106 protein-coding genes, 3 tRNA genes, 1 other RNA gene, 2 pseudogenes and 1 riboswitch (2 of these 113 only partly in view) are annotated in these 111,859 nt (G+C 65.0%); of the genes and pseudogenes, 55 read left to right on the plus strand and 57 right to left on the minus strand.

The window, feature by feature from the left end:
- Positions 1-1,083, plus strand: the 3' portion of a protein-coding gene (locus H3H36_RS12990; protein WP_311196631.1) for an AAA family ATPase. Its footprint begins 150 nt before the window's first position; the window shows 1,083 of its 1,233 coding nt (coding positions 151-1,233); its start codon lies off the left edge, out of view; it ends in the stop codon at positions 1,081-1,083.
- Between the two features lie 329 nt (positions 1,084-1,412).
- Positions 1,413-2,705 (plus strand): antiviral reverse transcriptase Drt2, encoded by a 1,293-nt coding sequence (gene drt2 / locus H3H36_RS12995; protein WP_182218190.1) that lies wholly within the window; start codon positions 1,413-1,415, stop codon positions 2,703-2,705.
- 87 nt (positions 2,706-2,792) lie between these two features.
- Here drt2 and H3H36_RS13000 read toward each other — a convergent pair.
- The 10 genes from H3H36_RS13000 to H3H36_RS13045 form a co-directional block, all read right to left on the minus strand.
- Positions 2,793-2,868, minus strand: a tRNA-Lys gene (locus H3H36_RS13000).
- A gap of 29 nt (positions 2,869-2,897) precedes the next feature.
- Positions 2,898-2,973 (minus strand) — tRNA-Lys (locus tag H3H36_RS13005).
- 120 nt (positions 2,974-3,093) lie between these two features.
- Positions 3,094-3,849 carry a tol-pal system protein YbgF gene (gene ybgF, locus H3H36_RS13010; RefSeq protein WP_182218192.1) on the minus strand — a complete coding sequence of 252 codons (756 nt, stop codon included), beginning with the start codon at positions 3,847-3,849 and terminating at the stop codon, positions 3,094-3,096.
- Between the two features lie 107 nt (positions 3,850-3,956).
- Positions 3,957-4,481 (minus strand): peptidoglycan-associated lipoprotein Pal, encoded by a 525-nt coding sequence (gene pal, locus H3H36_RS13015; RefSeq protein ID WP_182218195.1) that lies wholly within the window; start codon positions 4,479-4,481, stop codon positions 3,957-3,959.
- Between the two features lie 30 nt (positions 4,482-4,511).
- Positions 4,512-5,786, minus strand: coding sequence for a Tol-Pal system beta propeller repeat protein TolB (gene tolB / locus H3H36_RS13020; protein ID WP_182218197.1), 1,275 nt, complete (start codon positions 5,784-5,786; stop codon positions 4,512-4,514).
- Positions 5,786-6,727: a cell envelope integrity protein TolA gene (gene tolA / locus H3H36_RS13025; RefSeq protein WP_182218199.1), complete on the minus strand. Its 942-nt coding sequence runs from the start codon at positions 6,725-6,727 to the stop codon at positions 5,786-5,788. Before tolA ends, tolB begins: the two co-directional genes overlap by 1 nt.
- Before the next feature lie 8 nt (positions 6,728-6,735).
- A complete protein-coding gene (locus H3H36_RS13030) occupies positions 6,736-7,173 on the minus strand; it encodes an ExbD/TolR family protein (protein WP_229219894.1) in 438 nt (145 codons plus the stop codon).
- A gap of 16 nt (positions 7,174-7,189) precedes the next feature.
- Positions 7,190-7,879, minus strand: a complete 690-nt coding sequence (tolQ, locus tag H3H36_RS13035; protein ID WP_182160202.1) for a protein TolQ — start codon at positions 7,877-7,879, stop codon at positions 7,190-7,192.
- Positions 7,880-7,909: 30 nt separating this feature from the next.
- Complete coding sequence (ybgC, locus tag H3H36_RS13040; RefSeq protein WP_182218201.1) at positions 7,910-8,320, minus strand: tol-pal system-associated acyl-CoA thioesterase; 411 nt, start codon at positions 8,318-8,320, stop codon at positions 7,910-7,912.
- Positions 8,321-8,574: 254 nt separating this feature from the next.
- Entirely contained in the window at positions 8,575-9,324 is a 750-nt protein-coding gene (locus tag H3H36_RS13045) for an SDR family NAD(P)-dependent oxidoreductase (protein ID WP_182218203.1), read from the minus strand.
- Positions 9,325-9,476: 152 nt separating this feature from the next.
- A riboswitch (ZMP/ZTP riboswitch) is annotated at positions 9,477-9,613 on the plus strand.
- Between the two features lie 100 nt (positions 9,614-9,713).
- On the opposite strand from H3H36_RS13045, the gene glyA reads away from it, so the two are divergent.
- The 10 genes from glyA (at position 9,714) to H3H36_RS13095 (ending at position 18,944) form a co-directional block, all read left to right on the plus strand.
- Positions 9,714-10,961: a serine hydroxymethyltransferase gene (glyA, locus tag H3H36_RS13050; RefSeq protein WP_182218205.1), complete on the plus strand. Its 1,248-nt coding sequence runs from the start codon at positions 9,714-9,716 to the stop codon at positions 10,959-10,961.
- A 75-nt stretch (positions 10,962-11,036) separates the two neighbouring features.
- Positions 11,037-11,507, plus strand: a complete 471-nt coding sequence (gene nrdR / locus H3H36_RS13055) for a transcriptional regulator NrdR (RefSeq protein WP_182218207.1) — start codon at positions 11,037-11,039, stop codon at positions 11,505-11,507.
- Between the two features lie 143 nt (positions 11,508-11,650).
- Positions 11,651-12,220: a type IV pilus modification protein PilV gene (pilV, locus tag H3H36_RS13060; RefSeq protein WP_229219895.1), complete on the plus strand. Its 570-nt coding sequence runs from the start codon at positions 11,651-11,653 to the stop codon at positions 12,218-12,220.
- The gene (locus H3H36_RS13065) at positions 12,217-13,176 is read left to right on the plus strand and encodes a PilW family protein (protein WP_182218209.1); all 960 of its coding nucleotides are present in this window, start codon (positions 12,217-12,219) and stop codon (positions 13,174-13,176) included. The genes pilV and H3H36_RS13065 overlap by 4 nt, the downstream gene beginning before the upstream one ends.
- Positions 13,176-13,865: a pilus assembly PilX family protein gene (locus tag H3H36_RS13070; protein WP_182218211.1), complete on the plus strand. Its 690-nt coding sequence runs from the start codon at positions 13,176-13,178 to the stop codon at positions 13,863-13,865. Before H3H36_RS13065 ends, H3H36_RS13070 begins: the two co-directional genes overlap by 1 nt.
- A 15-nt stretch (positions 13,866-13,880) precedes the next feature.
- Entirely contained in the window at positions 13,881-16,082 is a 2,202-nt protein-coding gene (locus H3H36_RS13075; RefSeq protein WP_229219896.1) for a pilus assembly protein, read from the plus strand.
- A gap of 35 nt (positions 16,083-16,117) precedes the next feature.
- Positions 16,118-16,570, plus strand: coding sequence for a type IV pilin protein (locus H3H36_RS13080; RefSeq protein WP_311196632.1), 453 nt, complete (start codon positions 16,118-16,120; stop codon positions 16,568-16,570).
- The gene (locus tag H3H36_RS13085) at positions 16,567-17,178 is read left to right on the plus strand and encodes a GspH/FimT family pseudopilin (protein WP_182218214.1); all 612 of its coding nucleotides are present in this window, start codon (positions 16,567-16,569) and stop codon (positions 17,176-17,178) included. The genes H3H36_RS13080 and H3H36_RS13085 overlap by 4 nt, the downstream gene beginning before the upstream one ends.
- A gap of 32 nt (positions 17,179-17,210) precedes the next feature.
- Positions 17,211-18,308 carry a bifunctional diaminohydroxyphosphoribosylaminopyrimidine deaminase/5-amino-6-(5-phosphoribosylamino)uracil reductase RibD gene (ribD, locus tag H3H36_RS13090; RefSeq protein ID WP_182218217.1) on the plus strand — a complete coding sequence of 366 codons (1,098 nt, stop codon included), beginning with the start codon at positions 17,211-17,213 and terminating at the stop codon, positions 18,306-18,308.
- A gap of 12 nt (positions 18,309-18,320) precedes the next feature.
- Positions 18,321-18,944, plus strand: a complete 624-nt coding sequence (locus H3H36_RS13095; RefSeq protein WP_182218219.1) for a riboflavin synthase — start codon at positions 18,321-18,323, stop codon at positions 18,942-18,944.
- A gap of 90 nt (positions 18,945-19,034) precedes the next feature.
- On the opposite strand, the gene H3H36_RS13100 is transcribed toward H3H36_RS13095, so the two are convergent.
- Complete coding sequence (locus H3H36_RS13100) at positions 19,035-19,229, minus strand: ribbon-helix-helix protein (RefSeq protein WP_182160189.1); 195 nt, start codon at positions 19,227-19,229, stop codon at positions 19,035-19,037.
- Between the two features lie 250 nt (positions 19,230-19,479).
- Here H3H36_RS13100 and H3H36_RS13105 point away from each other — a divergent pair.
- Together H3H36_RS13105 and H3H36_RS13110 are read left to right on the plus strand one after the other, a co-directional pair.
- Positions 19,480-20,229: pseudogene (locus H3H36_RS13105) on the plus strand (YoaK family protein); the annotation flags it as partial.
- A gap of 109 nt (positions 20,230-20,338) precedes the next feature.
- The gene (locus tag H3H36_RS13110; protein ID WP_182218224.1) at positions 20,339-21,097 is read left to right on the plus strand and encodes a fused MFS/spermidine synthase; all 759 of its coding nucleotides are present in this window, start codon (positions 20,339-20,341) and stop codon (positions 21,095-21,097) included.
- A gap of 16 nt (positions 21,098-21,113) precedes the next feature.
- Here H3H36_RS13110 and H3H36_RS13115 read toward each other — a convergent pair whose 3' ends face one another.
- Positions 21,114-21,977, minus strand: a complete 864-nt coding sequence (locus H3H36_RS13115) for a fused MFS/spermidine synthase (RefSeq protein WP_182218226.1) — start codon at positions 21,975-21,977, stop codon at positions 21,114-21,116.
- Positions 21,978-22,089: 112 nt separating this feature from the next.
- Between H3H36_RS13115 and H3H36_RS13120 the strand changes: the two genes are divergently transcribed.
- The 4 genes from H3H36_RS13120 to nusB all read left to right on the plus strand — a co-directional run bounded on the left by H3H36_RS13120 (position 22,090) and on the right by nusB (position 24,776).
- A complete protein-coding gene (locus H3H36_RS13120) occupies positions 22,090-22,443 on the plus strand; it encodes a YkgJ family cysteine cluster protein (RefSeq protein WP_182218228.1) in 354 nt (117 codons plus the stop codon).
- A gap of 139 nt (positions 22,444-22,582) precedes the next feature.
- Positions 22,583-23,695 (plus strand): bifunctional 3,4-dihydroxy-2-butanone-4-phosphate synthase/GTP cyclohydrolase II, encoded by a 1,113-nt coding sequence (gene ribBA / locus H3H36_RS13125; RefSeq protein WP_182218230.1) that lies wholly within the window; start codon positions 22,583-22,585, stop codon positions 23,693-23,695.
- Positions 23,696-23,738: 43 nt separating this feature from the next.
- On the plus strand, positions 23,739-24,227 hold the full coding sequence (gene ribH, locus H3H36_RS13130; protein ID WP_182218231.1) for a 6,7-dimethyl-8-ribityllumazine synthase: 489 nt from the start codon (positions 23,739-23,741) through the stop codon (positions 24,225-24,227).
- A 78-nt stretch (positions 24,228-24,305) separates the two neighbouring features.
- Positions 24,306-24,776: a transcription antitermination factor NusB gene (gene nusB, locus H3H36_RS13135; RefSeq protein WP_182218232.1), complete on the plus strand. Its 471-nt coding sequence runs from the start codon at positions 24,306-24,308 to the stop codon at positions 24,774-24,776.
- Positions 24,777-24,999: 223 nt separating this feature from the next.
- Here the strand turns inward: nusB and H3H36_RS13140 are convergent, their stop codons facing one another.
- Positions 25,000-25,899, minus strand: coding sequence for a lytic transglycosylase domain-containing protein (locus H3H36_RS13140; RefSeq protein ID WP_182218233.1), 900 nt, complete (start codon positions 25,897-25,899; stop codon positions 25,000-25,002).
- 472 nt (positions 25,900-26,371) lie between these two features.
- On the opposite strand from H3H36_RS13140, the gene ubiD reads away from it, so the two are divergent.
- The 7 genes from ubiD to H3H36_RS13175 all read left to right on the plus strand — a co-directional run bounded on the left by ubiD (position 26,372) and on the right by H3H36_RS13175 (position 33,431).
- Positions 26,372-27,856, plus strand: a complete 1,485-nt coding sequence (gene ubiD / locus H3H36_RS13145) for a 4-hydroxy-3-polyprenylbenzoate decarboxylase (RefSeq protein WP_182218235.1) — start codon at positions 26,372-26,374, stop codon at positions 27,854-27,856.
- A gap of 59 nt (positions 27,857-27,915) precedes the next feature.
- An RNA gene (ffs, locus tag H3H36_RS13150) (signal recognition particle sRNA small type) lies at positions 27,916-28,014 on the plus strand.
- A 202-nt stretch (positions 28,015-28,216) separates the two neighbouring features.
- Entirely contained in the window at positions 28,217-30,907 is a 2,691-nt protein-coding gene (gene dnaX, locus H3H36_RS13155; protein ID WP_182218238.1) for a DNA polymerase III subunit gamma/tau, read from the plus strand.
- Between the two features lie 38 nt (positions 30,908-30,945).
- Positions 30,946-31,272: a YbaB/EbfC family nucleoid-associated protein gene (locus H3H36_RS13160; protein ID WP_182160170.1), complete on the plus strand. Its 327-nt coding sequence runs from the start codon at positions 30,946-30,948 to the stop codon at positions 31,270-31,272.
- Between the two features lie 15 nt (positions 31,273-31,287).
- Positions 31,288-31,578, plus strand: coding sequence for a YciI family protein (locus H3H36_RS13165; protein ID WP_182218241.1), 291 nt, complete (start codon positions 31,288-31,290; stop codon positions 31,576-31,578).
- 15 nt (positions 31,579-31,593) lie between these two features.
- Positions 31,594-32,184, plus strand: coding sequence for a recombination mediator RecR (recR, locus tag H3H36_RS13170; RefSeq protein WP_182218244.1), 591 nt, complete (start codon positions 31,594-31,596; stop codon positions 32,182-32,184).
- A gap of 23 nt (positions 32,185-32,207) precedes the next feature.
- Positions 32,208-33,431, plus strand: coding sequence for a CaiB/BaiF CoA transferase family protein (locus H3H36_RS13175; RefSeq protein WP_182218246.1), 1,224 nt, complete (start codon positions 32,208-32,210; stop codon positions 33,429-33,431).
- A 16-nt stretch (positions 33,432-33,447) separates the two neighbouring features.
- On the opposite strand, the gene H3H36_RS13180 is transcribed toward H3H36_RS13175, so the two are convergent.
- Genes H3H36_RS13180 through H3H36_RS13195 form a run of 4 tightly spaced genes read right to left on the minus strand, consistent with a single transcriptional unit; the run spans position 33,448 to position 39,155 of the window.
- Positions 33,448-33,807 carry a hypothetical protein gene (locus H3H36_RS13180; RefSeq protein ID WP_182218248.1) on the minus strand — a complete coding sequence of 120 codons (360 nt, stop codon included), beginning with the start codon at positions 33,805-33,807 and terminating at the stop codon, positions 33,448-33,450.
- Entirely contained in the window at positions 33,804-34,073 is a 270-nt protein-coding gene (locus H3H36_RS13185; protein WP_182218250.1) for a hypothetical protein, read from the minus strand. Before H3H36_RS13185 ends, H3H36_RS13180 begins: the two co-directional genes overlap by 4 nt.
- Positions 34,070-36,184 (minus strand): putative bifunctional diguanylate cyclase/phosphodiesterase, encoded by a 2,115-nt coding sequence (locus H3H36_RS13190; protein WP_182218252.1) that lies wholly within the window; start codon positions 36,182-36,184, stop codon positions 34,070-34,072. The genes H3H36_RS13185 and H3H36_RS13190 overlap by 4 nt, the downstream gene beginning before the upstream one ends.
- A 1-nt stretch (position 36,185) precedes the next feature.
- Positions 36,186-39,155 carry a hybrid sensor histidine kinase/response regulator gene (locus tag H3H36_RS13195; protein WP_182218254.1) on the minus strand — a complete coding sequence of 990 codons (2,970 nt, stop codon included), beginning with the start codon at positions 39,153-39,155 and terminating at the stop codon, positions 36,186-36,188.
- 314 nt (positions 39,156-39,469) lie between these two features.
- Here H3H36_RS13195 and H3H36_RS13200 point away from each other — a divergent pair, with 314 nt between their 5' ends.
- Entirely contained in the window at positions 39,470-40,693 is a 1,224-nt protein-coding gene (locus H3H36_RS13200) for a glycosyltransferase (protein WP_182218256.1), read from the plus strand.
- Between the two features lie 23 nt (positions 40,694-40,716).
- Here H3H36_RS13200 and H3H36_RS13205 read toward each other — a convergent pair whose 3' ends face one another.
- The 7 genes from H3H36_RS13205 to H3H36_RS13235 all read right to left on the minus strand — a co-directional run bounded on the left by H3H36_RS13205 (position 40,717) and on the right by H3H36_RS13235 (position 48,074).
- Entirely contained in the window at positions 40,717-41,652 is a 936-nt protein-coding gene (locus H3H36_RS13205) for a PEP-CTERM sorting domain-containing protein (protein ID WP_182218259.1), read from the minus strand.
- Positions 41,653-41,883: 231 nt separating this feature from the next.
- Positions 41,884-42,822: a PEP-CTERM sorting domain-containing protein gene (locus H3H36_RS13210; RefSeq protein WP_182218261.1), complete on the minus strand. Its 939-nt coding sequence runs from the start codon at positions 42,820-42,822 to the stop codon at positions 41,884-41,886.
- Positions 42,823-42,997: 175 nt separating this feature from the next.
- Positions 42,998-43,672, minus strand: coding sequence for a DapH/DapD/GlmU-related protein (locus H3H36_RS13215; protein ID WP_182218263.1), 675 nt, complete (start codon positions 43,670-43,672; stop codon positions 42,998-43,000).
- Positions 43,673-43,675: 3 nt separating this feature from the next.
- Positions 43,676-44,776, minus strand: coding sequence for a nitroreductase family protein (locus H3H36_RS13220; protein WP_182218266.1), 1,101 nt, complete (start codon positions 44,774-44,776; stop codon positions 43,676-43,678).
- Positions 44,773-45,642, minus strand: a complete 870-nt coding sequence (locus tag H3H36_RS13225) for a ThiF family adenylyltransferase (protein ID WP_182218269.1) — start codon at positions 45,640-45,642, stop codon at positions 44,773-44,775. The genes H3H36_RS13220 and H3H36_RS13225 overlap by 4 nt, the downstream gene beginning before the upstream one ends.
- Before the next feature lie 159 nt (positions 45,643-45,801).
- Positions 45,802-46,002: a YbdD/YjiX family protein gene (locus tag H3H36_RS13230; protein WP_182218271.1), complete on the minus strand. Its 201-nt coding sequence runs from the start codon at positions 46,000-46,002 to the stop codon at positions 45,802-45,804.
- The gene (locus tag H3H36_RS13235; RefSeq protein ID WP_182218273.1) at positions 46,002-48,074 is read right to left on the minus strand and encodes a carbon starvation CstA family protein; all 2,073 of its coding nucleotides are present in this window, start codon (positions 48,072-48,074) and stop codon (positions 46,002-46,004) included. The genes H3H36_RS13230 and H3H36_RS13235 overlap by 1 nt, the downstream gene beginning before the upstream one ends.
- A gap of 204 nt (positions 48,075-48,278) precedes the next feature.
- Between H3H36_RS13235 and H3H36_RS13240 the strand changes: the two genes are divergently transcribed.
- The 8 genes and pseudogenes from H3H36_RS13240 to H3H36_RS13275 all read left to right on the plus strand — a co-directional run.
- Positions 48,279-49,631 carry a cache domain-containing protein gene (locus H3H36_RS13240; RefSeq protein WP_182218274.1) on the plus strand — a complete coding sequence of 451 codons (1,353 nt, stop codon included), beginning with the start codon at positions 48,279-48,281 and terminating at the stop codon, positions 49,629-49,631.
- A 16-nt stretch (positions 49,632-49,647) separates the two neighbouring features.
- Positions 49,648-50,280 carry a response regulator gene (locus tag H3H36_RS13245; protein WP_182218275.1) on the plus strand — a complete coding sequence of 211 codons (633 nt, stop codon included), beginning with the start codon at positions 49,648-49,650 and terminating at the stop codon, positions 50,278-50,280.
- A gap of 269 nt (positions 50,281-50,549) precedes the next feature.
- Positions 50,550-51,716, plus strand: coding sequence for an EAL and HDOD domain-containing protein (locus H3H36_RS13250; protein ID WP_182218276.1), 1,167 nt, complete (start codon positions 50,550-50,552; stop codon positions 51,714-51,716).
- A 2-nt stretch (positions 51,717-51,718) separates the two neighbouring features.
- On the plus strand, positions 51,719-53,770 hold the full coding sequence (locus H3H36_RS13255; protein ID WP_182218277.1) for a putative bifunctional diguanylate cyclase/phosphodiesterase: 2,052 nt from the start codon (positions 51,719-51,721) through the stop codon (positions 53,768-53,770).
- A gap of 72 nt (positions 53,771-53,842) precedes the next feature.
- Positions 53,843-53,932 (plus strand) — tRNA-Ser (locus H3H36_RS13260).
- 709 nt (positions 53,933-54,641) lie between these two features.
- Complete coding sequence (locus tag H3H36_RS13265; RefSeq protein WP_182218279.1) at positions 54,642-56,342, plus strand: methyl-accepting chemotaxis protein; 1,701 nt, start codon at positions 54,642-54,644, stop codon at positions 56,340-56,342.
- Between the two features lie 2 nt (positions 56,343-56,344).
- The gene (locus H3H36_RS13270; RefSeq protein ID WP_182218281.1) at positions 56,345-57,862 is read left to right on the plus strand and encodes a chemotaxis protein CheW; all 1,518 of its coding nucleotides are present in this window, start codon (positions 56,345-56,347) and stop codon (positions 57,860-57,862) included.
- 150 nt (positions 57,863-58,012) lie between these two features.
- Positions 58,013-58,583: pseudogene (locus H3H36_RS13275) on the plus strand (transposase); the annotation flags it as partial.
- 247 nt (positions 58,584-58,830) lie between these two features.
- Here H3H36_RS13275 and H3H36_RS13280 read toward each other — a convergent pair.
- From H3H36_RS13280 to H3H36_RS13315, 8 genes are all read right to left on the minus strand, one after another.
- Positions 58,831-60,948: an MASE3 domain-containing protein gene (locus H3H36_RS13280; protein WP_182218283.1), complete on the minus strand. Its 2,118-nt coding sequence runs from the start codon at positions 60,946-60,948 to the stop codon at positions 58,831-58,833.
- A gap of 26 nt (positions 60,949-60,974) precedes the next feature.
- Complete coding sequence (locus tag H3H36_RS13285; protein WP_182218285.1) at positions 60,975-61,763, minus strand: putative bifunctional diguanylate cyclase/phosphodiesterase; 789 nt, start codon at positions 61,761-61,763, stop codon at positions 60,975-60,977.
- Positions 61,753-62,997, minus strand: a complete 1,245-nt coding sequence (locus H3H36_RS13290) for a diguanylate cyclase domain-containing protein (protein WP_182218287.1) — start codon at positions 62,995-62,997, stop codon at positions 61,753-61,755. The genes H3H36_RS13285 and H3H36_RS13290 overlap by 11 nt, the downstream gene beginning before the upstream one ends.
- 1,055 nt (positions 62,998-64,052) lie before the next feature.
- The gene (locus H3H36_RS13295) at positions 64,053-65,759 is read right to left on the minus strand and encodes a methyl-accepting chemotaxis protein (protein ID WP_182218288.1); all 1,707 of its coding nucleotides are present in this window, start codon (positions 65,757-65,759) and stop codon (positions 64,053-64,055) included.
- A gap of 1,047 nt (positions 65,760-66,806) precedes the next feature.
- On the minus strand, positions 66,807-67,298 hold the full coding sequence (locus tag H3H36_RS13300; protein WP_182218290.1) for a hypothetical protein: 492 nt from the start codon (positions 67,296-67,298) through the stop codon (positions 66,807-66,809).
- Between the two features lie 277 nt (positions 67,299-67,575).
- On the minus strand, positions 67,576-68,277 hold the full coding sequence (locus tag H3H36_RS13305; protein WP_182218293.1) for a hypothetical protein: 702 nt from the start codon (positions 68,275-68,277) through the stop codon (positions 67,576-67,578).
- 13 nt (positions 68,278-68,290) lie between these two features.
- Positions 68,291-69,541, minus strand: a complete 1,251-nt coding sequence (locus H3H36_RS13310) for a tyrosine-type recombinase/integrase (protein WP_182218295.1) — start codon at positions 69,539-69,541, stop codon at positions 68,291-68,293.
- A 420-nt stretch (positions 69,542-69,961) separates the two neighbouring features.
- Entirely contained in the window at positions 69,962-70,378 is a 417-nt protein-coding gene (locus H3H36_RS13315) for a type II toxin-antitoxin system HicB family antitoxin (protein WP_182218298.1), read from the minus strand.
- Between the two features lie 619 nt (positions 70,379-70,997).
- Between H3H36_RS13315 and H3H36_RS13320 the strand changes: the two genes are divergently transcribed.
- Together H3H36_RS13320 and H3H36_RS13325 are read left to right on the plus strand one after the other, a co-directional pair.
- A complete protein-coding gene (locus H3H36_RS13320) occupies positions 70,998-71,918 on the plus strand; it encodes a cupin-like domain-containing protein (protein ID WP_182218301.1) in 921 nt (306 codons plus the stop codon).
- Positions 71,919-72,112: 194 nt separating this feature from the next.
- Positions 72,113-72,547: a hypothetical protein gene (locus H3H36_RS13325; protein ID WP_182218304.1), complete on the plus strand. Its 435-nt coding sequence runs from the start codon at positions 72,113-72,115 to the stop codon at positions 72,545-72,547.
- 10 nt (positions 72,548-72,557) lie between these two features.
- Here H3H36_RS13325 and H3H36_RS13330 read toward each other — a convergent pair whose 3' ends face one another.
- Entirely contained in the window at positions 72,558-72,983 is a 426-nt protein-coding gene (locus H3H36_RS13330) for a hypothetical protein (protein ID WP_182218307.1), read from the minus strand.
- A gap of 219 nt (positions 72,984-73,202) precedes the next feature.
- Here H3H36_RS13330 and tssK point away from each other — a divergent pair, with 219 nt between their 5' ends.
- The 3 genes from tssK (at position 73,203) to H3H36_RS13345 (ending at position 76,632) form a co-directional block, all read left to right on the plus strand.
- Positions 73,203-74,549: a type VI secretion system baseplate subunit TssK gene (gene tssK, locus H3H36_RS13335; RefSeq protein ID WP_182218310.1), complete on the plus strand. Its 1,347-nt coding sequence runs from the start codon at positions 73,203-73,205 to the stop codon at positions 74,547-74,549.
- Between the two features lie 121 nt (positions 74,550-74,670).
- On the plus strand, positions 74,671-75,882 hold the full coding sequence (gene alaC, locus H3H36_RS13340; protein ID WP_182218312.1) for an alanine transaminase: 1,212 nt from the start codon (positions 74,671-74,673) through the stop codon (positions 75,880-75,882).
- A 213-nt stretch (positions 75,883-76,095) separates the two neighbouring features.
- A complete protein-coding gene (locus H3H36_RS13345) occupies positions 76,096-76,632 on the plus strand; it encodes a hypothetical protein (RefSeq protein WP_182218314.1) in 537 nt (178 codons plus the stop codon).
- Positions 76,633-76,650: 18 nt separating this feature from the next.
- Here the strand turns inward: H3H36_RS13345 and H3H36_RS13350 are convergent, their stop codons facing one another.
- Positions 76,651-77,664, minus strand: a complete 1,014-nt coding sequence (locus H3H36_RS13350) for a zinc-binding alcohol dehydrogenase family protein (RefSeq protein ID WP_182218316.1) — start codon at positions 77,662-77,664, stop codon at positions 76,651-76,653.
- Positions 77,665-77,766: 102 nt separating this feature from the next.
- Between H3H36_RS13350 and H3H36_RS13355 the strand changes: the two genes are divergently transcribed.
- Both H3H36_RS13355 and H3H36_RS13360 read left to right on the plus strand, forming a co-directional pair.
- Entirely contained in the window at positions 77,767-78,675 is a 909-nt protein-coding gene (locus H3H36_RS13355) for a LysR family transcriptional regulator (protein ID WP_182218319.1), read from the plus strand.
- 84 nt (positions 78,676-78,759) lie between these two features.
- The gene (locus H3H36_RS13360; protein ID WP_182218320.1) at positions 78,760-79,842 is read left to right on the plus strand and encodes an AI-2E family transporter; all 1,083 of its coding nucleotides are present in this window, start codon (positions 78,760-78,762) and stop codon (positions 79,840-79,842) included.
- 87 nt (positions 79,843-79,929) lie between these two features.
- Here the strand turns inward: H3H36_RS13360 and H3H36_RS13365 are convergent, their stop codons facing one another.
- The 8 genes from H3H36_RS13365 to H3H36_RS13400 form a co-directional block, all read right to left on the minus strand.
- Positions 79,930-80,154, minus strand: coding sequence for a hypothetical protein (locus H3H36_RS13365; protein ID WP_182218321.1), 225 nt, complete (start codon positions 80,152-80,154; stop codon positions 79,930-79,932).
- A gap of 144 nt (positions 80,155-80,298) precedes the next feature.
- A complete protein-coding gene (cls, locus tag H3H36_RS13370) occupies positions 80,299-81,663 on the minus strand; it encodes a cardiolipin synthase (protein ID WP_229219897.1) in 1,365 nt (454 codons plus the stop codon).
- A 184-nt stretch (positions 81,664-81,847) separates the two neighbouring features.
- On the minus strand, positions 81,848-83,152 hold the full coding sequence (locus H3H36_RS13375; RefSeq protein WP_182218323.1) for an acetyl-CoA hydrolase/transferase family protein: 1,305 nt from the start codon (positions 83,150-83,152) through the stop codon (positions 81,848-81,850).
- 186 nt (positions 83,153-83,338) lie between these two features.
- Positions 83,339-83,869, minus strand: a complete 531-nt coding sequence (locus H3H36_RS13380; protein WP_182218325.1) for a DUF3617 domain-containing protein — start codon at positions 83,867-83,869, stop codon at positions 83,339-83,341.
- Positions 83,870-83,965: 96 nt separating this feature from the next.
- On the minus strand, positions 83,966-84,112 hold the full coding sequence (locus H3H36_RS13385) for a lmo0937 family membrane protein (protein WP_182160100.1): 147 nt from the start codon (positions 84,110-84,112) through the stop codon (positions 83,966-83,968).
- A gap of 156 nt (positions 84,113-84,268) precedes the next feature.
- Positions 84,269-84,955, minus strand: a complete 687-nt coding sequence (locus H3H36_RS13390; protein ID WP_182218326.1) for a glycine zipper 2TM domain-containing protein — start codon at positions 84,953-84,955, stop codon at positions 84,269-84,271.
- Positions 84,956-85,085: 130 nt separating this feature from the next.
- A complete protein-coding gene (locus H3H36_RS13395; protein ID WP_182218327.1) occupies positions 85,086-85,307 on the minus strand; it encodes a YMGG-like glycine zipper-containing protein in 222 nt (73 codons plus the stop codon).
- A gap of 99 nt (positions 85,308-85,406) precedes the next feature.
- Positions 85,407-87,407 (minus strand): AsmA family protein, encoded by a 2,001-nt coding sequence (locus H3H36_RS13400; protein WP_182218328.1) that lies wholly within the window; start codon positions 87,405-87,407, stop codon positions 85,407-85,409.
- Between the two features lie 268 nt (positions 87,408-87,675).
- On the opposite strand from H3H36_RS13400, the gene H3H36_RS13405 reads away from it, so the two are divergent.
- The 7 genes from H3H36_RS13405 (at position 87,676) to H3H36_RS13435 (ending at position 91,900) form a co-directional block, all read left to right on the plus strand.
- Positions 87,676-88,074 (plus strand): DUF4398 domain-containing protein, encoded by a 399-nt coding sequence (locus H3H36_RS13405; RefSeq protein WP_182218329.1) that lies wholly within the window; start codon positions 87,676-87,678, stop codon positions 88,072-88,074.
- Between the two features lie 51 nt (positions 88,075-88,125).
- Positions 88,126-89,013, plus strand: a complete 888-nt coding sequence (locus tag H3H36_RS13410) for an OmpA family protein (protein ID WP_229219898.1) — start codon at positions 88,126-88,128, stop codon at positions 89,011-89,013.
- A gap of 24 nt (positions 89,014-89,037) precedes the next feature.
- Positions 89,038-89,574 carry a ferritin-like domain-containing protein gene (locus H3H36_RS13415; protein ID WP_182218331.1) on the plus strand — a complete coding sequence of 179 codons (537 nt, stop codon included), beginning with the start codon at positions 89,038-89,040 and terminating at the stop codon, positions 89,572-89,574.
- 61 nt (positions 89,575-89,635) lie between these two features.
- Entirely contained in the window at positions 89,636-89,938 is a 303-nt protein-coding gene (locus H3H36_RS13420; protein ID WP_182152609.1) for an ElaB/YgaM/YqjD family protein, read from the plus strand.
- Positions 89,939-89,962: 24 nt separating this feature from the next.
- Positions 89,963-90,343, plus strand: a complete 381-nt coding sequence (locus tag H3H36_RS13425) for a phage holin family protein (RefSeq protein WP_182218488.1) — start codon at positions 89,963-89,965, stop codon at positions 90,341-90,343.
- Positions 90,344-90,354: 11 nt separating this feature from the next.
- The gene (locus H3H36_RS13430; RefSeq protein ID WP_182218334.1) at positions 90,355-90,723 is read left to right on the plus strand and encodes a hypothetical protein; all 369 of its coding nucleotides are present in this window, start codon (positions 90,355-90,357) and stop codon (positions 90,721-90,723) included.
- Between the two features lie 22 nt (positions 90,724-90,745).
- The gene (locus H3H36_RS13435; protein WP_375539594.1) at positions 90,746-91,900 is read left to right on the plus strand and encodes a patatin-like phospholipase family protein; all 1,155 of its coding nucleotides are present in this window, start codon (positions 90,746-90,748) and stop codon (positions 91,898-91,900) included.
- Between the two features lie 27 nt (positions 91,901-91,927).
- Here the strand turns inward: H3H36_RS13435 and H3H36_RS13440 are convergent, their stop codons facing one another.
- The 3 genes from H3H36_RS13440 to H3H36_RS13450 are packed head-to-tail and all read right to left on the minus strand — an operon-like array spanning position 91,928 to position 93,017.
- Positions 91,928-92,353 (minus strand): hypothetical protein, encoded by a 426-nt coding sequence (locus tag H3H36_RS13440; RefSeq protein WP_229219899.1) that lies wholly within the window; start codon positions 92,351-92,353, stop codon positions 91,928-91,930.
- A 34-nt stretch (positions 92,354-92,387) separates the two neighbouring features.
- Positions 92,388-92,540, minus strand: coding sequence for a DUF3309 family protein (locus tag H3H36_RS13445; protein WP_182218336.1), 153 nt, complete (start codon positions 92,538-92,540; stop codon positions 92,388-92,390).
- 15 nt (positions 92,541-92,555) lie between these two features.
- Positions 92,556-93,017, minus strand: coding sequence for an outer membrane lipoprotein (locus H3H36_RS13450; RefSeq protein ID WP_182218339.1), 462 nt, complete (start codon positions 93,015-93,017; stop codon positions 92,556-92,558).
- A gap of 203 nt (positions 93,018-93,220) precedes the next feature.
- Here H3H36_RS13450 and H3H36_RS13455 point away from each other — a divergent pair, with 203 nt between their 5' ends.
- The 5 genes from H3H36_RS13455 to H3H36_RS13475 all read left to right on the plus strand — a co-directional run bounded on the left by H3H36_RS13455 (position 93,221) and on the right by H3H36_RS13475 (position 98,049).
- The gene (locus tag H3H36_RS13455) at positions 93,221-93,532 is read left to right on the plus strand and encodes a BON domain-containing protein (RefSeq protein WP_182218342.1); all 312 of its coding nucleotides are present in this window, start codon (positions 93,221-93,223) and stop codon (positions 93,530-93,532) included.
- A gap of 215 nt (positions 93,533-93,747) precedes the next feature.
- Positions 93,748-94,401 carry a winged helix-turn-helix domain-containing protein gene (locus H3H36_RS13460; RefSeq protein WP_311196633.1) on the plus strand — a complete coding sequence of 218 codons (654 nt, stop codon included), beginning with the start codon at positions 93,748-93,750 and terminating at the stop codon, positions 94,399-94,401.
- Positions 94,402-94,513: 112 nt separating this feature from the next.
- Complete coding sequence (locus H3H36_RS13465) at positions 94,514-95,389, plus strand: M90 family metallopeptidase (RefSeq protein ID WP_182218344.1); 876 nt, start codon at positions 94,514-94,516, stop codon at positions 95,387-95,389.
- Between the two features lie 112 nt (positions 95,390-95,501).
- Complete coding sequence (locus tag H3H36_RS13470; protein WP_182218347.1) at positions 95,502-96,800, plus strand: ATP-binding protein; 1,299 nt, start codon at positions 95,502-95,504, stop codon at positions 96,798-96,800.
- 214 nt (positions 96,801-97,014) lie between these two features.
- Positions 97,015-98,049 (plus strand): extracellular catalytic domain type 2 short-chain-length polyhydroxyalkanoate depolymerase, encoded by a 1,035-nt coding sequence (locus H3H36_RS13475; protein ID WP_375539596.1) that lies wholly within the window; start codon positions 97,015-97,017, stop codon positions 98,047-98,049.
- A gap of 12 nt (positions 98,050-98,061) precedes the next feature.
- Here H3H36_RS13475 and H3H36_RS13480 read toward each other — a convergent pair whose 3' ends face one another.
- From H3H36_RS13480 to H3H36_RS13505, 6 genes are read right to left on the minus strand one after another with little or no spacing between them, the layout of a single operon-like run.
- Entirely contained in the window at positions 98,062-98,568 is a 507-nt protein-coding gene (locus H3H36_RS13480) for a response regulator (RefSeq protein WP_182218350.1), read from the minus strand.
- Complete coding sequence (nosR, locus tag H3H36_RS13485; RefSeq protein WP_182218352.1) at positions 98,565-99,905, minus strand: response regulator c-di-GMP phosphodiesterase, NosR family; 1,341 nt, start codon at positions 99,903-99,905, stop codon at positions 98,565-98,567. The genes H3H36_RS13480 and nosR overlap by 4 nt, the downstream gene beginning before the upstream one ends.
- Positions 99,902-101,380 (minus strand): PAS domain-containing sensor histidine kinase, encoded by a 1,479-nt coding sequence (locus tag H3H36_RS13490; protein ID WP_182218354.1) that lies wholly within the window; start codon positions 101,378-101,380, stop codon positions 99,902-99,904. Before H3H36_RS13490 ends, nosR begins: the two co-directional genes overlap by 4 nt.
- 16 nt (positions 101,381-101,396) lie before the next feature.
- Positions 101,397-102,233: an HDOD domain-containing protein gene (locus H3H36_RS13495; protein WP_182218357.1), complete on the minus strand. Its 837-nt coding sequence runs from the start codon at positions 102,231-102,233 to the stop codon at positions 101,397-101,399.
- A 2-nt stretch (positions 102,234-102,235) separates the two neighbouring features.
- Entirely contained in the window at positions 102,236-102,589 is a 354-nt protein-coding gene (locus H3H36_RS13500; protein ID WP_229219900.1) for a hypothetical protein, read from the minus strand.
- The gene (locus tag H3H36_RS13505) at positions 102,586-105,516 is read right to left on the minus strand and encodes an EAL domain-containing protein (RefSeq protein WP_182218359.1); all 2,931 of its coding nucleotides are present in this window, start codon (positions 105,514-105,516) and stop codon (positions 102,586-102,588) included. The genes H3H36_RS13500 and H3H36_RS13505 overlap by 4 nt, the downstream gene beginning before the upstream one ends.
- Before the next feature lie 325 nt (positions 105,517-105,841).
- On the opposite strand from H3H36_RS13505, the gene H3H36_RS13510 reads away from it, so the two are divergent.
- Positions 105,842-106,204, plus strand: coding sequence for a hypothetical protein (locus H3H36_RS13510; RefSeq protein WP_182218361.1), 363 nt, complete (start codon positions 105,842-105,844; stop codon positions 106,202-106,204).
- A 100-nt stretch (positions 106,205-106,304) separates the two neighbouring features.
- Positions 106,305-107,051 (plus strand): acetoacetyl-CoA reductase, encoded by a 747-nt coding sequence (phbB, locus tag H3H36_RS13515; RefSeq protein ID WP_182218363.1) that lies wholly within the window; start codon positions 106,305-106,307, stop codon positions 107,049-107,051.
- 8 nt (positions 107,052-107,059) lie between these two features.
- Here phbB and H3H36_RS13520 read toward each other — a convergent pair whose 3' ends face one another.
- The 6 genes from H3H36_RS13520 to H3H36_RS13545 all read right to left on the minus strand — a co-directional run.
- Positions 107,060-107,434, minus strand: coding sequence for a TraR/DksA family transcriptional regulator (locus H3H36_RS13520; protein WP_182218364.1), 375 nt, complete (start codon positions 107,432-107,434; stop codon positions 107,060-107,062).
- Between the two features lie 133 nt (positions 107,435-107,567).
- Entirely contained in the window at positions 107,568-108,080 is a 513-nt protein-coding gene (locus H3H36_RS13525; RefSeq protein ID WP_182218366.1) for a hypothetical protein, read from the minus strand.
- 134 nt (positions 108,081-108,214) lie between these two features.
- Positions 108,215-109,117, minus strand: coding sequence for a hypothetical protein (locus H3H36_RS13530; protein WP_182218368.1), 903 nt, complete (start codon positions 109,115-109,117; stop codon positions 108,215-108,217).
- Positions 109,118-109,196: 79 nt separating this feature from the next.
- Complete coding sequence (gene otnI, locus H3H36_RS13535) at positions 109,197-109,976, minus strand: 2-oxo-tetronate isomerase (RefSeq protein WP_182218371.1); 780 nt, start codon at positions 109,974-109,976, stop codon at positions 109,197-109,199.
- 219 nt (positions 109,977-110,195) lie between these two features.
- Positions 110,196-111,596 carry a DEAD/DEAH box helicase gene (locus H3H36_RS13540; protein WP_182218373.1) on the minus strand — a complete coding sequence of 467 codons (1,401 nt, stop codon included), beginning with the start codon at positions 111,594-111,596 and terminating at the stop codon, positions 110,196-110,198.
- A gap of 217 nt (positions 111,597-111,813) precedes the next feature.
- Positions 111,814-111,859: the 3' portion of an inositol monophosphatase family protein gene (locus H3H36_RS13545; protein ID WP_182218500.1), read on the minus strand. 737 nt of this gene lie beyond the right edge of the window; only the last 46 of its 783 coding nucleotides appear in the window; its start codon lies beyond the right edge, outside the window; it ends in the stop codon at positions 111,814-111,816.

The raw sequence follows: 111,859 nt of genomic DNA on the forward strand, positions 1-111,859 counted from the left end.
GCGGCCAATCAAATATTTTGTACTGATAAATTTGATGCCTTAAAGACTATTAATGTACGTAAGGGTGTAGGAAATTCTGCATTCCTAATTGAGTTACCCAGTGTAGGTAAGCAGAAAAAGAGCTATTTCTCCGAAAAGAATTTGAGCTTAGGTGAGCTTTGCATTCTGAAGTTGCTGAAGATGCTCGCGGACTGTCCGCGTGGTTCATTGGTACTGATCGATGAACTTGAGTTGGCATTGCATCCTACTGCTCAGACGGAGTTGTTGAAATATTTGGAGCAAATCGCGGGCGAAAAGAATTTGACCGTAATTGTCTCAACGCACTCTGCTACCTTGATTAAACAGGCGGCGAGGAGGCAGATATTGTTTCTGCAAGCGGGTGAAGATGGAAAGGTATCTTGTGCCGAAAATTGCTTCCCTTCGTTCGTTTTAGGGGCTCTTGCCTATCGCGAAGAGGCGGCATCTGATGTGGTTATTTACGTAGAAGATGAAGCGGCGCGGATTGTGGTTGAGCAACTTTCACGCAGATTTATCGGTGACCAGTTCAGGGATGCTGCCACTGTGCCTAGCGTAAATGCGATTCCTGTCGGTGGTTTCGTGAATGTTATTCGGTTTTTTGTGCGACAGAAGCCGCTGTTGCCTTCTGTCACAAGAGCGTATGTGATGCTAGATGCCGATGCGGAGCCGTTATTGGACAACGCGCAGGTCGAGGATATCGTCCGGATTTATCGCAACGAGCGTGCGTCCATTTCGTTTCTGCCCTTTACCCCGGAGGTCGGGTTAGTTCGATTTTTAGTGGATCATCGTGCCGCTACGCTGACCAAATTGCGCCAACACTTCATGTTGAATACGCTTTCCCTACGGGCCGTAGATTTGGCGCAAGCGCCGGCACCTGGCGTGGCGAATGAGCGAGATCTATGCAAAGCGGTTGTCGACAGCATTTGTACGTTGCTTACCGATCAGTTGCCCAATACGTCCGAATCCGAAGTGCGGGGTACGTTGTTCAAACTGCTAGCTGAGCATGTATTCGCGACAGAGCGGCCGCAAGTGATGAGGTTGTTTGGGCCGGTGATCCGAGGCTGAGGCGAAGCATGTTCGCAGGAATTATTGCACTTGAGGTCGAAAGATGATGGTATAGTAATACTGCTCCACGTAAAGACGTGGAGGTGTGTTACAAGTTGTCAAGTCCGACCGGCAGCGTGATCGCCAGGACGATTGATAGCAGAGCGATGACAGGATTCCGCAAGGATACCTCCAGTAGCATGTGAACATTGTACGTCATTCCTAACATATGCGGCGCGGCCCCTCTTGGGGCGAGATGGTAAGAAGATTACTTGGTTTATCCGGAAGGGCGGTTAGTAGAATGCCGCCATCTTAGCCCTTCCGGTTTGCTAGCTTAAGGCGTTTCGCAGATGCAGACGACTAGAGAGCCTTGGTTCCGTAGAAGAGGGTATCTTCACTTTGATCGTCCCGTAGGCCAAGCGGCGGCGCTAACTATCGTTAGTGATCCTGTTCGCGTCGCTCAGCGTAGTTTTTTTCCCTTCCTTGACTTCGATATCCTCAGTACCAAAGTAAAGTGGGATGACGATCTGAAGCGGTTAGTGCGAAAGCGCAAGGAGCGGAAGGTCGCTTATGCATCGCATATCGACAGTCACATCTACTCTTATTATTGCCAATTGCTGTCTGCTCGATATGAGCAGGAATTGACTGGGCGCGGCCTAGGGGATTGCGTTTTAGCCTTTCGCTCGCTAGGGAAAAGTAATATCCACTTTGCTGCGGAAGGGTTTGCAGAGATCTCGCGACGTAGCAATTGCTTTGTCCTTGGCCTGGATATTCGCGGTTTCTTCGATACGTTGGATCACAAAATATTAAAGTCGGCCTGGATGTCAGTTCTGGGTGTGGGGCAGCTATCTCCTGATCACTACGCGGTATATAAAGCCATCACTCGATTCTCGATGGTGAATCTCGACTCGGTGTTGGAACTGCTTGGTATATCGAAGAATAACCCGAGAAAAGGCCGTAATCGCCTGTGCAGCCCTGAGGACTTTCGGGATAAAGTCCGTCCCTCAGGAATGATTCGGGCAAATAGTACCGGAAAAGGAATCCCGCAAGGCTCGTCAATCAGCGCACTGCTATCAAATATCTATATGCTAGAGTTTGATTGTTTCATCAATGAATATGTTGCGGGATTGGGAGGAAAGTATTTTAGGTATTGTGACGATATGTTGTTTGTATTGCCACTGGCCGCGAAATCTACCTGCGAGGCAGTTATTAAGGATGCTATTTCCAAGTGTCAGCTGGAGCTTCAGGATACCAAGACAGAGCGCCGTGATTTTGTGACACGGGAAGGTCGCTTGGTGACGGACAAGCCTCTCCAGTATTTGGGTTTTCTCTTTGACGGTGAGCGGATTTATCTTCGGTCAGCCTCTCTCGCAAGATACTCAGACCGGCTCACGAGGGGTGTGCACTTAGCGAAAGCAACCATGAGAAAGCGCAATCGGGCGCGAGTTGCGCGAGGAGAGGACCCCCGCCCGCTCTTCACGGGAAATCTCATGCGGCGTTATACCTACTTCGGGAGGCGGAACTTCATTAGCTATGGATATCGGGCGGCCAAGATAATGAACTCGCAGAGTATCAGGAGGCAGCTCCGGCCTTTATGGGGGAAGTTCCAGTTAGCTTTGAAGGAGGAGCGACGAAAACGATAGGGGGGGCAGAGGCTTCGTGCTGACCAGAGAGCGACCAGAAACAAAAAAGCCCACGAACCGAAATTCGTGGGCTTCCTTGATAATTCTTGGTAGGCCGTGCGGGATTCGAACCTGCGACCAACGGATTAAAAGTCCGCTGCTCTACCAGCTGAGCTAACGACCCAAAGGTATGAAACCTTGGCTTCTTTCGAGTGGTAGGCCGTGCGGGATTCGAACCTGCGACCAACGGATTAAAAGTCCGCTGCTCTACCAGCTGAGCTAACGACCCCCGAAAGAAGCAAGATTATAGGGAACGGCGGCGCGCCTGTCAAATGCCTCGCGGACTTTTATGTTGATGCGCCGCCATGACGGTGCAGGGCGGCCCGTCCCCGGCACAAGCAGCCCACGCTTACTTGCCCTTCAGGCGTTCCTTGGCCGTGGCCGCCGCGCTCGAGTCGGGGTATTGCTTGATCAGTTCCTGCAGCGTCTTCTTGGCCGCCTTGTCCTTGAGCTCGGTCTGGCAGCTGGCGATGTTGAGCATGGCGTCGGCCGCCTTGGGGCTGTCCGCGTAGGACTTGAGCACCACCATTTGCGCGGCGATGGCGTTCTTGCAATCGCGCTGGGCGTAGTAGGCGTTGCCCAGCCAGTATTGGGCGTTGGCCGCGTAGCCCGATTCCGGGTAGCGGTGCACGAATTCGGCAAGGGCCGCGCCGGCCATCTTGTAGTCGCCGGACTTGAACAGCTGCATGGCCGCTTCATACGTCTTCTGCTCGTTCGGGTCCACCTGTGCCGCCTTGCCGTCGATGGTCACTTCGTGCGGTTCCAGCTTGCGCAGGCGCGCGTCGAGGTCCACGTAGAAATCCTTCTGGCGCTTCTGGGCGTTGGCCAGTTCGTTGGCCAGCACTTCGATCTGGCCGCGCAGCTTGGCGATTTCCTGCGCCGTCAGCTCGTTCTGGCTGACCAGGTCCAGCGTGCTCGATTTGTCGGATTTGGTGTCGATACGTGCGTTCAGGGTCTGCGCCAGCGCGTCGACCTTGGTGCGCAGGTCCAGGATGGCTTTGCGCGCTTCGTCGTCGTCGAACACGCCAGCGCCGGCGTGCAGGGGCAGGAAGGCGAACGCGGCCAGCAGCGCGGCCGCCAGGCTGGATTTGGTAGGTTTCATCATGTAGGCGCTTTCAATTCGGTCGGACAAATGGAAACGGGGCGGGCACAGTGATCTGCGCGCCGCCCCGTATTATGCCTGCGACCCGTTCAGGTCAGGCATCATTTTGATTACTTGTAGACGATGTCGGCACGGCGGTTTTGCGCCCATGCGGCTTCGTCGTGGCCTTCGGCTTTAGGCTTTTCCTTGCCCAGCGAGACGGCTTCGATTTGCGACTCAGGCACGCCCAGGGCGCCCATGGCCTTGCGCACGGCTTCGGCGCGCTTCTGGCCCAGGGCCAGGTTGTACTCGGCGCCGCCGCGTTCGTCGGTGTTGCCTTGGATCAGGATGTTGCGCTGCTTGTTCTTGGTCAGGTAGGCCGCGTGGTTTTCCACCACTGGCTTGCCGTCGGCGCGCACGACGTAGCTGTCGAAGTCGAAGTAGACGCTGCGGTTAGCCAGCACGCCCTTGGGATCGTCCAGCGGATCGATCGACTTGGTTTCCACTGGCGCGACGGTACGGGTGTCGGCGGCCGGTGCCGGTGCGGGCTTGCTCTCGACCACGGGTGCAGGCTCGGACAGTTTGACCGGGGTGCTGCAAGCGGACAGAATCGCTGCGGTGGTGAGGGCGAAGGCTAAGCTGCTGAGTTTACGCATGTTGACTCTCCTGGTTGTAAATGAAGGATTTTACTGCATGAAAGGACCCCAGGTGGGCTCCTTGATGTTGCCCGCCTGGGTGGTCAGGCGTTGCTTGACACGGCCGTCGACCGACACCACGGCCAGCGACTTGCGTCGGCCCGATTCGGTGGCGTACATGATGTACTTGCCATTGGGCGCGAAGCTCGGCGCTTCGTCGCTGGTGGTGTCGGACAGGCGCTGCTCCTGGCCCGAGGCCAGGTCCAGCACGTACAGCTGGAAATTGCCGTCGCGGCGCGAGATGTAGGCCAGCGTCTTGCCATCGGGCGAGATGCGCGGGCTGATGTTGTAGCTGCCGCCGAAGGTGACGCGCTGGGCGTCGCCGCCCGTCGGGCTCATGCGGTAGATCTGCGGGCCGCCGCTGCGGTCGCTCGTGAAGTAGATGCTCTGGCCATCGGCCGACCATTTCGGTTCCGTGTCGATGCCGGCGCTGTTGGAGATGCGGCGCAGGCCGCTGCCGTCCGCGTTGACGGTGTAGACCTGGGTGTGGCCATCCTTGGACAGGGCCACGGCCAGCTTGCTGCCGTCGGGCGACCAGGCCGGCGCCGAGTTGCTGCCTTTTTCATTGGCCACCACGGTGCGCGCGCGCGTGATCAGGTTTTGCACGTAGACCACGGGCTTGCGTTGTTCAAACGAGACATAGGCCACCTTGGTGCCGTCCGGCGACCAGGCTGGCGAAATGATCGGTTCGTTCGAGCGCAGCGCCAGCTGCACGCCTTCGCCGTCGGCGTCGGCCACTTCCAGCCGGTAGTTGCGGCCTTCCTGGGTCACGTAGGCGATGCGGGTCGAGAACGCGCCGCGCACGCCGGTCAGCTTGAGGAAGATGTCGTCGGCGATCTTGTGCGCCGCCAGGCGCGCGAACTGGGGCGGGGTGGCCTGGTCCAGCTGCGACAGCTTGTTCGACTTGATGGTGTCGAGCAGCTTGTAGCGCACGTCGTAGCGGCCGTCGGCCAGTTGCTGCACCGTGCCCACCACCAGCGCGTCGGCGCCGCGCGCCTTCCAGGCGCTGTAGTCGACGTTGTTGACATCGTTGATGGTGCCGGCGTCGATCACCTTGAACGCGCCGCTGCGTTCCAGGTCGGCCTTGATGATGGCCGACATCTGCTGGGGCGCCACGTTCTCGTCGGCGAAGGTGGCCACGGCCACCGGGATCTGGTTGCTGCCGACGCCGGAAATTTCAATCCGCATCTGGGCGTGCGCGGCGCCGGCGGCGATGGCCAGGCCGGCGTAGATGACGCAATGGGTAATTTTTTTCATGGTAGCCATCAATGTAAATCCTTCATATTGAAATCGGTGTCGAAATCACGCACCACCGTACCATCTTTTTTCTTCGGCAGCGGCGACGATTTCCAGATCGCGTTTTCCACCGCCGTGTCGTAGGCCGCGTTGCCGCTGCCCTTGGTCTTGCGCACCGAGATGATTTCGCCGGTGGGCAGCTGCGCAATATGGAACGACGCCTTCAGGGTGTCGTCCGTGCCGCTGTAGACCAGGTTGCTCTTGATCTTGCCACGGATGGCCGCCTCGTAGCCGCCGTCGGAACGGGGGCCGGTGGACTTGGCCGCCGTGCCGCTGGTGCCCGCGCCGACGGCGCCGGTGATGCGGCTCATCTCGGCCGCGCGCGCCTTCTCGGCCGCCTTATCCGCCTTGGCCTTGGCTTCCTTGTCCGCCTTCAGCTTCTTCTCGGCTTGTTCCTTCTTCTCTTTCTTTTCCTTTTCTTCCTTGGCCTTTTGCTCTTCCAGCTTCTTCTCGGCTTTTTCCTTCTCGGCCTTCTCCTTTTCAGCCTTGAGCTTGGCCTGCTTTTCCTCTTCCTTGCGCAGCTGTTCCTTCTTCAGCTGTTCCTTCTTGAGTTCTTCCTGCTTTTCCTTCTCGGCCTTGAGCCTGGCCTTCAGGCGTTCGAGCGCGATGTCCGGCGCCTTGGGTTCGGGCTTGACTTCGTCGGGCGGCGCCATGGGCGCCGGCGGCGGCTTCACTTCCGGCGCCGGTTCCGGTTCCGCTTCGGACGCGGGTGGCGCCGGCGGCGCGGCCTCCTGCACCTTCATGTCCCACACTTCCGCCTCCACGGCCACCGGCTCGTTGCTTTGCCAGTGCACCCCCACCCACAGGAACAGGATCAGCAGCGCGTGCATGGCCACGGCCATGGTGACCGAGCGCAGGCCGTCATGCTCCTTGGGGACCTTGTACGGGCCGCTGCTTGTTGCGTGCTTCATCGTCTGCATTACTTGGTTGCCAGGCCCACGCGGTTGATGCCCATCTTCTTCGCTTCCGAAATCAGCTGGATCACGTCGTCGTATTTGCTGTCCTTGTCGCCGGCGATCAGCACCGGATAGTCGGGATGGTCGTCATGCAACGTGCGCAGCTTGCGCACCAGCGCCTCGCGGTTGGGTGCCGTTTCGGGCGCGTCCGGGTCCTTGCCCTGCACGCCGATCGACAGCGCGCCATTGGGCTTGATGACGACCTGGATGTAGTCATCGGGCGGACGGGTGGTCTTTTCCGCGTTGGGCAGGTTGACCACGCTTGGGTTGTTGGACGACGGCATCACCATGAAGATGATGAGCAGCACCAGCATCACGTCGATGTAGGGCACGACGTTGATCTCGGACTTGAGCTTGCGGCCGCGGCCGCCGCGCATGCTGCTGTTGAAAGAGGAAGCCATGATGGTGCTGCCTTAATTAGCGCGACTGGCGTTGCAGGATGTTCGAGAATTCTTCCACGAAGCTCTCGAAGCGGATCGCCAGGCGGTCGATGTCATGCGAAAAACGGTTGTACGCGACCACGGCCGGAATCGCCGCGAACAGGCCGATGGCGGTGGCGATCAGCGCTTCGGCAATGCCGGGCGCCACGGCCGCCAGCGTGGCTTGCTGCACGTTGGCCAGGCCGCGGAAGGCGTTCATGATGCCCCACACGGTACCGAGCAGGCCGATGTAGGGCGACACGGAGCCGACCGAGGCGAGGAAGGCCAGGTGCGATTCGAGCGCGTCCATTTCGCGCTGGAAGGCGGCGCGCATGGCGCGGCGGGCGCCATCGAGCACGGCGCCCACGTCGAGCGCGTCGCGGCTGCCGTAGGACGCCTTGCCCTTGATGAACTCGCCCATGCCGGCCTCGAAGATGCGGGCCAGCGCGCCGCTGTTGGCGCGGTCCTTGCCGGCGTTCTGGTGCAGCGCGTGCAGGTTGCCGCCGGCCCAGAAGGTCTTTTCGAATTCGATGGTCTGGCGGCGCGCGGCACGCACGGCGTACATCTTGCGGAAGATATAGGTCCAGCTGGTCAGCGAAATGCCGAACAGCAGCGCCATGATCAGCTGCACGATCAGGTGGGCGTTGGTGATGAGGGACAGGAAGGACAGGTCTTGGGTGACGTTCATGGGCTTACGGTCTGGGTGAAAAGGGCGGCTTCAGGATGGCATGACGCCGCGCATGCGGGCGGCGACTTCGGGCGGCACGGCGCGCGGACGCAGCGCGGAATCGACACAGCCCACCTTGACGTGGGCCGTGTTGAGTAACTGCTCGCCGCACCACACTTGTTGTTCAAACAGGATCGAGGCGCGGCCCATTTTCGCGATCTTGAGCGTTAATTTTAGTACATCGTCGAGCTTGGCCGGCGCGTGATACTCGGCGCTGACGTTCTTGACGACGAACATGGCGTCATGTTCCTGCAGCAGCGCGTGCTGGTTCACGTCGATGGCGCGCAGCCATTCCGTACGGGCGCGCTCATAGAACTTCAGGTAATTTGCGTAATAGACAATACCGCCGGCGTCCGTGTCTTCGTAGTAGACGCGGACATTCCAGGTGAACTCTGCAGACATGTTGGATTTGCTACTAGTGAGATTGAGCAACATTTTACGCGACTTTGTTGTCGGGATTGAAGCGGACAGCCGATTTTCGTGGAATCGCTGTCCATTTTGTCGTTTCTGCTATCCCGCCGCGCAAGGTTGCGCCGTCAGCAGTTAAGCTGACGGCGGGCAAAATGCCAAGCTTTGTAACAACCGCTTACGTTTATGGCCGCATTTGGCAACTTTTGTAGGTAGTTTACTTAAATTAGCTAAGTAAATACCGCGTTTCAGACATTGCGCTTGATGGCGAACGGCCCGAAGCCCTGGCAGGTCGGCATGATTTCGATGTTGTTGATATTCACATGCGGCGGCAGGGTGGCGATCCAGTAAGCCGTGTTGGCGATGTCGTCCGCCGTCAGCGGCACCGTGCCTTCGTAGACCTTGGCGGCGGCCGCGTCGTCGCCTTTCATGCGCACGTTGGAGAACTCGGTGCCACCGCACAGGCCGGGCGCCAGGTTGGTGGCGCGCACGCCGGTGCCGACCAGGTCGGCGCGCAGGTTGAGCGTGAACTGTTCCACGAAGGCCTTGGTGGCGCCGTACACGTTGCCGCCCGGATAAGGGTAGGAACCGGCCGTGGAGCCGATGTTGATCACGGTGCCGGTGCCGCGCGCCACCATGGACGGCAGGATGGCGCGCGTCATGGCCACCAGGCCGGCGCAGTTGGTGGCGATCATGGTGTTCCAGTCGGCCAGCGACGATTCGTGGGCCGGCGTGGTGCCCAGCGCCAGGCCGGCGTTGTTGATCAGCACGTCGATCGGCTGCCAGTCGGCTGGCAGGGCGGCCAGCGCCGCATCGATGGACGCCTGGTCCGTCACATCCAGTTCGACGGGCAGGGCGGCCGCGCCCAGTTCGCCGGCCAGCGCCTGCAAACGTTCGACCCGGCGGCCGCTGATGATGACGCGGTGGCCGTGGCCAGCGAAGGTGCGGGCCATGGCGGCGCCAAAGCCGGCCGTTGCGCCCGTGATGAATACGATCATGTTCTGTCCTTGTGGGTGGAAGGGGAGTGGCCAAAATTGTAGCCGAAATGCCCGTCCTGCCAGCTTAGCACCGGAAAATGACAGCTTGATTGCAATTTAGATAACATTTATCTTGCCCAATTCCTGCCTTTAACTTACAATTTGCCTTCCATTACGTCTCACGTAACTGGCGAAAAGCTGCGATGATCCCCAGGCCGGTGCACCCGGCAGGCGGGTTGGTCCGTTGGCGAAAGGTGGGCATCCACCGGGGAACGTGAGATTTCAATAGCCGTTCGCCTGGGCAGCCCACCGATGGTAATTGCACGAAGAGGCTGCCTTTCCGCTATCGGCTTCCCTCATTCGATCCAACCTGCCAGAAACAAGTTACTCATACCGATTGGAGTTTTTACATGTTCGCAAAAGATCACACCCTCGCCAACGTAGACCCTGAGCTGTTCGGCGCCATCCAGAACGAAAACCGCCGCCAGCACGACCACATCGAGCTGATCGCTTCTGAAAACTACACCTCGCCAGCCGTGATGCAAGCACAAGGCTCGCAGCTGACCAACAAGTACGCCGAAGGCTACCCAGGCAAGCGCTACTACGGCGGCTGCGAATACGTGGACGTGGTCGAGCAACTGGCCATCGACCGCGTCAAGCAACTGTTCGGCGCCGAAGCGGCCAACGTGCAGCCTAACTCCGGTTCGCAAGCCAACCAGGGCGTGTTCTTCGCCGTGCTCAAACCGGGCGACACCATCATGGGCATGTCGCTGGCCGAAGGCGGCCACCTGACCCACGGCATGCCACTGAACATGTCGGGCAAATGGTTCAACGTCGTGTCCTACGGCCTGACCGCCGCTGAAGACATCGACTACGACGCCATGGAAGCGCTGGCCAAGGAACACAAGCCCAAGCTGATCATCGCCGGCGCCTCGGCGTTCTCGAAAAAGATCGACTTCGAACGTTTCGCCGCCGTGGCCAAGGCCGTGGGCGCGTACTTCATGGTCGACATGGCCCACTACGCCGGCCTGATCGCCGCCGGCCTGTACCCGAACCCCGTGCCGCACGCCGACTTCGTCACCTCGACCACGCACAAATCGCTGCGCGGCCCACGCGGCGGCATCATCCTGATGAAGGCTGAACACGAGAAGATCATCAACTCGGCCATCTTCCCTGGCATCCAGGGCGGCCCGCTGATGCACGTGATCGCCGGCAAGGCCGTCGCCTTCAAGGAAGCGCTCTCGCCCGAGTTCAAGACCTACCAGCAGCAAGTGGTGAAGAACGCCGACGTGATGGCCAAGACCCTGATCGCCCGCGGCCTGCGCATCGTTTCCGGCGGCACCGAGTCGCACGTGATGCTGGTGGACCTGCGCGCCAAGAACCTGACCGGCAAGGAAGCGGAAGCCATCCTCGGTTCGGCTCACATTACCACCAACAAGAACGGCATCCCGAACGATCCGCAAAAGCCATTCGTGACGTCCGGTATCCGTCTGGGCAGCCCGGCCATGACCACCCGCGGCTTCAAGGAAGCGGAAGCGGAAAAGGTCGCGCACCTGATCGCCGACGTGCTGGACAACCCGCATGACGCCGCCACCATCGAGCGCGTGAAGGCCGAAGTGAAGGTGCTGGCCGACGCGTTCCCGGTGTACGCTGCCTGATCGGTGTAGTATCAACAGGACGCTGGCTTGGGCTGGCGTCCTGTCACAACAATCGCAAGCGAAACCGTCGCCCACATGAAATGTCCATTCTGTCAGCATGAAGAGACTCAGGTCCTCGATACCCGCGTATCGGAGGAGGGCGACGCCATACGCCGGCGCCGGCGTTGCGCCAAATGTGATAAACGGTTTACCACGTATGAGCGCATCGAACTGGTGATGCCGTTCGTGGTCAAGAAGAACGGCAGCCGCACGGAATACTCGGCCGCCAAGCTGCGCGACAGCCTGATGCTGGCCTTGCGCAAGCGCCCCGTCGCTGCGGCGGCCGTGGATACGGCGGTGCAGTCGATCGAGGAAAAGCTGCTCACCAGCGGACAGCGCGAAGTCGATACCGGCTACATCGGCGAACTGGTGATGCAGGAGCTCAAGCGGCTCGACAAGGTCGCCTACATTCGTTTCGCCTCCGTCTACAAGAACTTCGAAGACCTGGAAGAATTCCAGGACGCCATTGCCGAAGTGGGACAGGAACGCAAGCCCCGCAAGGGCTGATTTCCATTTCCATTCTCGCTCTCTTTCCTGCCGTCAGCGCGCTTTGGCGCACGGTTGACACATCTCATGCATTGAAGCGCGTGCGCTGCTAACTTCATCCTCAGCCGCCAACGTTGGGCGGCCCGGGAGGACGGAGGTGCGGCATGCGATGGATGAAATCACGCGGCTTTACCATGCTGGAAATCATGGTGGCCTTGCTGGTGCTGGCGCTGGGCATCATTTGCGGCACGGCGATGCAATTGGCGGCGCTGCGCACGCGCCATCAATCCGCGCTGCTCACGCAATCGCTGCACCTGGCCAATAGTTTGGCCGAGCGCATGCGCGCCAACAGCATCACGCCACCGCTGCCGGACGCGGCCAATCCCTATTTGACCTTCCACTACGACGCGCTGGCCGAACCATCGCCCGTGCCGCCGTCGCCACTGTGTTACGCGCTGGACGCCCATTGCGACCGCAGCCAGCTGGCCCAGTTCGACCTGTACGACATCAAGCAGCAAGTGCGCACCAGCTTGCCGGCCGGGCGTGTGTTGGTGTGCCGCGATGCCGGCCTGTGGCAGGGTGGCCGCTTGCGCTGGAGTTGCACGGGCGGCGCGGGGGCGCCGCTGGTGGTCAAGGTGGGCTGGCGTGGCAAGCGTCCAGACGGCACGCCCGCGCGCGACGCGGACGGCGAGTTCGTGCCCGGCGTGGCTGTCGCGGTGGGAGCGCTGCCATGAAGCCACGCGTGCGGCGGCAGGATGGTGTGGCGCTGGCCGAGGTCATGGTGTCGATGGCGCTGGGCATGCTGGTGGTGCTGCTGGCCTGCGCCATGCTCGTGCTGGCCAATGCCGCCTACCGCATGCACAGCGAGAACGTGTGGCTCAATGACGGCGGCCGCTATGCGCTCGACATCATCGGCCAGGCCGTGCGCCAGAGCGCCTACGTGAACTGGGATGGCGAATTGGCGCCGGCCGCCTACGATCCCGCGTCCAGCGCGGCGATCGGAGGACTCGACGCGCACAGCCTCGCGCGTGCCAGCGATGGCATCGCGCATCCGCTGGCGCCCGTGGCCAATGGCAGCGATGTGTTGATGTTGCGCTTTGACGGATCGGGTGGGACCGCCAACGGTGACGGTTCCGCCGTCAACTGCGCTGGCTTTGGCGTGGCGGACAGTCACGCCGTCAATGAACGCGGCTGGAGCATTTTCTATGTCGCCAACGATGCCGAGGGCGAACCTGAATTGCGCTGCAAGTACCGCAGCGCCAGCGGCTGGGGCGCCGACGCCATCGTGCGTGGCGTCGACAGCTTCCAGGTGTTGTATGGCGTCGATCTCGACACCCCGCCCGATGGTGTGCCCGACACTTACCTGAATGCCAGCGCCGTCAATGCGCTCGATGCCAGTCTGGTGCTGGCGGGCGCCACGCCGGACGAGCGCCAGCGTGACCTGCACCGCAAGACGTATTGGAAGCGGGTGCGTGCCGTCAAGGTCGCGCTGTTGTTGCGCGGCGATGTGCATACCCGGCCCGATGGTGCGCCGGCCGTCTACGACTTGTTCGGCGCGGCCTATGCGGACGCCCATGCGGGCGACGATCCCGGCGTGCGCGTGGCCGAGCAAACCATGGCGCCGGCCTTGCGGCGGCGGGCGCGGCGGCTGTTTGTGGCGCTGTTCCAGTTGCGTAACCGGAGCGTGTGATGAAGCGATGGGCCGGTGCGCGCGCGGGACGGCAACGCGGCGTCACGCTGTTGGTGACGATGTTGATCCTGGTCGCCGTCATGCTGGTTGGCGCATCGGCGGCCCGTTTGGCACTGCAGGGCGAACAGGCTGCGCGGGCGGGGCGGGACAGGCAGGTGGCGTTTCAGGCGGCGGAGGATGCGCTTATGGACGGAGAACGCGATGTGGCCGGAACAGCGTCCGGCGCGGCGGGGCATGGTGCTGGCACTGGCGATGCGGCGGACGCCGGTATCCCAGGCGCGAGTGGTGCAGGCGCGGATGCTTGGCGTGCGCGCAGTGCGCTGTTCGGTCTCGATAGTGGGCTGGGATTTATCGATGGCTGCGGAACGGGGCCGGTCAACCTTGGCCTGTGCGCGCGCGCGGGAGGCGAGGGCGCCGCGGCGTGGCAGGCGGTGGACCTGAGCGGCGCGGAAGATGGCGGCAGTCACACGGTGCAGTATGGCGACTATAGCGGCGCCTCCATGCAGACCGGCAGCGGCTACTTGCCGTTCCGCCGTCCCCGTTACTTGATCGAGCGCGTGCCCTGCCACCAGCCCGGCGACGAAGTAGGGGCATCCGGCGGCCATTGTTACCGCGTGACAGCGATCGGTTTCGGCGCCCGGCCGGAAACGGAAGTGGTGCTGCAATCGGTTTATCGCAGGGCCGACTGAGACGAGGGCGAACAAATGGCCATTGCTGCCCTGACGTTGCCGCGCGCGTTGTGGATGGTGCCGCTGATCGCCTGCCCGTGGATGGTCGCCCGCGCCACGCCACCGGCGCTGGACATCGCCAGCGAACCGCTACTGGCCGGATGCGTCGCCGCTGATGGCGGCCCGGCCGTGCGTGGCGCGCCGCTGGTGTTGCCCGCCGGCGCCGTTGCCAGCGCCGATGCGGCCAGCGCCACCGTGTTCCAGGCCATCTACAGCCGCGCCGACTGGAGCGGATACCTTGAGCGCTATGCCGTGCAGGCAAATGACGCCAGTACCTTGATGCCGGCCACACCTTCCTGGGATGCCGGCGCCATTCTCACCGGCGCGGCCGGGCGCCCGCCCCGGCCCACGCCAACGGCGCGCAAGCTCTACACGGCCATCGTGCAGCCCGATGGCACGCTGACCACGGTGCCGTTCGTCTGGGATGCCATCAGCAGCGCTCAGCGGGCCATGCTTGACCGGGCGCCATCGACGAGCGCGCGCAGCCGGCCGGACGGCATGGGGCCGCAACGGCTGGATTATTTGCGCGGCGAACGCGGGCTGGAAGGCACGGTGTTCCGGCGCCGCGGCAGCGTGTTGGGCGACGCCGTCAACAGTTCGCCCGTTTATGTCGGCGTCGCGTCGGCCGTGGAGCGGGGCGCGGCGTATGCGGACTTCTACGCGCGCAGCAAGCTGCGCCGGCCCGCAGTCTACCTGGGCGCCAACGACGGCATGCTGCATGCGTTCGATGCGGCCGATGGCAGCGAATTGTTCGCCTACGTGCCGAACGCCTTGTTCGCTACACTGGGCCGCCTGACCAGTCCTGCCTACGTCCACACGGCCTATGTCGATGGTCCGGCCAGCGCGGGCGAGGCGGAGGCGGGCGGCACGTGGAGGACCGTGCTGGTGTCGGCCATGGGCGGCGGCGCGCAAGGCGTGTTTGCGCTCGACGTGACCGATCCGCTGCACTTCGACGCATCCGGCGCGCTGTGGGAATTCACGGACCGCGACGATCCCTTGATGGGCAACGTGACCACCCGTCCACAGGTCGCGCGCGTGCGCACGCGGGGCAGCGGCGCGGCGGCCGTCTTCCGTGATGTGGCGGTCGTCGCCAGCGGCTTGAACAATTACGCGGCCGATGGCCACGCCAGCGCCAGCGGCAACGGCGCCCTGTTCCTGCTGGCGCTCGATAAGCCGCCATCGCAGCCGTGGCGGCTCAACGATAACTACTATCGCTTCGTCACGCCGATCGCCGATGCGGCCCGCGCCAACGGCTTGAGCGCGCCCGCGCTGGCCGTGGATGCGGACGGTGTCCTGCGTTACGCCTACGCTGGCGACCTGCAGGGCAACCTGTGGCGCTTCGACCTGACCGGCAATGCGCCCTGGCCGGGGGCGGTGGGGCCGGGCCCGGCGACGACGCCGCTGTTCGTCGCGCGCGACGTCAGCGGTGTTCGGCAAGCGATCGCGCAACAACCGCGGCTGGTGTACGCGACGGGCGGTGGCTACCTGATCCTGTTCGGTACAGGACGCATGTTGGAAGCGGCCGACCGGCTGCCCGCGCATGGCGCGCCGCAATCGTATTACGCCATCCTCGATACGCTGGCCGATCCGCCGCAACTGGTGGCGGGGCGCGCTGAACTGACGCCGCGCACGCTCAGCGGCGCTGACGATGCGATGGCCTTGACGCTGTTGGGCGCCGATCTGCCCGCCAACAGCAAGGGCTGGTACATCGATTTTCTGCACAGTGATGTCACGGGCGAGCGCAGCCTGGACAGCGGGGTACTGGCCAATGGCAAGCTGGTGTTCAACACCGTGTTGCCGGGCCGGACGCCGTGCGATGCGACGCGCAGCCGCAGCTATGCCCTCGACGTCTTGACCGGCTTGCCGTCCATGTTGATGGCCTCGGCCGCCAGCGTTGGCGATCCCCACGCGACTGCCCGTCTCGCGCCGGACTATGCGGCGCGCCCGGTGGCGCTGCGCTTGCCGGCGCTGGCGGCGGCAAGCGGAACTGGCCCCGCGCCCGCCACCCCGCCGACCGGGGCCAGCGCCACCCAGAACGTCGCCATCGCGATGTTCAGCGCCGTCGGCGGCGCACCTGTGCGTTCCGCCGGTGCGATCACGGTGGCGGCGCCGTCCGGTCGCCTGAGCTGGCGCGAGGTGGTGAACTGGCGCGAGCTGCACGCGGCGGCGCGGCGCTAGCGCGATCGGGGCAATGGCACAAACGGAAGGAGGCAATGATGGAACGTATCGGTGGTTTCAGCCTGGTGGAAGCGTTGGTCACGCTGGTCATCTTCGTCGTGCTGGCGGCGCAAGCCTATCCCAGCCTGCAACGCTACGTGATCCGCGTGCGGCGCAATGAAGGCGAGGCGGCGCTGATGCGGCTGATGCAGCAGCAGGAGCGCTACTACTCGCAGTACAACAGCTACATCGCCTTCTCGTCCAGCAGTACTGACCCGGAAGCGATGCTGTTTCGCTGGTGGAGCGGCAACAGCGCCCGCACCAGCGCCTATGAAGTGGAAGGCAAAGCCTGCGAAGGCGAGCTGATCAGCCAATGCGTGCGACTGGTCGCCCGGCCGGGCACCGGCATGGTCGATGTCAACTTCCGCGACGACGATTGCCAGGAACTCACGCTGACCAGCACCGGCCTGCGGCTGGCCTCCGGGCCGGGCGCCCACTGCTGGCCATGAGCGGTGAGTACGGCGAACGCGCCGGGCTGTGTCGTGGCACGGCGCGCCGGCCCGGTCGCGGGCTACGCGCGTTCAGCCTCGTCGAAGCGCTGGTCGTGCTGGCGCTGGCCGGCGTGCTGGCTGGTACAGCCGCGCCGGGATTGCGGCAGTTGCTGCAGGCGGCGCGCCTGCGCGCGGCCGTCAACGACCTGTGCAGCGCGATCGACCTGACCCGTTCCCAGGCTATCGCTCGTGGCCGCATCGTCACGCTGGCGCCGCTGGAGCCGGGCGGTGTGGACTGGCGGCGCGGCTGGGTCGTGTTCATCGACGCCAATGGCAATGCGCGTCCCGATGGCGGCGAGTCCGTGCTGTACCGGCAGGAAGCCCTATCGGACGACATCATGATCCGGTCGGCGTTCTCATCCGGTGCGGTCCCGCTCTACCTTGCTTATAATGCTGCTGGACGCAGTTGCAGCGCCGGCAATAGCCTGGTCGCGCACTGGGGCACGCTGTCGTTGCTGCAAGGCCGGCAGGCGCGCCACATCAAGATCAACATGCTGGGCCGGATGCGCGTATGCGATCCGCTGGTGCAACCGGTGGGCTGCACGGCGGCGGCCGAGTCGGACTAGGTCGCTGGCGCTGCGCCGGCGCCGGGAAGAATATGGAAATACGCAACGACCTCGACGGCATGACACTGGCCCTGGAATGGGCCGCCAAGGGCTTGTACACCACCTCGCCCAATCCGCGCATCGGTTGCGTGATCGTGCGCGATGGCCACGCGATCGGCGCGGGTGTGACGCAGGCGGCAGGATTCGACCATGCCGAAATCCAGGCCCTCAAGGATGCCCAGGCGCGCGGGCACGACGTGCGCGGCGCCACCGCCTACGTGACGCTGGAGCCGTGCAACCACCACGGCCGCACGCCGCCGTGTTCGGACGCACTGGTGCGCGCCGGCCTGGGCCGCGTGGTGGCGGCCATGGAAGATCCGAATCCGCTGGTGGCGGGGCAGGGCCTGGCCAAGCTGGCGGCGGCCGGTATTACCGTCTCGTCCGGCGTGTTGGCCGATGCGGCCCATGAAATGAACATCGGTTTCTTCTCGCGCATGCGGCGCGGCCTGCCGTGGGTGCGCATGAAGTCGGCCGCCAGCCTGGATGGCATGACGGCCCTGCACAACGGCCAGAGCCAATGGATCACGGGGCCGGAGGCGCGCGCCGACGGCCACGCGTGGCGCGCGCGCGCGTGCGCCATCCTGACCGGCATCGGCACGGTCAAGGCCGACGATCCCCAGCTTAACGTGCGGGCCGTGCAGACGCCACGCCAGCCGCGCCGCATCGTCGTCGATAGCAAGCTCGATATCGATCCCAAGGCCCGCGTGCTGGAAGGCGGCGGCACCTGGATCGTGGCCGCCGTGTCCGATCCGGAGAAGGAGGCGGCATTGCGCGCGGCCGGCGCCGAAATCATCGTGCTGCCCAACGCGGCCGGCAAGGTCGACTTGCCCGAACTGATGCGCGAGCTGGGCCGGCGCCAGATCAACGAGTTGCACGTGGAGGCCGGCGGCAAGCTCAACGGCTCTCTGATCCGCGCAGGCTGCGTGGACGAATTGCTGGTCTACCTGGCGCCCGTCCTGCTGGGCGATGCGCAAGGCATGTTCGCCTTGCCGGCGTTGACGGACCTGTCGCACAAGCACACGCTCAAATTTCACGAGGTTAAGCAAATCGGCGCCGATTTGCGTATCCTTGCCAGATTCAACCCACTTTAAGATTGGTATCGCATGTTTACTGGAATCGTCGCCGCCATTGGCAAAATTGAATCCGTACAGCCGCTCGCTGGCGGCCTGGAAGCGGGCGTGCGCCTGCACGTCAACGCGGGAGGCTTGCCGTTGGCCGACGTGGCCCTGGGCGACTCGATCGCCATCAACGGCGCCTGCATGACGGTGGTGGAAAAGACCAATGACAGCTTCGTGGTCGACGTGTCGCGCGAAAGCCTGAACTGCACCGTGGGCCTGGATACGACCACGGAAGTGAACCTGGAAAAGGCGCTCACGCTGGCCGAACGGCTGGGCGGTCATTTGGTGTCGGGCCACGTCGATGGCCTGGGCGTGGTGCGCAAGTTCGAAGCCGTGGGCGAATCGTGGGAACTGGTGATCGAAGCGCCGCACGAGCTGGCCAAGTACCTGGCGTTCAAAGGTTCGATCGTCGTCAACGGCGTATCGCTGACGGTCAACCGCGTGACCGACATCGGCAGCGGTGAGCAGCTGGTGTGCCAGTTCTCGATCAACCTGATCCCGCACACGATCGCCATGACCACGCTCAAGCACCTGAAGCCGGGTGCCAAGGTCAACCTGGAAGTCGACCTGATCGCGCGCTACGTCGAGCGCATGCTGTCGCTCAAATAAACGAAAACAGTACGGCGAAGAAAAATCGGGGACGTACTCCGGTTTTCCCATGCGGGAAAACCGGAGTACGTCCCCGATTTTTCTTTGCGTCTAGTCGTCGCTGACGAGGGCGCCCTTGATCTTGCTTTTGGTGGCGTAGGACACGCCATGCTTGTCCAGGTAGCCGCGGATCAGCTGGCGCACCACTTGCGATGGCGTCAGGTCTTGCGCCGCGCATAATTCTTCAAACGCTTTCTTCTTCACTGGATCGATCAATATCGTCAGGCGGGCGGATTTGGTTTCCATGGCGCGGAGGTGGGCGAGTCAAAACTGGCATTGTAATCCAATTGTAATGGCAGCCTGCTCTTGAAATGAAGGGATCTGCCCGCATTACTTGGGTTAGATGTTAATATCATGTGCATACAGTGTGCGTGTTTTTGAGGTGTGGATGCCACACCCGGCGATTTTCCCGGCAATTTGGCCTCAGATGACGTATGTTGTTCCTGTTGGGTTACCAGCTGCGGCCTGGCCGACAGCGCAACGTTGACGATCGATTATGGCCATCCTGTTCCTCCGCCGGCTGTCCGGCCGCAAGCGCACCACCGAGGCGAACCAGCTGCTCGGGCTGGTGTTGAGTTTTGTCGCGGGGGCCACCAACGCGGGCGGCTTTCTCGCCGTGCGCCGCTACACGTCTCACATGACGGGCGTGGTGTCGTCGATGGCGGACGATCTGGCGATGGGCAATGTGACGCTGGCCCTGTCGGGACTGGGCGCCATCATCTCCTTCCTGTCCGGCGCGGCCAGCTCCGCTATTTTGATCAACTGGGCACGGCGTCAGCATCTGCACAGCGAATACGCGCTGTCGCTGCTGCTGGAGGCGGCCTTGTTGCTGTGCTTCGGTTTGCTGGGCGCCAACCTGTCCTTGCGCATGGGGCTGTTCGTGCCCGTCACCGTCATGCTGCTGTGCTACATCATGGGGCTGCAGAACGCCATCATCACCAAAATTTCCAAGTCCGAGATCCGTACCACCCACGTCACCGGCCTGGTGACGGACCTGGGCATCGAGCTGGGCAAGCTGGTGTACTGGAACATGGAGCATGACCACGCGGCCCAGCCCAAGGTGATGGCCAACCGCGACCGGCTCAAGCTGCTCATCGCGCTGCTGAGCATGTTCTTCGTGGGCGGGGTGGTGGGGGCGCTGGGCTTCAAGCACATCGGTTTCGCTTCCACTGTGCCGCTGTCGGCGCTGTTGCTGGCGCTGGCCATCATCCCCGTGATGGACGATGTGGTGGTGCGCTGGCGGCGCTTCCGCAAACATGCCTAACAACGGCAAAGTGGCGTGCAATAGGGTGATTTCATTATAATGCCGTTGTAATTTGATTTGACAACCGCATCGCCCGCCCGTGCCGCCTTCCATGTCCGAACCCGCCGTCCCGCCGCGCCGCAAGCCCATCGTCCTGACCGATGGCGATACCCGCACACTGCTGTTTGGCGACGGTGCCATCCAGAGCAAGATGCTGCTGTCGCGCCCGCAGGCGCTGACGCTGGCCTACACCCGCGCCATGATGTGCTTCCTGCTGTTCGTGCCGCGCCCGCGCCGCATCCTCATGGTGGGGCTGGGCGGCGGATCGCTGGCCAAGTTCTGCCACCGCTATCTGTCCGATGCCGACGTGACAGTGGTCGAGCTCGATCCGGAAGTGATCGCCGTGCGCGAGCAGTTCGCGGTGCCGCCGGACGGCCCGCGGTTTCGCGTCATCCATGCGGACGCGGTGGATGTGATCGGCAGGCATGAGGCGGCATTCGATGTGCTGATCGTGGACGGCTACGACGTCAGCGGCATGCCGCCGGCGCTGGGCAGCGCCGCGTTCTACGCAAACTGCCTGCGGGCCTTGCGGCCGGGCGGGGTGCTGGTGGCCAACCTGCATGCGAACGACCGCGATTTTCCCGGCGTGCTGCGCCGGCTGCGCACCGCGTTCGATGGCCGCGTGTGTGGCTTCCGGGGTATGTCGTATGGCAACCGGGTCAAGTTCGCCGTCAAGGCGCCGGCGCCATCGTGGATGCCGGGACGGGCGGTGCTGGTGCGCCAGCTGGTGGCGGCCACGCGCGGCCTGAGTGCGCCGCTGAACCGGCTGCTGGCGCACGCCGTGGTGGCCTGGGCTGGCCGGCGCGGCTGACGGGGTAGCCTGGCGGTCAGCCGGCGGCGTTCTCGCCCATGTAGGCGGCGTACATATCGTTGCCGGCGATGGCCTCGAAGTCGGCCTGGCTGCGGCCGGCCGAGGTGGACAGGTTCTGCGCCAGTTGGCACAAGCCCAGTTCGCCATGGCGCAATTCCTGGCGCACGGCGCGCTGGGCCAGCGTGGACTGGAACGCGTCGGCATCGAATTCCTTGCACGAGAACACGATGCGGTTCAGGCAATACTGGGCATGGCACCACCATAACTGCGCGTCGAACACGCTGTGCAGCCGCTGCATGGCCGGCAGCAAGTCCAGGTCCTCGCCCCACAGGTTGGACACCAGCACGCCACCGGGCGCGAGCGCCTTGCGGCATTGCCGGTAGAACGGCGTGCTGCTGAGCGGGGCGGGCAGGCCGTCCGGGCCATAGCCGTCGTGCACGATGATGTCCACCGGCTCGCGCAGTGCGGCCAGATAGTCGACGGCGTCGGCCAGCACCACCTGGAAGCGCGCATCGTTATCGGGCACGTGGAAACGGCCGCGCAGGGCAATAATGGCCGGGTCCAGTTCCACCACGGTGATGCGGCTGTCCGGTAAATGCCGGTAGCAATATTTGGCCAGCGAACCGCCGCCCAGGCCTATCATGAGGATGTGGCGCGGCTGCGGCTGGAACAGCAGGAAGCCCATCATGGCGCGCGTGTAGCTCAGTAGCAGCTCGTCGGGCTGGGAGATCCGCATGGCGCTCTGGATGAAGCGTTCGTCGAAGTGCAGCGTGCGCATGTCGCCATAATCGAAGGTGAACGGCAAGCCGCCACTGTCCGCGATCACGTCTTCGAAGCGGGGTGGGAGGGTGATTTCGTCGTCGCGCTGTGGATTTTGCATGGCTGGGATACTTCTGTGGGCCGCCGCGATCGGCGTCTGGGTAGCATTTTACATGCTTTTTATGATGTTCCTATTATCATTGGATGATAATGTTTTTTGATTGCCGCCAACCATGAGCGACCGCGTCTACCAGTTGCGTTTCCTGCGCCGCCGCATTCCGGCCTTCGAATGCGTGCCGGGCTGCCATGACTGCTGCGGCCCCGTCACCGCGTCCAGCGAGGAAATGGCGCGCCTGCCGGAGCGCAGTGCGGGAGAACGCGAGCGGGCGCTGGCCGACTGGAGTTGTCCGCACTTGCAGCCGTCCGGCTGCGGCGCCTATGCCGAGCGGCCGCTGATCTGCCGCCTGTTTGGTACGACGCCCAGCCTGCCTTGTCCGCACGGGCGGCGGCCGCAGGCGATGGTGGCGCCCGCCGTCGAGGCGCAAGTGCACGCGTTTTTGCGCCAGACCCGGCAAGTGCTGGTGTGATCGCCGAAAAATGCGGCCCGAAAAGCGCGAAATGCCGGGGTGTAGCCGGATAAAAGCCAGCTTTGGCGGGTGGGCGGGGCCAAAATCCTTTAAAATAGCAGGTTAAGAAAAGTTCTTGCTCAGCTACTAAGGATTAAAAATGTCAATTTCCAGCACCGAAGAAATCGTCGCCGAACTGCGCGCTGGCCGCATGGTGATACTGGTGGATGAAGAAGACCGCGAAAACGAGGGCGACCTGGTGCTCGCCGCCGATTTCGTCACCCCGGAAGCGATCAACTTCATGGTCAAGCATGCGCGCGGCCTGGTCTGCCTGACCTTGACCGAGGAACGCTGCGACCAGCTGAACCTGTCGATGATGTCGACCCGCAATGGCACGGCCTTCGGCACCAACTTCACCGTCTCGATCGAAGCGGCTGAAGGCGTGACGACCGGCATTTCCGCCGCTGACCGCGCCAAGACCATCCAGGTGGCGGTGGCCAAGGGTACCCAGCCGACCGACATCGTGCAGCCGGGCCACATCTTCCCGCTGAAGGCGCAAAAGGGTGGCGTGCTGATGCGCGCCGGCCATACGGAAGCCGGTTGCGACCTGACGGCCATGGCCGGCCTGACCCCGGCCTCCGTGATCTGCGAGATCATGAAGGACGACGGCACCATGGCGCGCCTGCCGGACTTGCTGGAATTTGCCAAGGAACACGGGCTGAAGATCGGCACCATCGCCGACCTGATCCATTACCGCAGCCAGAACGAAAGCCTGGTCGAGCGCGTCGCCGAGCGTCCGCTGCACACGGCCCATGGCAGCTTCCGCATGATCGCCTTCCGCGACAAGCCGAGCGGCTCGGCCCACCTGGCGCTGGTGCATGGCGAAATGGGCCCTGGCAAGGAAGCGCTGGTGCGCGTGCACCAGCCCGTGTCCATCCTGGACTTGCTGGAATCGGAAGCGACCACCCACTCGTGGAACATCCCGTCCTCGCTGGCCGCCATCAAGGCCGCCGACCGCGGCGTGATCGTGCTGCTGAACTGCGAGGAAACGGCCGACCAGTTGTTCGCCCAGTTCGCCGCGCTGGACCAGCCGGAAGCCAAGCCGAAAGGCCGCGCCGCCAGCATGGACCTGCGCAGCTACGGTATCGGCGCGCAGATCCTGCGTGAGCTCGGCGTGTGCAAGATGCAACTGCTGGCCAGCCCGCGCAAGATGCCGTCGATGACAGGCTTCAACCTGGAAGTGACGGGCTACATGACCAAGCCGCAGCAATAACACCTTAGAAAACACATCACCCCCCATCAAGAAGAGGTATGCCATGACCGTAGGTAGCTACGAAACCAATATGTCCGGCGACGGTTTGCGCGTCGGTATCGTCCAGGCCCGTTTCAACGAGGACGTGTGCCACGGCCTGCTGTCGGCCTGCCTAGCCGAGCTCAAGCACCTGGGCGTCGCTGATGAAGACGTGCTGCACGTGACCGTGCCGGGCGCGCTGGAAATCCCGCTGATCCTGCAAAAGATGGCCGAATCGCAGCAGTTCGACGCCCTGATCGCGCTGGGCGCCGTGATCCGTGGCGAGACGTACCACTTCGAGCTGGTGTCGAACGAATCGGGCGCCGGCATCACCCGCATCGGCCTGGACTATGGCATCCCCATCGCCAATGCCGTGCTGACCACCGAGAACGACGAGCAGGCCGAAGTGCGCATGGCCGTCAAGGGCGCCGACGCGGCCCGCGTGGCCGTCGAGATGGCCAACCTGACCATCGCGCTGGAAGAACTGAACCAGGACGGCGACGACGAAGAGTAAGAACGGCATGCCGCGCCGGCCACAAGCGGGCGCGGCGGCCGCATTTGTAGTGTAGGAAATGAGAACAGGTAGGAAACCATGACAGAGAAAACTTTGCACGCCAACCCCAGCAAGAATCGTACGCCGCGCCACCGCGCGCGCGAGTTTGCGTTGCAGGGTTTGTATCAGTGGCTGCTGAACAATGAAGACGCGACCACCGTGGTCAACAACATCCGTGGTGCACACGGCTTCGACAAGGCCGACGGCGACCATTTCAGCGCATTGCTGTACGGCGCGATCAAGGATTCCGTGGCGCTGCGCGAAACGTTCGCACCGCTGGTCGACCGAGGCATCGCCGAGCTGTCGCCCGTGGAGCACGCCGTGCTGCTGATCGGCGCGTTCGAGCTGAAGAACAACCTGGAAATCCCGTACCGCGTCGTGATCAACGAAGCGGTGGAACTGACCAAATCGTTTGGCGGCATCGATGGCCACAAATACGTGAATGGCGTGCTGGACAAGCTGGCCGCCAGGATCCGTCCTGACGAAGTGGCTGCCGACAAGAAGCGCTAAGCGGCACGGGCCAGTCCTGTCAGTAACAAAGCCACCCCAGGGCGACCTGTGGTGGCTTTTTTCATGCGCCACCGCTAAATTGCGGGACGGAAAAATCGGGGACGGACCCCGGTTTTCGCAAAGCGAAAACCGGGGTCCGTCCCCGATTTTTCCGTCCCGCAATTTTTCCATAAAAAAAGCCACCTGGACGGTGGCTTCGGATGCGGCGGGGCAGGGCGGGTGCTTACAGGCCGGCGATTTGCGTGTCGGCCTTGCCGATCTTGTCGTTGCTGGCCACGGCCGGGTCTTTCTGGGCCACGGGCGCGGTGGCCAGCATCGGCGGCGTGGTGGTCGGCACTTTCTTGCCGGCCGAAACCTGCTTGAGGCGGTTGTATTCGGCCAGTACGCGCGAACCGTAGCCATCGTCCGTCTCGAACGCGGCCGCGCCCACGTAGGTCTTCAGGCCCGCTTCCACCGAGCCGCCACGGGTCACGTAATCCTTCAGGATCAGCGAGCCGACGCGGATATTGGCCACCGGGTTCAGCGCCGCTTGCACGCCGCCCATTTCCTGGAACTTGTCATGGTGCACTTTCGACATCACCTGCATCAGGCCTTGCGCGCCGACCGGGCTTTCCGCGAACGGGTTCAGGCCCGATTCGATGGCCATCACGGCCAGGATCAGCAGCGGGTCCAGCTTGATTTCACGGGCCGTCAGGTAAGCCGTCGAGACCAGCATGTTGGCCGCGTCGCCGGCCACGCGGTAGCGCTTGGACAGCCAGGACGTCACCCATTGTTGTTGCTTCTTCGTGCCCAGCAGGGCCTTTTCCTCGGCCGTCAGCGGCGCGTTGTTGACCACGGGTGCGGCGGGCGGTGCTTCCATCAGTTCGGACAGCGGTGGGGCAGTCACGGCGGGCGCTTCGGCGGCCGGTTCTTGCAGGAAAGTCTGGCTCAGTTGCTTGGCCAGTTCGGGACGTGCGAACAATGCAGCGATGACCACCAGGGCCGAGATACCCAATACCGTCAAGGTGTGTTGTGCCGTCGTGAGCACGGCACGGGCCGATACGCGCGTCGTGGCGAACCACGCGGCTGGCTGGCTGGCCAGTTGTCGGGCAAGCTTCGCTGCCGCAGTAATACGATTAGTCATAGAATTCCCCTGAAATGTCCGTAACGAGCGCTCCCCCGCCGCGCTGAACGCAGCCATGGAATCGCTAATGCCGTGCATCAGAAATAGCCTCGTCCGCCGCCGCTGGGAGCGCGCGTTGGACGTCGTCATTGCTTGCTTGAGCTGATCTTTCCCTGTGGTATTCAATCAGTGGCAATACAACTTTTTTCGGGGGTAAGGCAGACGCCTTTTGAAAACACTCCTTAAAATGTCATGTGGAGCCCCGACTCCGTGAATGAATGAGTGACAACTTATTTGGGCCTTGGGCCCGCGTCCTCATCAAGTAGGGCAAATTGTAGAAGCCGTTTTATATCAAGTCAATACTAACGAATTTGTCTTTTATAACTTATAAATCTTACTTTTTTGCTTGCATTACGCGGAAAACCAATAAAATCAACCACTTGTCCTGGATTTTTGAGCAATGTGGTTCACAGTCAAAAAAAATTAAAAACTCATGAAATATTCCGATTTGCGAGATTTTATTTCTCAGCTTCAACAATTAGGCGAACTTAGGCCTGTTTCCGTACCTGTTTCGCCGATGTTGGAGATGACGGAGGTGTGCGACCGTACTTTGCGGGCCGGCGGACCGGCCTTGCTGTTCCAGAATCCGACCGGCCACCGCATGCCGGTGCTCGGTAATCTGTTCGGCACCACGCGCCGGGTGGCGCTGGGCATGGGCGCGGAAGACATCAGCGAATTGCGCAAGATCGGCCACGTGCTGGCGCGCCTGAAGGAGCCGGAACCGCCGCGCGATTTCAAGGATCTGCTGGGCCTGGGCTCGCTGGTCAAGGCCGTATGGGATATGTCGCCCAAGGAACTGCGAGGCGCGCCCTGCCAGGAGATCGTGTGGGAGGGCGCCGACGTGGACCTGGGCCGCCTGCCGATCCAGCATTGCTGGCCCGGCGACGTGGCGCCGCTCATCACGTGGGGGCTGGTGATCACCAAGGGGCCGAACAAGAAGCGCCAGAACCTGGGTATTTATCGCCAGCAGGTGCTGGGGCCGAACAAGGTCATCATGCGCTGGCTGGCGCACCGGGGCGGGGCGCTGGACTTTCGCGAGCACGCAATCCAGAGCAAGGGCAAGCCGTATCCCGTGTGTGTGGCGCTGGGGGCGGACCCGGCCACCATCCTGGGCGCCGTCACGCCCGTGCCCGACAGCCTGTCCGAATACCAGTTCGCCGGCCTGCTGCGCGGCAGCCGCACGGAGCTGGTCAAGGCCATCGGCAGCGAGCTGCGCGTGCCGGCATCGGCCGAGATCGTGCTTGAAGGCCATATCTACCCGGATGAAAACCATCCGTCCGGCTACGAGCATGCGCTGGAAGGACCGTATGGCGACCATACCGGCTATTACAATGAGCAGGATTCCTTCCCCGTGTTTACGATCGACCGCATCACGATGCGCCGCGATCCGATCTACCACTCGACCTACACGGGCAAGCCGCCCGATGAGCCGGCCGTGCTGGGCCTGGCGTTGAACGAAGTGTTCGTGCCGCTGCTGCAAAAGCAGTTCACGGAGATCACGGACTTTTATTTGCCGCCCGAAGGCTGCAGCTACCGCATGGCCGTGGTGCAGATCCGCAAGCAGTACGCTGGCCACGCCAAGCGGGTGATGTTCGGGGTCTGGAGTTTCCTGCGCCAGTTCATGTATACCAAGTTCATTGTGGTGGTGGACGAGGATGTCAATATCCGCGACTGGAAGGAAGTGATCTGGGCCATCACGACCCGCGTCGATCCCACGCGAGACACGACGCTGGTCGACAACACGCCCATCGATTACCTGGACTTCGCCTCGCCCGTGAGTGGCCTGGGCAGCAAGATGGGCATCGACGCCACCAACAAGTGGCCGGGTGAAACCAGCCGCGAGTGGGGCACCACCATCACCATGACGCCGGAAGTGAAGGCGCGCGTGGACGGTATCTGGCAGCAGCTGGGGCTGTAGGCGGGGGCGGGAAAAGCATCCCTTCCCATGATGGCGCCGGCTCGGTTATAATGGCGCCGGGCGGGCCCCTGCGCATTGTGGCATGGCTAACCTGGTCAGGTCGGGAACGAAGCAGCCACGGCCGTTCACCATAAGTGCCGCAGATCAGGCTCGCCTCCTTCATTCTCGAAAAAAGCTGCTTCGGCGGCTTTTTTTGTTTCCGGCGCTTGCTTTCATGGTCCGGGCCGTCCGCGTTAGCCAAGCCGATAGCGGCTTGCTACAATTGCCCCTTTGGCGCGCCCGCAGACGCGGCGCATGGTCCCCGCGTGCAGGCGGCGCGGGAGCGACCCGCAGCCCAGCTATCTACGGTAAAATTCCAGCATGTCCTATCAAGTCCTCGCCCGTAAATACCGTCCCCGGAACTTCGAAACGCTCGTCGGCCAGGAGCACGTCGTGCGCGCGCTCACGCACGCGCTGCACAGTGGCCGCCTGCACCATGCGTATCTGTTCACCGGCACCCGCGGTGTGGGCAAGACCACGCTGTCGCGTATCCTGGCCAAGTCGCTCAACTGCATCGGCCCGGACGGCAATGGCGGCATCACCGCCACCCCGTGCGGCGTGTGCGAGGCGTGCACGGCGATCGACGCCGGCCGCTTCGTCGACTATATAGAGATGGACGCCGCGTCCAACCGCGGCGTCGACGAAATGGCGCAGTTGCTGGAGCAGGCCGTGTACGCGCCCACCAACGCCCGCTTCAAGGTCTACATGATCGACGAAGTGCACATGCTGACCAACCACGCCTTCAATTCCATGCTGAAGACGCTGGAGGAACCGCCTGAGCACGTCAAGTTCATCCTGGCCACGACGGACCCGCAAAAGATACCCGTGACGGTGCTGTCGCGCTGTCTGCAGTTCAACCTCAAGCAGATGCCGCCCGGCCATATCGTCAGCCACCTGGACAACATCCTGGGGCAGGAAGGCGTCAAGTTCGAGCAGGCCGCCTTGCGCCTGCTGGCGCAGGGCGCCCACGGCTCCATGCGCGATGCACTGTCGCTGACGGACCAGGCCATCGCCTACGCGGCCGGCGAAGTGACGCTCGATGCCGTGCAAGGCATGCTGGGCGCGCTGGATCAATCGTACCTGGTGCGCCTGCTCGATGCGCTGGCCAACCGGGACGGCGCCGACCTGCTGGCCGTGGCCGACGAGATGGCCACCCGCAGCCTGTCCTACAACGGCGCCTTGCAGGATCTGGGCACCTTGCTGCACCGGATCGCGCTGGCGCAGACGGTGCCGGCGGCGCTGCCGTCGGACTTGCCCGAGTATGCCGACATCATCCGCCTGGCCGCCGCCTTCGACGCGGAGGAAGTGCAGCTGTTCTACCAGATCGCCGTCCATGGCCGCAACGAGCTGGGCCTGGCGCCCGATGAATACGCAGGCTTCTCGATGACGCTGCTGCGCATGCTGGCCTTTCGGCCCGGCGTAGGGGGCGCCGAAGGTGTGCCCGCCGCCGCGCCGGCCGCGGTTGCTGCGATCTCTCGTCCGGCCGCCGTGGCCGCCGCGCGGGCCGCCGCCGCACCTGCCGCGCGCGCAGCCGCGCAGGTCAACGCCAGCCATGCCAGTGTGACGCCGCCCGCCGTGGTGGCTGGCGCGGCCGCCGCCATGGCGCGCGCCGACGCCGCCGCGCCGACGGCGCAATCGTCCGCCCCGGCGCAGCAATTCGCCGCACAGGCCGCACCGTCGTTCAGCGCGCCGCCAGCCGCGCCTGCGCCCGCGCAACCGGCCGATCATCCAGTCCCTGCCGCGCGCGCGGAGCAGGGCGCAGGCGATGCTGCCGCGTGGCCGGCGGCGCCGGCCGCGACGCCGCCCGCCGCACCGATGATGCCGCAGGCGGCCGCCGTGCCACCGGCCGCCGCGCCAGCACCAGCAGCGCCGGCTGCGTCGGGCGGGCCTGTCAGCCCGGCCCGTGCCGCCATTAACGCGGCGCTGGAAGCGGCGCGCGCCGCCTCCAAGGCGGCCACCGGCGGCAGCCGTCCGTTGCCGCCAGCCAGCACGCCAGCTGCGACGGCGGCCGCGCCGGCGGCGATGGCGACACCCGCGCCAGCGGCCGCAGCGCCGTCCGCTTCCGCACAAGCGTCCGCAGCGTCCGCGCCCGCCGCAGCTGCGGCACCATCGGCGTTCGCGCCGGCAGCGCAGGCAGGCTATGGCGCCGCGCCCGCACCATCTTCCCCGGCTGCGCCTTCCGCTTCCGCGATGGCGATGCCACCCCAATCGGCCATGTCGTCTGCTAGTACCCCAGCAGCCGCGCGCGGCCCGGCGCCGTGGGAAGACATGCCGCCGGCGATGGCCGGCGATGCCAACACGGCCGTATTGGAAGCGCCCGTGCGCCAGGTCGCGCCGCAGCAAGCCGCGCCGCGTCCGCAAGTTACGCAGCCAGCGCCGCAATCGTACGCGCCACCCGCGACTAAGCAGGCCGATCCAGAGGACGACCTGCCACCCTGGGTGACGGAGTTTTCCGACGACACGGCCGTGGCCATGAGCGCGCCCGCCGACGCCGGCGCGCAAGGCGGTCATGGCGCCCAGCCGCCAGCGGCGCCCGCCAGCCGGCCCGCGCCACCGCCGGCCAAGGCGCCTTACGCCTACGTGATCACGCCGGTGCCCGAACTGGACTGGGACGGCAACTGGCCGGCCGTGGCCGCCGCCTTGCCGCTGCGCGGCGTGGCCCAGCAACTGGCCATGCAGGCCGAACTGATCAGCTGCACCATCGATGGCAATGCCGCCGTGTTCAAGCTGAAAGTGCCGATCGAAACGTGGCGCACGCCCGGCAATGTGGAGAAGCTGACCCTGGCGCTCAATGAGCGCTTCGGCCGCGCCGTGCGCGTGGACACGGAACTGGGCCCGGCCTGGTACACGGCCAGCGCGGAAGCGCAGGCCTTCCGCGAGGCGTGCCAGCGCGCCGCCGAGGAAACGGTGGCCAACGATCCCTTTGTAAACAGCATGATTCGCGAGTTCGGCGCCTTCGTGGTGCCCGGCTCCATCGTGCCGCCGCCGCCAACGGCGCCGGCGGCGAACTGAATTCAACTCACATCCCTTAATTGACGGAGTATCCCACCATGATGAAGAACCAACTGGCCGGCCTGATGAAGCAGGCGCAAGCAATGCAGGACAACATGAAGAAGGCCCAGGAACAACTGGCCCTGATCGAAGTGGAAGGCCAGTCTGGCGCCGGCCTGGTGAAGGTTGTGATGACCTGCAAGAACGATGTGAAGCGCGTCTCGATCGACCCGTCGCTGCTGGCCGACGACAAGGACATGCTGGAAGACCTGGTGGCCGCCGCCTTCAACGACGCCGTGCGCAAGGCCGAGGCCACCTCCGCCGAAAAAATGGGCGGCCTGACGGCGGGCATGAACCTGCCGGCCGGCTTCAAGATGCCTTTCTAAGCAATACCGACTGCCATGTTCATCATCACGCTCACGTATTTGAAACCGGCCGAACAGGTCGATGCGCTGCTTGGCGCGCACCGGGAATTTTTGCGCGAGCAGTACGATAACGGCACCTTCCTCATGTCGGGCCGCATGGTGCCGCGCACCGGCGGCGTGATCCTGGCCACGGCCGACAGCCGCGCCGACATCGAGGCCGTGATCGAACTCGATCCGTTCAACGAGGCCGGCATCGCCAGTTACCAGATCACCGAATTCATCCCCACCATGACGGCCGATGCCCTGAGCGCGTTCCGCCAGGCGTGAGCGCATGTCCAAGTCATGTCCAAGTCGCTTGAATTCCTGACGGAAGCGTTGCGCCGCCTGCCCGGCGTCGGCCCCAAGTCGGCCCAGCGCATGGCCTTCCATCTGCTGCAGCACGACCGCGAGGGGGCCGACATGCTGTCGCGCGCCTTGCACCAGGCCGTGGAGTCCGTGCACCACTGCGCGCTGTGCAACACCTTCACCGAGGAGGAGGTGTGCGATACCTGCGCCGACGAGCAGCGCGACCGCCGCCTGCTCTGCGTGGTGGAAACCCCGGCCGACCAGCTGATGATAGAACAGACGCTGACCTACAAGGGCCTGTATTTCGTGCTGATGGGGCGGCTCTCGCCGCTGGACGGCATCGGTCCCAAGGACATACACCTGGAAAAGCTGCTGGCGCGCGCCAGCGACGGGGTGGTCAACGAAGTGGTGCTGGCCACCAATTTCACCAATGAAGGCGAGGCGACCGCGCACTACATCAGCGAAATGCTGAAGGCGCGCGGCCTCAAAGTGAGCCGGCTGGCGCGTGGCGTGCCCGTCGGCGGCGAACTGGAGTATGTCGACGCGGGCACCATCGCGCGCGCCATGCTGGACCGCCGCAGTACCTGATCCCACCACTTTCCCACCATCTCATGACGACATCCGCAGCTAATCTGGCCGGGCCGCTGGCCGGCATCAAAGTCCTGGAACTGGGCACCCTGATCGCGGGGCCGTTCTGCGCCCGCATGCTGGCCGAGTTCGGCGCCGAGGTGATCAAGATCGAAGCGCCCGAAGGCGGCGATCCGATCCGCCAGTGGCGCGTGCTCAAGGACGGCACCTCGCTGTGGTGGTCGGTGCAGGCGCGCAACAAGAAGAGCGTCACCCTCAACATGAAGGATGAGCGCGGCCGCGCCATCGCGCGCCAGCTGGCGCTGGAAGCCGACATCATCATCGAGAACTACCGGCCTGGCGTGCTGGAGAAATGGGATCTGGGCTACGAGCAGCTCAAGGCCGTCAACCCGGCCACCATCATGGTGCGCCTGTCCGGCTTCGGCCAGACTGGCCCGATGAAAGACCTGCCCGGCTTTGGCGCCGTGGGCGAATCGATGGGCGGGCTGCGTTATGTGTCCGGCTTCCCGGACCGCCCGCCGCTGCGGGTGGGCATTTCGATCGGCGATTCCGTGGCCGCCCTGCATGGCGTGATCGGCGCCATGATGGCGCTGCGCCATCGCGACGCCACGGGCGGGCGCGAACGCGGCGAGGGCCAGATGGTGGACGTGGCCCTGTACGAATCCGTGTTCAACCTGATGGAATCGCTGGTGCCCGAATATGACCAGGCTGGCGTGATCCGCGAGCGCACGGGTGGCGCGCTGCCGGGCATCGTGCCATCGAACACCTACACCACGCGCGATGGCGACAACATCGTCATCGCCGGCAATGGCGATGCCATCTTCAAACGATTGATGCTGGCCATCGGCCGCATCGACCTGGCGGGCGACCCGCAACTGGCCCGCAACGATGGCCGCGTGCCGCGCACGGCCGAGATCGACCAGGCGATCCAGTCCTGGTGCGACACCCAGGACATCGATAGCGCGCTGGCCGTGCTGAAGGCGGCCGATGTCCCGTCCAGCAAGATTTACTCGGTGCGCGACATGATGAGCGACCCGCAATTCCTCGCGCGCGAGATGTTCGAGCAGCACCATTTCCCGGACGGCACGCCCGTCAAGCTGCCGGCCATCTCGCCCAAGCTGTCGGCCACGCCGGGCCACACCAAGTGGATGGGGCCGGCGCTCGGCCAGCACAATGACGAAGTGCTGGCTGCGCTCGGCTACAGCGAGCAGGACATCGCCGCGTTGCGGCAGGACAAGGTGCTGTAAGCGGCACAGCGCCCCCTTAGCCGGCGGCCAGCTCCGCGAGCAGGGCACCGGCCCTGGCGGGCGCCAGCGGCTGGTGCAGCGCGGGGTTGGCGAGTTCATGGATGATCGCAGTCATCCTGTGCTCGCTGGCAGACGCGGTGGCGATGTCGTCGCGCCCCTCCACGCCGTTGGCCCAGGTTTCGACATCCGCGGGCGACAAGCCACCGGCCAGGAAGCGGCGCAGCACGGCGGCGATATGATCTTCCGTCATCACAACGGGCAGACCGTCATAGTCCCAGCCCATGGCGGCCAGCGCGGACAGGGTTGCCTGCAGCGGCAGGGTGCAGGCCAGCAGCCGCCGCACCAGTTCCAGCCGTTCATTTTCCACCGCGATCATGGGAACACGCCTCCCGCCAGTTTGTCCTTGACGTTGATGATAATCCCAAACGGATCGTAGGTGGTCTTGCTGTACTGGACCGTCACGCCGTCGGCGTCGATTTGCTTTTCATACACGGCGAACGAGCCCGTCACGCGCCCGGCAGAGGTGGCCTGGGCGGCAAGGCCACCGTTGGGCAGCGGCCGGAATTGCACGCTCGAGCGGGCGTTGGCGGGCAGCTTGCCAACCAAGCGGGCGATGTTCGCGGCCTGGGCCAGCCGGTTCATAACGTGGCCGGGCTGGCCAGCGCATACTGGTTGCGCAGCATGAGCGTGATCGATTCGGGCGGCGAAGGGTGGCCCAGGTAATAGCCCTGGGCCAGGTCGCAGCCGTAATGTTCCAGCATCACCAACTGTTCATCCGTTTCCACGCCTTCGGCCACCACCGCCATCTTCAGCCCGTGCGCCATGGCAATGATGGCGCGCGTGATGGCGGCGTTTTCTGAATCCTGCGGCAGGCCGCTGATGAAGCTCTTGTCGATCTTGAGCGCGCGCACGTCGAAGCGCTTGAGGTAGTTCATCGACGAGTAGCCGGTGCCGAAGTCGTCGATCGACAGGTACACGCCGATGCCGCGCAACTGGTCCAGCGTGATCATGGTGGCGCGCGCGTCGTCCATCAGCGTGCCTTCCGTCAGTTCCAGTTCCAGCAGGCCCGGCGCCAGGCCCGTTTCCTGCAGCGCCGTCAGTACGACCTGGGTCAGGTTGTCGTCCTTGAACTGCTTGGCCGACAGGTTGACGGCCATGCGCACCGGCTGCGGCCCCATGTCGGCCCAGCTGCGCGCCTGGGCGCAGGCCGTGCGCAGCACCCATTCGCCGATCGGCACGATCAAGCCCGTCTCCTCGGCCAGCGGGATGAACTCGGTGGGCGAGATGATGCCCCGTTCCGGATGGCGCCAGCGTACCAGCGCTTCCACGCCCACGATCTGGCCGCTGGGCACGTCGATCTGGGGCTGGTACAGCAAATACAGCTCGTGGTTCTGCAAGGCGCGGCGCAAGCCCACTTCCAGCTTGACGTGGCTCATGATCTGCATCGTCAGCGAGGAGCTGTACAGCTTGGCGTTGTTCTTGCCGCAGTTCTTGGCGTGGTACATGGCCGTGTCGGCGTACTTGAGCAGCGAGTTGCAATCCTCGCCATCCTCGGGGTAGAGCGAGATGCCGATGCTGGCCGTGACGAAGATTTCGTGCCCTTCGATCAGGAACGGCCGGCGCATCGCTTCCTTGACCCGGTGCGCCACGTTGAGCGCGTTCTCCACCCGCTCCAGGTCGGGGATCAGGATGGTGAATTCGTCGCCGCCCAGCCGGGCCAGGTTGTTGCCGTGCTGCTCGGCGCGCGACACCAGGTCGCTGGGCCGTATCGTCTCGCGCAGCCGCTCCGAGACGGCCTTCAGCAAATGGTCGCCCACGTTGTGGCCCAGCGTGTCGTTGATGCGCTTGAACGAATCGAGGTCCATGAACAGCACGGCGAACTTCTTGCCGCCGTGGCGCGAGCGGGTCAGTTCGCGTTCCAGCGTTTCCAGGAACGCTTGCCGGTTGGGGATGCCCGTCAGGCTGTCGCAATAGGCCAGGCGCCGGATCTGTTCTTCCGTGCGCTTGCGCTCGCTGATGTCGCGCACCAGGCCCAGCACTTCGTCCGGTCCCGTGGCCACCAGCCGCGCCTCGAAATGGTGGATGGCGTCGTGCCGCACCAGCTCGTAGTCGACCGAGCGTACCTGCTGCTGTTCGAGCACGGCCCGTGCCTGTTCCAGCAGGCGCTGCGCGATATCGTGCGGCAGCACGTCGCGCAGGTGGCGGCCCGCGCAGTGTTCGCTGGCGAAGCCGGCGTGGGCGTCGTGCCCCTGTTCATAATCGAGGTAATAGCCATCCTTGTCGAGGCGGAAGAAGGTGTCCGGGATGGCGGCCAGCACGGCCCGGTTCTGGGCGTCGGCGATGCGCAGGCGGGCGATGGCGTCGCTGGCGCGCAGCACGTACAGCACGCGGTGGCCGAGGATGGGCCAGTTGATGGGCTTGGAGACGAAATCGGTCGCCCCTTCCTCGTAGGCCAGGGTGACCGCTTCCAGGTCGTCGCTGCCGGTGACCATGATGATGGGCACGGCGGCTTGCGTTTCGCTGGCCCGGATCGCGCGGCACACGGCGTAGCCATCCATGGCCGGCATGTCCACGTCCAGCAGCACCAGGTCGGGCGCCATGCCGCGATAGCAGGCCAGCGCCTGGGCGCCGTCTTCCGCTTCCAGTGTGTCGAGGCCGACCTGCTCCAGCATTTCGCGCATCAGCAGGCGCATCACGGGGTCGTCGTCCGCGACCAGCACCAGGCCGCGTTTGGGGGAGAGAGGCGATGCCATATCAGGTTTCCTTTTCCAGGATGGTGTTCAGCGACTGGCGCACGGCCTGGAATTGCCGTTCCATGCCGGCCAGCATGTCGGCCGCGCCCACGGTGCTGCCGTTGCGCCCCAGTTGCTCCATCTCCTTGCACGCTTGCGCCAGCCCTTCGGCACCCACGTTGGCGCTGCTGGACTTGAGGCTGTGGGCCGCCTTGCGCAGGCTGTTGGCGTCGGTGGCGGCGATGGCCTGGCGCAGTGTCTGCAAATGGGTGGGCGTGTCGTTGACGTAGGCTTGCAGCACGCGTTCGAGCAGGGCGTTGCCGTTGCCGGGGCTGAGGGCGCGGATGTTGTCCAGGGCCTGGCGGTTGATGTTGTCGTGCGTGGCCGACGCTGTGGCGGGCACGGGCGCCGGTGGCGCGTCGGCCCGGGCCGGGAGCGCCGGCCGCTGCGGCGCTTGCAGGGCGGCGCGCGGCAACTTGAGCCAGCGCGCGATGGTCTGGCCCAGCGATTGCTGGGTGAACGGCTTGCTCAGGTAGTCGTCCATGCCGGCCGCCAGGCACGATTCGCGGTCGCCCTGCAGCGCGTTGGCCGTGATGGCGATGATGGGCAGGCTGCGCGCGCGGCCTTGCTGCTGTTCGTGGCGGCGGATTTCGGACGTGGCGGCGAAGCCATCCATGACGGGCATCTGGCAATCCATCAGCACCAGGTCGAAATGCTCGGCCTGGACTGCGCGCAGCGCTTCGGCCCCGTTGCCGGCACGGCGCACTTCCAGTCCCAATCCTTCCAGCATGGCGCTGGCCACCTCCACGTTGACCGGGTTGTCTTCGGCCAGCAGCACCTTGCGCCGCTTGCGGGCCGGGGCGGCCGTGGCGCGCGGCGGCACGGCGCTGTCGCCGGCCGCGCCCGCGGGGAGGGGCAAGGGCATGGTGGGGCGGGGCGCCGGCGTTGCGCTGGCGGGCGCGCGCAATGGCTCGGCGTGCACCGGGGCGCTGCGCAGCGCTTCGCTGCGCGTGGGCGGCGGTGGCGGCCGGGACTGGTCGGCTGCGGCGGGCGGGGCGGTGATGCAATCGTACAGGTCGCATTCGCGGGCCGGCTTGATCAGCTGGTAGGCGACGCCCGCTTCGCGCCGCTGCACGCTGTCGGCCGCCTCGCGTTCGGTGCTCAGCAGCAGCACCTTGAGGCCGGCCAGCGCCGCGTCGGCCCGGATGGTGGCCGCCAGCGCCAGGCCGCTGGTGCGCGGCAAGGCCATGTCGAGCACGGCCACGTGGTAGGGCTGGCCGCGCGCGGCGGCCTGTTGCAACCGTTCCAGGCTGGCGCCGGCGTCGCAGCTGTCGCACTGCATGTGCCAGCTCGCCAGCCGGCGCTCCAGCTCGGCGCGGCTGGCGGGATGTTCATCGACGATCAAAGCTCGGAGCCCCTGGGTGAGTTTGCGATTGAAAGCGGGATCGTCGGCATCGACGCGGCGCTTGTCAAAATTTACTGTGAACCAAAAGATGGACCCTTGCGATAGCGCATTGTCGACGCCAATTTTCCCGCCCATTAATTCGACCAGTTGTTTGGAAATGGCCAGGCCCAGCCCCGTGCCGCCATGCTTGCGGGTGGTGGAGCCGTCGGCCTGGGAGAACGAATCGAAAATGCGGCCTCGTGCTTCGCCGGACACGCCGATGCCCGTGTCGTGCACTTCGAAGCGCAAGCCCACGGCTTGGGCGTCCTCGTCCGTGACGGTCACCTTGAGCGTGATCTTGCCCGTCTCCGTGAACTTGACGGCATTGCCCAGCAGGTTGACGATGACCTGGCGCAGCCGGTTGGGGGCGCCGTACACGGCGATCGGGGTGTGCGGGGCGATCAGCAGCTCCAGCCGCAAGCCTTTGGCCTGGGCTTGCGGCCCGAACACGTTGTCTATGTCGTCGAGCAATTCGCGCAGGTTGAAATGGAGGTATTCCACCGTCAGCTTGCCCGCCTCGATCTTGGAAAAGTCCAGGATGTCGTTGATGATGACCAGCAAATGTTCACCGGAGCGCTGGACCATGTTCGTGTAGTGGCGCTGTTGCTCCGTCAGCGGGGTGGCCAGCAACAATTCCGTCATGCCCAGCACGCCGTTCATGGGCGTGCGGATCTCATGGCTCATGGTGGCCAGGAAGGCGCTCTTGGCCTGGCTGGCCGCCTCGGCCGCGTTCTTGGCCTTCTCCAGCTGCTCGGTGCGCACGCCGACCTGGCGTTCGAGCTGGTCGCGGTACTGGGCCAGCTTGGCGTCGCGGCCCTCGACCTGGGCCAACATGTTGTTGAAGCTGTCGATCAGCACGCCCAGTTCATCGTCGCGCTGGTGCTGCAGCCGGTGGGCGTAAGTCTGGCTGCTGGTGACGCGCTGGGCGGCCGCGATCAGGCTGGTGACGGGCTCGGCGATGCTGGCGCGGAAGCGGGCCGCCACCGCCAGTGCCACCGCCAGCGAGACGAGGGCCGCGGCCCCGGCCGCGCCCGCGTATTTCACGATGTCCAGCCACATGCCGCGCTGGGCCGCCTCGAGCATCACGGCGCCCACAGGCTGGCCGCCGTTGCCGACGATGGGCAGGGTCAGGCGCAGCGCCGGCGCCAACAGGGTGCCGCTCGCTTCGGCGCGCGCGGCGCCGCCCAGCCCGGCCAGGGCGGTGCTGCCCAGCGCCGGCGGGGCCGCCCTGGCATCGGCGGGAGCGACATAGCTGGCCAGCAGCGCGCCGTCGCCATCGTACAGGGCGGCCTGCACGATGTCCTGCTGGACCGCGAGCACGGCCAGCGCCGCGCTGGCGCGGTGGCGGTCGGCCGTCGTCAACGCGTCCATGCCGCTGGCGCCGATCACGGCCGCCAGTGACGCCAACTGGCGTCGCGCGCTGTCGCGGTGAGCAAGGACGGTGGTGGCCACGAACGCGGCCAATACCAACAGCAGCGCGCTGCCCGTCGACAGCACGGCGATCTTGGTCAGTTTCTGGCTCAGGCTGGAGCGTTCGCGTGTGAACATGGTGGTTTATCCAGTCGCGCTGGGGCTGGTGACACGGTGGCGCTCGGTTTGCATGGGCGGCTGGCTCAAGCGCCGCGGCGGCGGCGCGTCATGGGTGATGGGACGACGCTGGACGGTGCTACGAGGAAAAATATAAGCTTGGGCGCGTTGCGGACGTTGATCTGTATCTAATCCATGCGCGACCTTGAGCGCCTTGCGTTTTGCCAGTGGAGGCGAGGCCGGCCCGCCGCGCACCAGCCATCTGGCTCACCATTGAGCGAAGTCAAACAGCATCGAGCACCGCGCTGCAAGCTGCAAGCTGGGAGGCGGGTACCATGCAGCGCAAAAAGATCTTGTTTGTGGCCGAGGCGGTGACGCTGGCCCACGTGGGGCGGCCGCTGGCGCTGGCCGGCGCGCTCGATGCACGGCGCTATGACGTGCACTTCGCGTGCGCGCCCGGCCACGAGGCCATGCTGGCTGGCGCTGTGCTGCAATACTGGCCCATCGCCAGCATACCGGGCGCGCAATTTCTGACGGCACTGGCGGCGGGCCGTCCCGTGTATGACGAGGCTACACTGCGCCGCTACGTGGAGGACGACCGGCGGCTGCTGGCCGAGGTCCGGCCCGATCTGGTGGTTGGCGACTTCCGGCTGTCGCTGTCCGTCAGCGCCCGGCTGGCCCGCGTGCCCTACGTTACGGTGAGCAACGCCTACTGGAGTCCCTACGTGCGCCAGCACTACCGCGTACCGGCCATTCCCCTGGCCCGCCACCTGCCGCTGGCGCTGGCGAACGGTTTGTTCCGGCTGGTGCGCCCGCTGGCGTTCGCGGCGCACACGGTGCCGCTGAACCGCGTGCGGCGCCTGCATGGCCTGCCTTCGCTGGGCTGGGACTTGCGCCGCGTCTACACGGATGCCGACTGGACCGCCTATGCCGACATCCCGGAACTGTTCCCGCCGCAGGCCATGCCGCCCAGCCACCGCTATCTGGGGCCGGTCACGTGGTCGCCACCTGTCGCGTTGCCGCCGTGGTGGGACAGCTTGCCGCCAGAATTGCCGGTGGTGTATGTGACGCTGGGCAGTTCAGGCCAGGGCGCGCTGCTGCCCACCGTGCTGGCGGGCCTGGCCGGCTTGCCGTTGACCGTGATCGCCGCCACGGCGGGCAAGGCCATGCCGGCGACCGTCCCCGACAATGCGCGCGTGGCCAGCTACCTGCCCGGCGACGAGGCGGCCCGCCGGGCCAGCCTGGTCGTGTGCAATGGCGGCAGTCCCACCAGCCAGCAAGCGTTGACGGCTGCCGTGCCCGTGCTGGGCATCGCCGGCAACCTGGACCAGTTCCTGAACATGGCCGGCGTCGTGGCCGCCGGCGCCGGCGCCTTGCTGCGCGCCGACCGGCTCAGTGTTGCCGCCGTGCGGTACGCCGCGGACAGCTTGTTGAACCAGTCGCATGCGTACGGCGCGGCCGTGCGCATCGGCCAGCAATTTCGCCACTACCGGGCAGGCGAGCGGTTCGCGGCCTTGCTGGCCACCGCACTGGCGTCGCCGGCCGGGCCGCGACCTTAGAAGACGGCCGTGGCCCAAGCTGGCTATGCCGCCGGATGGCGGCGCGTGCCCAGCGCCAGGCCCGCGAAGCCCAATCCCATCAGGGCCAGCGTGGCCGGTTCCGGCACGACCGTGAAGCTGACCGAACCATCGACCTTCAGTTCCGGCACGGTGGTGGGCGCCGTGCCGTCCCACATCACGTCCGGCGTGAAGAACGATGGCACGTTGGTGGTGCCCGTTTCCTTGTTGCTGATGATGGCGCCGCTCACCACGTCGAGGAACAGGGGATTGACGTAGTCGATCATGAAGCGCGAATCGAAGGAGCCGGTGCCGATCGGGCCGGCGGCCGTGAAGCTGGCGTCGTTGAAGATCAGGTGGGCCGACAGGATCAGCGTGCCGTCGCCGTCCGTGTCACCAACGCCGGTGCAGCCGGCCGACGTGCTGCCGGTGCCGTAGCAGCGCACCGTGCCGGTGCCGTTGCCGGGCACGGCCTTGCTGTTGGGGCCGCCCACGGGCGTCAGGTTGTCGAAGTAGACGGCGAAGTTCTGGATCCCGGCGTGCAGCGGGTCCACGTCCATTGCGGCCGACTGCGTGGCCGGCATCGTGAAGTGGGCCGTGGTGGGGGTCTGGGCATCGACCAGTTCCTGGAAGCGCACCACGGTGCTCAGCTCAAAGGCTGAGTTCAGCCCGGCGGGCGTGACGATGGCGGGGATGTTGCTGTTGCTCATGGTGCCGGTGACGTTTTGCGTGCGCAGTTCCGTCACGTAGGGCGCGGCGCCGCCGGGGCCGACCGTCAGGCCGGGGACGAAGCCCGTCGCTACTGCCGTGTCGGTCACATTGGTCCACAGGTCGGCGTAGGTGGTGTAGATGCCGTTGCCTGCAGTGGACAGGCCAATGGCGGCGCCGGCCTGCGCCGTGCCGGGCAGGGCCACCGTGGCGGCGATGGCCAGGGCGCCCAGCGTGAGTGTGGTGTGTTTCATGGCGACTCCCAAGTTAAGTGAAGCACAGTCTGGAACAGGATGGTGCTGCAGGGATCCCGGACCGGGATCGTAGCCAGATCAACGCAAGTTCCAAGCCAGCTATCATTTTCATTGGCAAAACAAGGACTTGGCTTGAGCTCGGTGGAACAGGACGGGAATTTCCCCGGCTAATGTAAAAAAATCCGGCATCGACTGCCGGATCAAGGAGAAGACGGGGCAGCCTCACGTGTTTTAGCTGGCCTGTTTGCGGCGTTGGCCCAGCGCCAGGCCGGCGAAACCCAATCCCAGCAGGGCCAGCGTGGCCGGCTCGGGCACGGCGGCGAAGCTTTGCGAGGAATCGACTTTCAGGAATGGCACGCCACCCGGGTCGGGCGCCGTGCCATCCCACATGGTGGCGGGCTGGAAGAATGACGGCACATTGGTGGTGCCGGTGAACTTGTCGCGGAATATACTGGCGGTGCCGACGTCGAGGAATAATGGGTTCACATAGTCCAGTGAGAAACGCGAGTCGAACGAGCCCGTGCCGACCCCGCCGCTGGCCGTGAAACTGGCGTCGTTGAACACCAGGTGGCCGGACATGATCAGCGTGCCGTCGCCATCGGGGTCGCCGACGGCGCCGCAGCCCGCGGAGGTGATGCCGGCGCCATAGCAGCGCACCGTGCCCGCCCCGTCGCCGGGCACGGCCTTGCTGGTGCCGAGCCGGTCGAAGAACACGGCGAAGTTCTGCACCCCGGCGTGGGCCGGGTCCACGTCCATGGCGGCCGACTGGCTGCCAGGCAGGGTGAAGTGGGCCGTGGTGGGCGTCTGGGCATCGACCAGTTCCTGGAAGCGCACGATCTTGCTGAGCTCGAACGTGCTGTTCAGGCCGGCCGGCGTGACGAGGGCCGGGATATTGCTGTTGGTCATGGTGCCGACCACCATCTGGGTGCGCAATTCCGTCAGATAGGGGGCCGCGCCGCCGGGGCCCCCGACAGTCAGGCCGGGAATGAAGCCGGTGGCCAGGCCGGTGTCGGTGACGTTGGTCCACAAGTCGGCATAGGTGTCGTAGATGCCGTTGCCGGCGCTGGACAGTCCCACAAGGGGTTGGGCCATGGCGGCCGGTGCCGCCAGCGCGGCGGCCAGCGCCGTGGCCATGAGCGCGCCCGGTAGTGTGGCTCGATAGGATTTCATGACAGTCTCCAGAGGAAGTTGAACTGAGAGTCTTGCAGCAAAACCCAGTTGCCGGTTTTGTGCCTTGTTCTGAGCAAGTTCCCTGCCATCGGGTGTTTTGTGTGTTTAATCAAGGACTTGGCACGCTCGCGCCGATGCGCCTGCCTGCGCAACTGTCAAGAACGCCGACAGGCCGCTAGGCCGCGCCGCCCGGTCCTTTCAAGCGCCGGGCCGGCACGCCGCCCCACACTTCGCCGGCGCCGATCTGGCTATCCTTGACCACGACGGCCCCGGCCGAGACGATGGCGCCGTCGCCGATCGCCACGCCCGCCATCACGACGGCGGTGGCGCCGATGGTGGCGCCGTCGCCTATCGTGACGGCCTTCAGTTCCATGCGCTCGCCTTCGATCACGTGGGCGAAAATCACGGCGTCATGGCCGATGATGGTGTTGGCGCCGATGCGCGTCAGTGGCGGATCGAGCAACACGCCGGCGCTGTAGGTGTTGGCGCCCAGCCGCGCACCCAGCGCCAGGTACACCAGGCGCAGCAGCGGCACGGGCAGGAAGTGGGTGCGGATCAGCGCGTTAAACAGCATCAGGTAGAACAGGATGTTGACGTTGGCCACGAACTCATCGCGCGAGCCGGGCGCCACCGGGCCTTCGCGCAGCGGCATGGCCAGCAGGAACAGCCGGTACACGAGGAAGGCCCACAGGTAGCTCAGCAGCACGCCGGCCAGCAGCAGCAGCACGCCGCGAAAATCACCGAGCGGCAGGTGGCCCAGCAACAGCGCCGTGCTGCCCACGCCGGCCAGCACGATCACGGCCAGCAACGACAGGAAACAGGCGATTTCGCCTGGTTTGATGGCGCGCATGGCTCACTCCCGGGCCGGCGCCGCCGGCACGATCAGCGTGTCCAGCGGCAGCCGTAGCGAGCGCGACCGGGGCGCGGCGCCGGCGCCGATGCGGCCCATGAACACGGCATGGTCGAACTCGTGCTGGCCGATCACCCGTTGGGCCTGTTCGGCGAGCGCGCGGGCCCGCGCCTGCATGCCGGGCGCGCGCGAGAACGGCCGGCTCTCGCGCACGTAGCGGGCGAAGATCAGCGGCGTCAGTTCCGGCTGCAGTTGCAGGCCGGCGTGGGCCGCCGCCAGCCAGAAGCGCTGCATGGCGCGCCCGGCGGCCACGTAGTCGTCCGTCGATTGCGGCCGCGGGGCAGTCTCGGCCACCAGCACGAAGTGGGCGGCGCAGGCCAGCGCGGGCAGCAGGTCCATCTGCAGCCGTGGCGCCACCGTGCCGGCCAGCCAGGTATTGAAGAAGGCCACGCGGTCCCAGCTTTGCATGACCCACTGCATCACGCGCGCCGTCAGCGGATCGACGCCCAGCGCTTGTTCCGGGATGCGGTCGTTGCTGTAGCGGGCTTTCCATTCGATCACGGCGCGGTGCACCTGGTGCGCTTCGGGCATGGTCAGGCGCAGGCCGGCGTTGCGATACAGCAGCCTGGCCATGGCCCAGCGCTGGGCCCAGCTGTCCAACCACAGCACGCGGTAGCCGGCCGGCAAGGCCGCTTGCAGGGCCTGGCGTTCGACCGGCGTCAGCGCGCGCGTGCTCAGCGGGCGGCGCTGCACGCTGCGGTGCTCGATGGCCAGCGCCAGCGGGTCCGGTTCGGCCCCCGGCCTGCTGGTGAACGCGACGTCGAACGTGGGCTGGTTGTCGGGCAGGCCGGGGCGGCGCCGCGCCTGCATGGACAGGCGGAACAGGCTGGCCGCGCAGGCCATGGTTTCCAGCAGGGCGCCCAGCGAGATCTGGCTGGGATGGCCGTCGAGGTCGTAGACGCAATGGTCGCGCGTGTCGAAGCCGTGCACGACCAGGTGGCGGGCGTCGACGATTTCAAAGCGCCACGGCTGCGTGTTGTCGCCGCTGGGCGCCCAGCGGGCCAGGTCGAGTATGTGTGCCAGCGTGGGGTCGAGCGTGCTCATGGCCGACCTCCCGGCAGGCCCCGTTTGGCCATCAGCATGGCCAGCCGTTGCAGTGGATGGCGGTTGCCGCCGGGACGCCAGGTGCGCACCAGCCGGTTGCGGTAGGCGTCGAATTGCCAGCCGTGCGGGGCGGCCAGCACGGGCCCGCGCCCCAGCAGGATCTTGAGCGCCTCGGTGGCGGCCGCGCCCGCGCACAATTGGCAAGCCATGATGGTGGACGGGCCGCGCCGCTGGGCCAGGTTGATGCTGGACGGGTCCATCAGGTAAGCCCGGTGCAGGCCGGCCGGCGCCAGGCCGACGAGAAAACGCAGGGCTTTTTCCGTGTCGCTGCGCTGGCCCCAGCAGAAGTAGTCCTCGAACGTCATGCGGCCCGGCAGGAAGGTCAGCACGGCCGTGCCCATGCCCAGCGGCGCGGCCGTGACGGCCGGCACCCGCAGCCGGGCACAGGCCGCGAACGTGGCCTGGCGCGCCGCGAAGGCGAAGAAGTCGAGGCCGTCCACGTACAGGTCCACGCCGTCGAGGAAGGCGGCCAGGTTGTCCTCGTGCACGCCGTTGGGAAAGCGCGTGAGCGCCAGCTTGGGGTTGATGTCGCGCGCCATGGCGGCCAGCACGTCCACCTTGGGCTGGCCCAGCGTGGACATGGCGGCGCCGGCCTGGCGGTTGAAGTTGGCCAGGTCGAACTGGTCGAAGTCGGCGACGTGGAACGCGCCCACGCCCAGCCGCGCCAGCGTCAGCAGGTGGATGCCGCCCACGCCGCCCATGCCGGCGATGGCGATGCGCTTGTTGCGCAGCACGGATTGCTCGGCCGGTGTGACCCAGCCCAGGTTGCGGGAGAATGCTTCCTGGTACGAAAAAGTATCGCTCATGTCGCCCTCATGGTTGGCAAAGGCTTGCGCGTCGAGTCCGGTTGCCCGGCTCAACACTGTTAGACCATGAGGCCCAAAAAAAAGTTCCGCACGGCCGGCAAGGGCGGTGCGGAACAAAGGCAGAAGCAGGAGACAGCTCAGCAGCCGATCAGTAGTCGATCAGCAACACCCGCCGCGCTTGCCGGCCCCGCCGTAGCGGGCTTCCTGGCGTTCGCGGAAAAATTCCTCGTAGCTCATCATCGGTTCGCCCGGGTGGGTCGCTTCCCGGTGCGACACGTAGGTATCGTATTCGGGCAGGCCCACCATCAGGCGCACGCTCTGGCCCAGGTAGCGGCCGGCCTTGACCAGTTCGACTAACATCACTGCACCGTCGGCATCAGCACCAGCGGGCTCTCCTGGGTGCTGGGCTGGGCGTTGGCGCGGGCCGCCAGCACGGTGCGCACGCCGAACACGAGCACGGCCAGCACCACCACCATGAAAAAGCCGGCCAGCGAGGCGTCCAGGTAATCGTTGAAGATCACCTGCTGCATCTGCGCGATCGACTTGGCCGGCGCCAGCAGCTTGCCGTCATCGAGCGCGCCCTGGTACTTGGCGGCGTGGGCCAGGAAGCCGACCTTGACGTTGGCGTCGAAGATCTTCTGCCAGCCGGCCGTCAGCGTGCACAGCAGCAGCCAGGCCGTGGGCGCCAGGGTGACCCAGGCGTACTGGCCCCGTTTCATCTTGAACAGCACGCAGGTGCCCAGGATCAGCGCGATCGCGGCCAGCATCTGGTTGGCGATGCCGAACAGCGGCCACAGCGTGTTGATGCCGCCCAGCGGATCGACCACGCCCTGGTACAGGAAGTAGCCCCAGGCCGCCACGCACAGGCCGGTGGCCAGCAGGTTGGCATACACGTTTTCCGTCTTCTTCATGGCCGGCACGAAAGCGCCCAGCAAGTCCTGCAGCATGAAGCGGCCGGCGCGGGTGCCCGCGTCCACGGCGGTGAGGATGAACAGCGCCTCGAACAGGATGGCGAAGTGGTACCAGAACGCCATCATGGTCTTGCCGCCCATCACGCCCGACAGGATGTTGGCCATGCCGACCGCCAGCGTCGGTGCGCCGCCGGCGCGCGAGATGATGGACAGTTCGCCCACGTCCTTGGCGGTCTGGGTCAGCATGTCCGGCGTGATGGCGAAGCCCCATTGCGACACGGCATGGGCGGCCGTCTCAGCCGAGGTGCCGATCAGCGCGGCCGGGCTGTTCATGGCGAAGTACACGCCCGGCTCGATGGTGGAGGCGGCCACCAGGGCCATGATGGCGACGAACGATTCCATCAGCATGGCGCCATAGCCGATGAAGCGGGCATGGCGTTCATTCTCGATCATCTTGGGCGTGGTGCCGGAGGCGATCAGCGCGTGGAAGCCGGACACGGCGCCGCAGGCGATGGTGATGAACAGGAACGGGAACAGGCTGCCCGCCCACACCGGGCCGGTGCCGTCGATGAACTTGGTCATGGCCGGCATCTTCAGGTAGGGCGACACCAGCACGATGCCGAGCGCCAGGCCGACGATGGTGCCGATCTTGAGGAAGGTCGACAGGTAGTCGCGCGGCGCCAGCAGCAGCCACACGGGCAACACGGAGGCGATGAAGCCGTAGCCGATCAGCATCCACGTCAGTTCGGTGCCGGTGAAGGTGAACATGGGCGCCAGCGCCGGATTGCCCTGCACGTACTGGCCGCCGAAGATGGCGCCCATCAGCAGGATGAAGCCGATCACGGAAATCTCGCCGATGCGGCCCACGCGGATATAGCGTGAGTACACGCCCATGAACAGGGCGATGGGGATGGTGGCCATCACGGTGAAGCTGCCCCACGGCGAATTGGTGAGCGCCTTGACCACGATCAGGGCCAGCACGGCCAGGATGATGACCATGATCATGAAGGTACCCAGCAGCGCGATCATGCCGGGCACCTGGCCCAGTTCGGACTTGATCAGGTCGCCCAGCGAGCGGCCGTCGCGGCGCATGGAGATGAACAGCACGATGAAGTCCTGCACGGCGCCGGCGAACACGACGCCGGCCAGGATCCACAGCATGCCGGGCAGGTAGCCCATCTGCGCGGCCAGCACCGGGCCGACCAGCGGGCCGGCGCCGGCGATGGCGGCGAAGTGGTGGCCAAACAGCACGTACTTGTTGGTCGGTACGTGGTCGAGGCCATCGTTGTGCTTGTTGGCCGGCGTCATGCGGCGGCCATCGAGGCCCAGCACCTTGTCGGCGATGAACAGGCTGTAGAAGCGGTAAGCGATCAGGTAGACGCAGACGGCGGCGATGACGATCCAGATGGCGCTGATCGTTTCGCCCCGCTTGAGGCCAATGACGCCCAGCGCGCAGGCGCCGGCCAGGGACAGGGCGGTCCAGCCCAGCCGGCTCATGAGCCGGTTCGGTGTGTGTTGCATACTTCCCTCCAGAGAATGTGGAACGCTGCGTTGTGCGCCTGCCCGGCGTGATGTTTTGGCATGCCCGCAGCTTATGGATAGTATTCAGGATCACAATATCTGGAACAAGCGCAGCACTACGCAGCTGCGCTACGTGGAACTACGTAGGGTTTGCTGGCCCGTCCGGCGTAGAATGCGGCACGGAACCTTCTTGGTGGACGCGACATGAAACTGCGGCAAAAAGTCATCTTCCTGGCCATTACGCCGCTGATCCTGGCGTTGTGCGCCATTGCGCTGGCCGTGCGCCACCAGGCCAGCGCGCTGGCCCAGCAGCAGCGCGACACCATCCAGCAAGCCTATTTGGCCAGCAAGGAAGCCGAACTGAAGCACTACGTGGCGCTGGCCCAGCATTCGATCGCCCACCTGGCCGGGCGCGGCGACGCGGCCGCGCTGGACGAGGCCAAGCGCATCCTGTCCTCGCTCAGCTATGGCGACGATGGCTATTTCTTTTTGTACGACATGCAGGGCATGGCCTTGATGCACCCGCGCCAGCCGGAGCTGGTGGGCCAGAATCTGTTCCAGTTGCGCGACGAGCAGGGCAATCCCACCATCCAGCGCCTGCTGGAACGGGCCAAGGCCGGTGGCGGGCTGGTGCGCTATTCCTGGGTCAAGCCATCGAGCCACAAGGCCGCGCCCAAGCTGGGCTACGTGGTGGCGCTGCCGGACTGGGGCTGGATGCTGGGCACCGGCATCTACCTGGACGACGTGGACCAGGCGCTGGCCCGCATCGATGCCCAGCAGTCGGCCAACATCGGCAACACCATGCTGTGGATCGCCGCCATCGCCATCGCCGCCGCGCTGGTGGTGGGCGGCTCCGGGCTGGCGCTCAACATCAGCGAATCGCGGGTGGCCGACGCCAAGCTCAAGGTGCTGGCCCAGCGCGTGGTGGAATCGCAGGAGGAGGAGCGGGCCCGGCTGTCGCGCGATCTGCACGATGGCATCAGCCAGTGGCTGGTGTCGATCAAGCTGCAGATCGAGGCCGGCATCATCCGCCTGGGCGGCGACGCGGCCCAGCGCCAGGCGGCCCAGGCCGTGTTCGAGCACACGGCCGAACAACTGAACAACGTGCTGGGCGAAGTGCGGCGCATCTCGCACAACCTGCGCCCGGCCATCCTCGACGACCTGGGCCTGGCCGCCGCGCTCGACCACCTGGCCCATGAAGTGACGCTCAGCAGCGCCATCCCCGTCCATTTCGTGGCCGACGGCGCCACCGACGATTTGCCCGACGTGGCCAACACGGTGCTGTTCCGCGTGGCCCAGGAAGCGCTGACCAACATCGGCCGCCACGCGGGCGCGCGCCGCATCGATATCGGCCTGCAAGGCGATGGCAGCGGCGTCACGCTCACCATCCGCGACGACGGCGTGGGCTTCGACGCGGACAGTATCGCCCTCCATCCCCAGCACGGAATCGGATTGCGCAATATGATGGAGCGCATGGAAGCGATCGGCGGCCAGTTCGCCATCGATTCGTCGCCGGCCGGCACGCTGGTGACGGCGCGGGCCTTGAATAATAGTTGAGTACTCAATCAATCGCATGAACGATGTCATCAAAATTCTGTTAGTCGACGACCATCCGCTGGTGCGCGATGGCTTGCGGGCCCGGCTCGAGGCCATGCCCCAGTTCCAGGTGGTGGCCGAGGCGGGCGGGGCGGCCGAGGCGCTGGAGCAGGCCGGGCTGTACCATCCCGACCTGGTGCTGATGGACATCAACATGCGCGGCAGCAATGGCATCGAGGCCACGGCCCAGTTCCGGCAAGCTTATCCGGCCATCGCCGTGCTGGTGCTGTCCATGCACGACAAGCTTGAATACGTGACCCAGGCCATGCAGGCCGGCGCCCGCGGCTACGTGCTCAAGGATGCGCCGGGCAAGGATATCGTGGTGGCCATCGAGACGGTCATGTCGGGCGGCATCTACTACAGCGCCGGCCTGGCGCGCCAGCTGGCCAAGGGGCCAGCCCAGGATGACCAGCTGACGGTGCGCGAGCATGAAGTGCTGCGCCACATCGCCAACGGCGAATCGAACAAGCAGATCGCCCGCGCGCTGGACTTGAGCGTGCGCACGGTGGAAACCCACCGCCTCAACATCAAGCGCAAACTGGGCATCGAAGGGCAGGCCGAGTTGATCCGGTTCGCCGTCCAGCATGCCCAGTTCGGACGCGGGGGCTAGTGCCGGCCGGTGCGGCGAACTGGTCTGTGGTGAAAAAGTTGAAGGCCGCTACTAAACCCATTGCGCATTGTTCAACTGTGTCCGGCGGGCGCGCCAATATCTGCTATATTCCCGTTCCCACCAGGGAAAATTGTTACTTGCAAAAAATAAAACGTTGTGCGCGTAACGCTTGGTCAGGCCACGGTTTTGTTGGATAGGTTGCCCAGCAATTGATTGCTCTCCAACAATACTTGGACTAAGATAACGCGCACGACCCAACCGAGATTCCGATGTCCGTGCCTCAACCCAGTCTGTTTCCGCTCGTGCGCCTGCATGCCGTGTCCAATGCTCATAACGAGTGGGTGGCACTGGCCTTCGAATGGTCGGCCGGCACGGACAATGTGCTGCAGGCCGCGCTGACCCTGCTCAACTATCCCGACGCGCTGAGCGCGCTGGCGCCGCTCGACTGCATCCTGCCGCTGCCCGATCCGCGCGTGCTGGAAGCGAACCATCTGGCGTCCTTGCCTGCGCACCGCGTGATCCTGCGCGTGCCGGCCGTGGCCTTGCTCGATGAAGCCATGCAAAAGAAGTGTGGCGCGCTGGCCGAAGCCGGCTACCGCATCATGGTCGATGGCGTGGCCGGCCCGGCCGCCACCAAGGCCGGTGCGCGCGCGCTGCAGTTCAACTGCGCGGCCGAACTGCCGCCCGCCTTGTCGCTGGTGGCGCAGCCGGGGCCGCACCTGGCCAGCCACGTCGACAGTCAACAACGCCAGGCCGAATGCCGCGCGGCCGGATTCAGCTGGTTCATGGGCGACTTCGCGCGCCACCCGGCCGAGGACTCCGCCAGTGGCGACGGCACCTCGCGCAAGCGCCTGCTGGCGCTGCTGGGCATGCTGGCGCGCGACGCCGATTCGCGCGAACTGGAGCAACTGCTCAAGCAAGACCCGGCCCTGTCCTACCACCTGCTCAAGCTGGTGAATTCGGCCGCCTTCGCGCTCAGCACCCCGATCCATAGTTTCGGCCAGGCCATCAACGTGCTGGGCCGGCGCCAGCTGCAGCGCTGGCTGCAACTGTTGCTGTACGCGCGCCAGCAGGACGAAGGCGGCGTCAACCCCTTGCTGCCGCTGGCGGCCGTGCGCGCCTCGCAAATGGAAACGCTGAGCAAGGCCCGAGGCGGCGACCGCGACCAGCAGGACATGGCCTTCGTGGCCGGCGTGTTCTCGCTGCTCGACGTACTGCTGGGCATGCCCATGGCCGACATCGTCAGCGCCCTGAACCTGGACCTGGACGTGGTGCGCGCGCTGCTCGAGCGCACCGGCCCGCTCGGTGAACTGCTGACCCTGGCCGAACAGGCCGAGCCCGCCGCGCTGGACGCGGCCGGCATCGATCACGAAACCTATTGGCAAGGCCAGTTACAGGCCTATCACTGGGCGATCCAGGTGAGCAGGAACTTATAGCCATGCTGGCCCATCCCGTCTCCAACTTCCTGCACCACAGCGCCGCCCTCTGCGACGCGGTATTGCGTTTGCGGGGCCAGGCATTGGCAGAGGAGCTGGGACGCATCGCACGCGAAGTGCTCAACAGCCCAGCGGGCTACTACCTGCCGGCCGACGAGCAGGCCGGCGAGGGCGGCGCCCCGGTCAGCGGGCTGGTGCAGGAAGTACGCTTCGAACACCAGTTGTTCGGCCGCTTTGTGGTGAGCGGGCGCGACGGCTACAGCGCGCTCGATGAACAGCACCTGGCCAGCCTGGCCAGCCTGGCTGGCAGCGTGCTGCAAGTGCATTCGCTGGCGCAGCGCTCGACCCATGCCTACGTGCAGGTGGAAGCCCAGTTGCAACACCAGTCGCAGATTCTGGACCAGATGCACGAATCCGTGCTGACGATGGACTTGAACGGTTTCATCACCAGCTGGAACAAGGGTGCCGAGCGGCTGTTCGGCTACAGCGCCGTGGAAGCCGTGGGCCGCAACATCCTGTTCCTGTACGACGACGAAGACACCGGCTTCCGCGACGCTTTCCTGGAGCAGGGCGGGCGCCTGATGGAAGTGCGGCGCAAGAAGAAGAACGGCGAAGTGTTCTGGGCCAGCCTGTCCCTGTCGCCGCTGTGCGACATCAACGACCGCTCGATCGGCCTGATCGCCTACCTGACCGACATCACCGAGCGCAAGCTGGCCGAGGAACGCATCCACCACCTGGCCTATTACGACGCGCTCACGGGCCTGCCCAACCGCAGCCTGCTCACCAAGCTGGTGGACCAGGCGCTGACGGTGGCCCAGCGCAGCAAGCTGCAGGGTTGCGTCCTGTTCATCGACCTCAACCGATTCAAGCTGATCAACGACACCCTGGGCCGGCACGCCGGCGACGAGTTGTTGCGCGAAGCGGCGCGCCGGTTCCGCGGCGTGCTGCGCGACCAGGATCTGGTGGCGCGGCTCGGCGGCGACGAATTCGCCGTCGGCCTGTTCGACATCAGCCAGCACTACGAAGCGAGCATGGTGGCGCACAAGCTGCTGACGGCGCTCAGTGCGCCGTTCCTGATCGACGGCCATGACTTGCGGGTCGGCGGCAGCATCGGCATCAGTGTCTATCCGCAGGACGGCGCCGACGCGGAAACCCTGCTGCGGCTGGCCGACATCGCCATGTACCGCGCCAAGCAGCAGGGCGACGCCGATGGCGACCACGTGGCGTTCTACAGCCAGGACATGAACCAGGGCATGCAGGAGCGCATGCGCATCGAAACGGGGCTGCGGCATGCGCTGGGCAATGGGCAATTGCTGCTCCATTACCAGCCCAAGTTCTCGATCAGCACGGGCAAGATCATCGGCGCCGAAGCGCTGGTGCGCTGGCACCATCCGGAACGGGGGCTGGTGCCGCCGGCCGAATTCATCCCGCTGGCCGAGGCCACGGGGCTGGTGGTGCAAGTCGGCGAATGGGTGCTGGAAGCGGCGTGCGCGCAGGCGCAGAAGTGGAAAGAGGCGGGCTTGCCGCCGATCCGGCTGGCCGTCAATGTGTCGGCGCGCGAATTCACCTCGGCCCTGCCGGGGCGGGTGACGGAGACGCTCAAGCGCTATGGGCTGGAGCCATCGTGGCTGGAGCTGGAGATCACGGAAAGCACGCTGATGCACAACATTGACCGTGTGATCGGCATCATGGACCGGATTACGGCGCTGGGTGTGACCTTGTCGCTCGATGATTTCGGGACCGGGTATTCGAGTTTGTCCTACCTGAAGCGCTTCCCCATCGATACGCTCAAGATCGATCGTTCGTTCACCACGGGCATTCCCGCCGATGCGAATGATTGCGCGATCGCCAGCACCATCATCAGCATCGCCCAGCAGCTCAAGCACAAGGTGATCGCCGAGGGCGTGGAAACGGTGGAGCAGCTGGCTTTCCTCAAATCGTCGGGTTGCGACGAGGTGCAGGGGTATCTGTTCTCGCAGCCCTTGCCGGCGGCGCAGTTCGAGCAGGCGCTGCGTGATAACTGGCGGCCGGCGCAGGCGGATAAGGCGGCCTGAGGCGGCCTGAGGCGGTCGATGGGCGGGATTAGCTGGCAAGGTAGCGCTGATTCTGTATAATGCTGCCACTCAGGAAGCGTGGCCGAGCGGTTGAAGGCAGCAGTCTTGAAAACTGCCGACGGGGAGACCCGTTCGTGAGTTCGAATCTCACCGCTTCCGCCATAACAAGAGGGAAGAAAATGAAGTTGTTTGGCCTACCCCCCAAACAGCCCCTCAAAACCGATGATACTGAATGAGATAGTTGATCGGTTAGTTTCAAGCAGATGGCCCGCTAACTAGCGGGCTTTTTGTTTTCTAGAGGTAGGTGTTGACGATGACGATCTATTTGTCCATGCGCTGCAGCATGAGACGATGGCCGCGGGCGAAAATCCACAGTCCCCGTCGGCGCTCCTGATGCGGCTGCCGTCATTGTTGGCGTAATAGCGACGCTTCTTGTCCTGCACTGCGCAGTCATTCCGTTCAGGATGGAGGAAGTCCGGGTAATGGCTGACCTCCCGGCCCAGCTACAAGCCTCGGCGGGCCGCTAGCAGGCTGCTGAAATACTGGTTGATGACCTCTCACGCCGGATTGCCGCCCCCCCCCCGTAAAACGAGCTACAAGCGATTTTTTCGACATGGCTAAGGGGTAAAGTTCCCCTTTTGAGGCCGGAATTGGGTATGCGGCAGAGGTATTTCAGCAGCCTGCTAGTCGCGTGCGCTGACTTATTGGGGCGGCGGATTCAGATGCAAATTCACAGAAAGGACGAACAACCTTCAATCAAACTTCATCTATGAGAATTGTGAGGACGCAGGAATCAGCTAGACTAAATTTCCACATGGAAACAATTTAAGTTCGAGAGACCTATCTCTCAGCGCCAATTTGGAGTGTCGAAATGCGTACTGAAACCGTCTCGCAAAGCCAACTGCAAGAAGTAGAACTACTAGCGATCAACGCGGCACTCAACCGCGTGCAGGCCGTGATTGAATTCCAGCTGGACGGTACCATCCTGCACGCCAATGAGAACCTCCTGAGCGCGATGGGCTACCAACTTGAGGAAATCCAGGGTCGTCACCATTCGATGTTCTGCGCGCCGGAGTTTGCCACCAGCGCCGAGTACCGCCAGTTCTGGGACCGCCTGCGCACCGGCCAGTTCGAGCAGGGCGAGTACAAACGCATTGACAAGGGCGGTAAGGAAATCTGGATCAGCGCCTCCTACAACCCGGTGTTCGATGCCGAAGGCAAGCCCTATAAAGTGATCAAATTCGCCACCGACATTACTGCCAGCCGCCTGCGCAACGCCGAGTATGAGGGCAAGGTTAGCGCCATCGACAAGGCGCAGGCCGTGATCGAGTTCGACATGGGCGGCCATGTGCTCACCGCCAATGACAACTTCCTGTTGACCATGGGTTACTCGCTGGACGATATTCGCGGCGAGCACCACCGCATATTCTGCGATCCTGAATTTGCCAACAGCGTCGATTACAAGCGCTTCTGGCAAAAGCTGAACCGCGGCGAATTCGACAGCGGGCGCTATAAGCGGATCGGCAATGGCGGCAAGGTGATCTGGATCCAGGCCACCTACAACCCGATCTTCGACCTGAACGGCAAACCTTTCAAGATCGTCAAGTTCGCCACCGACATCACCGAACAGGTGCTGATGGAGCAGGGTATCAAGGAGAAGGCCGCCTCTGACGCCGCCAAGATCAGCCAGTTGCTCGATGCTGTGGCGCGCGCCTCCAAGGGCGACCTGACCGCCGAAGTCAAGGTGGACGGCGAGGAGCCGCTCGATCAGCTGGGCGGCAGCATTGCCAAGATGATGGGCGACTTACGCGGCGTCATCGGGCAGGTGGTGATGTCGGCCACTGCCTTTGCCGACGATGCCGAAGCTATCGCCAGCCGTGCCGGCGTGGTGGCCGGTGGTTCGCAGGAGCTGGGCGCCACGGTGGAGGAAATGAACGCCACCATCGACGGCCTGACCCGTTCCATCGATGCCATCGCAGGCAGCACCTCCAACGCCAATGATCTGGCCAAAGCCACTCAGGACGAAGCGGCCGCCGGCGCACAGGCAGTGGCGCGCTCGATCGAGGCCATGGACCTGATCAACCGCTCCTCGGAAGATATTGGCGAAATCGTCAAGGTGATCTCCGACATCGCCAACCAGACTAATATGCTGGCCTTCAACGCCGCCATCGAAGCCGCGCGCGCCGGCGAGCACGGGCTGGGCTTCTCGGTGGTGGCCGACGAGGTGCGCAAGTTGGCCGAACGCTCCTCGCAGGCAACCAAGGAAATCTCCAAGCTGATCAGCGAGTCGGTCAAGCGCGTCAACACCGGCACCGCCATCTCGCACCAGGCCAGCGAAGCTTTCGACCGCATCGTCAAGGGCGTCGGCAAGACTAGCGAAGCGATCGCCGAGATCTCGCACGAGGCCAAGGAGCAGCTGATGTCGGCGCGCGAGGTCAGCGTGGCCATCAACCACATCGCCGAAGCGGCCGAGCAGTCGGCCGGCAGCTGCGACAGCATCGCCTCCTCGACCGCCAGCCTGAATACCCGGGCCGGCGATTTGAACAAACTGGTGGCCGGCTTCGTGGTGTAAGCATGGACGCCCTACACGTGGTACCACCGGCGCCACCGGTGGCTGCCGCTGCTCCGGCGGTGGAGCTGTTCGGCTCCTTCCTGCTGGGCGGCGATGAATTTGCACTGCCGGCCCTGTGTATCCGCGAGGTGGTCAATTTCCCGGAACGCATCACCGCGGTGCCGTTGGCACCTTCTTATCTGGAAGGCATGTTTACCCTGCGCGGCAGCGTGATCCCGGTGGTCAACCTGGCGCGCCTGTTCGACCCGCAGGCCGCTGCCCCCGAGCCGACGCACAAGGTGGCCATCATCGATTATCAGGAGGTGCAGGTCGGCCTGCTGGTGCACGCCACCGGCGAGATCCTGCGCGTGCGGCCGGAACAACGCTGCCGCTTGCGTTACGCGGACGGTTCGGCACAAGGGGTAGTGGCCGGCACCATCCAGCTGGAGGATGGGCGCCGCCTGTTGCAGGTGCTCGACATCGAACGTCTGATCCACATCGAGAACGTGCCGCAGGTGCACGCGCTGCGCGCTGCAGGCGCCGAGACCCGCCGTCAGCTGCGGGTGGTGGGCGCGCGTCGCCATGCAATCAGCTTCCGAGCCGCCGGTGCCCGCTTCGCGCTCGACATGCTGGCGATCCAGGAAATTATTCGGGTGCCGGAGTTGGTCGGCTCGGTCCTGAACAGCAAGCTTTGCCTGGGGCGCATGCATTTCCGCAGCCACCAGGTGCCGGTGGTGGACTTCGCCATGCTGGCCGGCGGCACGGCGGCAGCTGCCAGCGACGAACAGCGCGTGCTGGTGGCCCACATCGGCGACGCCACAGTCGGCTTCCTGGTGGACGGCGTGGACAGCATCGTGCACTTCACCACGGATGAAGTGCTGGCTATCCCCTTGCTCAGTAAAACGCGCAGCGCCATGTTCGCCGGCTGCGTCAGCCGCGAAGGGCAGCCGGACGTGATCCTGCTCGATCACGCCAACATCTTCACCAATGGAGAGATCGCGGCGATGGCCCAGGGCCACCGCAACCTGTACCCGGACGACGAGGCGCCAGCCTCCGACAAGGCGTCGGGCAAGCGCGTCCAGCGCCATGTCTACCTGACCTTCCGGGTCGGCGATCTGCTGGCGCTGGAACTCAAGCAGGTGCGCGAGATCATCGATTACGGCGGCGACATCAGCCACCCGCCCGGCATGCCGGATTACCTGTGCGGGTTGATGAATCAGCGCCAGCAGCTCATCAGCCTGGTTGACTTGCGCCGCTTGTATCACATGGAGGCGACCGACATGACCAACGCCAAGGTGCTGGTGATCGAACGCGGCGAGGATCGCTATGGCCTGCTGGTCGACGCCGTGTGCGACATCGTCGCTATCGAGGACAGCAAGCGCTATGAGATGCCCTCACTGATGAAGAAGCCGGGCGAGTCCAGCTGCCTGCAGGCCGAGTCGCACGAGGTGCTGGAGATGCCGCTGCCTGATGGCGACACCAACAGCGTGTGCCTGCTCGATCTCGATCGTTTGATGCAGCGCATCGCACCTGTCGTGTAATGGTTCCTGGATTTTTGAAGCTAAAGCGAATGAACTTCCCATAAGGCGCTGAATGTCGGCTAGCAGGCTGCTGAAATATTGTCTCGGGAGGCCAGCCGAGGCAGTTCATCCAATGTTATCCTGATATCCCCCTACCGCTATGGAAAACTGATGCGCGGTCAGGATACCTTCACCGAAAGCCTGTTCTCCGTGCGCAAGCTGGAGGGCTTCATCCCGGCGAACCATCCGCTGCGTGCTATCCGGTAGATGGCCAATGCCGCGCTGGCGAAGATGAATGGCCTGTTCACCGAAATGGACGAAGCCGACATGGAAGGTGGTCGTCCCAGTATCGCGCCTGAAAAGCTGTTGTGCGCCATGCTGCTGCAAGTGCTGTAGCGTTCGCTCGGAACGCCAGTTGATCGAGCAGGTCCAGTACAACCTGCTGTTCCGCTGGTTTATCGGGTTGTCTATGGACGATGCCGTATGGATGCCGACGGTCTTCACCAAGAACCGACAACGGCGACGGCGGCGACTTCAAAAGCAGCAAGCGCAGCAATGACACCCACCAGTCCATAGCCGATCCGGACTCCCGCTTGTACCGCAAGGGTAATAACACCGGCAGTGAGTTGCGCTATATCGGCCATACCTCAGCGATAACCGCCACGGCCTGATTGCCAGCGCCATGGTGACGAAGGCCGACGGCTATGCTGAGCGCGAAGCGGTCAAGGTCATGATCAACGATACCGCTCCAAACAGAAATGGCGGTGTTAACGCGCTTTCCAGGTTTAACGCGGGGCAGGAACGCCATCACATCCCTTGGCTTCCGGTTCATCATCAGATGGGCGAAGGCGCCGGTTGGTGTGGGATAGCCGGCATGGCGGCGGCGAGCGACCAGCCGGAAGTAGGACGGCGCGCCGTAGTGCTCGCTGCCGTTGGGATTGGGCGCCTAGAGCCCGACATGCCCTGGCGTGGTCGCCGCGCCAGCCCGCTCAATCGACCAGGCACAGGCAATTGCGGCCCGCCTGCTTGGCCTTGTATAGGGCCATGTCAGCGCGCTTGATCAACTCGTCGCCCGAGTAATCGGCGCTGTTGAAGATGGTCGCGCCTATGCTGGGCGAACTGTGCGTCGGCGTGCCCTCCAACGTGTAGGGCTGGGCCAGGGCAAAGCGCAACTTTTCCCCGATCAGTTCAGTCAGCTCGCGAGCCTGGTGCGGTTCCGAGCCCAAATCATGGAGCAGCACGACAAATTCATCGCCGCCTAGCCGGGCCACCGTGTCGTAGGCCCGCAGGTTCTGGGTCAAACGGCGCCCTACCTCGCACAGCAACTCGTCGCCCGCAGCATGCCCGAGCGTGTCGTTGATCGCTTTAAAACGGTCCATGTCCAGCAACAGCACTCCACCATGCTGCCCGTCGCGTACCACCTTGGCCAGCAATTGCTGCAGGCGGTCCATCATCAGGCGCCGGTTCGGCAAGCCGGTCAGCGCATCGTGCATGGCCATGCGCCGTGCCTCCTGCTCGGCCAGTTTGCGGCTGGTGATGTCGGCCCTGATCGCAACGTATTGTGTGGGCAAGCCATCCTCGCCTAGGAAGGGCACGATGGTTGTGTGCACCCAGTACAGGCTGCCATCCTTGGCGCGGTTGCAGACCTCCCCGTTCCACACGTTCCCGCTGGAGATGGTTTCCCACATGTCGCGGAAAAAGCCCTTGGAATGGTGTCGCGAATTGATCAGCCGGTGCGTTTTGCCTATCAGTTCCTCGCGACTGTACTTGGAGATTGCGCAGAATTTATCGTTGACACGCGTGATCACGCCCCGGGTGTCGGTGAAGGCCACGATCGCGTGGGCATCGAGTGCGGCCTTCAATTCGCCCACCTCCCTCATCGAATCGAGCAGCTTCTGGTGTGCCGCCTCAAGTTCGGACGTGTCCGTCAAGATCAGGTACAGGGCGCTGATGCCGCCATCGCCGTCGCCGAACTCCGGGATCACCGTGGCCAGGCGGTGGGCGCTGCTCTTGTCCTGCAGCAGTTGTCGGTAGGTGAACGTCACCGTCTCCCCATGCAGCGCTCGGGTCAGGTAGGGCTTGAACGCACTGTACACTTCGTAGGGTACGCACTCGGACGCGTGCCGTCCTATCAGTTCGCTCGCCTGGACACCGAGGCCGCGCTCCAGCACCGGGTTGACATATTGCAGCTCGAGCGACAGGTTGAGCTTCGCGATACCGCCGGGAACGTTGTTCACCAGTGCCTGCAGCTCGGCGTCGCGCTGCAGCAGCTCGCGCTGGGCAAGGGCCAGGTCCTGGTAAGGCTTGCGCAGCCGGCTCAGGAACATGCCACGGAAGATGAAGCTATACGCGAGGATCTTGTAGAAATGGCCCACAATATTGATCAGGTCCGAAGTCTGCTTGTAATCGACGAACGCGAGTTCGCCGATTGCCGTGATGAAGCTGGCTATCGCCAGCTGCCGGAACGCGTGCCCTTCCTGCGTGCCACGCTTGCTGAACAACACCAAGGCGGCCACCAGGTTGCCCAGGCAAAGCGCGTATTCCAGTTCCGCCTTCAGCGGCGTGACCCCGGTTCCCGGCACGAACAGTGCGGGCAGCAGATGCAGGTAAGTACTGCCGACGATGGTCAGCACGCAGATGGCGACCAGGCCCAGCACCTGCCACAGCAAGGCGCTACCGGGCAAGGTGACGCCCAGCAGCACCAGAAAGATGGTGCCCAGTTCAACCATCCGCCCGCTCAGCCAGAAGAAAATGGCCTGGGTGGTGCTGTTCTGCCCGATCAGGGTCGGCATGCCCTCGTACGACAGCGCATGCACGAGGTCGATCCCGGCCACGGCCGTAAAGCCAAAGATCAGCAAATTGGACAAGTGGCTCTGGCGGCCATCGAGCGACTGCCAGGCCATGATCACCACCAGCACGCTGACCGTGATGGCCACCAGTTCCAGGATCAGGTGCACTTCAGCCATCATCGGCACATTCTCGCCGCGCAAGAATTCCGCAGGCAGGGAGTTAAGCGCGAGCATCAACAGCGCCAGGGCGGTGCCCGACACCAGGCAACGCCAGTGCGGCAGCGCCGCGACGCGCAAGCGATTCAAAGCGATCATCATGAACAGGCAAGCAAAGATTGGTCGAATCAGGCGGCCGCTTGCGCGGCCAGCAAGATGGTTTCTATTTCCGCGGCAGGCACGGGACGGCCGAACAGATAGCCCTGGAACTCGTCGCAGCCGCAGGCCAGCAGCGCCTGCTGCTGCTGCGGCAATTCCACGCCTTCGGCCACCACCCGCAAGCCATAGGCCTTGGCCATCTTGACGGTGGCCTCGATCACCGGCAGGCTGCCCTCGTCGAGCGCGATAACGAAGCTGCGGTCTATCTTCAGCTCCGTCACCGGCAGCCGGTACAGGTAGCTCAGGCCCGAGTGCCCGGTCCCGAAGTCGTCGATCGACAGCTCCACCCCCAGCGCGCGCAACTGTCCCAGCAGGGCACGGGTGTGGCTGGGACGCAGCATGGCCGTCGACTCCGTCACCTCCAGGCAGACCTGGCGCGCTTCCAGCTGGTGGGCGTTCAACAGCGTGTACACCCGCGACACCAGGTCGTCCGATTCAAGCTGCTGCGGCGATACGTTGATCGACATGCGCAACGCCAGCCCCATGGCGCGCCACCGCGCCAACTGCGCTATGGCCTCCTGCAACACCCAGTTGCCGATCTCGCCCATCAGGCCATAGTGCTCGGCCACCGGGATGAACCGCGCCGGGCTGACCCAGCCAAGGCGCGGGTGCTGCCAGCGTAGCAAGGCCTCCAGCGCCACGATGGCGCCGCTGTGCGCATCGACCTTGGGCTGGTAGGCCAGCGTGAATTGCCGGCGTTCCAGCGCTAGCCGCAACTCGCCCTGCAGTTCCAGCTCCGCCCGCACGTCATTTTGCATGTGCTCCTTGTAGACGCTCCACGGCTGGCCGGCCCGCATCGCGAACGCGGCGGCGCTGCGCGCCTGCGCCAGCAGCGCATACTGCCCCCCCGGCCGGCGAACCGGTGCTCACGCCGATGCGGCAGCCGAGCGACACTGCCAGGCCTTCGTTGCCAAAAGGGCGGCGCAGCGCCGCGACGATGCGCGATGCCGTCTGCGCCAGCGTGGTGGTCGGCATGTCCCCCGTCATCACCGCGATAAACTGGGCATCGCCGGTGCGGGCCAGGATGCGCGCCGCCTCCAGTTCGCCGCGCAAACGTTGCGCCAACTCCCTGGCCAGGGCCGTCGCCGTCTCCTGGCCCCAGGAATCGGCGATCACCTGATAGCCTTCCAGCTCGATACAAAAGACGGTCAGCATCACCGATTCATGGCCCGCGGCACGCTGCAGCGCCTGCTCCAGCGCCAGCCGGTTGGGCAAGTCCGTCTCGCCATCCTTGCGCAGCGACTGCTCCAGAATGTCCGAGCGGGTCTGCAGCGCCAGCGCCTGTTGCTGCAACTGGGTTTCCAGGCGCGCGTCGCTGACGCTGAACCACATGGTCGAACTGAAGATGATCGTGGTGGCGAACGCCACCAGGATGGCCAGCTGCTCGCCGCCCAATGAACCCGGCGTCACGCAGATCGTGCCCGCGCTGTAAGTCGCGCCCGCGACGCTGGTGAAGTGGACGGCGAACAGCAGGCTGCCCAACAGCAGCGCCGTCAGCGAACGGCGTCCCAGCCGTTCGGACGGGGCCGCCCCGTTGATCCAGCGTTTCATGTCCAGCGTACAAATGGCCAGCACCAGCGCCAGCAGCGTCGACAACGCGATCCAGCCCGGCGCCCAGCGTATGCCCGGCACCGTGTCGGCCGCGTAAATGCCCATGTAGTGCATGACCGACAAGCCGGCGCAATACGCCAGCACGCCGGGCCAGGCCTCGCCGGCCGTGGCGCCACGGCGCATCGCGCCCAGCAGCGGCCAGGCTGCCAGCATCGACACCAGCAGCGACAACAGCGTCTGGCGGGCGCCGAACGACAGCGTCACACCCGGCTGCCATCCCAGCATACCGATGAAATGGAAAGCCCAGGTGCCAAAGCCCAGGAACACGGCACGCAAGCCCTGCCACAGCAAGGCCTTGCGCTCTCTGGCCTGCGACACCTGGCCGCCCATGGCCAGCACGCCCCACCAGCAATACACGGCCACCAGCCAAGCGCCCAACACGGTGACCGGCGAATGCCGGCTGAATAGAAATCCGATACTGTCCATGCCATCCTTTGTTTTGGCCCCAACCACGGTGGCCCCGCGCTGTCAGGCTGGGTACGGGGTCGTGGGCGTCTCGTTTGATCACGTCGCCGGGACGGATAGTAATGGCTTGCAGTCCGGCAAGCAATGACCATTTTACGTCATAGTTTTGCCAATTGGCATAATGCCGGCGGCCTGATACGGCGGCGCTTCCCGCCTTTGTGGATGGGAATTAAACCAGTTTCAGAAAATGACGCGGCGCACGCGTGGGTAAGCTCTTTTTCGACCATCAAGTCAAATTCATCCGGTGTTCCAGCGACACTGCGGCGATGCCCGCCATCACTTCACTAACGTGTTCGAGGAACGTGATGACTTCTCGTGCATGGTCAGGACGGCGTCGCCCACCAACACCACGCCCGCCCCCAGTCGCCGGTTCGGGCCATCGATCAATGGCTGGATCTCTTTGTTCGCGGTCGCGCTTCGCAATGATGTGCGATGGAATACTCTATCAGGCAAGATTGCTCACGAATCCTTGACGAACAACATAGCTCCCCCGTTCAGCCTGAGCATTTGCGTCCGAACGCCGTTGATTACAATAGGGGAGGTTGTCGCCTTCCCGTGCGCCATGTCGAATCCTATAGCGTCCACGGACGACCAGTTGACGGATCGTTGTCACGGACACCGCCGTTCATGGCCAGTGTCAGCGCCCCGTCGATCGATTTGGATGTACCTCATAGGACGATATGCCATCGTCAGCCACAACGCCTTCCACAGGCGGTTGCTGCAGCTGCGGGCGACGAAGGCGCCCGGCTGTTGACTACTTCGTTGCGATGAGGCTCCATATGGTGTGAGCGAACGCGACGAGTGTCGATGGTGTGATGGCGGCCAAGTACACAGCAGGTTGCCCGTTTGCTGTTTAATGATGTTCTCCACCTCCAGGGGTGCCAGCAGCAATGCGCCGTTGCTCCTTTCCCCGTGCATAAGATAATAGCGTGGGCATCTGAGTCCCTGCCTGAGCCGCTGTCGTGTATAGGCTAGAACGACTCCCATTCACCGTTATTGCCCCGCACCGACTGACTGCTAGTGAGGGCTTTTGGATTGAAAGCATGAATGCTTGCAGCCCGCTTTCCCCCTGCAAAGGCAACCACTTTGGCACGAGCAGCAGTCCCTTTCTGATGTTGGACATGGAAAACTGAAACGGCACGAGATAGCTGTACGGCTTGCTCGTCGAGGCTGGCTGCCGCTGCCGCTGCCTGTTCAACAAGGGCCGCATTCTGCTGCGTTCCTGCATCCATATCCGTCACAGCCTGGTTAACCTGTTCGATGCCGTCGCTTTGTTCGTGACTGGCTGTGGCAATTTCATTAATGATTTCCGCGACCCGCTGCACTGATTGAATAATTTCCGACATGGTCTGGCCAGCGTTGCTGACCAGGCGATTACCCAGCTCAACTTTGCTGACTGAATCGTGGATCAAGTCCTTGATTTCCTTGGCGGCAGCTGCCGAGCGCTGAGCCAGGCTCCGTACCTCCGTTGCGACCACGGCAAATCCACGGCCTTGTTCTCCAGCACGTGCTGCCTCGACCGCAGCGTTAAGTGCCAGGATGTTGGTCTGGAAAGCGATGCCGTCAATTAAGGCGATGATGTCGACGATCTTGTTGGCCGAGGTACTGATATCGCCCATAGTTGTCCGCACCTCGGTTACGGATAGCCCGCCCTTGGTCGCAATCTGGGAAGTGGTCGCAACCAGTTCGCTGGCAAGACGGGCATTCTCCGCATTTTGACGTACAGTCGATGAGAACTCCTCCATGCTGGAGGCGGTTTCTTCCAGGCTGGAGGCTTGCGCCTCCGTGCGTGATGATAGATTCAAATTGCCCTCGGCGATGTCGCGTGTCGCTGCGCCCATGGCATCGACGTTTGCCCGAACGTCCCCAATGATGGCCATCATGTTGACGTTGATCTGCTGTAACGCACGCAGCAGTTGGCCCATATCGTCGCCACTGCTGACATTGACCGCTCCGGTCAAATCGCCCCCTGCTAGGGCGCGGGCAGCCGTAGTTGCCTGGCGCAACGGCACGGTGACTGTGGCTCGCAAAGCCAATCCCAGCACCAGTGCAACGGCGATGCCGGCTGTAGCCAATCCTGCGAACCAAGTGGCCGAGATTCCTGACTGGGAGAAAAAACCAATGCCGCCCATTGCAGCGATTAGCGTGGCAATCAGTGTCAAGCCGACGTTGAAGCGCGTCTGTATTGCCAACTCCCTCCATTCCCGTGCCATTCCGGCTAGACCTGTGCGCACTATCTGGCCTTGCTTAACGGCGAGCCGCTTAGCATTGCCGGACACGATATCCCGATATGTGCGATCCGCCTCAGCGATCTGTGCCCGGCTCGGCTTGGAACGAACCGACATATAGCCGGTGACACGGCCGTTCTCGATCACCGGCGTGACATTGGCCACGACCCAGTAGTAGTCGCCATTCTTCCTTCGATTCTTGACCATCCCGGTCCACGGCAAGCCCGCCTTAAGGGTTTGCCACAGATCGGCGAACGCCTCGGGCGGCATATCTGGATGCCTGACCAAATTGTGTGGCGCGCCAATCAATTCCTCTTCGGTAAACCCACTGACTTCGACAAAATAGGGGTTGATATAGGTAATTTTTCCCTTTAAGTCCGTTTTCGACACAATAGGCTTGCCATCAGCCATTTCGTATTCGAAATTGCTTACGGGTAAGTTCTTTCGCATAAATTCCCCTCATCCTGTCTGTGGACTGCCTCAAATTGGAGGGCATGTAGCAAGCGGCAACGAGTCTCGCCAGCTCTTGACTTGCATTCCGATGACTGATAGTACCATTGCCGCATGGAAATTATCAAATGTTAAATGACTTGATGTAAGACATAATATTCATCATTTAATGTCACTTATTAGATTCTTTATGGAAAGTTTTATTCAATTAGTCCGCGAAAAATCAAAGTACATTAACATTTGAAGTCTAAAAATTTGAGTTTATGTTAATTATTTATGCTGGTTAATAGTTGGTATTAAATAGGTGATATGCCAAGCGTGACATCTCGTTCGACAAGCTGCCGCCGATCATCGCGTAGATTAGAAGATAACCATGCTCTTCTATGTGCAGCATCGCTACCTATTAGGAAACTGTAGAGCTGCCCGCGTAGTCAATGTCCAGTCGGCCACTGTGCAGATGCGCGCCACCTAGGTAGACGCGGCCAGCGCCACGGAATCGCGCGGCAGGATCAGGGCAGCAGTCGCGGCCAGGACGGAAGCCGCAGCGGCATCCGACAAGTCTAGCGCGGCCCGCAAGCGCGCTTTCTCGACCGAACTTACCGAGAACGCGGCGGCCACCAGGATCCAGGCCAGCGGCCCCGATGTCGCTTCCGCGCTCGTGCGGGAGACAGGCGCGGCGGCTGACTCGTTCGCATCCAGCTACATCGGCAATGTCACTATTTCGACCGAGGCGGCGGATACCTAAGATGCCATCCCGTCCTACATTGACGTGATGGCCGAGGCCGTGACGGCGACCGATACGGTAGATGCCGGCGTGGCGACGGTGGCCAGCGTGACCGAAGTCGTCCTGGCCGTAGACCAGGGTGACAGCGCCAAGGAATCGTTTGCCGACGTGCTGGAAGCGGCCACGGCCAGCGACACCAGCAGCCAGACGGTTGACCTCGACCCGGAGCTGGCGGAATTCAACACGGCCATGGGCGCGCAGGACGCCATCACGGCGAGATATGCAGATGTGGTCGAGAGCGCCACGGCCAGCGATAAGGCGGGTTACGCCCTGAGGCCCCCACTAGCGTGGTTGAAGCCGCCAAGGCGGCCAATACCAACGTTGGAACTCGTATCGCTGCCGCCCAGGTGGTGAAAGCGGCCAGCAGCCAGGATCAGGAAAGTGCCCAACTTGCGGCTATGATGACCCCGCGTTGGGGCGGCCAGGTAGCGGGAGCGTTCAACGCTTCTGTCACCGTGACCGAGGCGGAAATGGCCCGCGACAGTGTGCAAAAGTAGCTTGATGTCGGAAACGATGGCACCGCTCACGGTGAGCAGTAGTGGCGTGCCATCGCCGGCCAGTGTGTTGTTCTGGAAGTGGCTGGCGCCGAGCGTGAATTTTGGTGGGGCCAGTACGCCAGCGGCCGCGTTGTCGGCAAAGCTGATAGCTTCGAGCGCCAGTTGCAGAAGGATGTAGCCAGGTTGCGGCTCAATGCTGCCAGCAGGGGCCAGGGGCGGCAACACGGCGGTCCTGGTGCCCGGTTCGCTCGTAAACAAGGTGTCGGCCAGGGTCAGCTCTGGTTCCAGTTAGGCGTTCAGCGCGAACGGTCGTAACGCCACGCTGCAACCTGATGCGGCGCCGTTCTTAGCGCGGGCCTGCAAGATCAAGTAATGTAGTAGGTACTGGTCGTCAATCCCGCCTATGAAGTCAAAGGTAGGTAAAGTAACACTGCCATCGACCACGGTGCCCGCGTAGCCGGCGGCACTTAGGCCCGTCAAATTCTGCTCCGTCCGATTTCAAGTACAGGTTGCCATGTCGAGGCGATGCGAGGATTTAGCCGGAGACAGACTTTCCCAGGCGCTTTTCAAAAGCGGCACGCAGTTCGGCGAAGCCATCGCTGACATCAATCGATACCGTGGCATGGGCCGCAGGAGCTTCTGCATCTAAGGAGCGGATTTTCCGGATGGTATCGATGGCGGCGCGGTTCGCCTCGACCACAACCTTGAGGTCACGCGGGTCGTCGGTTTCATCCACCATGTCGATCAGCCGGTTCAGTACTTTGCGGGCGACAGCCAGCCCGGTGTTCATGTCGTGTATGTCCTGCGCGGCTGCATCAGCCTGGAGCTGGTGGGCTTTAACTGCATCTTCGAGGGCGCGTTCAAAATGGAAGTAGGTGAATGCCAATTGTTGGGTGGTCGAGCAGGCATTAAAATCGCGGTCATACGCTTCAGATAACTGTTGCATTAACTCCTTGCGGGTTGAAAAGATGGTTCGGATTTTCATGCGTGCTGCGGTCAGCATGTACCGTATCGAATCGGCAGTTTCAAAATTCTCCATTCCAGGATCTACAATCGAGAAAGCGAAGCCCTGAAAGGCAACAGAGAGCGGCGCAACGTTGAACTCAGGTATTACTAGCCAGTTGTCCGGGTCCTGCTGGTCAATTAGCCAGTCTTCTAGACCATAGATTTTCTCATCGCCGTTCAGCACGTTCCTTTTGCGCATTAATTCATATTCTTTTTGGGATACTTTTTTCATTGTCCATCGTTACCTATAGGTCGTCGTTTTCATGAAGGTCATGTTCTTCTCGCACTGGTTCGGTTTCAACAAAGGCCGCCCAGTCTCTCATCAGTAGGCGCCGTTTCTTAAACAAGTCGTCACGCTGGTAGGCCGTGACGGTGTCGTTGCCGACGGCGTGGGCCAGCGCCATTTCCCGTACTTCCATGGGGTAGGCAGTAGACGAGGCCACCCAACTAGAAAATGTCGCCCTGAACCCATGCGGTACTGCATCTACGCCCATATCCCTGATGATCTTGGTCAGCGTCATGTCGGACAGTGGTGTAGCAAATTTCCTCCCAGGGAAGATAAGTGGCTCGTCCACTATTCGCGGCAAATTTTCCAACAGTGCGACGACTGGCGGAGAAAGCGGCACGCGCTGTCCACGCATGGCCTTCATTCGGTTGGCCGGAATTGTCCACACCCGCCGCTGTAAATCAATTTCATCCCAAATCGCCAAGCGGGCCTCACCGGATCGGCAGGCCGTCAAGATGACGAATTCCAGGCAGCGCGCCCCTGTGGTTTGTATCTGGCGTAGGTGCCGCATGAACTCGAACATGCTCCGTGCCGGCACAGCACGATGGCTAACGACGGGCGCGACGACTGACCGCGCCGCAAGTAACTTGTCCAAGTTCCCCTTCCAACGCGCCGGGTTATCACCACTTCGATATCGGTGCACCGTGGCCCAGTCCAGCACCAGCTCTATACGATTCCTTACCCGGTTGATGGTTTCGTTGATCGTCACCCAATGCGGTTCCACCACAGCCAGTACATGCTCCAGCTTGATGGTCCCGACCGGCATTTCACCAAGGATCGGGAAAGCGTAGGTTTCCAAAGTGTTAATCCATTGCTTCCCATGCTTCTCGTTGCGCCAGCCCGATTTCTTCGCGTCAATATAGGCTTCAGCACATCTGCGGAACGTCCAGGCGAGCGCTTTTGCCGCTTGCTGTTGCTCCCGGATAGATTCCCTCGCCTCAAGTCTTTCCACGACAGGATCAATGCCCGCGCTTATTTTGTCGCGGACGGCCTGCGCCTTTTCATGAGCCATCGCCAGCGTGACGCCGGGGTAGGCGCCCAATCCGATTTCCCGTCGCTTAACCCCGACCTGAACCCGCAGTACCCATGATCGTGTGCCAGACTTGGAAATCTGAAGCATCAGCCCTGCAACATGTCCGACGGCATGGTAGCCTGGCGTCGTCAGGCGCTTAACTTGAAGCGGCCCGAGTTCTTCCGCAATACGTGGCATACGTGATCTCCCAGGAAGTCCAATTTTCATGACCCGCCATCCTACCCGCCATAAATACTAATACAGAATATGAACGATTGATACTGGCTGAGACAAGAAAATGGCCAGCGTAGGGCCTTCTCCCTCTTGTGGTAAGAAAAATTGAGACTGGATGATGTTGTTTAATAGTCACTGTTTCGCATTGGCGGCGGACACCGCTTCCGCCAGGAAATAAAGAAACCGCCGCAAGGCGGTTTTTTATTTCCTGGCGGAAGCGAGGGGAGCGCCTGCGCGCTCCCCGTGTGAGATTCGAAGGGCATGGCCCTGCAGGGCCATCCCGCCCCGAATCGCCCGACTGCTGGGCGCTGTGCGCCCGGCCTCGCGCGCCGAGGGCGCGCGTCCCCAGCTAATCATCGTTCAGCGATGAAACCCAGCCAGCATTCAAACCACCCGCATCTCCAGCCGACGTCCCAGACACCCCAGCGCCTCCTCAACCTTGTCGATTTTCGTTGCATGCTGCAACTCAATCAAACGATTGACGACCTGTGGCGAGGTTCTAAGCCGTCGGGCCAGTTCAGACGGTCCCACCTTCTGGGCCAGCATCTCATTGAGCAGCAGGACCTTGGCGGCAACGCTTGCCGGGAGCGCCACCATCCGTTCACGTGGCTCTGGGCGCGACGGCGGCGGAACAGGCCGCTTGTCCTCGAAATAGAAATCCATCGCCGAGACCAGGACATCCTCGGCCATTTCCATGGCTTCGTCGTCATCGTCGCCTTGGGTAATGGCCTCCGGAATATCGCGGAATGTGACGACATAACCGCCCTCTGCGGCGGGGGCAAAAAGCGCGGGATACCGCATATCAACTCCTCAAAGTAGCATCGCGACGGAAAAGATCGGGGAGGGGGCAAGTCTAGTTTGTGGCGCCCCCCCCATGACAGCTTTTTCCTTGAAAGTCCCACCGCACAGGCTTAGCCATCTCACAAACTCGCTCTGTTTCACAGCACCCTCTGTCACTGTGCTGACACCCATAAATTAAGCAAAAATGCGTAATCAAGCAACGTCCTTTACACATTTTTGTTTAATTTCGCCATCCGTGCCAGCAATAAGATGATACGGTGGTCAACAGGATCATATGTTTCCTTCTGACGCTGAACCTCCTGAGGCGGCTCAATGGTTGGCGCGGCGAGCGCCGCCAGTGGAAACAGGATCGGGCCGGGCGTGCTGCATGACATTCACATCCGTGATACAACTAATTACAATTTAAAATTAGACGAATATGCTGTATTGCAGCATACTGCACCTGTCTCCTCCAACTCCTCCAAGAATTGGATTTAACCCACCCTTGCCGGTGGGTTTTTTTTTGCTCGCATGGATAGTCCGGACGGGTTCGTTGGCGTACTGGCCCATGTATACTTTCGCCCAGCCCGTGCCCAGGCATGCGCGATACGGGAAAGCAACGAGAAGATAGCGAAGGTTTATGTCCAAGGAAAACCATGTAGTGACGCGGCGCCTGCCGCCCCCCAGGTCGGCGTTCATCGCCACTTCGCCCGAGGACGCCATCGCCAGGAAGCAGGCGCTGGAGGAACGTGATGCGCAAGTGCGCGGCGTGACCTCGATCCAGGCCATGCGCGACGCCATCCAGCGCGCCGCGCGCGACCTGCCCGCCATCGCCGCCGTGCCGCGCCTGGGGCCGCTGGACGCAGCCGCGTTCCGGGTGCAGGCCGAACTGGGCTTGCCGTTCATGCTCAGCGGCATCGTCAACCGCTGGCCCCTGACCAGCCTGCCGCCGTCCATCCTGCGCGAGCGCTACGGCCACGTGCCCGTGCGCGCGCGCGTGGGCGACTACATCAACACGGCCTTCGCGCCGGACCGGGCCATGCGCGATATGACCATGCTGGCCTACCTGGACCTGGTGGCGGCCGGCACGGATGCCTTGCCGCCCTATCTGGGCAACCTGGAACTGCGCGAGTTGAACCGCCTGTGCCACTGGCCCACGTATTTCGACAAGATGGGACCGCCCCGTTTCTGGGTGGGCCCGGCCGGCACCGTGACGCCGCTCCATTGCGATTATGATGACAACATCTTCGCCCAGGTCTGGGGCACCAAGCGCATCTTCCTGTCACCGCCGCACCACGAGGCCTTCCTGTATCCCAAGGAAGCGAACGCCATCCTGTTCGGTTCCCCGTTCGACCCCGAGGCGCCCGACTTCGAGCGTTTTCCGCTGGCGCGCCAGGCCACCATGATCGAGTGCATCGTCGAACCCGGCGACATGCTGTACGTGCCGGCCGGCTGGTATCACCAGGTGCGCGCGCTGACGTTTTCGCTGTCGTCGAACCGCTGGGCGAGGGCGGTGCCGTTCGCGCTGCACGGCGACACCACCGTGCGGCGAACCGCATAGTTGCTTCAAAAAAAAACAACACTTGCGCCATACCGCTGCGCCCGATGGCATTGCCTGCAAGGTCAGGCCGGCCGCCGGCTTTATAATTTGACAGGCAATTCACGTATTCCATTGGCAATAGCTGGTCAGCAATCGCAGTTCGTCTTTTCCTCTCACATCCACCGGCCGCTCGCGGGCGGCACAAGGAGAAACGCATGGCGCATTTCATACAGATTGGCGGTCTCAGGGACAAGTGCTATGTCCAGATTCCCGACGGGATCTGGTCCGCACGCAGCGAGCTGGAGCAGAAACAGATTACCGAAGCGGTGGAGAAGGGATTCATTGCCGATGCGCCCGGCGGCATCGGCATCAAGAAATCACCGCGCTACCACATCAGCATCAAGTCCGACTACCGGCTGTGCACCCAGTTGCGGGCGGAATTTAACAGCGAAACGTTCCGCTCCGACGTGCTGACGCCGTTCGTGTCGCCCTACGCTGGGCGCACCCCGGCCACGGCGGGCGAACAACGGCGCTGGTTCGAGGAGGAGCGGACGGCGCGCTCGAACTACGACCGCAACGTGACGAACGTGGTGTTGAAGTTCCTCACCTTCGATCGCGAAAAAACGCACGCGAACCTGAGCACGCCCTGAGCCGGGCGTTTCAGTAGTCGAACTTGCCGCTGCGCCCGCCGTGCCGGAACAGCGGCTGGGCCGCCTGTTCGGCCCGTGCCGCCGCGCGCGCCTGGCGGGCTTCCTCGGCCTGCCGCGCGCGCAATTGCCGGTGTTCGTCGATGCGGCGCTGGGTGCGCAGGTTGTGCAGGCCGGTCTGGAAGTGGTTGATCTTTTGCCGCATGGCGGCCGCCCACACCAGGCCCAGCACGAGCAGGGCCAGCAGGTAGCCGGCCTGCCAGCTGCCGTAATTCTGGTCGATGATAGGGAAGATGGGGCGCGCCGCCTCCAGGCTGTCCTGGCCGTAGATGGCCAGCGGCACGGCCAGCAAGCCCAGGCCCAGCGTGGCCGCGATGTGCCAACCGCAAGCCTTCAGTTGTTGATCGAGAAACTCTTGTGTGATTGCTGCGCTATCCATGGCGTTCGGTGCGACGCCGGTCTCGGCGTGTGAAACAAGGGGCGAACGGCGCCGGAAAGTGGCCGTTACCGCAAGCATGATTATCCCATCATTTTTCCTCATGGGAAAGTGCGTTTCCATGTGGAATTATCGGGCGAGAACAGTTTCTGCGTTGCATCAACACCGCCCACGCTGGCCGCTGCATGCTGGCAGGACATGAATTTCCAGCCGGAGAGCGACATGCGCCTGCCACCCAAAGTGTTGTGGTCCGAAGGCTTGCCCCTGGGGCCGCAGCAATTGCAGCAACTGGACCGCTACCACGAAGCACGTTTGCAACGCACGGTGGCGGCCCTGCGTCCCCACCTGTGGGGTGTTTGCGCCTTGCAATGGGATAGCGACGGGTTGGCCAACAACCGGCTGACCGCCGAGACCCTGGCGCTGATCTTCCCCGATGGCGAATTGTACGAGGCGCCCGCGTCGTGCCCGCTGCCGCTGACGGTGGACCTGTCCGGCTTGCCGCTGGAGACGCAGAGCTTCACCTTTCATGCGGCGCTGTCGCGCTACCAGGACCATGGCAGCAACGTGATCAACGGCGCGGCCAATGGCGCCCGGTATGCGCCCGTCGAGCGCGACACGCCGGACCTGTATTCGGACGCCGCCAGCGTCGGCGTCAGCTACCTGCAGCCCCACGTGCGGCTGTTGTCGGACCTGGACGCGCTCACCGATTGCACCAGCGTGCCGGTGGCGCGGGTGCGGCGGCTGGCCGGCGGCGGTTTCGAGCTGGACCCGGACTACCTGCCGCCCAGCGTGACGGTGGCGGCCGCGCCGTGGCTGGCGCAGCGCGTCGACAGGCTGCTGGGCAAGCTGGGCGTGAAGATCGAGGCGCTGTACAGCCGTCACCGCCAGTCCAGCAGGAACGTGATCGAAGTGCACAGCGGCGATATCGCGTCGTTCTGGATGCTGAGCACGCTTAACACGGCCGGCGCCGGCCTCACCCATTTTGCACGCTACGGCCAGCACCATCCCGAGGCGCTGTTCGAGCGCTTGATGACGCTGGCCGGCGGCCTGTTGACGTTCTCGCAGAAATACGCGCTGGCCGACCTGCCGGCCTATGACCATGCGGACCCCGGGCCCGGCTTCGCGCGCCTCGATGCCATCATCCGCGACCTGGTCGATACCGTGATCTCGTCGCGCTACGTCGCCATCGCGCTGGCGGTGGAGGCCGACAAGCCAACCCACCACATGGGCACGCTCGATGCGGCCCGGGTCGGCCGCGACACGGCCTTGTGCCTGGCCGTGCAGGCCGACATGGCGCCGTTGGAACTGGTGGCGGCCGTGCCGCGCCTGCTCAAGGCCGGCGCGCCCGACGACGTGGAGCGCGCCATCCAGTTCGCCCTGCCCGGCGTGGAACTGACGCACATGCCGCAGGTGCCGCCGCAAGTGCCGGTGCGGCCCAACACCTACTATTTTTCGATCGAAGGCAAGGGCCCGCTGTACGAGAACATGCTCAAGGCCGAAGCGATCGCCGTCTACGCGCCCATCAACATCAAGTCGCTCAAGCTGGAGCTGTTCGCCATCGCCACCTAGCGCGTGCGACGCCATGCGCGCTGGGACTTGTCAGCGCGCATTTGTTTCGGCTAGTATGGTTGCCGGCACAGCATCGTGCCAACGTCGCTCGGACGGTTCCGGGCGCTTACGTAAAGACAATATGACTACCACTCCTCCAGTGCGCAATTTCGCGCGCATCGACCGCCTGCCGCCCTACGTTTTCAACGTCACCGCCGAACTGAAGCTGGCCGCCCGCCGGCGCGGCGAAGACATCATCGACATGTCGATGGGTAATCCGGACGGCGCCACGCCACCCCACATCGTCAACAAGCTGGTCGAAACCGCGCAGCGGCCCGACACGCATGGCTATTCCGCGTCCAAGGGCATACCGCGGCTGCGGCGCGCCATCACCAAGTGGTACAAGACGCGCTACGACGTGGACTTCGATCCCGATTCGGAAGCGATCGTCACCATCGGTTCCAAGGAAGGCCTGGCGCACCTGATGCTGGCCACGCTGGACCGGGGCGACACGGTGCTGGTGCCCAATCCCAGCTACCCGATCCACATCTGGGGCGCCGTGATCGCGGGCGCCAATATCCGTTCCGTGCGCATGACGCCGGGCGTGGACTTTTTCGACGAGCTGGAACGGGCCGTGCGCGAGAGCTATCCCAAGCCCAAGATGATGGTGCTGGGCTTCCCGTCCAACCCCACGGCCCAGTGTGTGGAACTGGAATTTTTCGAGCGCGTGGTGGCGCTGGCGCGCCAGCACAACATCCTCGTCGTGCATGACCTGGCCTACGCCGACATCGCCTTCGATGGCTGGAAGGCGCCGTCCATCATGCAGGTGCCCGGCGCGCGTGACGTGGCGGTGGAATTTTTCACCATGTCCAAGAGCTACAACATGGCCGGCTGGCGCATCGGCTTCATGGTGGGTAACAAGGAACTGGTGGCGGCGCTGGCGCGCATCAAGAGCTACCACGATTACGGCAGCTTCACGCCGGTGCAGGTGGCCGCCATCGCCGCGCTCGAAGGCGACCAGCATTGCGTGAGCGAGATCGTGGCCCAGTACCAGCGCCGGCGCGACGTGTTGCACAAGGGTTTGAACGAGGCTGGCTGGCCGGTCGACAAGCCGAAGGCGTCCATGTACATCTGGGCCCGCATTCCGGAAGCGTATCGCCACCTGGGCTCGCTGGAATTTTCCAAGCTGCTGCTGGCTGAGGCCAAGGTGTGCGTGTCGCCCGGCATCGGTTTTGGCGAGTATGGCGACGATTATGTGCGCTTCGCGTTGATCGAGAACGAAGCCCGTATCCGCCAGGGCTTGCGCGGCATTAAGGCCATGTTGCGCAAGGGCGAGGGCGCGGGCGCGAAGTAAGCGCCTCGCGGGCTGCAAGGCGGGGAGGGCGTCGCTGGCCGTCTCTCCGCCTGCCAGCCGGGGCCGCCGCTTGTGGCCATATGCGCACTGCGCTTTCCGCTCGCGGTGCGATCTCTTAAGGTGCGTCAAATGCCGTGCGCGTCGCGCAGCGGCACCGTGCCCGCATTTGCTACTGTGGCGTGGATCCACTGCCGCCCGCCGGAGCCACGCACCATGTCCAACGTGCCCATCCGCATTTCCCTGGAACGCTTGCTGGCCAGTGTGCGCTGGCTGGAACAGCGCGCGCGCGCCATCGGCCTGCCGCCCGCGCTGGCGTGCTTGCCCATGCGCTGGCTGTGCTGGTATTACTGCCGCATGCTGCGCAGGAAGATCGTGCGCATGCACCACATCTCGGGCAAGTTTCGCCGCTGGCTGGCGGTGGTGCGCAAGATGGCGTCCGACGCCAGGACCCGGCTGGAAATGCTGGACCTCGACAAGGGCTTGACGGACGCCGTGGAATCGACGAGCAAGTCCTTGCTGGAATTGCGCGACTGCTGCCTGGAGATCGACACCATGTTCGCGCAACTGGGGTATGTGTCGGCCCGTTTGCGGCGGCGGCAGCAGGAACTGCTGCAAGCGATCGCCGACGCGTGCGCGCTGGCCGGCGTGCTGCAGGCCGAGCTGAGCGCGCATGACGATGCCGTGCTGGCGCGGCTGCGCGCGCTGCGCGCGCAGGAACTGGCGGCCTGCGGCCCCGGCCCCGGCGGCTAGCGCGGGCCGCTGTTTTGGTCAGAACCCTTCCAGCACGATCTTGCCCATGGCGCGGTTGCTTTCGATCAGGGCGTGGGCGCGCTTCAGGTTGGCCGCGTTGATCTTGCCGTAGCGCTCGGACAGCGTGGACTTGATCAGGCCCGTGTCCACCAGTTGCGCCACGTCGTTCAGCAGCTGGTGCTGTTGCTGCATGTCGGGCGTGCCGAACATGGAGCGCGTGAACATGAATTCCCAGTGCAGCGACACGCTCTTGCGCTTGAGCAGGCGCACGTCGATGGCGGCCGGGTCGTCGATCAGCGCCACCTTGCCTTGCGGCGCCACCAGTGCGGCGATGGCGTTCCAGTGCTGTTCCGTCTGGTTCAAGCTGGCCACATAGGTCACGGGCGGCAAGCCCAGGCGCGCCAGTTCCTGGTCCAGCGGCTGGCTGTGATCGAGCACGTGGTGGGCGCCCAGCGCGCGCACCCATTGCGCCGTTTCCGGACGCGACGTGGTGCCGATCACGGTCAGCCCCGTCAACTGGCGCGCCAGTTGCACGAGGATGGAACCGACGCCGCCGGCCGCACCCACCACCAGCAGCGACTGGCCGGCCGCGCCGGCGCCGCGTGGCACGGCCAGCCGGTCGAACAGCAATTCCCAGGCCGTGATGGCCGTCAGCGGCAGCGCGGCCGCCTCGGCGAAATCGAGCCGTTCGGGCTTGCGGCCGACGATGCGCTCGTCCACCAGATGCAGTTCGCTGTTGGTGCCGGGGCGGGTCAGCGAACCGGCGTACCAGACGGCGTCGCCAGGACGGAACAGGGTGACGTCCGGGCCGACGGCCTTGACGATGCCGGCCGCATCCCAGCCGATCACCTTGTCTTCACCGGCCGCCGGCGCGACGCCGGCGCGGATCTTCACATCGACCGGATTGACGGAAATGGCGCGCACCTCGACCAGCAAGTCGCGCCCCAGCGCCTGGGGCGCGGGCAGGTCGACGTCGAGCAGGGCGTCGTCGTCGGTGATGGGCAGGTTGTGGCGGTAGGCGATGGCTTTCATGGAAATACTCCGGTTGACTTGAGGAATGGGCGTATCATCATTTATTTGATCTTGCAGAAAAAGCAGGGCTATGCCGAAACACTTTCAAAGGAATGATGAAAATTGCTGCGTCTGGATGATTTGACGGTATTCGTGCGCACGGCCGAGCACGGCAGCCTGTCGGCCGCCGCCCGTGAACTGGAGATTTCGCCGGCCCTGGCCAGCGCCGGTGTCAAGCGGCTGGAACTGGCGCTGGGGCTGCGCCTGTTCGCCCGCACCACCCGTTCCCTGCGGCTGACGGAGCAGGGCGAGCACTACCTCGCGCACGCGCGCGAGGCGCTGCGCCTGCTCAAGGAAGGCCATGAAGCGTTGATCCAGGGCCGGGACGATGTCGCCGGGACGCTGAAAATCGCGCTGCCGTCGGACATCGGCCGCAATATCGTGCTGGGCTGGCTCGATACGTTCCAGCAGCAATATCCGCGCATCGTGCTGCAGCTGAGCGTGGGCGATCGGGTCTCCGACCTGTACCGCCAGCCGGTGGACCTGGCGATACGCTATGGCCAGCTGGACGATTCGAGCCTGGTGGCGCTGCCGCTGGCGCCGCACAACCGGCGCGTGCTGATCGCCGCGCCCGACTACCTGCGCCGCCATGGCCGGCCGGCCACGCCAGCGGCGCTGCGCGAGCACAACTGCCTGCGCTTTGCCATCGATGGCGTGATCCATGACCGCTGGACCTTCCACGGCCCGCATGGCGCCGCGCCGGTGACCGTGGTGGTGGGCGGCGACCGCAGCGCCGACGACGCGGACGTGGTACGGCGCTGGGCGGTGGCGGGCATGGGCATCGCCTGCAAGTCGCAGCTGGACGTGATCGCCGATATCCGCAGCGGCCGGCTGGAACCATTGCTGCCGGAATTCGCCTGCGAGGCGGCGCCGCTGACCATGGTGTGCATGCACCGCAGCCAGGTGACGCCGGCCGTGCTGCATTTGCGCGACTTCCTGCGGGAGCAGTGCGAGCGGCTGCTGGCAGGTTGAAGCGAGGAAAAAATTTGTCGCCGCGTGCTTGCGCCGGGCGCAAATGCCCTTACCATTCGTTCAATCTTATCCGGAGACGCATCCATGACCGATTCCCAGCGCGACCTCTTGAGTGCCGGCTTTTCCCTGACCCTGATCGGCCTGGCCGCTTTCGTGCTGCAGCGCTTTTTCCTGCCGCTGGTGTGGGCCGGCATCCTGTGCGTGGCCACCTGGCCCTTGTACCGGCGCTTGTTGGCGCGGCTGGGCAATCGCACCATCCTGTCGGCGGCGCTGTTGACGCTGGCGTGCGCCGGCGTGTTCGTGCTGCCCGTGCTGCTGGCGCTGACCCAGGCCGCGCGCCAGGCGCCGCAGCTGGCCGCCTTTATCGCGGGCGCCAATACGGATGGCATCGCCGTGCCGGTGTTCCTGCATGGCTTGCCGCTCGTCGGCGAAGCCATCGCCGACTGGTGGCTGGCCACGCTGAGCCAGCCGCATGGACTGGCCCACCTGTTGTCCGGCAGTGGCTTGGGCAGCTTCCACACGGCTGGCGACATGCTCAAGAGCATGGGCGCGGGCTTTTTCCACCGCCTCGTCGATTTTGGCCTGGCGTTGCTGTGCCTGTTCTTTTTCTACAAGGATGGCATGGCGTTGACGCGCCAGATCACGGCCATCGGCAGCCACTGCTTCAGCGAGCAGCGCTGGGCCCGCTACGCGGCCAAGATACCGACCGCCATTCGTGCCACCGTCAATGGCCTGGTGCTGGTGGGCCTGGCCGAGGGCGTGCTGATCGGCGTTGGCTACGCGCTGGCCGGCCTGGCCTCGCCGGCGCTGTGGGCGGCCGTGACGGGCATCCTGGCCATCATTCCGTTTGGCGCGCCGCTGGCCTTCGTCAGCGCAGCCGTCGTGCTGGCCGTGCAGGGCAGTGTGCCGGCCGCCATCGGCGTGGCCGCGTGGGGCGGCGTGGTGCTGTTCGTGGCCGACCATTTTGTGCGTCCCGGCATGATAGGCAATGCGACGCGGCTGCCATTCCTGGCCGTGCTGTTCGGTATCCTGGGCGGCGTGGAAACAATGGGCCTGGTTGGCCTGTTCATCGGTCCGGTCGTCATGGTGCTGTTCGTGACCCTGTGGTACGAGGCGGACGTGTTCGAAAGCCGCGGGGCGGCCGCCAAACCCGATCACAGCGTTTGAGCACGCAAGCGAGCACAGAGGGGAACCCGGCAGTGAGCGCGGAGCCGTTCGCGGTCAGCGCGAACGGCTCCCCGGCCCCGGCATGCATCAGTGCGCTTTCGACAGGATCAGCAGCCAGCGGCGCAGCAGCAGCACTTCCAGGTGGCCTGCTTCGACTCCCGTGTCGAGCTCGATCACGGGGTTGACGGCGTAGTAGCGCTTGCGGAAGTCACGGCACACCAGCATTTCGCGCTTGCCCATGCGGAGCAGGAACGACATCGGTGCGTATTGCAGACCAAAACGGGAACCAAACGTGCTATTCAGTGTTGTCATGACAATTCCTTGGAAGGGAGATGTGTTGAACGAGTCATCAGAATAGCACAACTACTGTATGAATCCACAGGTACTGTACAAATATTCAGTAAAGTGCCAAAACTGTGGTTTTTTCGCCAACGCGCCGTTCTCTGCTGTCTGTGCTCACAACCAGTAGGCCATGATGCGCGCCAGCCACTCGCGCAGGCGCTCGCCGAGCGGGCGCGCGCGCCAGGCCTGGGGCGTGATCTCGATCGAGTCGCGCAAGTCCTCGCGGAACGCGCTCTCCATTTCCGCGCCGAAGCTGTCGCCCAGCACCACCACGTTCAGTTCGCTGTTGTGCAGGAAGCTGCGGGTGTCGATATTGGTCGAGCCCACAGTGGACCAGTTGCCGTCGATGACGGCCGTCTTGGCGTGCAGCATGGCTAGCTTCATGGCGTGCAGGTGGACGCCGGCGGCGAGCAAGTCATCGTAGCTGGACCGGCCCGCGTAGAACACCAGCCCCAGGTCCGATTTGCCGGGCACCACGATGCGCACGTCCACCCCGCGCCGGGCCGCCGCCGTCAGCGCGGCCACGGTCTGCGGGTCCGGCACGAAATAGGCGGAGGTCAGGTGGATGCTGCGGCGCGCCTGCTGGATCGCCAGGCTGTAGGCCTTGTAGATTTCGAACTGGCCGCCGGGGTCGCTGGCCAGCACACGCACGATCTTGTCGCCGGCCCGCGCCGGCGGCGGGAAGTAATGGGCATCGGGCAGGTCGGCCGCGTCCTGGCCGGCCCAGGTGCGCAGGAACACCCACTGGAAGGCGGCCACGGCCGGGCCTTCGATCATCACTTCCGTATCGCGCCAGCCCAGTTGCCCGGCGCTGGCCGGCGGGTTGTGCGAGCGGAACAGCGAGCTGCGCGCATAGGTGCCGCTGATGTTCAGGCCCCCCGTGAACGCCACCTTGCCATCGACGATCAGCAACTTGCGGTGGTCGCGGTGGTTGATGCGCCAGTCGTCGCCGCGCAGCCGCGCCGGGTTGACGGGATTGAACGCCACCAGGTGAATGCCGGCCGCGCGCATGCGCTCGAAGAACGCCTGCGGCACGTCCAGCGTGCCCACGCTGTCGTACAGGATGTTGACGGTGATGCCGTGGCGCTGGCGCTCGATCAGCTGGTCGGCGAACTGGCGGCCCAGCGCGTCCTGGTCGAAGATGTAGGTTTCGAGGTTGATGTGGTCGGTGGCGGCGGCGATCGCGGCCGACATGGCGGCCATGGTCTGCGGGCCGTCGTACAGCAGCGTGCACTTGTTGCCGGCGATCAGGGGGACGCCGGTGGCCACTTCTTCCAGCGCGGCGGCGGTGCGCATGTCCAGCGTGTTGTTGGGCCAGCGCTTGCGCAGCAAGGTCAGCGTGCGTTCGTCGCTGAGCGGGCCGTGGGCGCCGCTGACGCTGGGCGTGGCGGCCGGCGACAGCGTGCTGCCCAATTGCTGGACGTCGGGCAAGGTCGCGCAACTGCCCACGGTCGTGCACAGCAGTACGAGCGCCAGCAAGCGCACGCCTCCCTGCCACGTGCATTGCGTGGCGCGCGCGCCGCGCGGGGCGGCGAGGCAGGGGAGAAGGGCGCGCATGCGGGGAAGCGGCCGGGCCGCACAGGTGAAAACATCAGCTTAGCGTGTTTGCCCTGCGGCTTCCGTGCGCTGGCGTACATGGCCGCCCGCGCGCTCCCGCACCGGGTCAGCCGAGCTGCATCTTGCCGGCGGCGGCCCGCAGCTCGGCGCGGAAGTCCGGGTGGGCGATGGCGATCAAGGCCTCGGCGCGCTGCCTGGCGGACTTGCCGCGCAGTTGCGCCACGCCGTACTCGGTGACCACGTAATTCACGTCGTTCTTGCTGGTGGTGACGTGGGTGCCGGCCGTGAGCGTGGGCATGATGCGCGAGATGGTGCCATCCTTGGCCGTCGATGGCAGCACGATGAAGGACTTGCCGCCGCGCGAGCGGTTGGCGGCGCGCACGAAGTCGGCCTGGCCGCCCGTGCCCGAGTAGGGCATATGGCCCATGCTCTCGGAACCGCACTGGCCCAGGAAATCGACCTGCAGGCTGGCGTTAATGCTGATCAGCTTGTCGTTCTGGCCGGCGATGTAGGGATCGTTGGTGAAATTGACCGGATGCATCTCCAACATGGCGTTGTGGTGCATGAAGTCGTACAGGCGCTTGGAGCCGAGCGCGAAGGTGGCCACCATCTTGCCCGGCAAGAAGGTCTTGCGGCGGTTGGTGACGGCGCCCGCTTCCACCAGCGTCATGATGCCGTCGCCGATCATTTCCGTGTGGATGCCCAGGTCGTTCTTGTTGGTCAGTTGCATCACGACGGCGTCCGGAATGCCGCCGTAGCCGATCTGCAGCGTGGAGCCGTCATCGATCATGTCGGCCACGTATTTGCCGATCGCTTCCTGCACCGGCCCGATCTTGGGCAAGCCCACTTCCATCACGGGCTCGCTGCTTTCCACCACGGCCGCCACTTGCGACACGTGCACGTGGCACTGGCCATGGGCGAATGGCACGTTGGGATTGACCTCCAGCATGATGACGCGGGCCTTGGCCACGGCCGCCATCGTGTAGTCGGCGCCCAGGCTGAGCGAGAAGAAACCGTGCTCGTCCATGGGTGAGGCCATGGCGAACACCACGTCGGCGGCGATCTGGCCCCGTTCGATCAGGCTGGGCAACTCGGAGAAATAGGCGGGCACGAAATCGGCCCAGCCGGCCTGGCCGGCCGCGCGCGAGGCGCCGCCGAAGAACAGGGCCACGTGGCGTACGTGCTCGACCGTCTCGGGATCGAAGTAGGCATATTTGCGCATGGCCAGGATTTGCGCCACCTTGACGTCGCGGAACTGGCGGCGCCGCTTGGACAGGGCCGTGAGCAGGGTGGGCGGCTCCCCGACACCGGACGGGACGATGATGGTGTCACCGTCGCGCAGCAGGCGCAGGGCGTCGCCGGCGGTGCCGCGCTTGCTGTCGTAGAGGGCTTGTGCGGATGGGCGTTGCATGGTTCGTCGGCCTTTCTTTATAGTTGTCTCGTGTAATTTTTTTTGCACTATAAACCAGCAAGCCGAGCGTGCAATGGCCGCGAAAATTAATTTCTGTTTTTGTTGCCGGACGCGTCACAACCCAGCCTTCCGTCAGGGGGCTGTAAGGCGGATCGGGTCTGATACAGGGTGGCGCCGTGGCCGTGGTCAGGGCTGCGGCTGCGCGCAGGCGGGGGCCAGCCAGCGTCCCGTGGTGTCCACCGCCATCTGTTCCGGCGCGCCGCGCGCGCTGGTGGTCACGTTCATGTGCATGGTGAATGCCGTGTCGCCTTGAAAGCGCACCTGTCCCTGGCCGCTCGAGGGCGGGTTGGCGCAGCTGAAGGTGACGTTCATGCCACCGCTCACTTGCTGCGTATGGCTGCTGCATTGCCCTTGCTGGCCGGTGGGCAGTTCATGGCGGGCCGCCATCTCGGGCGTGATGCAGGCGCGCATGGCCACCCCGCCGTCGCCCGACAGGCGCGGCATGGTGGCGCCATTCTGGGCCATCATCTGCTCCATTTGCTGGCGCTGGGCGGGCGGCAGGTTGTTTAGCTGTTGCAGCGCCGCCGACATGGCCTGGTCCACTTCCGGATTGGCGCTCTTCATTTTGCTGCTGAGTTCCCACTGGCCGGGGCGGATGGTTTGCGCGCCCGCGTGGGCGGCAGCGAGGACCAGCAGGATGGCGGGCAGGCGGGACATGGCGGCTCCAGTGGGTGACGGAACTGGCAGCATATACCCAACGGGGCGGCGAGGCGAGCGGCGCGCAAGGTCATCGTTGCGCGCCTGGAGGAAGGATCAGACACCCCGTCCGCTGATCAGGCGCAGCAGCACCATGACGATGGCGACCACCAGCAGGATGTGGATGAAGCCGCCGATGGTGTAGGAACTGACGACGCCCAGCAGCCAGAGGACGAGCAGGATGACGGCAATGGTATAGAGCATGATGGAGTCCTTCGCGTTGGGTGAGCGCCCGGCGCAAGCCGGCGCGCTGGATGGCGCGGCCCTGTCGCCGGCCGTGCCCTGTATGACTAGGATTCTCCCCTTGGCACCGCACGTGGTCTGTACGGTGCCGTACACGCGCGCGGGCGCGTCAGCCCGTCAGCGTTCCGCGCGCAGCGTGCCGTTGACAATGCGCACCGGCTCGCCGGCGCGCCAGTTGCCGGCCGATGCCAGGTGCACGTTGCGGGTGCGGCCATCGTCCATGCGCACCACGACGTTGTAGCTGCTGGTGGACTTCATGTTGCCTTCGATCTGGTTGCCCGCCACCGCGCCGCCGACGGCGCCGGCGATGGTGGCCAGCTGGCGGCCATGGCCGCCGCCCACCTGGTTGCCCAGCAGGCCGCCCAGCACGGCGCCGCCGGCCGCGCCCAGGCCGCTGCCCTGGCCGCGCGTGTGCACTTCGTGGATGGCGGCGATCACGCCGCAGTTGCGGCAGTGCGGCGCCGGCGCGGCGGCCGACGTTGGCGCAGAGGCGGCGGGCGGGGCGGCTGGCGGCGCAGCGGGCGCCGGCGGCTGGGTCGCCGCCAGCGTCACCGGCTGGGCCGCTGACTGGGCCAGCATGGGATCGGTGCTGGGCTGGGCCAGAGGGGCAGGCGCCCCCGGCGGCGGGACGGCCGGCGCGGGGTGCTGGATGGCCGGCACGGGCTGGTAGCCGCTGCCCGAGGACGACGGCAGCCAGCCCAGGATGGCGGCCGTGCCGACACTGCAGAACAGCACGACGGCCACGGCGGCGACGATAAGAATGGGATGGGTGACCTGCCGGGCCGAGGCTTCGTGTATGTGCATGACGCTTCCTGGGTGGATGGGTGGCGGCTTGCATGCCGCTATCAGAATGCAGCGATTTTCCTCCGTTGCCAGTCCCGCTTCTGTGCGTCAGCGTACATACGGGGCGCAAATCGTGGCGTGCGGCCGGCCCTTAATGTCGCTTGTCGATCTGGTTGCCGATCACGCCGCCGACGGCGGCCCCGCCCACCGTGCCGACCGAGCTGCCATTGGTCAGGACCGAGCCGGCCACGGCGCCCACGCCGGCCCCCACGGCCGTGTTGCGGTCGCGCGTGGACATGCCCGAGCAGGCGCCCAGGCCCACCGTGCCGATCAGCATCGCCGTGGTGGCGATCAGTTTCACTGTGCTAGCCATGATGTTCTCCTTGCAGCGGGCGGGCGCCCGCCTGTGATGATGGTTGCAGGCTACGGCGGATCGGGCCGGCAGTCGGTACGCCAGCACACATAGGGGCAGTCAGTGGCGCGCTTGCGCCAGCAGCGGCGCGCAGCCGCTGACGGCCGTGCCGCCGGGGCCGGCGTTGACCAGCGGCAGGATGGCGGCCACCGGCGCCACGATCGCCAGCGCCAGCGCGCCGCCGGCGCGCAGCGCCAGCACGCCCTTGTCCACGCTCACGTCGGGTTGCTTGAAGGTGCCGCGCACGTAGATGGGGGCGCGCAGCGAGAACACGCGCAAGCCCTTGCTGTCGGGCTTGAGCGTCAAGTCCAGCTTTTCCTGCGCCAGGCTGATGGTGCCGCTGACGTTGACGGTGGCGTCCTCGGTGTCGACCACGAACTGGCGCGTATGCATCAGGCCGTTGCTGACGCCAAAGTCCGTCAGCATGCAGTTGAGCCTGACCTGCTTGTCGCCAAACAGCTTGGCCAGCACCACGTTGCCGATGTTTAGCCCCATCTCCTCCAGCAACAGCTTGCTCACGCTGCCCTGGTTGATCACGGTGCGCAGCTCGCCATTGGAGGTGGCCAGCAGGCTGGCCACGGAGTTGCCGGTGGCGGACAGGCTGGCGTCGCCGTTCAGCTCGCCCATGCTGGTACCCTTGACAGCCAGCGCCGGGAACAACTGCTGGAGCTGGAGATGGCGGGCGCTGGCCTTGAGCGTGCCTTGCAGCGCGTGCGGCGTGCGCTGGCCGCTGCCGTCGAGCCGGATGTCGGAACTGAGTTTGCCGCCGGCCACGTCGAACGTCAGCGGCGCCAGCGTCAGCACGCCGTCGCGCAGGCGCAACGCCGTGTCGAGGTTGTGGATGGGCAGCTCGTGCTCGCGCACGATGCGCCGGGCCTGGAAGCGCACGTCGGCGTCGATGCTGGTCCAGCGTTCCGTCTTGAACGATTCCACCGGCAGCACCTTGTCGCCCGGCTGGACCGGCGCCACGCCGCGGGCCCGCTTGCTGGCGTTGGAGTCGGCGCCGATCAGCGGCGCCAGGTCGGAAAACTGCAGCAGGCTGGAATGGACGGCGCCCGTCAGTAGCGGCCGCTTGCCGCCGGTGCGAAACGCCAGGTCGCCGCCGATGTCGCTGGCGCCCACCTTGCCCGTGAACTGGTCGTAATGCCAGTCGCTGGCGTGCGGGCCGAGGCTGGCGCGCAAATGGCCGGCCGTGCGGAAGGCTGGCGTTTCCGGCAGCAGCACGCCGGTCAGGCCATACAGCCGCGCCATGCTGGCGCCGGCCACCTGCAGTTGCAGGTCGAGCGCGGCCAGTTCCGTGGGCTTGGTCAGGGTGCCGGTGACGCGGATGTCGGTGGCGCCCACCGTCAAGCGGGCCGTGAGCGGATAGGGTTGCAATTGCTGCTGCAGCGACAGCACGGCGCCGGCCTTGCCGTCGCCCTGCACGGGCTGGCCGTTCCACTGGCCGCGCAAGCGCCACGCGACGCCGTAGCGCGGGTCGGTGGCCAGCGTGTCGACCTCGGCGGTGGCATCGGCCCTGGTCAGCGCGTCCGTGTAGTGCACCGTGCCCTTGGAGAACACCACCTGCCGCAATTGCAGGCGCCAGGGCGACGGCTGCTCGGCTGGCCGGAAGGTCCAGTTGTCGTGGCCTTGCGCGTCGCGCCGCAGCGCCACGGCCGGCGTGTCGAAACGCAGCACGGGAATCACGATGCGGTGTGCGAGCAGCGGCAGCAGCTCCAGCGTGAACGCGAACTGGCGCACGCTGGCCATGTCGTCCGCGCCGCCGGCCGCCGGCATGGCCGCGGGGTTGCCCAGGTGGACATCGTTGGCCACCAGGTGGGGCAGGGGCAGGTAGTCGCGCCAGCTGGTGTCGGCCGCCGTGTGGCCCTGGCGTTCCCACGTCAGCCGCAGGTCGCCGCGGATGGCGAACGGGCGGCCCAGCGCCTCGCCCACGCGCGCGTCCAGCCAGGGCCGGGCGCTGTTCCAGTCCACGTTGAGCAGCACGGCCACGGCCAGCGCCGGCACGGCGAGGGCCACGGCGGCGACAGTCAGGGCGATACGGGCGGGACGGGACAGGGACATGCGCGGCTTTCATGGTTGTTGAGCGCGCGAGGATAGCGTCTTTGGCCCCGTTTGGGTATGGGGGCAGGCCAGGCAAGGCCGCTGCGGCGGGCGCGCGCTGGAGCCCACGGTGCACAGCCTACACCTGCGCGCACGGTGGCGGCGCGGCATTGGGGCGCCGGGAACTATGTGCGGCAACGTACCGAATCCGGCTCGACATGGGCCTATAAGGGTAGGTATTGTGGCCGCGCTGACGCAGGCGGCCCTCCACGTGATAAGGAGAATGAACATGCGTACTAGTGAATCGGACAAGCGGCGCTGGCCGGCGCTGGCCGGGGCAGCCTTGCTGGCCACATGCGCCGGCTGTGCCAGCCAGAAGACGCCGGCCACGGCCGACGTGGCCGCCTCGCGCGCGGCCGTGAACAGCGCGGCGATCGCGGGTGCCGGCGAACTGGCGCCCGACGAGATGCAGGCCGCGCGCGACAAGCTGCAGCGCGCCAACCAGGCGCTGGCGGCCAAGGATTACCGCACGGCCGAGAACCTGGCCGTGCAAGCCCAGGCGGATGCCAACCTGGCGCAAAGCAAGGCCAGCGCCGGCAAGGCCAGCACGGCCGCCGCCCAGCTGCAGGACAGCATCCGTGCGCTGCGCGATGAAATCGAGCGCAACCGCAGCACCCAACAGCAGTAACAGTGACAGTGATGCAGGGCGCCAACGCTGGCGCCAACCAAGGAGAACATCATGAAAAAAATCATCATGCACCACACGCATGGCATACCGGCCGCGTTCGCGCTGTCGGTGCTGATGGCGGCGTGCGCCAGCACGCCCACCACCACCAGCCTGCTCGACCAGGCCCGTGGCGACTACCTGGCCGCCCAGGGCAATCCGGCCGTGGCGCGCGATGCGCCGGCCGAGCTGCAACAGGCGACCGAGGCGCTCGACCGCGCCAACGCGGCCGCCGCTCACCACGACAGCCTGAACACCATCGACAGCCTGGCCTATGCGGCCAAGCAGCGCATCGCGGCCGCGCAGGAAGTGGCGCGCCAGAAGGCGGCCGAGCGCCAGATGGCCGACGCCGCCGGCCAGCGCGACCAGATGCTGGTGCAGGAGCGCACGCAGGAGGCTGACCAGCAGCGTCTGAAGGCCCAGCAAGCCCAGGCCCAGGCGCAAAGCGCCAACGCCCAGGCCCAGGCCGCCAACGCCCAGGCCAGCGCGCTGCAGCAGGAACTGGCCGACCTCAAGGCCAAGCAGACCGACCGCGGCCTGGTGATCACGTTTGGCGACGTGCTGTTCAATGTCGACCAGGCCGAGCTCAGCGCGCAAGGTATGCGCACGGCCGAGCGGCTGGCCGATGTGCTGCGCCAGCAGCCGGCCAGCAGTGTGCTGGTGGAAGGGTTCACCGACAGCACCGGCAGCGCGGCCCACAACCTGGAGTTGTCGCAGCGGCGCGCCGAGGCCGTGCGCAACGCGCTGGCCAGTATGGGTATTTCGCCCGATCGCATCGCCACGCGCGGCTATGGCGAGGCCTATCCCGTGGCCAGCAATGACAACGCCGGCAACCGCCAGCTGAACCGGCGGGTCGAGATCGTGCTGTCGCAGGACGGCGCGCCGATCGCCAACCGCCATTGAATCCACATTTTGGAAAGGAAGATCATGGATGACATCCAACCCACGCCGCGTAGCGGCATCGACAAGCTGGCCATCCGCGTCGCCGCGGCCCACCTGCAGGACGGCCCCGTCACGGCCGGCTACCAGGGCGACCGCGCGGCCGTGGTGGCATTGCTCAACGACGCGCTGGCCACCGAGCTGGTGTGCGTGGCGCGCTACCGGCGCCACTACTACACGGTGACGGGCCGGCAGAACGCGGCCATCAAGGCCGAGTTCCTGGCCCACGCCCTGCAGGAGCAGGAACACGCGGACTGGCTGGCCGAACGCATCATCCAGCTCAATGGCGAGCCGGATTTCAATCCAGCAACGTTGCTCGCACGTAGTCATGCCGAGTATGATGAGTCTGTCGACGTGCAAGCCATGGTGCGGGCCGACCTGATCGCCGAGCGGGTGGCGATCGAATCGTACCGGCAAATGATAGAACGGCTGGGCACGGCCGACCCCACCACCACCCATTTGCTGATCAAGATCATGGCGGTGGAAGAAGAACATGCGGACGACATGCGCGATTTGCTCGATTGAGTCCGATCTGCGGTAAGGTAGGGCAGGGTAGTCCTTTCACTCACATTACAGGAGCCTCATCATGCTGGAAAACAATATCAGTACCGTGAACAACGACGTCAAGACCCTGGTCAAGGACGCGCAGGCCCTGTTTACGGCCGCCACCGCGCTGACGGGGGAAAAGGCCGAGGAGCTGCGCGGACGCGGCATGCGCGCACTGGACACGGCGCTGGCCAAGGCCCACGAGGCCCAGCAGAGCGCGCTCGAGGCGAGCAAGGAAATGGCCAAGTCGGCCGACGTGTACGTGAAGGAAAATCCGTGGCGCTCGATCGCGCTGGCGGCCGGCGTGGGCTTGCTGGTGGGCGTGATCCTGGGCCGCAAGTAATCCATCGTGGCCCAGACCGATCCGATGGACAAGGGGGCGGTGCCGCCGCCAGGGCTGCTCGCGTCGCTGGCGGCCGTGGCGCGCAGCATCCTGGGCCTGGCCCTGTCGCGGCTGGAACTGGCCGCGCTGGAACTGGGCGAGGTGCGCAACCACTTGCTGCAACTGGTGGTGGTGTTCGCGCTGGCCGTGGTGGCCGGCTGCTTCGCGCTGGCCTACTTCACCGTCACCATCGTCTACCTGGCGTGGGACGCGCTGGGCTGGAAAATCCTGCTGATCATGACGGGCGCCTTCGCGCTGGCGGCGCTGGGCCTGGTCCAGTACGCGCGCCGCATGATACGCGACGGCAAGCTGTCGCTGACGGCCACCATGGCCGAGCTCAAGTCCGACCGTGACATGCTGCTGTAGGCGGAGGAAACATGACGACACAGACGGAACAGGCGGCGCTGGCGGCCGACAAGGCGCGCCTGATACGGGAGGGGGAATTGCAGCGCGTCAAGGTGGCCCATGCCAAGGCCCAGCTGGGCATGGCCATGCAACCCGAAGCGCTGTGGCACAGCGCCGTGGACCAGGCGTCCGCGCTGGCCCAGGCCAGGCTGGGGGGCTTGCTCTCGCCGGGCGGGCTGAACGCCGCCAACCTCAAGCGGCTGTTGCCGATCGCGCTGACGGTGGGTTCCTTCATCATGCGCAAGCGCCTGCTCAAGCCGGCGCTGGGCGTGGGGACCGCGGTGGCGCTGGGCGTGGCCTGGCTGGCGCGCCGCAAGCGCGCGACGGCCAGTGGCGAGTGATCGTGTCGCGTCCCGCATGGCCATGAAAGCGGCAAGCCAGGCTGTCCAAGCGCCGCAGCAGCGGCCGCTGAATCCGGCGGGCATGCGCGTGGTGCTGGTGCTGCAAGGGGGCGGCGCGCTGGGCGCCTACCAGGCTGGCGTGTTCCAGGCCCTGCATGAGAGCGGGCTGGCGCCCGACTGGATCGTGGGCACCTCGATCGGCGCCATCAACGCGGCCATCCTGGCCGGCAACGCGCCGGACGTACGGCTCGAGCGCCTGAGGGCGTTCTGGCACGGCATCGCGCACCGCGACACGGTGGACATGCGCGGCATTCCCGACAGCATGCGCCGCACCAACATCCTGCTGCAGACCTGGGATACCTTGCTGCGTGGCGTGCCCGGTTTTTTCAAGCCGCGCCACTACTCCCTGTTCCCCACCGGCCTGGCCGTGGCGCCCGAGCAGGCCAGCTTCTACGACACGAGCGAGCTGGCCCGCACGTTGGGGGAACTGGTCGATTTCGATTACCTCAACGCGCCCGGCGGCACCCGGCTCACCGTCAACGCGCTGGCCGTCACCAGCGGCACGCTGCGCCGCTTCGACAACCGCGACATGACCGTGCATGCCGACCATATCCGTGCCAGCGGCGCGCTGCCGCCCGGCTTCCCGGCCGTGCGCATCAATGGCGACCTGTACTGGGACGGCGGCCTGTATTCGAACACCCCGCTCGAGACGGTGCTGGAGGATGCGTGCGCCACCGACACGCTGTGCTTCATGGTCGACCTGTGGAACGCGCAAGGGCAGGAACCGACCACGCTGGACGAGGTGCAGACGCGGCAAAAGGATGTGACTTTCGCCTCCCGTTCACGGCGTCACCTCGACGATTATGTGAAAACCCAGCGCATGCGCCAGAAGCTGCGCGAACTGTACCAGGCGCTGCCACCGGGCGCGCAGACGGAACAGACGGCCCGTGAACTGGAAGCGCTCGGCTGCGACACCACCTTGCACGTGGTGCGCCTGCCCTACGCGGGGCGCGACTGGCACATGGCGGCCAAGGACATCAATTTCTCGCGCGGTTCGATCGACTGGCGCTGGGAGCAGGGCTATGCCGACGGCATGCGCGCCGTCGGCGCGGCCGCCTGGCTCTCGTTCGTCAGCGAGGATACGCCGCTGGTCGTGCACGAATTGCCGCCAGCCTGAGCGTGCCCCGGTGGCCGCAGACCGGACTCATTCGAGCCGGTTGTTCTCGTCCCGTATCAGCTTGGCGTTGACCATGTCGTGCTGGTAGGTGCTGCGCGCCTCCTTCAGGCAGGCGTTGCGCTCGGCCGCCGGCTGCTTCTTGCACGCCAGCGTGGCTTCCTGCAGCGCGGCCGCGATTTCCTTGCGCACGGTGCGCAACTGGTCGGCGGCGGTGCTGTCGTGCTGGTACCAGCGGCCCGGGTCGCCGTGCGCGATTTCCTTCTGCTGCTGCTGGGCCACGGCGGGCGGGGTGACGCCTGGCGTGCTGTCCTGCACGGCGGGCGTGGCGCTGTCGCTGGTGGCGGCCGGCGCAGGCGCCGGTGGCTGGGTCTGGGCGTACGCCGAAGCGCACAGGATGGCGCCCAACAGCAACGGCGCCATGCGCAGGGTCGATAGTGCGATGTGGTTCTTCATGATGTACCTCCCGTATCAGGCCGCGTGCGGCCAGTCAGAGTCGGCCGGTGAGCAACATGACGAGCAGGACCAGCACCAGCAGCGCCGTGATGCCGCTGGGCGCGTAGCCCCAGTTGCGGCTGTGGGGCCAGGTGGGCAGGGCGCCGACCAGCAGCAGCACCAGGATTAACAGGATCAGGGTTCCCATGTCGCCCTCCTGGCGTCAGTAGCGGTACAGGTGGCCGTCCACCAGGCGCACCCTGGCGCCGACCTGCATGCCCGCGATGTCATCTTGCTGCAGCACGCGGTAGTCGCCGTTATCCATGCGCACGCTGATCTGGTAGGTGTCGTGCGGCTGGTTGCGGTCGTTCTCGACCTTGTTGCCCACCAGCGCGCCGCCCACGGCGCCGGCTACGGTGGCGGCCGTGCGGCCGCTGCCCGAGCCCACCTGGTTGCCCAGCAGGGCGCCCACCAGACCGCCCGTGACGGCGCCCGCGCCACTGGTGGCGCCACCAACGCGCACCACCTGGATGCTGTCGATCGTGCCATAGCTGGCCGCCATCGACGATGACGCGGGCGAATACGTCACGGCGGCCGGCTGGGTACTGCTGGCGCAGCCGCCAAGCATGGCCGCGGCCGAGGCGGCGGCCAGCGTGATGGCGCCCATGTAGGTGCTGTGTCTCATGTTGTTCTCCCGAAAAGTGTGTCCTCAGCATAGCCAGCGCACGCTACCCGGTCTGTACGCTGCCGCACCCTGTGTCTTGTGTACGGCAACGAACGGATGACTATCCCGTTTGCGCGTACAACTGGACTGTCGGTGCGCCGCCATGCGCGCTGGCAGGCTCGCTCCGGGCAGTTCGTTGGACCATTCCACCAAGGAGAATTACCATGAAATCCGCACATTACATCGCGACGGCCTGCCTGTCCGCCGCCCTGCTGGCCGTCGCCGGTTGCGCTTCCACGCCCAAGCAGGAGGGCACGGGCGAATATGTCGACGACAGCCTCATCACCACCAAGGTCAAGGCCGAGATCTTCAACGAGCCGACCCTGAAATCGACGGAGATCAATGTCGAAACCTTCAAGGGCAAGGTGCAGCTGAGTGGCTTCGTGGCCAATCCGGCCGATATCGCCAAGGCCGCCGAGATCGCCCGCAGCGTCAAGGGCGTGAAGGAAGTGAAGAACGATATCCGGGTCAAGTAGGGAACCAAGCGCGCCGGCGGCCGTCCAACAGCGATAACCCGGCCGTGCGCGCCGTAGGGCGGGGGATTGATGCATTTGGATACAAATTGAATAGTTTATATGTTCGTTGCCGCACAGACCGAAAAATCACGTCCCGGCAATCTGGTGGCTGATGTATAACGCCTGCCGTCTTGCATGGCTGCCATGTCCCGGGAATTGTTTTAAGGAGTAAAAAAATGCATGCATACAGACAAACTCAACATCGCGACGCCAGCCCAGCCCGGGGCCAGGGCCGTGGCGAGCTGCCCGCCCTGCCGGCGCGTGACGCCAGCGCCCGCCCGACCAGGCTGACCCTGGTGGAGCGGCCCGCGCCGCCGCTGGACCGCAAGCCAGCCCTGTCGATGGCCTCCATCGAGCGCGTGCGCTCGACCTCGGCCACCTTGCGTCGCATCGAGAACATGCAAAAACTGATAGGCGAATTGTCCATGCACGAGATGCTGGCCGACGAGATCGCCTGGTTCCTCAAGTTTTCGCCATCCGGCGCCCGCAAGTACATCCGCGATCTGCGCGAGGCCGGCGTGATCGAGCTGGCGCGCTACATCGAGGGCACGGCCACCTATCTGGGCAAGGCCGTGTACCAGATCACGCCCGATCCGGAGCGGGTGCGCGCCTTCCTGGCCGCCATCGTCCAGCCCAAGCGCGAAGGCGCGCCGCCGCGCAAGGAACGCCCCGGCGCGCGCGAGCTGGCCATGGCCGGCAATGGCCGCCATTTCCACATCCTGGCCGACGACACCCATTACGCGATCCGCGTCAACCGCGGCCCCGTGATGCGCGACCCGCTGGTGGCGGCCCTGTTCGGCTCGCCGGGCTCGCAACAGAAGGCCGAGTGAGCCTCGCCTGATGCTGGCGCCTGCGCAAGAAAAATGATTGAATTGACGGCAACCCGCCCCACTTGGGGTGGGTGGCCGGGCATCCCGTCGCGGCCGACTGACACGGGTGCACATGGACGCTTTGCTCTTGGTAGGCTTGACCATCTCGGCGCTGGTGCTGCCCTGGCTGATCCCGCGCTGGCGCCTGCGGCGCGCGCTGGCGCGGCCCTTGCCGGCCAGCGCCGTGGCCGTGCTCGAGCGCCAGATCCCACCTTATCGCCACATGGGGCCGGACCTGCAGGCCCAGTTGCGGCGCCTGGTCGCGCAATTTCTGCATCAGAAGAAGTTCATCGGCTGCGAAGGGCTGGTGGTGGACGACGCGATGGCCATCACCATCGCCGGCCAGGCTTGCCTGCTGTTGTTGAACCGCCCCAGCAAGGTCTATCCGGCCCTGCACACCATCCTCGTCTATCCCACCGCCTTCGTGGCGCGGCGCGACGAGGTGGGGCCGGGCGGCGTCGTCACGCCGGGCCACCAGAGCATGCTCGGCGAATCGTGGGACGATGGCCGCGTGGTGCTGTCGTGGGATGACGTGCAGCGGGGCGCGGCCGACTGGACCGACGGCCACAACGTGGTCCTGCACGAATTCGCCCACCAGCTCGACAGTGAATCGGGCCGCGCCAACGGCGCGCCCTACCTGGGCCACCACGCCAAGTACCGCGACTGGTCGGCCGTGCTGGCGCGCGACTTTCACGCGCTGCGCTGGCAAGCCATGTATCGCCAGCACAGCGTGATGGACCACTACGGCGCCACCAGCCCGGCCGAATTTTTCGCTGTGGCGACGGAAACGTTTTTTGAAAAACCGTGGCAGATGGCCGAGCACCACAGCGAGCTCTACGGAGAATTCTGCAAGTATTACCGGGTCGATCCGCGCGCCTGGCAGGCGCCGCCGCCGGCGCCGGCGCCCGGTCCTGATGCGGCCCACCTGGCCTGGCACGCCCGTTGGTGAAATGTGCGCAAAGCAAATGTGAAATAGTGCATAATCGGAACAAGCCGCGTATGCCCGCCCGTCGCCCGCATCGTGTCCGCCGCCATGTCCTGTTTGCCGCGAGACCATCGCCATGCAATTCGAAGAACTCGAGTTCTTTTCCACCGACGCCCCGGCCCGGGCCCCGGCGGCCGAAGCGGCCTCGCCACTGGTGCGGTTGCAGTACCTGGTCGATAACACGCCGGCCATCATCTACAGCACCGTGCCCAGCGGCGACTTCAAGATGACTTTCGTCAGCAAGAACGCCTACCACGTACTCGGTTACCGGCCCGAGCAGATGCTGGCCGATCCCAACTTCTGGTTCGACCATATTCATCCCGACGACGCCCCCAACATCTTCTCCAGCCTGGCGCTGGTGTTCACGGAAGGCCAGCGCACCTACGAATACCGCTTCCGCATCGCCGACGGTTCCTACCTGTGGATGCACGATACGCTGCGGCTGATCCGCGACGAGCATGGCGTGCCGCTGGAGGTGATCGGCGCGCTGACCGACATCACGGCCCGCAAGCAGATGGAGCAGGCCTTGCAGGCCAGGGGCGTGGAGCAGCAGCAGCTGATCGGCAAGCTGCGCGACGCCCACCAGCAACTGCTGCAATCGGAAAAGATGGCCTCCATCGGCCAGCTGGCGGCCGGCATCGCGCACGAGATCAACAACCCGGTCGGTTTCGTCAATTCCAACATGGGCGCGCTGCAAGGATATGTGGGCACGCTGCTGGGGGTGATCGACCAGTACGAGCAGGCCGTGGCCGGGGCCGGCAATGCCGCGCTGGCGGCGCGCGTGGCGGCCGTGCGCGAACAGGCCGACCTGGCCTTCCTGCGCGAGGATGTGGGCGACCTGGTGCGCGAATCGATGGATGGCCTGAAGCGGGTCAAGGACATCGTCCAGGCGCTCAAGGATTTCTCCCACGTGGGCGAGACGGAATGGCAGATCGCCGACCTGCACCAGGGCATCGATTCCACGCTCAACATCGTCGCCAACGAGCTCAAATACAAGGCCACCATCGTCAAGCACTATGGCCAGTTGCCGCCGATCCGCTGCCTGGCCTCGCAGCTGAACCAGGTGTTCATGAACCTGCTCGTCAACGCCGGCCACGCCATCAAGGACCAGGGCGAAATCACGATCAGCACGGGCACGGCCAACGGCTGGGTGTGGGTGGAGGTGGCCGACACGGGCATGGGCATCGCGCCCGAACACTTGAACCGCATCTTCGAACCGTTCTTCACCACCAAGCCCGTGGGCAGCGGCACGGGGCTGGGTTTGTCGCTGTCCTACGGCATCGTGCACAAGCACGGCGGCAAGATCGAGGTGGCGTCCGAAGTGGGCAAGGGCAGCCGTTTCGTCGTACGCCTGCCGGCCACGCCAGCGAGCTGAAACCACCTGCGGGCAACGTTCGCTGCGCGCCGTAAACACTCCATTCTCCCGATTATTTGTTTTTTTACCACGATCGCATGCGCGGCACCCCACCGCGCCGATTCTGTGGGAAGATCGCGTTGCGCGGATGGTGCAGTGCATCAATTTCGCCTTGCAAGGCACTGCGCACCGCCTGCTGTCCTTCCCGTTCACGCTCCAGGAGTCCATGATGAAATTGCCTGTCCACGCATCCCTGCTGGCCGTCGCGCTGGCGTTTTTCCCTCTGGCGCATGCCAGCAGCAACTTGCCGGCGCTGGGCGCCGACCATGGCGCGACGTCCGTCTCCGGTCTGTCGTCGGGCGCTTTTATGGCGGTGCAATATCAAGTCGCTTATTCGAGCTCCGTGGTGGGGGCGGGCGTGGTGGCCGGCGGGCCGTATTATTGCGCCGCCGGTTCGCTGGTGAACGCGGCCGTGTGCATGGGCCAGGTGCCGTTCCTGCCGCCCAATCCGGCCTTGCTGCTGCTGTCGGCCCAGGGCTTCGCGGCCAGCGGCCAGATCGACCCGCTGACGGATTTGCAGAACGACCGCATCTACGTGTTCAGCGGCACCAAGGACACGGTGGTGTACCAGCAGGCCGTGGACGCCACCGTCACCTTCTTCAAGGATGCCGGCGTGGCCGACGCCAACCTGGTGTACGTGAACAACGTGCCGGCCGGCCACGCGCTGCTCACGCCCGCGTTCGGCAATAGCTGCGGCGCCAACGCGGCGCCCTACATCAGCAGGTGCACGGTGCACCACGCGGCCTACGACCAGCCGGGCGCCATGTTCGCCCACATCTACGGCCACACCAGCGCGCCGGCCAGCAAGCTGTCGGGCAAGATCATCACCTTCAACCAGCGCGAGTTCGCCGATGCCAGCACCGGCATGGCGGCCGACGCCTATGCCTACGTGCCGGCCAGCTGCAATGCCGCCAAGGCATGCCGCGTGCACGTGGCCTTCCATGGCTGCAAGCAGTCGGCGGCCGTGGTGCACGATGATTTCTATGGCAAGAGCAGCTACAACAACTGGGCCGACACCAACCACATCATCGTGCTGTACCCGCAGGTGAACGCGTCCAACGTGCCGTACAACCCGCAGGGCTGCTGGGACTGGTATGGCTACACGGGCATCAACTATGCGTTCAAGTCCGGCCCGCAGATGATGGCCGTGCACGCCATGGTGGAACGGCTGACGTCCACGCCCGGTGCCACGGTGGCATCGGGCCAGTGAGGCCAGCCGTGCTCAGAGGATGATGGAACCGTCGGGCGCCCGCTTCACGTGCAGGATGCCCGGTTCCTCCTGCTCGAGGCGGCGCGCCTCCCGTTCCTGTGGCGTCGGCGGCGGCTGGCCGGCCCGTTCGGCCAGCAGGGCGGCGCGCTGTTGCAGCGCTTCGCGCACGGCCGCCGCCAGTTCGTCCGGCTGCCACGGCTTGGTGATGAAGCGGAACACGTGGGCGTCGTTGATGGCGCTCATGGCCGTGTTGAAGTCGGTCGATGCGCTCAGCATGATGCGCACCGTGTCCGGCGCCAGCGTTTGCAGCGCGCGCAGCATGGCGCTGCCGTTCATGTGCGGCATGCGGTAGTCGGAAATGACGAGGTCGTATTCGCTCAGGCACGCCCGTTCCAGCGCCGTCTGCGGATCGGCGTAGGCCTCGATCCGCAGTTGCGCCGGCGGCAGCAGCTGGCGCAGCGCGCGCTCGAGCGCGCGCAGCATGTTGGGGTCGTCGTCGACCAATAAGATCGTGCTCATGGTGTTCCTTTGGCGAGGCGCACCCAGATTGCCAGCCGCCCCTCGCTCTTCGATTCGAAATCCTGCACTTGCTGGATCATGCGCGCGTCCAGCACATGCTCGGCCGGCAGCAGCATCAGGCCGTCGCGGCTGATCAGGTCGCGCGCCAGCACCATGCCCGGTGCTAGTTCGCCCGACAGCACTTCCACCCCGGCGCCCGGGTCCTCGACCGTGTAGTCGATGATCTGGCGGAACGCGGCCACCACGGCCGGGTCGTAGCGCTTGCCGGCCGAGTCCATGATCAGCGACTTGGCTTCCTCGGGCCGCAGGTGGCGCTGCACCATGGCGCCCTGTTGCAGGTTGAAATAGTCGGCCGCCAGCGCCAGGATGCGCGCGCCGATGGGAATGGCCAGCCCCGAGATCCCGTACGGGAAACCGTTGCCGTCGAAGCGTTCGAGCTGGGCGCGCAGGATGGCGGCGCTGCCGCGCAAGTCCGGCAGCGGCATCAGCAACTGCTCGGCCCGCAGCGGGTGCTTGCGGTACTGGCCCAGCGCCTCGCCATTCATCAGCGTAAGCGGGGTGGCCAGCATCTCGTCCGTGAAGCCGATCTTGCCGATGTCCTGCAGCAGGGCGGCGATGAACACATCCTGCGTCTCGCGCACGTCGAGCTTGAGGGCCACGGCCAGCTTGCGCGCCAGGTCGGCCACTTGGCGCGCGTGCCCCGTGTGCTGGCCGCCGCGCAGCTCGACGATGGTCGACAGCAGCTTGATGGTGGTGATGAAATTGGCCTTGAGCTTGTCGTTGGCGGCCACGGCCGCGTCGTGCGCCACCCTGAGCTGGCGGGTGCGCGCCTCGACCTGGGCTTCCAGGCCCTGGTTGAGCGCCTTCAGTTCCTCGTTCTGGCGCTGGGTCAGCTGTTCCAGCCTGGCCTTTTCCAGTTCCAGTGCGCGCCGCTCGAGCGCGTGGCGCACCACCAGCACGATGTCGGTGTCGTCCCACGGCTTGGTGATGTAGCGGTAGATCTCGCCGCAGTTGATGGCGTCCTGGATCGACTGGATGTCCGAATAGCCCGTCAGCAGCAAGCGCAGCACGCCCGGCCAGCGCTGGCGCACCTGGGCCAGGAAGCGGGCGCCGTCCATTTCCGGCATGCGCATGTCGGAGATCACCAGGTCCACCGGCTCCTGCGCCAGCACTTCCAGCCCCTCTGCGCCGCTTTCAGCCGTCAGCACGCGGTAGCCGCGCGGGCGGAACAGCCGGCGCAGCGCGGACAGGATGTTGGGCTCGTCGTCCACGAACAGCAGGGTGGCGCTGGCCGTCTGCATGACGGGCGGGCTGTGCGGCAGTGCGGCTGGTGTCATAGGCTCGCTTCCTTGGCTTCCTGGTTTTCCCTGGCGTCGACGGGGTGGCGGATAGGCAGGGTGACGCGGAAGCAGGTGCCTTTGCCCAGTTCCGTGCTGACCTCGATCTTGCCCTTATGTTTTTGCACGATACCATAAGCGAGCGACAGGCCCAGTCCTGTTCCCTTGCCCACGGCCTTGGTGGTGAAGAAGGGGTCGAAGATACGCGATACGACGTCGGGCGCGATGCCGCTGCCCGTGTCGGCTACTTCCAGCCACACCTGCTCGCCCTCGGTGCCGGTGCGCACCGTGATCCTGCCGCGCTCGGGGCCGATGGCGTGGGCCGCGTTGACCACCAGGTTCATCACCACCTGGTTGATCTGCAGCGGCAGGCATTCGATGTCGGGAATGGCGCCGTATTCCTTGACCACGTCGGCCTTGTACTTGACCTCGTTGCTGACGATGTTGAGGGTGGAATCGATGCCCTGGTGCAGGTCGGCCCACACCCATTCCTGGTTGGCGTCGACCCGCGAGAAATCCTTCAAGTCCTGCACGATGTGGCGCACCCGGACGATGCCTTCCTTCGATTCATCCATCAGCGAGGGGATGTCTTCGCGCAGGAAGTCAAGGTCGATCCGTTCGCGCATGGCGCGCACCCGCTGCGCCACCTCGGGCGCGGCGATGCTGGCCTCGGCCTCCTGGTAGGTCGCCAGCATCTCGAACAACTGGTCCAGGTAGCTTTGCAGCGTGCCGAAGTTGGAGAAGATGTAGCCGATCGGGTTGTTGATCTCGTGCGCCACGCCGGCCGCCAGCTGGCCGATCGAGGCCAGCTTTTCGGACTGCACCAGCTGCTGCTGGGCCATCGACAATTGCTCGTTCAATTGCTCCAGTTCCACGTTGCGCCGCCGCAGTTCGGCGTCGGCCCGTTCACGCTGGCGGATGTCGTCCTCGAGCCGCTCGTTCACTTCGGCCAGCTGGGCGGTGCGCTTCTCGACCACGCTCTCGAGGTTGTCGTGGGCCTTGCGCAGCGCGTTCTCGGCCACCCGCCGTTCCGTCACGTCGCGCAGGGTTTCGATGGCGCCCACCACGTTGCCCTGGCGGTCGCGCAGCGGGGCGGCCGTGAAGTGCAGCCAGTGGCCGCTTTCGCCGATGTTGGGGAAAAAGTCCTCGCTCTCGAACGCGCCGGGAATCAGGGTCGAGCGCTTGTGCTTGCCCAGGTAATGGCGGTCGATCTCATCCTCCTCGCCCGAGATGATGAGGTCGGCCAGCAGCGGGCGCTGCTTGGGATAGAACGCTTGCCAGTGGTTTTGCGTTCCCACCATTTCCTCCCGGGTCCAGCCCAGCAATTGCTCGCACGCCTTGTTCCAGTGCGTGACCACGTGGCTGGTGTCGATGGCGAAGGTGGCCACCGGGTGGCCGTCGAAAAATTCGGACAGTTCGATGCCGGCGTGGGCCGCGTCATCGCCGCCGGCGTGCGTATCGAAGTGGGCGTTCATGGGTGTCGTTGCTCCGTCAGTGGACCAGGATCTGGCACAGGTCCTGGAACGTCGATTCCGTTTCCGCGAACACGGCCATGCAGGCCGCGTCGCTCAACGCCAGCATACGCCAGCTTTGCTGCGACAGGGGCGGCACCTGGTCGTCCTCCTCGCCGCTCAGGTCGAGCGCATGGGCCAGCGCGTCGGCCACGTGGATCAGCAGGGCCAGCGAGACGGTGTCGGCGCCGTCGGGCTGGTGGTGGCCGGCCACCGCGTCCTGGATGGGGCGTGGAAAATTCCAGTGGGCCGCCAGGGCGCTGCCCACGCGTGCGTGGTCGTGGCCGAAGATGGCATGCTGGGCCGCGCCCACCGTGCAGTCGTGCTGGCGGCGGTAGGCTTCCACCGCCTCGTATTCGGTCCGGTAGCGGGTGGCCAGCACCAGCGTGCCCAGGTCATGCAGCAGGCCGGCCGTGAACGCCGCCTCCGGCGGCAGCCGCACGTGGCGCGCCAGCGCCCGCGCACACACGGCCGTGGCGATCGAGTGGCGCCAGAACGGTTCGAACGCGAACTGGCTGCCCGGTCCCGGCGTGAAGGCGCCCGTCACCGAGCAGGCCGTGACCAGCGTGCGGATGCTGTGCAATCCCAGCACGGCGATCGCCTGGCCGATGGTGGTGACCTTGGTCGGCATGCCATAGAACGAGGAATTGGCCAGCCGCAGCGTCTTGGCCGTGAGCGACTGGTCGAGCGCGATCTTGGCCGCCAGCGCGTGCAGGTCCACGTCGTCCTGCCCGACCGTGGCGAGCAGCTCGGCCACCACGGCCGGCAGCGAGGGCAGGTCGTGCACGCGCTTGATGATCTCGTCCATGCTGAGCATGCTCACTCCTGGTTGCGGTAGTCGGTCAGCAGTTGCAGCAGCGTGGCGTTGGCTTCCTGGCCCGCGCTGTGGCGGAACAGGTGCTGCAACCGCGCCAGCTGGTGCTGGCGCAGCGCGGCCCGCGCCGCCGGCGCGCCGCCGTCCGCATCCGCATCGCCGTGCCCGGGCTGGGCCGGGCGCACGACGACGCACTGCGCCACGCCGCGCCGGCGCAGGCTGGCCAGCGTGGCCTCGGTCAGTATCGCGCCTTGCGGCAACAGCACGGTGCCGTGGCCATCGGACAGCTCGTCGGCCAGCACCATGCCGGCGCCGGCCTGATCGAGCGTGATGCGCAGGTGCGGCGGCTGGTCCATCATGGCTCCTCGCGGTGGCTCAGCGTGATCAGGCTGCCGCGCGACGCCGAGCGCTCGCCCATGGGGTAGACCACCACGTCGTAGCGCTGGCCCGCGATCGCGATCTGGTGCACCGGCTGCTGGTCGGCGCCGGCGCCGGGGAACAGCTCCGGCAGCACCACGCTGGCTTCGTTGCCGAGCAGGGCGCCACTGTGCTGGAACAGGCCGGCGGCGGCGCCGTTGACGAAGGCGATCATGCCGGCGTCGTCCATGCCGATCACGGGCAGCGGCAAGTGCTGCAGCACTTCATGGGCCACGTTCAGGCTGACCTCGTCGCGGCTGATCTGGCGCTGCTTGAGCAGCAGCAGCTCCTCCATGCGGCGGTTGGCGGCGGCCAGCTCGTGGTTGGCGGTGCGCACTTCCAGCTGCAGGCGGGTGTTCTCGTCGGCGATCTCCTTGATCTGGAACGCTTGCGCGATGTGGCCGCGCAGCAGCTCGTCCTCCCACGGCTTGGTGAGGAATTTGTAGATCGCCCCTTCGTTGACGGCGTCCGTGACGGACTGCAATTCCGTGTAGCCGGACAGCATGATGCGTATCGTGTCCGGATACAGCAGCTTGGCCTTGCGCAGGAAGTCCGCGCCCAGCATGCCGGGCATGCGCTGGTCGGACACGATCACGTCCACGGCGTGCTGGGCCAGCACGTCCAGCCCCTCCTGGCCGCTGTTGGCCGTGTAGATCTGGTAATCATCGCGGCGCAGCAAGCGCTTCAGGGCCGACACGATGTTCTGCTCGTCGTCCACCAGCAGCAGGCTGCGCTTTTGCTTCTGGATGCGCAGCAGGTGCGGCGGCAGCGCGCGTCCTTCGGCCCGCATGGCCAGCAATTCCCCGGCCGTGACGGGCGGCGCGAAGTAGTGGCCCTGGATCAGGTCGCACATATTGCGGCGCAGGAAATCGCACTGGGCTTCCGTCTCCACGCCCTCGGCCACCACTTCGATGCCCAGGTGGTGGGCCATGGAGATGATGGTGCGGGCCAGCGCGGCGTCGTCGCTGTCGGTGACGATGTCGCGGATGAACTGGCCTTCGATCTTGACGGCGTCGAACGGGTAGCGCTTCAGGTAGCTCAGCGAAGCGTAGCCGGTGCCGAAGTCGTCCAGCGTGAGCCGCACGCCCAGCGCCTTGAGCCGGGCCAGGCTGGCCGCGCCGGCGCCGCTGTCCTGCATCAGGCACGCTTCCGTGATCTCCAGCGTCAGTGCCGGCGCCAGCACCCCGTGCTCGTTGAGGATGGCGGCCACGGTGCCGGCCAGCAGGCGGTCGCGGAACTGGCGCGGCGAGATGTTGACGGCCACCGGCAGCGGCGCCAGCTGCTGGGCGTGCCAGGCGGCCAGGTCGCGGCACGCCTGGCGCAGCACCCAGTCGCCGATGGTGTCGGCCAGGCCGGCCTGCTCGGCCACACCGATGAAATCGGCCGCCGCCAGCAAGCCCTGGGTCGGATGCTGCCAGCGCACCAGCGCTTCCACGCTGGCGATGGCGCCCGTGCGCAAGTCCACCAGCGGCTGGTATAGCAGGCGCAATTCGTCGCGCGCGATGGCCAGCCGCAGGGCTGCCTCCATGCCGATGCGGGCCATGGTGCGCTGGTTCATTTCCGGCGCGAAGAATTGGTATCGGGCGCCGCCCTGTTCGCGCGCGCGCGTCAGGGCCAGGTCGGCGTAGCGCATCAGGGTGGCGCTGTCGGCGCCGTCCTGCGGGTGCAGCGCGATGCCGATGCTGGCGCTCACGTGCACGGGATGGCCGGCCAGCGTGAACGGCTGTGCCAGCACGACGAACATGTGCTCGCACACGGGCATCACATCGCCGGCGCCATCGACGGCGCCCAGGATGGCGAGGAATTCATGATCGCCCAGCCGGGCCAGCGTGTCGTGCTCGCCCATGCATTGCTGCAGGCGCTGGGCGGCGATGGCCAGCATTTGGTCGCCGGCCGCGTGGCCCAGGCTTTCGTTGACCAGTTCGAAGTTGTCCAGTCCCACGCACAGCAGCGCCACCGCGTGATGGTGCTGGCCGGCCCGCAGCATGGCTTGCTGCAGCCGTTGGTTGAACAGGGTGCGGTTGGGCAGGCCGGTCAGCTCGTCGTGGGTGGACTGCCAGGTGAGGCGCTCCTCTTTTTCCTTGAGCAAAGTGATGTCGTTGAGGATGCCCACGTAGTGGGTGACGACGCCATGCTCGTCGGGCACGGGTGCGATCAGCAAGTCGTTCCAGAACAGGGTGCCGTCCTTGCGGTAGTTGCGCAGCAGCACGTGGGCATCCTTGCGCTGGCCCAGCGCGTGGCGCAGCGTGGCCAGGCCTGGCTGGTCGCGGTCGCCGTTCTGCAGCAGGCGGCAATTGCGGCCCATGATGTCCATCGGCGTATAGCCCGTCATCGCGTAGAAGGCCGGGTTGGCGTACATGATGGGGTAGTCCGGCTCGGTGGCGCTGGTGATCAGCACCCCGTTCGAGCAGGCCGCCAGCGCCCGGTTCGACAGTTGCAGCATGTCCTTGAGCTGGCGCCGCTGGCTGATGTCGGCCACCCACCATACCTGGCCGGCGGGGCCGCCTTCGGTCCCGGCCACGCTGTAGCGCGTCACATGGGTCCATAACAAGGTGTCGTCGCCGGCGCGCCAGCGCAGCTCGTTCTTCTGCGCCACGCCGGGCGTGGCCAGCAGTTCGGCCTGGCCGGCCGCCACCAGCTGGTGGTCGGCCTCGGCCAGCAAGTGGCTGTAGTGGCGGCCTTGCAGCTCAGCGGGCGGGATGGCCAGCATCTGGCACAGGCGGGCGTTGACGCGCAGCACCATGCCTTCGCGGTCCAGGTAGACGATGCCGACCGGCGCTTGCTCGACCGCCAGTTGCAGCTGCACGCCAGCGCTATCTGGCGGCGGCTGTTCCGGTGGCGTGGCGGGGGGCTGGTCGTGCAAATCCATCAGGCGTACCTATCGTCATGAAAGCTTTATGGACAGAAACATAATAAACCGGCGCAATCGATTATAAGGCCTGGGGTGACACGGGCGGTGGGAAGTTTTTCACCCGGCGTGGCGGGGCCGCCATGTTGTTGCGGCTGGTGATAATTTGCGGTGGCGCGTGTAATTTCCCGCTTGATAGTTGCTACAATCAAAACGCCACATTCCGTCCGGCGCGCCACAGGGCGCCCGCCACCGGGCCTGGAGCAGAGCTACATCATGGCCGTGCCTTGTAGTACAGGCATGATTTGCCAGCAGGTTGCTAACGAGTGTGAAAGGGACAGTCTCTATGACACAGGCATGGGTAGAGCTAACGCGGCCCGACGGGCGCGACGTGACGGCCCCCACCGAGGCCCAGCTGGTGGCCGCGCTGGCCGACGTCTACAGCGGCAAGACCACCGGCCCGGACGGCGCGCCCGGTACGGCCGTGCTGCGCTTTGGCTACGACGATGGCTTGATGTACGCGCTGGAAGTGGCCAAGGGCGGCGACGTGCGCTTCGAGGAGTGGTCCGACCGCGATTGCGAGATCGCGCTGGCCAGTCCGCGCCACATGACGGCCTTGCCCCAGGCGGACGCGCTGCAACTGTGGCGCTGGCTGGCCATGCGCCAGGTGGCCAAGATTCGCAGCCAGCCGTGGGTATCGGAGGATTAGTGTGTAAATTGCATCATCCGCGACCCATTTGATCTTGCGCAATACGGCGCTTGATCGCTCTCATAAACCGATGCATTTATAACAAGATCAGGAGGGGAGCATGGACAGCAAACGCGTGGCCGTGGTGACGGGGGGCATGGGGGGATTGGGCACGGCGATCTGCCACCGCCTGTACCGGGCCGGGTTCGCCGTGGCCGCCACCTATTCGCCGGGCAACAGCGGTTTCCAGACCTGGATCGAGGAGCGCAAGGATGAGGGCTTGCGTTGCCGGGCCTACCAGGTGGATGTGGCCGATTACGACGATTGCGCGCGGGCCGTGGCCCGCATCCGCGCGGAACTGGGCGCGGTCGATGTGCTGGTCAACAACGCCGGCATCACGCGCGACCAGCGCTTGAGCAAGCTTGACCTGGACGACTGGCAGGCCGTGCTGCGCACCAATCTCGACAGCGTATTCAACATGAGCAAGCAGGTGCTCGATGGCATGCTGGAACGGCGCTGGGGCCGCATCATCAACATCTCCTCCGTCAATGGCCAGAAAGGCGCGTTCGGCCAGTGCAATTACGCGGCCGCCAAGGCTGGCATGCACGGCCTGACCAAGGCGCTGGCGCTGGAAGTGGCGCGCCACGGCATCACCGTCAACACGGTGGCGCCCGGCTATCTGCGCACCCGCATGGTGGAAGCGGTGCCGGCCGACGTGCTGGAACAGAAGATCCTGCCGCAGATACCCATGGCCCGGCTGGGCGAACCGGACGAGGTGGCGGCGCTGGTGGCTTACCTGGCGTCGGAGGAGGCGGCGTTCATGACGGGGGCCGAGATCGCCATCAACGGCGGCCAGCACATGCGGTGAGCGTTGCGTTAGCGGTGGGGTTTTTCCTCGCGCGTCTGGCAGGCGATGCACAGGCGCGCTTCCGGGCGCGCGTTCAGGCGCGAGTAACCGATCGGTTCGCCGCACGATGCGCACAGGCCATAGCTGCCATCGTCGAACTTGGCCAGCGCGTGGCGCACCACTTGCAGGTGGCGCGCCGTGTGTTCGGCCGTTTCATGCACCAGTTCATTGAGGGTGCGGTTGCTGGCGTTATCGGCCGGCGACGCTTCCACTTCCATCACGGCCGGGGCCAGCACGTCGGCGCCCGGATTGAAGTCGTCGGCCAGCTGGCTCAGCAGGTCCAGCCGGGCTTGTTCAAGCCGCGCATGCAAGCTCTCCCATTGTTCCTGTTCCAGACCGTTCATGACCGCCTCACTGGCTGATGGACAAGGGCCATCCTGCGCGTGGCGCGCAGGATCGCGTTCGGCCCATTGTACTGCAATCGCCGCGCCGTGGTGGCGCCGTTACCGGCCCTGGTGTGCGGCGTGGCGGCTGGTGTCAGGCTGGCGGCGGGGCCGCCGGATCGCGCAGGTCGGCCAGGTGCTGCTTGAGCTTTTCCAGCGGCGCGGCCAGGTGTTCGGGGGCGCCGCTGGCGACGGCCGCGCCCAGTTGCAGCAGCTCGGCGGCCAGCTCGACCAGGTCGCGCAGGCGGTCCAGCGTGCGGATGCGTTCGGCTGCCTGCGCCGTCAGCGCCAGCAGTTGTTGCTGGGCGCCGGCCAGGCCGCCCATGGCCAGCACGGCCGCATCCAGGTACAGGCCGTTGGCGCGCTGGCGCAGCGCCACCTCGTTTTCGAACAGCGCCTGCGCCGCGCCCTGCGACAAGCCCTGGTCGATGGAGGCGCCACGCGCGATGGCCGTGGCGGTCGCGGCGGCGGGGGCCGGTGGCACGGCCGTGGCGCTGCGGATGGCCCGCATCAGGCGCGCGTGCAGCGCGTCGGCGCAGGCGGACAGGCGTTCGGCCAGCGCTTCGATGTCGTGCGCAGCGGGCGGCGGGGGAAGGGGAGTGGACATGGGGCAGGCTCCTTGGGCGTGGGCGGGTTGGTTGAGAAGGTGCGGTGGCTTGGCCGGCGGGCGCCCTGCGCGGCGCTGGCGCGGGCAGGGCCGGGGGAGGGGAAGCCCGGTGTCCGGTGTGAGCGGGCGGGCCGTCAGGGCGCTGGCGACAGGGACGCGTCGTCGGCCGCCTGGTGCTGGCTGGCGCGCACGGCCGCGCTGGCCTGTGCCAGGCTGGCGACGGCCGTATCGTCGGCCTGCTGCAGCTGGGCCAGCAAGGTCTTGTGGCCGGCCGCGATGGCATCGAGGTTGCGCGCCGTGAGCGCCAGGCGGCGGCCGATCAGCCGGTATTCGCTGCGCAGCGCGCGCAACTGCACCTTGGCCAGCGTGGCCAGCAGGCGCTGGTCGGGCGTGTTGCGGTAGGGGATGTTCACTTCCAGCAAGCCCGTGACGAGGGCTTGCTCGTTGTCGTTGCTGCCGGCGTAGGCGCGCAGCAGGATGCGCATGGCGTCCAGCAATGCCTGCAACGGCGCGTCGCCCGCTTGCACCAGCTCGCGCACGGCCCGTTCCTGGTAGCGGCTGCCGAGGGCGTGCGCCAGCAGCCGGGTCAGCCCGGCATAGGCGTTCACGTGGCGCTCATCGAGGCCGCTGTCGGGCCAGGCCTTGATGGCGGTGCCGGCCGATTTGACCTGGTCTTCGAGGTCGTACTGGTTGTCGCCGGCCAGCGTGCCCAGGGTTTGCATGTACAGTTGCACGCTGCGGCCGATGCGCAGGAAGTCGGCGCTGGCGGCGCGCCGGGCCGCGTCCTGGGCGCGTTCGCGGGCGTCCGCTTCCGGGCTCAGGTAGGGTTGCTCGCGCGCGTAGGTGTCGCGGTAGCGCGCGGTCAGGTCGTGCCACGCGCCCAGCTTGGCCGACTCGGCCGCCAGCGCGCGGACTTGCGCCATCTGCGCCGTGCTGCTGGCGCAGCCGCCCAGCGCGGCGGCCAGCGACACGGCCAAGGACAGGGCCAACGACAGGCGGAGCAAGCCGGTGGGAAGGGGCAGGCGCGGCGGTTTCATATCGTCCTTTCGCGGGGAGCGTCGGGACTATTGTTGTGCTACAACTGCCGCTAGATATTGCGGATACGCAAGTCCAACGTCAGGCGGTGAGGGCGGTGCGCCAGCCCAGGCCGCTGGCCGTGTCGGCCAGCGGTACGTATTCGCAGCCTATCCAGCCCTGGTAGCCCATGGCGTCGAGTTGCTGGAACAGGAAGCGGTAATTGATTTCGCCCGTGCCCGGCTCGTGGCGGCCCGGGGTGTCGGCCAGTTGCATGTGGCCGATCAGGGGCAGGTTGGCGCGCATGGTGTTGGCCAGTTCGCCCTCCATGCGCTGCATGTGATAGATGTCGTATTGCAGGAACACGTTATCGCAGCCGCTGGCGGCGATCAGCTCGCGCGCTTGCCAGCTGTGGTTGAGGAAGTAGCCGGGCATGTCGTAGTGATTGATCGGTTCGATCATCAAGGCGATGCCGTGCGGGCGGCACTGGGCCGATGCGTAGCGCAGGTTGTCCAGGAAGGTGTCGCGCGCGCGGGCCGGCGCCAGGCCGGGCGGGACGATGCCGGCCATGCAGTGCAGGCGCGGGGTGCCCAGTTCGGTAGCGTATTCCAGGCCCAGCGCCACGCCGGTGCGGAATTCCTCGACGCGGCGCGGATCGCAGGCCATGCCGCGGTCGCCGGCCGCCCAGTCGCCCGGCGGCAGGTTGTGCAGCACCAGCTCTAGCTGATGGCGGCGCAGGCGCTCGGCGATCTGTTGCGCGTCATAGGCGTAGGGGAACAGGAACTCGACGCCATCGAAGCCGGCCGCGCGGGCCAGGGCGAAGCGGTCCAGGAATGGCGCTTCGGTGAATAGCATGGACAGGTTGGCGGCGAACTTAGGCATGAGGACTCCAGGAAGCGTGAGCCGCTATCGTAATCGAAAAGCTGGCGTGGCGGTGGCGCTGGGCGGCACCCGCCCAGGCCGCCACGGCGCCAGGGGAAAAAGGGAAAATGGGGACGGACCCCGATTTTCGCATTGCGAAAATCGGGGTCCGTCCCCATTTTCCATGGCGCCTGGCGAAAAAAAAGCCACAGCATGCTGTGGCTTGCTGCCCCCAAGGGCTTAGCGGCCGCGGCCGCCGGAGCGGTGCTGCGGGGCCGAGCGCGAGGCGCCTGGACGGCCGCCACCGCCACCACCGCCACCCGCGCCGCGCGGCTTGGCGCCGCCGCCGGTCTTGACACGGATTACCTGGCCGCCACCGCCACCGCCACCGGCGTTGCGGTTGCCACCGCCACCACCGTTACGCTGGCCGCCGTTGCGGTGGCCGGGGCCGCCGCTGCGCAGCTGGATCGGTTGCGGACGGGCGTTCGGATCCGGCTCGAAGCCGGGAATCACGGCGCGCGGCAGGGTCTGCTTGATGAGCTTTTCGATGTCCTTGAGCATGTCGTGCTCGTCCACGCACACCAGCGACACGGCTTCGCCCGTGGCGCCGGCGCGGCCGGTGCGGCCGATGCGGTGCACATAGTCTTCCGGAATGTTGGGCAGGTCGTAGTTGACCACGTGCGGCAACTGGTCGATGTCGATGCCGCGCGCGGCGATGTCGGTGGCCACCAGCACTTGCAGCTTGTTGTCCTTGAACTCGGACAGCGCCTTGGTCCGGGCCGACTGGCTCTTGTTGCCGTGGATGGCCATGGCGCCGATGCCGTCATTACCGAGCTGTTCGACCAGCTTGTTGGCGCCGTGCTTGGTGCGGGTAAACACCAGCACCTGGTGCCAGTTGTTGCTCTTGATGAGGTGGGCCAGCATCGGGTGCTTCTTGTCGCGGTCGACCGGGTGGATCTTTTGCGCGATCACTTCCACGGTCGAGTTGCGGCGTGCCACTTCGATGGTGGCCGGCTTGTTCAGCAGGCCGTCGGCCAGGGCCTTGATCTCGTCGGAGAAGGTGGCCGAGAACAGCAGGTTCTGGCGCTTGGGCGGCAGCGCGGCCAGTACCTTGCGGATGTCGCGGATGAAGCCCATGTCGAGCATGCGGTCCGCTTCATCGAGGATCAGGATCTCGATTTTCGACAGGTCCACCGTGCGCTGTTCCATGTGGTCCAGCAGGCGGCCCGGGGTGGCGACCAGGATGTCGACGCCATGCTTGAGCTGCTTGATCTGGGGATTGATGCCCACGCCGCCAAAGATCACGGTGGAGTTCAACTTGGTGTACTTGCCGTACACGCGCACGCTTTCCTCGACCTGGGCCGCCAGTTCGCGGGTCGGGGTCAGGATCAGGGCGCGGATCGGACGTTGCGACGTGTTGCCCGTCATGGCCATGCCGTTGGCGTCGGTCGACAGGCGGTGCAGCACGGGCAGCGTGAAGCCGGCCGTCTTGCCGGTGCCGGTCTGGGCGCCGGCCAACAGGTCGCCGCCATTCAATACGGCAGGGATCGCCTGCGCCTGGATCGGGGTCGGGGTGGTGTAACCCGTTTCGGTTACTGCACGGACGATAGCGTCGGACAAACCGAGTTTGGAAAAGGACATGATAACTTTATATAAAGATCGGCCTGTCGCCACGGATGGCGCCAGTCGCAGGCAATCGGATTAGGTAAGACAGCGGCAGAGGACTGGTCAGGGCGCCGCAGGCCGGAGTATAACAGCATCCTTGGCCAGATATTTCGCCACGGAAACGAAAAAGGGAGCAAATGCTCCCTTTTTTTTGTAACAAAACTTCTAATTTTCAGCTGGCGATCGTGTTATCTCAGATAAACGGGGTCAGCAGGCCGACCATCTGGCCGAAGATCTTC

Source organism: Rugamonas fusca (assembly GCF_014042365.1).
Taxonomy (GTDB): Bacteria; Pseudomonadota; Gammaproteobacteria; order Burkholderiales; family Burkholderiaceae_D; genus Rugamonas; species Rugamonas fusca.

Coding starts and splice junctions, on each gene's coding strand:
- drt2 (WP_182218190.1), top strand. CDS start 1,413: ATGCAGACGACTAGAGAGCCTTGGTTCCGTAGAAGAGGGTATCTTCAC.
- ybgF (WP_182218192.1), bottom strand. CDS start 3,849: ATGATGAAACCTACCAAATCCAGCCTGGCGGCCGCGCTGCTGGCCGCG.
- pal (WP_182218195.1), bottom strand. CDS start 4,481: ATGCGTAAACTCAGCAGCTTAGCCTTCGCCCTCACCACCGCAGCGATT.
- tolB (WP_182218197.1), bottom strand. CDS start 5,786: ATGGCTACCATGAAAAAAATTACCCATTGCGTCATCTACGCCGGCCTG.
- tolA (WP_182218199.1), bottom strand. CDS start 6,727: ATGAAGCACGCAACAAGCAGCGGCCCGTACAAGGTCCCCAAGGAGCAT.
- H3H36_RS13030 (WP_229219894.1), bottom strand. CDS start 7,173: ATGGCTTCCTCTTTCAACAGCAGCATGCGCGGCGGCCGCGGCCGCAAG.
- tolQ (WP_182160202.1), bottom strand. CDS start 7,879: ATGAACGTCACCCAAGACCTGTCCTTCCTGTCCCTCATCACCAACGCC.
- ybgC (WP_182218201.1), bottom strand. CDS start 8,320: ATGTCTGCAGAGTTCACCTGGAATGTCCGCGTCTACTACGAAGACACG.
- H3H36_RS13045 (WP_182218203.1), bottom strand. CDS start 9,324: ATGATCGTATTCATCACGGGCGCAACGGCCGGCTTTGGCGCCGCCATG.
- glyA (WP_182218205.1), top strand. CDS start 9,714: ATGTTCGCAAAAGATCACACCCTCGCCAACGTAGACCCTGAGCTGTTC.
- nrdR (WP_182218207.1), top strand. CDS start 11,037: ATGAAATGTCCATTCTGTCAGCATGAAGAGACTCAGGTCCTCGATACC.
- pilV (WP_229219895.1), top strand. CDS start 11,651: ATGCGATGGATGAAATCACGCGGCTTTACCATGCTGGAAATCATGGTG.
- H3H36_RS13065 (WP_182218209.1), top strand. CDS start 12,217: ATGAAGCCACGCGTGCGGCGGCAGGATGGTGTGGCGCTGGCCGAGGTC.
- H3H36_RS13070 (WP_182218211.1), top strand. CDS start 13,176: ATGAAGCGATGGGCCGGTGCGCGCGCGGGACGGCAACGCGGCGTCACG.
- H3H36_RS13075 (WP_229219896.1), top strand. CDS start 13,881: ATGGCCATTGCTGCCCTGACGTTGCCGCGCGCGTTGTGGATGGTGCCG.
- H3H36_RS13080 (WP_311196632.1), top strand. CDS start 16,118: ATGATGGAACGTATCGGTGGTTTCAGCCTGGTGGAAGCGTTGGTCACG.
- H3H36_RS13085 (WP_182218214.1), top strand. CDS start 16,567: ATGAGCGGTGAGTACGGCGAACGCGCCGGGCTGTGTCGTGGCACGGCG.
- ribD (WP_182218217.1), top strand. CDS start 17,211: ATGGAAATACGCAACGACCTCGACGGCATGACACTGGCCCTGGAATGG.
- H3H36_RS13095 (WP_182218219.1), top strand. CDS start 18,321: ATGTTTACTGGAATCGTCGCCGCCATTGGCAAAATTGAATCCGTACAG.
- H3H36_RS13100 (WP_182160189.1), bottom strand. CDS start 19,229: ATGGAAACCAAATCCGCCCGCCTGACGATATTGATCGATCCAGTGAAG.
- H3H36_RS13110 (WP_182218224.1), top strand. CDS start 20,339: ATGTCCGAACCCGCCGTCCCGCCGCGCCGCAAGCCCATCGTCCTGACC.
- H3H36_RS13115 (WP_182218226.1), bottom strand. CDS start 21,977: ATGCAAAATCCACAGCGCGACGACGAAATCACCCTCCCACCCCGCTTC.
- H3H36_RS13120 (WP_182218228.1), top strand. CDS start 22,090: ATGAGCGACCGCGTCTACCAGTTGCGTTTCCTGCGCCGCCGCATTCCG.
- ribBA (WP_182218230.1), top strand. CDS start 22,583: ATGTCAATTTCCAGCACCGAAGAAATCGTCGCCGAACTGCGCGCTGGC.
- ribH (WP_182218231.1), top strand. CDS start 23,739: ATGACCGTAGGTAGCTACGAAACCAATATGTCCGGCGACGGTTTGCGC.
- nusB (WP_182218232.1), top strand. CDS start 24,306: ATGACAGAGAAAACTTTGCACGCCAACCCCAGCAAGAATCGTACGCCG.
- H3H36_RS13140 (WP_182218233.1), bottom strand. CDS start 25,899: ATGACTAATCGTATTACTGCGGCAGCGAAGCTTGCCCGACAACTGGCC.
- ubiD (WP_182218235.1), top strand. CDS start 26,372: ATGAAATATTCCGATTTGCGAGATTTTATTTCTCAGCTTCAACAATTA.
- dnaX (WP_182218238.1), top strand. CDS start 28,217: ATGTCCTATCAAGTCCTCGCCCGTAAATACCGTCCCCGGAACTTCGAA.
- H3H36_RS13160 (WP_182160170.1), top strand. CDS start 30,946: ATGATGAAGAACCAACTGGCCGGCCTGATGAAGCAGGCGCAAGCAATG.
- H3H36_RS13165 (WP_182218241.1), top strand. CDS start 31,288: ATGTTCATCATCACGCTCACGTATTTGAAACCGGCCGAACAGGTCGAT.
- recR (WP_182218244.1), top strand. CDS start 31,594: ATGTCCAAGTCGCTTGAATTCCTGACGGAAGCGTTGCGCCGCCTGCCC.
- H3H36_RS13175 (WP_182218246.1), top strand. CDS start 32,208: ATGACGACATCCGCAGCTAATCTGGCCGGGCCGCTGGCCGGCATCAAA.
- H3H36_RS13180 (WP_182218248.1), bottom strand. CDS start 33,807: ATGATCGCGGTGGAAAATGAACGGCTGGAACTGGTGCGGCGGCTGCTG.
- H3H36_RS13185 (WP_182218250.1), bottom strand. CDS start 34,073: ATGAACCGGCTGGCCCAGGCCGCGAACATCGCCCGCTTGGTTGGCAAG.
- H3H36_RS13190 (WP_182218252.1), bottom strand. CDS start 36,184: ATGGCATCGCCTCTCTCCCCCAAACGCGGCCTGGTGCTGGTCGCGGAC.
- H3H36_RS13195 (WP_182218254.1), bottom strand. CDS start 39,155: ATGTTCACACGCGAACGCTCCAGCCTGAGCCAGAAACTGACCAAGATC.
- H3H36_RS13200 (WP_182218256.1), top strand. CDS start 39,470: ATGCAGCGCAAAAAGATCTTGTTTGTGGCCGAGGCGGTGACGCTGGCC.
- H3H36_RS13205 (WP_182218259.1), bottom strand. CDS start 41,652: ATGAAACACACCACACTCACGCTGGGCGCCCTGGCCATCGCCGCCACG.
- H3H36_RS13210 (WP_182218261.1), bottom strand. CDS start 42,822: ATGAAATCCTATCGAGCCACACTACCGGGCGCGCTCATGGCCACGGCG.
- H3H36_RS13215 (WP_182218263.1), bottom strand. CDS start 43,672: ATGCGCGCCATCAAACCAGGCGAAATCGCCTGTTTCCTGTCGTTGCTG.
- H3H36_RS13220 (WP_182218266.1), bottom strand. CDS start 44,776: ATGAGCACGCTCGACCCCACGCTGGCACACATACTCGACCTGGCCCGC.
- H3H36_RS13225 (WP_182218269.1), bottom strand. CDS start 45,642: ATGAGCGATACTTTTTCGTACCAGGAAGCATTCTCCCGCAACCTGGGC.
- H3H36_RS13230 (WP_182218271.1), bottom strand. CDS start 46,002: ATGTTAGTCGAACTGGTCAAGGCCGGCCGCTACCTGGGCCAGAGCGTG.
- H3H36_RS13235 (WP_182218273.1), bottom strand. CDS start 48,074: ATGCAACACACACCGAACCGGCTCATGAGCCGGCTGGGCTGGACCGCC.
- H3H36_RS13240 (WP_182218274.1), top strand. CDS start 48,279: ATGAAACTGCGGCAAAAAGTCATCTTCCTGGCCATTACGCCGCTGATC.
- H3H36_RS13245 (WP_182218275.1), top strand. CDS start 49,648: ATGAACGATGTCATCAAAATTCTGTTAGTCGACGACCATCCGCTGGTG.
- H3H36_RS13250 (WP_182218276.1), top strand. CDS start 50,550: ATGTCCGTGCCTCAACCCAGTCTGTTTCCGCTCGTGCGCCTGCATGCC.
- H3H36_RS13255 (WP_182218277.1), top strand. CDS start 51,719: ATGCTGGCCCATCCCGTCTCCAACTTCCTGCACCACAGCGCCGCCCTC.
- H3H36_RS13265 (WP_182218279.1), top strand. CDS start 54,642: ATGCGTACTGAAACCGTCTCGCAAAGCCAACTGCAAGAAGTAGAACTA.
- H3H36_RS13270 (WP_182218281.1), top strand. CDS start 56,345: ATGGACGCCCTACACGTGGTACCACCGGCGCCACCGGTGGCTGCCGCT.
- H3H36_RS13280 (WP_182218283.1), bottom strand. CDS start 60,948: ATGATGATCGCTTTGAATCGCTTGCGCGTCGCGGCGCTGCCGCACTGG.
- H3H36_RS13285 (WP_182218285.1), bottom strand. CDS start 61,763: ATGCAAAATGACGTGCGGGCGGAGCTGGAACTGCAGGGCGAGTTGCGG.
- H3H36_RS13295 (WP_182218288.1), bottom strand. CDS start 65,759: ATGCGAAAGAACTTACCCGTAAGCAATTTCGAATACGAAATGGCTGAT.
- H3H36_RS13305 (WP_182218293.1), bottom strand. CDS start 68,277: ATGAAAAAAGTATCCCAAAAAGAATATGAATTAATGCGCAAAAGGAAC.
- H3H36_RS13310 (WP_182218295.1), bottom strand. CDS start 69,541: ATGCCACGTATTGCGGAAGAACTCGGGCCGCTTCAAGTTAAGCGCCTG.
- H3H36_RS13315 (WP_182218298.1), bottom strand. CDS start 70,378: ATGCGGTATCCCGCGCTTTTTGCCCCCGCCGCAGAGGGCGGTTATGTC.
- H3H36_RS13320 (WP_182218301.1), top strand. CDS start 70,998: ATGTCCAAGGAAAACCATGTAGTGACGCGGCGCCTGCCGCCCCCCAGG.
- H3H36_RS13325 (WP_182218304.1), top strand. CDS start 72,113: ATGGCGCATTTCATACAGATTGGCGGTCTCAGGGACAAGTGCTATGTC.
- H3H36_RS13330 (WP_182218307.1), bottom strand. CDS start 72,983: ATGGATAGCGCAGCAATCACACAAGAGTTTCTCGATCAACAACTGAAG.
- tssK (WP_182218310.1), top strand. CDS start 73,203: ATGCGCCTGCCACCCAAAGTGTTGTGGTCCGAAGGCTTGCCCCTGGGG.
- alaC (WP_182218312.1), top strand. CDS start 74,671: ATGACTACCACTCCTCCAGTGCGCAATTTCGCGCGCATCGACCGCCTG.
- H3H36_RS13345 (WP_182218314.1), top strand. CDS start 76,096: ATGTCCAACGTGCCCATCCGCATTTCCCTGGAACGCTTGCTGGCCAGT.
- H3H36_RS13350 (WP_182218316.1), bottom strand. CDS start 77,664: ATGAAAGCCATCGCCTACCGCCACAACCTGCCCATCACCGACGACGAC.
- H3H36_RS13360 (WP_182218320.1), top strand. CDS start 78,760: ATGACCGATTCCCAGCGCGACCTCTTGAGTGCCGGCTTTTCCCTGACC.
- H3H36_RS13365 (WP_182218321.1), bottom strand. CDS start 80,154: ATGACAACACTGAATAGCACGTTTGGTTCCCGTTTTGGTCTGCAATAC.
- H3H36_RS13375 (WP_182218323.1), bottom strand. CDS start 83,152: ATGCAACGCCCATCCGCACAAGCCCTCTACGACAGCAAGCGCGGCACC.
- H3H36_RS13380 (WP_182218325.1), bottom strand. CDS start 83,869: ATGTCCCGCCTGCCCGCCATCCTGCTGGTCCTCGCTGCCGCCCACGCG.
- H3H36_RS13385 (WP_182160100.1), bottom strand. CDS start 84,112: ATGCTCTATACCATTGCCGTCATCCTGCTCGTCCTCTGGCTGCTGGGC.
- H3H36_RS13390 (WP_182218326.1), bottom strand. CDS start 84,955: ATGCACATACACGAAGCCTCGGCCCGGCAGGTCACCCATCCCATTCTT.
- H3H36_RS13395 (WP_182218327.1), bottom strand. CDS start 85,307: ATGGCTAGCACAGTGAAACTGATCGCCACCACGGCGATGCTGATCGGC.
- H3H36_RS13400 (WP_182218328.1), bottom strand. CDS start 87,407: ATGTCCCTGTCCCGTCCCGCCCGTATCGCCCTGACTGTCGCCGCCGTG.
- H3H36_RS13405 (WP_182218329.1), top strand. CDS start 87,676: ATGCGTACTAGTGAATCGGACAAGCGGCGCTGGCCGGCGCTGGCCGGG.
- H3H36_RS13410 (WP_229219898.1), top strand. CDS start 88,126: ATGAAAAAAATCATCATGCACCACACGCATGGCATACCGGCCGCGTTC.
- H3H36_RS13415 (WP_182218331.1), top strand. CDS start 89,038: ATGGATGACATCCAACCCACGCCGCGTAGCGGCATCGACAAGCTGGCC.
- H3H36_RS13420 (WP_182152609.1), top strand. CDS start 89,636: ATGCTGGAAAACAATATCAGTACCGTGAACAACGACGTCAAGACCCTG.
- H3H36_RS13425 (WP_182218488.1), top strand. CDS start 89,963: ATGGACAAGGGGGCGGTGCCGCCGCCAGGGCTGCTCGCGTCGCTGGCG.
- H3H36_RS13430 (WP_182218334.1), top strand. CDS start 90,355: ATGACGACACAGACGGAACAGGCGGCGCTGGCGGCCGACAAGGCGCGC.
- H3H36_RS13435 (WP_375539594.1), top strand. CDS start 90,746: ATGAAAGCGGCAAGCCAGGCTGTCCAAGCGCCGCAGCAGCGGCCGCTG.
- H3H36_RS13440 (WP_229219899.1), bottom strand. CDS start 92,353: ATGAAGAACCACATCGCACTATCGACCCTGCGCATGGCGCCGTTGCTG.
- H3H36_RS13445 (WP_182218336.1), bottom strand. CDS start 92,540: ATGGGAACCCTGATCCTGTTAATCCTGGTGCTGCTGCTGGTCGGCGCC.
- H3H36_RS13450 (WP_182218339.1), bottom strand. CDS start 93,017: ATGAGACACAGCACCTACATGGGCGCCATCACGCTGGCCGCCGCCTCG.
- H3H36_RS13455 (WP_182218342.1), top strand. CDS start 93,221: ATGAAATCCGCACATTACATCGCGACGGCCTGCCTGTCCGCCGCCCTG.
- H3H36_RS13460 (WP_311196633.1), top strand. CDS start 93,748: ATGCATGCATACAGACAAACTCAACATCGCGACGCCAGCCCAGCCCGG.
- H3H36_RS13465 (WP_182218344.1), top strand. CDS start 94,514: ATGGACGCTTTGCTCTTGGTAGGCTTGACCATCTCGGCGCTGGTGCTG.
- H3H36_RS13470 (WP_182218347.1), top strand. CDS start 95,502: ATGCAATTCGAAGAACTCGAGTTCTTTTCCACCGACGCCCCGGCCCGG.
- H3H36_RS13480 (WP_182218350.1), bottom strand. CDS start 98,568: ATGAGCACGATCTTATTGGTCGACGACGACCCCAACATGCTGCGCGCG.
- nosR (WP_182218352.1), bottom strand. CDS start 99,905: ATGACACCAGCCGCACTGCCGCACAGCCCGCCCGTCATGCAGACGGCC.
- H3H36_RS13490 (WP_182218354.1), bottom strand. CDS start 101,380: ATGAACGCCCACTTCGATACGCACGCCGGCGGCGATGACGCGGCCCAC.
- H3H36_RS13495 (WP_182218357.1), bottom strand. CDS start 102,233: ATGCTCAGCATGGACGAGATCATCAAGCGCGTGCACGACCTGCCCTCG.
- H3H36_RS13500 (WP_229219900.1), bottom strand. CDS start 102,589: ATGATGGACCAGCCGCCGCACCTGCGCATCACGCTCGATCAGGCCGGC.
- H3H36_RS13505 (WP_182218359.1), bottom strand. CDS start 105,516: ATGGATTTGCACGACCAGCCCCCCGCCACGCCACCGGAACAGCCGCCG.
- H3H36_RS13510 (WP_182218361.1), top strand. CDS start 105,842: ATGACACAGGCATGGGTAGAGCTAACGCGGCCCGACGGGCGCGACGTG.
- phbB (WP_182218363.1), top strand. CDS start 106,305: ATGGACAGCAAACGCGTGGCCGTGGTGACGGGGGGCATGGGGGGATTG.
- H3H36_RS13520 (WP_182218364.1), bottom strand. CDS start 107,434: ATGAACGGTCTGGAACAGGAACAATGGGAGAGCTTGCATGCGCGGCTT.
- H3H36_RS13525 (WP_182218366.1), bottom strand. CDS start 108,080: ATGTCCACTCCCCTTCCCCCGCCGCCCGCTGCGCACGACATCGAAGCG.
- H3H36_RS13530 (WP_182218368.1), bottom strand. CDS start 109,117: ATGAAACCGCCGCGCCTGCCCCTTCCCACCGGCTTGCTCCGCCTGTCG.
- otnI (WP_182218371.1), bottom strand. CDS start 109,976: ATGCCTAAGTTCGCCGCCAACCTGTCCATGCTATTCACCGAAGCGCCA.
- H3H36_RS13540 (WP_182218373.1), bottom strand. CDS start 111,596: ATGTCCTTTTCCAAACTCGGTTTGTCCGACGCTATCGTCCGTGCAGTA.